This is a genomic window from Bradyrhizobium sp. 155, from assembly GCF_023101105.1.
Taxonomy (GTDB): Bacteria; Pseudomonadota; Alphaproteobacteria; order Rhizobiales; family Xanthobacteraceae; genus Bradyrhizobium; species Bradyrhizobium canariense_D.
Window position 1 is genome coordinate 4,932,051 of the sequence record NZ_CP064704.1, and the last position, 115,343, is coordinate 5,047,393.

Genomic DNA, 115,343 nt, shown 5'->3' on the forward strand with positions numbered 1-115,343 from the left:
CTCTTGTCCAAGAGGGCGCAGGGAAGGCCGGGTGCCGGCTGGCACCCGCGGTCCGCTGCGCGAAAAGCACACGCAGGAAAACCGCACAGCAGCATACAGGTGTAGCCAATCACTCGGCCTTCCCTGCGCGATAGTTGGACGGCTTATGCCGTGCTCTCCCGGGAGCCGAGTTCTCTTTGGCCTCCCTCGTCCCAACGAAAGTCACCGCCACCGCGCCGGTTGACGCAGATGCCGCATTCGCCAGGGCTTGACCGTAGCAACGACGGCCAGGACCACACGGTTTTTGCCGTACGCACGGTTCGCCATTTCGCCGCAGTTTTCCCAGCCCTGTCGACGGAGCCGGAAACTTACAGACGAGACGAAGCCTAGCAGCGCCGCTCGTCGGAACGCAGCCTGGGCTCACGGAGAGCAATCCGCCCTGCCCTTAGCCTCTCGCACCCGAACGCTGCCGCGTCCACCGCAAGCCCGGCTCGCGAACATGACGACCACAAGATCGCCCCTCAAGGATGAGCCGGGATGGACGACACATACGCTAAAACCGAATTTCGGTAAAGTGGAATATTTCTGACGAGGGGGGTTGACGCGGTCGTGGCTGTTTCGGCTGCGAGGCCGCTCGATGAGGAATTAGCGGTTTGGTAACCATACGCGCCTCGCTCGAAGGATTAATGCAAATCATACGCCGCCGGTGTCTCCCCCGTAACGACCCTGCTATAGAGCGTAGATCCGGCTCCATCAATCGTCCCGAGCCATCTGCTTTCTTGGTTGCGTATGAACAGACCTAGCAACACATTCGACATCGCCATCGAGCAGGGATTCGACTTCCTGTCGCCGGACTACGCGGAGCTGTTCGACAACTCGGCCGCCACCGCGTTCCAGCATCCGCTCTGGCTCGACACCCTCTACACCAGGCTCGCGTCTCATGTGGGCGCAACTCCTCTGGTTGTCGTGGTCCGCCACCGCGCGACGGGCGCCCTTGCGATGGTGTTGCCCTTGCTGCGGATCCGGCGCGGCCCGATACGGACCGTCGAATTCGCCGACCTCCGCGTTTCCGACTACCTCGCGCCCGTATGCAGCCCGCAGGTATTTTCCGAGCTGCTCAAGGACGAGAGTGCCTGCACAGAAATCCGGTGCCTCGTCCGCCCGTTCGATCTGCTCCGGATGACCAAGCTGCCGGATGGACGGCTTCCGATCGAGAACCTGCTGGCTGCGCCCCGCCGCATAGCGATGGACACCAATGCCTATGCGACCGTTCTGGTCGCGCCGTTCGAGCAATGGCGCGCCAGTGCGCTGGACCGTTCCTACCAGAAGGAGCTCGCAAAGAAAGCCCGGCAGCTCCAGAAGAAGGGGGACTTGAGTTTTTCATGCTGCCGCGACAGTGCCGCTGTCTTGGAGGTGCTGGACGTGATGAAGAAATTTCGCGGGCCGCGCTTTCAGGCACACGGCGACGGAGATCTGCTCCAGCGCCCCGAATATTACGGCTTCTATTCCGACGTGGCGCAGCGCGGCCTCGGCTCCTTTGTCCGGCTCTATGCGATGAAGATGAACGGCGAGGTCATCGCAGCCGTGCTCGGACTCAGCCATCACGGCAGCTTCCTCGTGATCATGGGCGCCTTCGACATTGCCGGATACAAAAGCCAGTCCTTGGGCGCGCTGATGTTCGAGCAGGTGGCGAAGGATTGCATCGAGCGCGGGGATCAGATGCTCGATTTCACCATCGGCGACGAGCCCTACAAGAAGCAGTTCGGCGCTCAGCCTTCACCGATGTGGACGGTCACGCAGGCGGGCAGCACCACGGGCGCCATCTCCTTGTTCGCACTGAAACAGGCGCCTTGGCTCAAGCTGGCCGCCAAGCGGATGTCGGAGTTCAGGTTCCTGCCGACCCGGACCTCGACGCCGACGCGCTGACCGGTGCGAGGGGCCGCCCGGGTGCCGCTCTCAGGCGCGTAGCGCGCTTCGAACCTGGGCGAGCCAGCCGGGCCGCATCTGATCGAGCCGGTGGGTGATACTGCGTCGCAGGAAGTGCAGCCGCCGCCGCACGTCCCAGCCAATATCGTTGCGGGACGTCAGGGCCTGCCGGAAGCGCGCCATCTTCAGTGACTGCTGGTCCGCCGCGACCTTGTCGGGATCGGAATAGAATTCAGAAATCTTCTCCCGGCCCATGCCCTCGGTCCCGAGCCAACGCGGCGCATATTCGGTGCAGAGGCGCTCGACGTCGACCAGCAGACGGGCGACGCCCGTGCCGGCGGCCGGACAATTCGTTTGGAACGCATCACCGATGAGCACGACTCCGGGCTGGAGATGTCCTTCCACGACGGACAGGTGCATCACCCAATTCTGCACCCGGTCGATCACGTGGAAATCGCCAAGGTAGGGCCGCAATCCCGGAAGCAGGCGCAAGACCGTCGCCTCCGGTTCACGGCGCAGCTCGCGCATGATCGGATCGGTCGGGTCTCGGAACATGAAGAGATTTGCCCGCATGCCGGCACGCACGGGAAACAGGCTGAGATAATCGATGCCGTCCGCTGTGCGCTCCCCATAACAGGTCAACGCCTCGAAATCGAACGGCGCGTGGTCGCGGCGGGCGATCGTGAAGCCGAACGAAACCGAATGGCGCTCGGCCAGCACGCGCCGCTTGATGCCGAGCTTGTAGCCGAGCACGCCCGCCATGCCCGTGGCCAGCACGACGAGGCGCGCAGTTATGCGCCCCCCTGACGCGAGCTCGACATGTTGGAGATCGTCGCGACAATTGACCGCAGTGACCTCATCGACAATGAGGCTGGACGGATCAGGCAGCTGGCTGCGCGCCATGGCGACGAGATCGGCATATGGAAGCCCGTAAGCCCGGCCGACGCTGACATCGACCACCTTGCCTTCCCTGATGTTGAGCACCTGATCATATCGACAGGCCACGTTGTCGAGCGCATCGAGGAAGCCCAGCTTGCGCAACATCTCCAGCTGACGGCCGCCTATTTTTTCGACCCGAAACTCGTCCGGATGGACCGCGCGCTTGTCGACGAGAGCGACACGATGCCCTGCCCGCGCGAGCACGGCCGCCGCGAGCGAGCCCGCAAGGCCGCCGCCGACGATCGCGATGTCGACGACGATCGCCGCGGTCGCAGATCCAGCGCTCGGCTCGGTCACGTTGCTATCCGCCGTCATGGTTCAGGCTCCCACGGTCAACGATGGTTGCCCGTGCAATTCTCTCGCCTGATGTCGCATCGTAGGACCAAACGCGATCATTTCTCGATATCTCGGTTAACGCAGCGGAGACCTGCCCGGCCCGATGAGATCCGGCACGCGCCTTGCTCGGGATGGCCATTCCCGTTGAGCCGGTCCGCATTCCAATGGCTCATCTCGCCTCATCGGCCGTCGATGCGGCGCTCTGCCGCCACGCGACCGGGCCGCACTTTGCTCTATCTGGGACAATGGGGTCAGCGATGTTCCATAGTGAAGCAACAGGCATGGCCGCGACGTCGCCGCGGAGGGCGGGATCATGGAGGCCGTCCATTAACACTCGCGGTTTTTCGGCATGCTAGGCTGTCGCAGGTAATCGGAAAATGTCTCTTCAGGGGAAGTTGCCCCTTAAATCTCCATGATCGAATCCATCGTCCAATTCATGCGGCGCGACGTGACGCGCGGTGTTGCCGGAACCATCCTTCTCAAGGTTGGTAGCGGCGCGCTTGCGTTCGCGTTGTTCTCGCTTGCGGCACGAACGATGTCGCCCGATGGGTTTGGCATCTTTGCGACCTGGCTTTCGGTCGCCCAGATGGCAGCGGTCGTCGGTCTGGTGGGCCAGGAATCGCTGCTGGTGCGATTTCTGAACGAGTATCGGGTGGGAAATCAGCCTGATCTCACCAAGGGCGTGCTGCTATCGAGCTTCAAGATTTCCTCCGTCGCGATGCTGATTGCGATCGGCGCAATCGCGATCGGCGCGAACATCAAAGGCGCCTCGTGGCTGCTGGTTGTCGCGGTGTCGGCCTACACAGCCGTGAATGCCGGACTGATGCTTGGCAGCCAGATCGCACGCTCGCTGGTCAGCATTCTCATGGGGGAAGGAAACAGGGAGTTCTTCTGGCGAGTCAGCGTGGTGCTGTTTCTGCTCGCAATCATGTTCGGCCATCGGCAGCTTGATCCCGCCGAATTGATCGCCGTGATGACGATTGCCATGTCGGTCGGGCTGGTCGCACAGATCATCGCGATTGCGCGAGTTCTACCGGATTTCCGCGGCACGGCGGTGCGTTCCGAGCCGTCGCGCTGGAGATCGAGCGCGCTTCATTTCTGGGTCGCATCCATTCTCGAAGCCGCGAACCAATATTTCGACGTCATTCTGGTCTACTGGATGCTGGACCCGGCAACCGCCGGAATTTATTTTGCCGCTTCGCGCCTGGCCAACATCTTCGCCATGCTGTCGGCCGCATTGTACAGCTTTGGCGCACGTCGGCTCCCCTCGCTGTACTTCAGCAAGAACCATCAGGAATTCGAGCGAACGTTGCGGCTCATGGCGGAAGTGACCGCGGTGTGCGTGGTCAGCGGACTCCTCCTGATCTGGGTTGGAGGTCCCCATCTACTCAACTTGTTTGGGCCACATTTCGCTGCGCAGCACTGGGTCCTGATCGTGCTCGCGATCGGAACGGCGGTCCAGGCGGCGGGCGGTCCGTCTGCGGCGATATTGCAACTGACCGGCCATGAGCGCGAGTATGTCCCCGTGATTGCCGGGAACGTAGCGCTACGGCTGGTTGGATTTCTCGTCCTCATTCCCTGGCTCGGCGTTCTTGGCGCAGCGATCTCGGCCACTGTGTCGCTGGCGCTCGCGACCATCGTCCTCAACATCCTCTGTCGCCGACGAACCGGCGTCGATCCTTCGATTCTGGGGCTTCTGCGTTTCTCGGCATCGAAGCGCAGCGCCTACGCGGTCCGTGGCGCGGACTCCGGCGAATAGAGCGTCAGCATATGTCGCGCGTGTCCCGCATGAAGGAGAGCGCACCAGCAGCCGTCGGCGCACCGGTAGAATGTGCGTCGTTTTCGTATGCTTTAGTGGGCCCGCTCCAACCCAAATATCGATGGTTAATCGGCGGTTGCCCGCGTCCTCTGCACTTCGTCGGGAACCAGCGGAATTCCCTCACGAACGATGCCCTTGCGGCAGGGCGCATTAACTCCGTTTATTGCTAGTCGGTGTCCGCGCGATGCCCGCATGGTAGATACGGAGTTAAGAAGGTGAAAATTCGCTTCTCTAATGGGTCGGGATCCGTGCTGCATTACCAGCCAAACAAGGCGTTGGGCGAGACGACTGCGACAGCACTCCCGTCGCCCAACGGTGGCGGACGCAAGCCGCACGTGCTGCTCGTACAGACCCAGGCTGAGAACGCCGGTGCGCAGGAGATCTCGCGCCTGCTTGGCGCCGGGCTGACCGCCCGCGGCTATCGCGTCACCAATCTTTTCTTCTTCCGCAAGTCGGATTCGTTCGATGAGCCGCCCCACACGGTCTATTGCGCGTCGAGCCGGCCGGGAAATCCGCTGGCGCTGCTGCAAATGCTGTGGACGCTCGGCCGCCATATCAGGGCCACCAGGCCTGACGCCGTTCTGACCTTTCAGCACTTCGGCAATGTCATCGGCGCCGGTGTGGCGCGCCTGATCTGCCGCGCACCTGTCATCGCCAATCAGGTTTCATCCGCGCTGTCGATGAGCTGGCCGGTCCGTATGGCCGACATCGTCATGGGCAGCCTCGGCTTCTTCGACCGCATCACGCTCAACTCGCTGGACATGCAGCGCGAGTATTCGCGCTACCCCAGGGCTTATCGCGCGCGCATGGTGCATGTCCCGCACGGCTTCGACGACAAGGCGCTCACCCTGTCGAAGCAAGCTGCGCGACAGAAGTTCAATCTCCCGCCGGATAGCCCCCTGCTCGGCTGCGCAGCAAGATTGCACCCGCACAAGCGGCTCGACGCGGCGATACGTCTGTTGCCGGATCAACCATCCTGGCATCTCGCGCTGGCCGGCCAGGGAGCCGACGAGGCCCGGCTGCGGCAGTTGGCGGATGAGCTGAGAGTATCGGACAGGCTGCATCTGCTCGGCGAAATCACCCCGCGCCAGATGGCGGAGTTTCTCGCCGCTCTCGACGTGTTCGTATTTCCGACGCAGGCGGAGACCTTCGGCCTCGCCGCTGTGGAGGCTGCAAACGCCGGCGTTCCCTCGGTCGTCACCGATCTTCCGGTCTTGCGCGAAGTGTTGTCCGTCGAAGGGAAGCCGACAGCGCTGTTCGTCGATACCTCCGATCACGCCAAGCTGTCAGCGGCCGTCTCGAGGCTCCTGACGGACCAAAGACTGAGCGACGAACTGCGGCAAAACGCCAAAGGCCTGAAGCTGCGCTATTCAGTGGACGCCATGGTGGAGGAATACGTTCGAATTCTCGGCCAGGTCATTTGATCGGGGCGCATGGAAACGGATCGGCTCGACATGACCATCGAGTTTCGCTGTGAAATTGAGAATGCGCGGCGGTGGATGGGCCGCGAGACGCTGTCGATCGACGGGCGGGATGTACCGGTCCAGATCGCGTGGACGGCAACGGCGGAGCCGCGGCCGGCGGGTCTCGACATGCTGTTCGAGCTCGAACGTTTGGTGTTGCACAAGGGCAAACACAGCGGCACCGAAAGGCTGAAGATCAGTCCGGACCGGATGCAGGCTCGCGCCGGCACGGCAGACGTCATCGTCGATTTCACCGGTGGCGCGCGGGATCCGAACTGCTCCGCCCGGCAGTATCTCCGCCCGCTGTTCAATGGAGTGGCAGGCGAAAACGCAGCTCTTGCCGCCATTCTCGCCGGCGATCTGCCGGTGATCGAAATCGTCGACGAGGTCGACGGTGCAGTCCTCGATCGTGGCCATCCCTCCGCCGAAATCGCGGCCGGTCTGAGCGGGGGCCTGGAAACGGTCACGGCGCGAACCCTGACCATGGTGGCCGCCATCCTGTCGGGACGACCGCGCATCGTGCCGCAGCTGGCACGACCGGCCCGAGCGGACAACGGCCGCCCGCCAACGGCTTATGTCGCGCGCGGCCTCACCATATCGATCGCCAAGGAGATCTATCGCCTCTGCTGCTATGCCCCGCATTGGCATGTCGGATGGCGCATCAACAAGGGCGCAGGCGTCTGGCAGACCGGAGACCTGTCAGGGCCTCGCTGGAACGTCCTTGCCGATCCCGGAAACCACTTCTACGCCGATCCTTTCCCCATCACGTGGCAGGGAAGAACATTCGTCTTCTTTGAGGATCTCGATCACCGGATTGGAAAAGGAATCATTTCCGCGATCGAGTTCGACGATAAGGGCCCGGTCGGAGCGGTCGTGCCCGTATTGGACGAGCCCTGGCACCTCTCCTATCCGTTCCTGATCGAGGACGATGGCGCATTGTGGATGATCCCGGAGAGCTCGACCAATGGGGACGTCGCCATCTATAAATGCGTTCGGTTCCCGGACAAATGGGAGCGCCACGCGACGCTGCTTTCAGGACTTGAACTCGCCGATGTGACGATCACGCGGCACAACGGCCTGCACTATCTGTTCGGAGCCTGGCGCGATGGCACTGGCGGGTATTCGGATTCGTTGGCGATCTATCACGCCGAGCACCTCATGGGCCCGTGGTTGCCGCATGCCAGCAACCCGGTCCTGATCGACCGAGCGAGCACGCGGCCTGCGGGGAATTTCGTCACCATCAATGACAAATTGTGGCGCCCGGTCCAGGATTGTGCCGGCGGATATGGGGCAGCGCTCGCCCTGGCGGAAATCGTCGAACTGTCGCCGACGACGTTCAAGCAGATTATCCGCCACTCTCTGCGGCCAGGGCCAGCATGGCCCGGCAGGAAGTTGCATACCTTGAATCGCTGCGGACAACTCGAGGTGATCGACGGGTCGCGTGTCCAACCCAAGACCCGTGCCTTCGGAGGCAAATTTCCATCGGCTGTCTTGTCGCCGCGGACCAGCCCCTCTGCCGCCAGCTAGCGCGGATGGCTGAACAGGTCCGTCGTGGCGTCGTCGACGGCGATATCGACCAGCGCGGGACCGCTTGATGCCAACGCTTCGGTCAAGATGGCGTCGACGTCGCCGACATCGGTCACGCGCTGCCCCGGACAACCCATTCCCCTTGCGAGCGCCACGAAGTCGAGCCCGGGCAGGTCGATCCCGGGCGGGCGATGCGCCTGCATCAGCTGGCTGAAGGCGCGCATCGCGCCATAGCCTGAATTGTTCATGATCACGAAAGTGATCGGCAGGCGGCGTTGCACCGCGGTCCAGATTGCCTGGATGCAATACATCGCCGATCCGTCACCGATCAGGGCGACGATGCGGCGGCCTGGCCGCGCCAGCGCCACGCCGACCGAGGCCGGCAGGCTATAACCAAGTCCGCCGCTCGCCATCGTGTAGAAGCCGTCCGCGCCAGGCCGTGGTAGGAATTGTTGGATGGCGGGACGATGCGACGGCGCCTCCTCGACCACGATCGCATCGGCCGGCATCAACGCGGAGAGCCGGGCGAGCGCATAAGCGGGCGGAAGCGGATTTTGCGCGGCAGGAACGGCAGGCCGCATCCGCGCGGCCGGCACCTCGCGCTCCGCGATCCCTGGCATCGCCGACAGCAGCCCAGCCAGCGCCTTTGGGAGCGTGCTGATGATGGTGTCACCGACAGAAGCGGATGCGGCTTCCGTCGGATCATCCGTGATCTGCCAGACCGGCGTTCCGTCGTCGAGCAATTCACATTGTCCTTCGACATGGAAAGTAAACACCGGCGCGCCGACCACGACGATCAGATCGGCGCCGCGCAATGCGCGGGCGAGCCCTCCCGGTGCTGCCGGAAGGAAGCCGGCGAACAGCGGATGCAATTCCGGAAAGCTCGAACGGCTCGACATCGGGCTTGCCCAAACGGCCGCGCTCGCCTGCTCGGCCACAGCGACCATCGCGTCGACGCAGCCGCTGCGATCGATCTCGGGTCCGACAACGAAGATAGGTTTTTTGGCGGCTCGGATCGCCGCGCCGAGCCGAACGATCGCCGCCGGATCGGGCGCAAACTCCGTCGCGATGCAGCGGACCGGTGGAGCGGTTGCGGGCCGCGCCCAATCATCCGACGGGACCGACACGAATGTCGGACCGCGGGGATGCTGCATGGCGGTGAGGAAGGCCTGCGCGATCGCCGCTGGAACATCTTCGGCGCGCGCCGGTTCGGCGCTCCATTTCACATAGGGCTTTGGAAACTGTGCGGCGTCCTCGGAGAAGAGATAGGGTCGCATCCGCAATAGGCTGCGCGCCTGCTGCCCGGCTGTCACGACCATCGGTGTCTTGTTGCGGAATGCGGTGAAGAGATTGCCGAGGGCATGACCGAGCCCGGCCGCCGAGTGCAGATTGACGAACGCCGCTCGTCCCGTGGCCTGCGCATAGCCGTCTGCCATACCGACGACGCAGGCTTCCTGCAATCCGAGCACGTAGTCGATGTCGTCGGGCCAGTCGCCAAGGAAGGCAAGCTCGGTCGAGCCGGGGTTGCCGAAAACGCGATCGACGCCAAAGGAGCGAAGCACACCGAGGGTCGCTTCCCGAACCGTGAGAACTTTCGAATTCATGAATAGCGTCCTGATGGGCTTCGCTTGTTGCGCGGTCAGAAGGGATAGTGCTGCGGCTGGGTCTCGATGGTGATCCAGCGCAGATCGGTGAACTCGGCGATCCCGGCCTGACCTCCGAAGCGGCCGTAGCCCGATCCCTTCATGCCGCCGAACGGCATCTGCGCCTCGTCATGCACGGTCGGGCCGTTGACGTGGCAGATGCCGCTTTCGATCCGCTGCGCCACCGTCAGCGCGCGCGCGACGTCGCGGCCGAACACGGCGGCCGAGAGGCCGTACTCGGTATCGTTGGCGAGCCGCACCGCGTCATCCACGCCACTTGCCCGGATCACCGAGACGACGGGACCAAAGCTCTCCTCGGTATAGATGCGCATGCCGGGCACCACGCGGTCGAGCACGGTGGCCGGGACGACCGTGCCAACCCGGTCGCCGCCCGCGAGCTTGACGGCGCCTTTGGCGATCGCGTCGTCGATCAACGCAACGACATGCTTGGCCGGCGCCTCGTCGATCATCGAGCCGACGACGACCGGACCGGAGCGCGGGTCGCCGGCCGGAAGCGCAGCTGTCTTCTTCGCAAGCTTGTCGACGAAGGCGGCCGCCACCGCCTCGTCGACGATCACCCGCTCGGTCGACATGCAAACCTGGCCCTGATTGATGAAGGCGCCGAACGCGACCGCCGCGACGGCGGCATCGAGGTCGGCATCGTCGAGCACGACAAGAGGCGCCTTGCCGCCAAGCTCGAGCAGCACCGGTTTGAGGTGGCGCCCGGCGAGCTCCGCGATGACGCGCCCGACGCGGGTCGAGCCGGTGAAATTGATCCGCCGCACGGCCGGATTGGCGATCAGGCGCTCGACCAGAGCGGGCGCATCGGCCGGTGCGTTGGTCAGAACATTTACGACACCGGGCGGAAAGCCTGCGTCCTTGAAGACCTCGCCGATCAACCGGTGCGTCCCCGGGCATATCTCGGAGGCCTTGAGCACGACGGAATTGCCGCAGGCGAGCGCCGTCGCCACGGCGCGAACGCCGAGAATGATCGGCGCATTCCACGGGGCGATGCCGAGGCACACGCCGGCGGGCTGTCGAATGGACATCGCGAGGCATCCCGGCTTGTCCGACGGGATCACCTCGCCGGCGATCTGCGTGGTGAGCGACGCCGCTTCGCGCAGCATGCCGGTCGCGAGCTTGACGTTGAAGGCCGACCAGATCTCCGTCGTGCCGATCTCGGCCATCATGATCCGGACGAAGGCGTGGCGCTTGGCCTCAAGCGCATCTGCGGCCTTCAGCAACAGGGCTCGCCTCGCATTCGGGCCGAGCGCCGACCATGCGGCAAACGCGGCGGAGGCCGCCGCCACCGCGGCATCGGCATCGGAAGCGGTCGCGGCGGCCGCGCGGCTTGCGACCTCCTGCGACAGCGGATTGCGCCGCTCGAACACCTTGCCGCTGGAAGCGGCCTGATCCTGCCCGTTGATGAGAAGACTGACGTCCATGAAAAACCTCCCTGGGGTTGATAATGGCGCTCGCTCTAGCCGAGCAGCCGCGATTTTCCGGTTTCACGCGCAAAGCCGAGCGCAATCATCGCCGCGAGCGCGAGCGCAACGTAGTATCCTGTGATCGCGTAGGTCGAGCCCGTCTGCGCAAACAGGCTGGTGGCGACCAGCGGCGCAATGCCGCCGCCGAGCACCGTCCCGAGCTGCTTTCCGATCGACACGCCGGTGAAGCGAATGCGGGTCGGAAACAATTCCGGAAAATAGCTTCCTTCGCTGCCGAACATCAGCGGATGGATCACCCCCGCGGCGAGGATCACCGCGCCCGTCACCAGCACCGTGTCGCGGCTCGCGACCACACCGTAGAATGCAAACATCGAGATGGCTGCAAGCACCACGCCGGCCAAGAACAGACGCTTTCGTCCGATACGGTCGGACCAGGCTCCGATGAGTGGCATCGCAACGAGCCCGACGAGATTGGCGAACAGCACGGCCTGCGTGATGACGTCTTTCTGGACGCCGAGCTGACGGGTCGCGAAGGAGATGGTGAAGATGGCTGTCAGATAGAAATAGGACGTCTGCGCCATCTCGGCGAAGAATACGATGAGGATCGGCCGCCAATGTTCCCGCAGCGCTTCGACCACAGGCGCTGCTTCCGTCACCTTCGCCTTTCGGAATGTCGCGCTCTCCTCGATGCGCAGGCGCATATAGACGCCGAGCGCGACCAGAACCGCGCTGATCAGGAACGGCACGCGCCAGCCCCATGACAGCAGGTCCGCTTCCGGCAGCCGCGCGATCGTGAGCGCCGCAAACGAGGCGAGCACGACACCGACGGGTCCTGCGGCCTGGATCACCGCGGCCGAGAAGCCGCGCCGGTGCCCGGGCGCCGTCTCGATCGCCATAAGGATCGCCGCGGTCGACTCGCCGCCGAGCGCAAACCCCTGAACGAAGCGCAACGCCACGAGCGCGACGGTCGCAGCCACACCTGCACTGGCGTAGGTCGGCAACAGCCCGATCGACATGGTCGCAAGTCCCATCATGAGCAGCGTACACAGCAAGACGGACTTTCGGCCGAGACGGTCACCGAAATGGCCGAATACAAGCCCGCCGAGCGGACGCGCCAAAAATCCGACGGCAAACGTCGCGAACACCGCAATCGTCGCCGTGAGCTGGTCGAACTTCGGAAAGAACAATTGATCGAACACCAGCGGCGCGATCAGGCCGTAGATGAAGAAGTCGTACCATTCGATCGCGGTGCCGATGGTGCCGGCGATCAGGATACGCCGGCGGCTGCTCGCCGTCTGCTCGGCAGTGGCGCCGGCGGCGGCATGGTCGTCGTAGTGCTCCAATGCTCTTGTCGTCACGGTTTCCTCCTCCGGTGTCATTTGTCGTTTTGTTGTCTTGTTGTTATTGGCCGCCGCAGCCGCTGGTCGGATGCAACGGCGAGAGTCGATCAGCTTGCCAGCCGTGCGCCGTCGCTCGCGTTGTGTCCGAGTGCTCGGGCAAGGACGCGCCCGATCGTACCAGCCTGTGACGCGCTGCCGCGCCAAGCCACGATCTGGTCGGGGCGTATCAAAGCCACATCCGCCTCATAGAGATCGCGCAGGGATTTCGGCAGCGTGACGAGTTTCACATCGACCCCGATCGCACGGATGGTCTCGACGACTGACGCATGAGAGGTCATGACCTCGCCGAACTGGAGCAGCGTCCACTCGAACCCGAACAGGTCGTACAGCGAGACGCCGTCCTCCAACCACGTATGCGGGGCGCGGCCGCCGGGACAGGCGCTCGGAACGTAGACGTTCGCGGCATCGGGCGGCGGCTGGCTGCCGTCGGAGACGATGATCGGCGAGCCGTCGTAGCGCCCACCGAAGGTGACGCCGGGAATGTTGAATTCCGCGCGGGCGTGCTGTTCGAGATAGACGCCCGCCGTCCGCCGCGCCTCGTCGCCGGCCTCGGTGGCGTCCTCGATGTCAGGCGCAGGCGCGAACAGACCGAGCGAGTCGGCAAAGCGACGCGCATAATCGGTGTTGCGCAGCGCCACCGGACGCCGCTCGACCTCGTAGCTGTCGAGCAGCTCCGCCGGGCTCACACCATTGATGACGCTTGCGAGCTTCCAGCCGAGGTTGACCGCATCCTCGATCGCGGTGTTGTAGCCAAGGCCTCCGGTCGGCGTGAACAGATGCGCCGCGTCGCCGCCGAGGAACACTCTGCCCCGCTGCATTCCGTTTGCGACCAGCGCGTGGCCGGCGGTCCAGGTCACGAATGACAGCACTTCGCAGTCGATCGGCGCGCCGCAAGCACGCTGGAACGCTGCTTTGGTCTCGTTGATTGTGATCGCACTCTCGTCTTCGCCGGGCCGAAGCTGCGTGTGAAACGCAAATTCGTCGCGCCCATTCACCGATGCCATGAAGGCGCGGCGGTCGCCGTTGAAGCAATTGTACATCCACGCCTTGGCATGCGGGATGCTCGCGTAGAAGCCAGGCGAACGGAGATAGACCGCCAGCATGCGGCCGCCCATGAAATCGCGCTGCGTTCCGGTTTCGCCGCCGTAGACGATCCCGAGCGATTGCCGGACCATCGAGCGCGGCCCGTCGGCTCCGACCAGGAAGTCGGCCCGGACCTGAAAGCGGCTGTTGTCATCGAGACATTCGATCTCGGCGATAACGCCGTCATCGCTCTCGACGTAGCTGATCAGACGATGACCGTAGCTGAGCCGTATTCCGGGAAGCCGTTCGGCGTGGCGGCGCAGCACCGCCTCGACGTATTTTTGCGAGACCCGATGCGGCAGCTCGGCGGCGCTCCAGGAGCCCGACATGCCCTTGACGAGCTCGCCCGCGCGTGACGATGACGGCAACTGAAATCGGGCCAGCTCGTAACCGGTGTAGCGCGTGAAATACGCAACGTCGGTCGGGTAATCCGCAGGCAGACCTTCGCGTCGGATCTCGTCGGCAAAACCCAGCCGCCGATAGTGCTCCATCGAGCGCGCTTGCGTCGCATTGGCTTGCGGATTGAATGCTGTGCCCGGCTTTTCATCGACCAGGATCGCGGACACGCCGCGCCGGCCGAGCTCGTTGGCGAGCATCAGGCCGCAGGGCCCCCCACCCACGATGAGCACCGAGGCCGTCAGACATGTTTCCAAAGGCGCTTCTCCCTACCGGCATTATTCCGCATGGTAAGGTCGCCTGACGATATCGTCAAGTAGCCTGACTACTTGGCGTCGTCGAGCGTATCGAGCGTATCGAACGTCGCGCCATAGACCGCCAGTCCCTTCAGGATCGCGTCCATCGTGGCCTTGCCGAGCTCGGCGCGCATCTCCTGCTCGGCAACGTCGACGGCGTCGCGGAACGCATCGAGCCATTTGCGCCCGGCCGGCGTGAACATGACGATGCGCGCGCGCCGATCGGTCGGATCGGCGATCCGATCGACCAGGCCGAGCTCGGCGCATTGATCGACCAGCTCGCCCATCGCCTGCTTGCTCATGGAGGCGCGGCGGGCGAGCTCCGTCAGTCTGGTCCCCTCCACGTCGAGATTACGTGTGAGGCCGACATGCGCGATCCTCGTTTCGCCATGCCCCTTCTCGCTCATCAGTTCGAGCACACGACCTTCGAAGCGCCGCACCGCGTTGTTGAGCAGCCGACCGATGTTGGCATGCCGCCATGCGGTGCCGGATGTCCTGGCTTTCAATGGATGTGCCTTCTACAAAGCCGCCTGAATTCGAAAATGTCGCTCACTTCGCCGCGTCGATCCAGATCCCCGGCTGCGAATGCTCGCGGATGTGGGTGACCAGGAAGTCGGAAAAGACCCTGATCTTGGCAGGCAGTCCGGCACGGTTCTGGTAGGCGATGTTCATCGTCAGCAGCGGCAGCTCCCAGTCCATCAGAACGGGGACGAGGCGGCCCGCCGCGATGTCGCTTTGCACGATATAGAGCGGCTGGATGAGGATGCCGAGCCCCGCCAGCGCGGCGCCGCGGATGACCTGGCCGTCATTGCTGTCGAGCGTCGACGTGATGCGAACAGTCTGCGCGCCATTGCCCTTGCGCAGGCGCAGCGAATAGGGATCGTTGGCGAGATTGTAGATCAGCATGTTGTGGCGCGCGAGATCGGCGGGCTGCTCCGGCTCGCCGCAGCTTGCGAGGTAGGACGGCGCAGCAGCGAGCACCCGCCGCATCTGGCCGATGCGGCGGACGATGATGTTGGAATCCGGCTCCTGCTCGCGCGTCCTGATCGCCACGTCGATGCCGGCCTCGATGAAATCGGAGTACCGGTTGGCGGTGGTGATCTGCATGTTGAGCTTCGGATAGCGGGCGCGGAAGGCTGGCAGCATCGGCGCCAGATAGATCACCGCAAAGGACAGCGAGCTCGTGACCCGTAGCATGCCTTGCGGCGACAGCGCCCGATCGCTGACGATGTCCTCGGCCTCGGCCAACTCGCTCAAAACCCGGCTCGAGCGCTCCAGCAGCTCCTGCCCCGCCTCAGTCAACCACAGCCGACGGGTGTTGCGCTCGATCAGCCGGACTGCAAGGCGCTCCTCGAGAGCGCTGAGATGGCGGCTCGCGGCAGCATTCGACATGCGTAGGGCTTCGGCAGCTTTGGACATGCTGCCGAGCTCGGCCGTCTTGGCGAATACTTCCAACTGGAGCAGGCGGTCCATTTTTTCGCAAACAGGAAAAGAGACTTACGATTATTGAGCTTTATTTCCGTATCCCGCAAGTCAAAATGGCCCAAACACAAGTAAGATAGCAGGCGAGGAAACAGGGAAATGTCGGGCCCGATCAGGCACATCGTGATGTGGCGGCTGCGCGGCGAGACGCCAGCGGAGCGTTCCGCCGCCCGGGTCAAGGTCAAGACCCTGTTCGAGGGGCTACGCGGCCGGATCGACGGCCTCACCCACATCGAAGTCGGACTCGATGTCAGCGATGTCGACTACGCTTGCGACGTCGTTCTGTTCTCCGAATTCACCGACCACGCTGCGCTCCAGGCCTACGCCACCCACCCGGAACATTTGCGCGTGCGCGAGGCGCTGGGCGACTTGCGGATCGGACGCTTCCAGGTCGATTATCCCATCAAAGAGACCGGCGCATGATCGGTACGTTCACCTTTGAAAACCTGCCCTGCCGCGTCGTGTTCGGCAGCGGAACACTGGCTGAAGCCAAGGCCGAGGTCGAGCGGCTCGGTGGCAAGCGCGCGCTGGTGCTGACGACGCCGCAGCAGGAGGCGCAAGGCAAAAGCCTGGGCGCGGCGCTCGGTCCGCTCTACGCCGGCATCTTTCCGGGCGCGACCATGCACACGCCGGTCGAGGTCACGGAGCGGGCGCTCGCGGCGATGAAGGCGTGCGAGGCCGACTGCGTCATTTCCCTTGGTGGCGGATCCACGACCGGGCTCGGCAAAGCGCTCGCCTTGCGTACAGGCGTCAACCAGCTCTGCATTCCCACCACCTATGCCGGCTCGGAGATGACGCCGATCGTTGGACAGACCGAGAACGGGTTGAAGACCACGGTACGCGACGCCGCCATCCTGCCGGAAACGGTGATCTACGATGTCGATTTGACCCTGACGCTGCCGGCGAGCCTGGCCGCGACATCGGGCATCAATGCGATCGCGCATGCGGCCGAAGCGCTCTACGCGCGCGACACCAATCCTGTCACGTCGCTGATGGCAGAAGAGGGCATTCGCGCGTTGGCATGTGCCCTGCTCGCCATCGCCGCCAAGGGCGACGATCGCGAGGCTCGCAGCGAGGCGCTCTATGGCGCTTGGCTGTGCGGCGTCTGCCTTGGTACCGTCGGCATGGCGCTGCATCACAAGCTCTGCCACACGCTCGGCGGCACCTTCGACCTGCCGCATGCCGAGACCCATACCATCGTGCTGCCGCACGCGCTGGCCTATAACGCGCCGGCCGTGCCCGATGCGATGGCGCGGATCTCACGCGCAATCGGCGCCGCCGATGCACCGCAAGGACTTTTCGAGCTCGCGAAGCGGCTGGGTGCGAAGGTCGCATTGCGCGACATCGGCATGCCCGAAGGCGGCATCGACAAGGCTGCGGATCTCGCCGTCACCAACGCCTACTGGAACCCGCGCCCGCTTGATCGCAACGCCATTCGCGACCTGATCGCGCGCGCCTGGGCCGGCGAGCCGCCCGGCGCCATCAAAACGGCAGTTTGATTCGATGCGGCGCACGCTCATCAAATCCGCTGTCATCATCAGCATGGATGACACGATCGGCGATTTACCTCGCGGCGACGTGCTGATCGAGGGCAGCCGCATCGTTGACGTGCGTCCATCGATCGACGTCGGCGGCGCGGCCGAGATCGAGATCGTCGACGGCACCGGGCGCATCGTCATCCCCGGCCTGATCAACGCCCATATGCACACCTGGCAGACGGGCTTACGCGGCTATGCCGCCAACTGGACGCTGCTGGAATATTTCCGCCGCATGCATGCGGGTCTCGCTACGGTCTTCAGGCCCGAGGACATTTATATCGCGACCTTGGTGGGCGCGCTGAACCAGATGAACCAGGGCACCACCACGCTGGCCGACTGGTGCCACAACAATCCGACGCCCGATCATACCGACGCCGCCGTGCGCGGCCTGATCGAGAGCGGTATCCGTGCGGCCTTCTTCCACGGCTCGCCCAAGCCCGAACCGAAACCGGGCGAGCCGCACTTCTCGGAAGTGCCGCATCCACGCAATGAGGTCGAACGACTGCTGGCGGGGCCCCTCGCCGACCGCGACGGCCTCGTCACGCTCGGCCTTGCGATCCTGGGGCCACATTACTCGACGCTCGACGTCGCCATGCACGATTTCCGCATGGCGCACGAGCTCAAGCTGATCGCATCCATGCATCAGGGCGGTGGTCCCGCGAAGACGCCCGGTGGCTGGGAGAAGCTGATCGGGGCGGGTCTAGTCGGCCCCGGCATCAACATCGTCCATGGCAATGACCTGCCTGACGAACTGCTGGACCGGATGGTCGATCTCGGCGTCTCCTTCTCGGTGACGCCGGAGAACGAAATGATCCAGGGCCACGGCTTTCCGATCACCGGACGGCTGCTCAAGCGCGGCGTGCGGCCGACCATCGGCATCGATCTGGAATCCGTACTGGCGGGCGACCTCTTCTCCGCCGCGCGCGTTGCGCTCTCGATGCAGCGGGCGCTCGACAACGCCGAGTCGCGCAAGGCCAGCGGCACCATTCCGGCGACGACCACGATCCCCGTCCGCGAGGCGCTGCGCTGGATCACGACGGAAGGCGCCCGCATGCTCGGCCGCGAGGACCAGATCGGCTCGCTGACACCGGGCAAGCTCGCCGACCTCGTCATCATCAATTGCTCCGATCTCAACCTCGTCCCTGTGCACGATCCCGTTTCCACCGTGGTGATGCAGACGAGCCTTGCCAATATCGAGGCCGTGATGATCGGCGGCGTGTGGAAGAAGCGGAATGGTCGGCTGCTGGCCGAGGGCCTGGGGGCGAAGAAGGAACTGCTCGTGCAATCCGGCCGGCGACTGGTGCACGACATCGAACGACAGGGACACGCCGCCTGAGGGCGTCAAGGACAACAACAATGACGGACGCTTCGAAACACATCGCTTTCATCGGGATCGGCAAGATGGGCTTGCCGATGTCGGTGCTCGTCGCCAAGGCCGGTTATGCGGTGACCGCGTTCGACCGGAGCGCCGCACGGCTCGCGGAGGCTCGCACGCAAGGCATTTCGATTGCCGCTTCACCGGCCGAGGCCGTGGACGGCAAGGCCGCGATCGTCACGTCCTTGCCCGATGACGCTGCCTTGCGCGGCGCATTGCTCGGCCCAACCGGCCTCATCGCCGCGATGGCGGCTGGATCTGTTGTGATCGAGACCAGCACCGTGAGCGTCGAGGCGTCCGCAGAGGTCGACGCCGCCGCCCAGGCGCGCGGTGTCTTCTACCTGCGGGCGCCGGTCTCGGGCAATGCCAGTATCGTCCACACCGGCGCGCTGAGCTGCTTCGTCTCGGGCCCGGAGGACGCCTACGAAAACGCAAAGCCGCTGCTTGCCGCCTTCACCCGCGCCCAGACCTATCTTGGGCCCGGCGAGGAAGCGCGATATGCGAAGCTTGCGGTCAATCTGATGATCGCGGTGTCGGCCGCGATGATGGCGGAGAGTCTGGCGCTGGCGCGCAAGGGCGGCATCGGCTGGCAGGACATTCTGAAAGTCCTCGACGACAGCGCGGTCGCCTCGCCGATGGTGAAATACAAGACCGCGCCGCTGCGCAGCCGCGATTTCGACTCGACTTTCTCCTGCAGGCAGATGGCCAAGGATCTCGATCTGATCCTCGGTGCCGGCCACGCCGTCGGCGTGCCGCTTCAGCTCGCGGCCCAGGTGCGCGAGACCTATGGCTCGCTGGTCGCGCAGGGCGACGGCGACGCCGACTTCATCGCGACCGTCAAGCACCTCGAGCGGCTGTCCGGCCTTGGCGAGCCCAAACTCTGATTCACGGAGGCACCTATGCGAAATTTCAACGAGAACACGATCACGGACGCGGTGCTGGATCGGATCGCAGGCGCGACCGATCCGCGGATCAAGCAGGTCAGCGAAGCGCTGGTGCGCCACCTTCATGCCTTCGTCCGCGAGGTGCGACCGACCCAGAAGGAATGGGAATACGGCATCGAGTTCCTGACCCGCACCGGCCACATGTGCGACGACAAGCGCCAGGAGTTCATCCTGCTGTCGGACGCGCTCGGCGTCTCCATGCTGGTCGACGCGATCAATCATCCCGTGCCGGAAGGCGCCACCGAAACCACGGTGCTCGGTCCGTTCTTCGTGCAGGCGTCGCCCGAGAAAGACAACGGCGCTGACATCTCCGGCCCGATGGAAGGCGATCCGATGCTCGTCACCGGCTCGGTGTCGACCGTCGACGGACGGCCGCTTGCCGGCGCCGTCGTGGATGTCTGGCATTCCGACGATGATGGCTATTACGACGTGCAGCAGCTCGACAAGATCGGCGATCTTGCGATGCGGGCGCGCTTCCACACCGACCAGAACGGCCGCTTCAATTTCTGGTCGATCAAGCCGGCTGCCTATCCGATCCCACATGACGGCACAGTTGGGGACATGCTGGCGGTCCAGGGCCGCCATCCCTGGCGCCCGGCGCACGTGCATTTCATGATCTCGGCGCCCGGCTTCGAGCAACTCGTGACCCATGTGTTCGTGGCCGGCGACCAGTATCTCGACAGCGACGTGGTGTTCGGCGTCAAGGACAGCCTGATCCGCGAATTTGTGCAGTGCCCGCCCGGCCGTGCGCCCGATGGTCGCATGGTAGACATCGAGTATTTTCACCTCAACTATGATTTCGGCCTGAAGCAGGTCGCTAGCAGCGCAAGAGCCGCTTAAGCTGAACGACGGCGGACCAGACAAGAGTCCGACAACAGGGCCAGACAGGGAGTAAGAATGGGACCGCGAGTCAGCACGAGCATATTGGCCGATCGCCTCACAGGCATGATCGGCCCGCGCGCGAGCGTCGCGCGTGGCGTGCTCGATCAGCATGGGCAGAGCGAGTCGCATTATCGCAACCTGCCGCCCGACATCGTCGTCTTCCCTGAAACCACGCAGGAAGTCGCGGAGATCGTCAAGCTGTGCGCTGGCGCGAATATGCCCATCGTACCGTTCGGCGCCGGGACCTCGCTCGAAGGCAATGCGGCCGCGGTCGCGGGCGGCGTCTGCTTCGACTTCGCACGCATGAACAAGGTGCTGACGGTGCACGATAGCGACATGGACGTCGTCGTGCAGCCCGGCATCACCCGAAAGCAGCTCAATGCGGAGCTGCGCGGCACTGGGCTTTTCTTTCCGATCGATCCCGGCGCCGACGCCTCGATCGGCGGCATGACGTCCACGCGAGCTTCCGGCACGATGGCGGTGCGCTACGGCACCATGAAGGACAACGTCATGGCGCTGGAGGTGGTTCTGGCCGACGGCCGCGTGATCCGGACCGCCAGACGCGCGCGCAAGTCAGCCGCCGGTTACGACCTGACGCGCATGTTCGTCGGCGCCGAGGGCACGCTCGGACTCATCACCGAAATCACGCTGAAGGTGCATCCCGTGCCGCAGGCGATCTCGGCCGCGGTTTGCAGCTTCGACACCCTGCACAACGCCGTGGACACCGCGATCTCCGTGATCCAGTCTGCGATCCCCATCGCGCGTATCGAGTTGCTCGACGACGTCATGATGCGCGGCATCAACGCCTACGCGAAGCTCGGCTATCGCGAAGCCCCGACGCTGTTCTTTGAATTCCATGGTTCCGAGACTTCCGTCGCCGAGCAGGCCGAGGCCGCACAGGCCATCGCCGCCGACCATGGCGGCCACGGCTTTGCCTGGTCCAAGGCACCGGAGGATCGCAGCCGGCTCTGGCACGCCCGCGACAACACGCTCTATGCGGGCCTGGGCCTGCGCCCCGGCGCGCGTGCCGTGATCACCGACGTCTGCGTGCCGATCTCGCGACTGGCGGAATGCCTCACGGATACCCGGCGCGACGCGGACGAGCACGGTTTTACGGCGCCGATCGTCGGGCATGTCGGCGACGGCAATTTCCACATGCTGATTCTGATCGATCCGGCCAGGCCCGAGGAAGCCGAAGGCGCCAAGGCGCTGCAGGCCCGCATGGTCGCCCGCGCGATTGCCATGGACGGCACCTGCACCGGCGAGCACGGCATTGGGCTCGGCAAGATCGATTATCTCACCGACGAGCTCGGCGAGGCCGTCGATGTGATGCGGTCGATCAAGACCGCGCTCGACCCTGACGGACTGATGAACCCCGGAAAGATCTTTGCAGGCGGAGCGCAGGCATGAGCACCGCCGCATTAGCCGTCGAGCCCGCCTCACCTGTCCCGCTCCTTGAGCTGCGCGACATCAGTAAGGAGTTTCCCGGCGTCAAGGCGCTGGACGACGTCTCCTTTGCCGTCTTCCCCGGCGAAGTCCACATGCTGCTGGGCGAGAACGGCGCCGGCAAGTCGAGCCTGATGAAGGTGCTGTGCGGCGCCTATCGCGCCGATGCCGGCGAGTTCTACTACAGAGGCGAGCCGGTCGCGATCCACTCGGCCGCGGACGCGCAGAAGCTCGGCATTGCCGTGATCTTCCAGGAATTCTCCCTCGTCCCCCATCTCGATATCGCCCAGAACATTTTTCTCGGCCGCGAGCCGAAGGGCCGCATCCCCGGCACGATCGATCGCCGCAAGATTTTGGCCGACGCGGCGCGCGTGCTCGGCACGATCGGCTTTGACATCGATCCCTCCACCATCGTTGACAAGCTGGGGGTGGCGCAGCAGCAGATGGTCGAGATCGCGAAGGCGATCAGCCAGAACGCCCGCATCCTGGTGATGGACGAGCCGACTGCGGCGCTATCCGATCGCGAGACCGAGCTGCTGTTCGCGCTGATCGCGCGGCTGAAGGCCGACGGCGTCTCGATCGTCTACATCTCGCACCGCATGGCGGAGGTGTTCGCGCTCGGCGACCGCATCACCGTGCTGCGTGACGGCCGCCGCATCGACGGCGTCAAACCTGCTGACGTCACGCCGGACCAGCTCGTCCGCATGATGGTCGGTCGCAACGTCGACATGACCTACCCGCGCAATTTTGCCGACAAGCCCGGCGAGCTGCTGCTCGAGGTCAAGGCCTTGAGTTCATCGACGGGGATCGCCGACATCAACATCGAGGTGCGCCGCGGTGAGATTGTCGGCCTGTGTGGCCTGGTCGGCTCCGGTCGCAGCGAAGTCGCGCGCGCGATCTTCGGTGCCGATCCCGTGACATCAGGCGAGATCGTGTTCGACGGCAAAGTCATTTCCGGTGAGCCCGACCTCGCCGCCCGCCGCGGCATTGCGCTGATCCCGGAGAGCCGCAAGAGCGAAGGTCTCGCGCTGCTGCGATCGGTGAGCGACAATCTGGTAGTGTCGGCGCTGCGAAAACTGTTCCCGAGCGGGTTGTTCGACCAGCGCAGTGCGCAGCGCACTGCCGACGGCCTGATCCGTCAGCTACGCATTGCGACGCCTAGCGCACGGCAGACCGTCGGCCTGCTTTCAGGCGGCAATCAGCAGAAGGTCGTGATCGGCAAGTGGCTCGCCGCCGGCTCGAAACTTTTCATCTTCGACGAGCCGACCCGGGGCATCGACATCGGCGCCAAGGCCGAAATCTTCGCCCTGATCGACCGCCTTGTCGCGGAAGGCGCGGCCGCGCTGATGATCTCGTCCGAACAGGTCGAGATCTGCCACGTCTGCGACCGCGCCTATGTGATGCGCGAAGGGCGCATCGCCGGGCATCTCGCGCGTAGCGAGCTGACCGAGGAGAACATCGTGCGACTGGGGATGCATCATGCGTGAGGCCGCGGTCGTCTCTCAACCGAATCCGCTGCAACGGGTTCCCGGCGTTGCCATCGTGCTGGTGCTGCTGATCGCGCTGTTCAGCACGATCGCGCCCGGCTTCCTGTCGGTCGCCAACCTCTCCAACGTGCTGGTGCAGTCGACGATCCTGACCATGCTCGCGCTGCCGATGACCTTGATCATCATGACCGAGGGGCTGGACCTGTCGATGGGCGCGGTGCTGACGCTGACCTCGCTCTGCGTCGCCATCGTCTCGCTCACCACCCACTCGATGTTGCTCGGCCTCGGTGCCGGGCTCCTCGTCGGCGCGGCCTTCGGCTTCGCCAATGGCTGGCTGGTCGCCATCGTGGGCATCCCGCCCTTCGTTGCGACCTTGGGCACGCTCGGCATGGCGCAGGGCCTATCGCTGATCGTCAGCGACGGCCAGAGCGTGGTCGGCATCCCCCACAGCGTGCGCGACATCTATTCGGCGACGCTTTTGGGAATTCCCGTGCCGATCGTGATGGCACTCGTGACCTACGCGGTCTTCCACGGCCTGCTCTATCACACCCGCTTCGGCACCTACATCTTCGCGCTCGGCGGCAACCGCGAGGCGCTGCGCTACGCCGGCCTCTCACCGAACAAGCTGCTGATCGCGGTCTATGCGATCGGCGGCGCCATGGCCGGCATCGCCGGCCTCTTGATGACTGCGCGGATGAATTCCGGGCATCCAACCGCGGGCCTCGGTCTCGAATTCGATGCGATCGCGGCCGTCGCCGTCGGCGGCACGTCGTTCGAGCGCGGCAATGGCTGGCTGCTCGGCACGCTGCTCGGGGTGCTCTCGGTCGGCGTGCTGCGCAACGGGCTGAACCTGATCTCGCTGCCGTCCTCGGTGCAGGTCGCAAGCGTCGGCGTCCTCGTCATCGTTGCCCTCTTCCTTGACGGCCTGCGGAGCCGCGCATGACCGACATCAGCAAAGACGCCATCGCGCCGCCCCGCTCGTTCCTGTCGCAGGACGCGATCCAAATGTTCTATCGCCTGCTTGCGGCGCTGCTGATTTGTGCGGTGCTCGCCGTGCTCAGCGATTCCTTCCTGAGCCTCGGCAACATTCTCAATGTGCTCAGGCAGGCGAGCCTCACCTTCTTCATCGCCTCCGGCCTGACCCTGGTGGTGCTGACCGCGGGCCTCGATCTCTCCGTCGGCGCCAATGTCGCGCTGTCCGCCTGCATCGCCGGGACCGTGATCCACAAGACCGGCTCGCCGGCGCTCGGCATCCTCACCGGACTTGCCTGCGGCGGCATCGTTGGGCTCCTCAACGGCGTCATGGTCACCGCGCTGCGCATCCCCTCCTTCATCGCCACTTACGGCATGCTCTGGGTGCTGAACGGCCTCACCTATTGGTACATGGCGGGTGAAACCCTTCACGGCTTCCCGGCCGGGTTCCGCCAGATCGGCAGCGGCTATCTATTCGGCCTGCCGATCCCGGTCTATCTGCTGCTGGTGTTCCTCGGGATCGGAACGCTGTTTGCGCAGCGAACGATCTGGGGCCAGGAGATCTACGCGATCGGCGCCAATCCGGTCGCGGCGCGGCTCTCCGGCATTCCGGTCGCCCGACGCCTGCTGCTGGTCTACGCCGTCTCCGGCACCATGGCGGGGCTCGCCTCGATCATCTTCCTGTCGCGGCTCAATTCGGCCGAGGCCGACATCGGCGAAAGCCTGACGCTGCCCGCGATCGCCGCGGTGCTGATCGGCGGCACCTCCCTGTTCGGCGGCGTCGGCACCGTGTTCGGCACTTTCATCGGTGCGCTGATCCTGACGCTGGTGCTGAACGGCATGAACCTCTTGTCGGTCAGCGCCAACTGGCAGCCGCTGGTGACAGGCATCATCGTCATTCTCGCGGTCTGGCTCGACATGAAGACCCGCCGCCGCGCGCAATGAGCTCTTGAACGACCAACAAGCAAAATGAGGGATGGAGGCAACATGAAACAGACACTGGGTTATTTGGCGCTGCCGCTGCTGATGGCGGCCGCGCTCACCACGCAAGCGCGAGCCGATGGCGAGACCATCGCCGTCTTTACCAAGAACCAGACCAATCCGTTCTTCCAGACGGTGCGGGTCGGCGCGGACAACATGGCGAAGACGCTGAACGCGAAGACGCTGCAATACATCCCGACCAAGCCCGACAGCATTCCCGAGCAGCTCAGCCAGATCGAGGACGTCGTGGTGAAGAAGCCTAGCGCCATCGTCTTCACGCCGGTCGACTACAAGGCGATGGTGCCGGGCGTGGAGAAGATCAACGAGGCCAAGATCCCCGTCGTCAACATCACCGATCGCTCGGCCGGCGGCAAGTTCCTGTCCTTCGTCGGCGCCGACGATTACAGCCTCGGGCTCGAGACCGCGCGCTTCCTGCTCAAGACGCTCGGCGGTAAGGGCAACATCGTCATCATCGAGGGCGTCAAGGGCTCGCTGACCAATGTCGACCGCGTCCGCGGCTTCAACTACGCGCTGAAGGAAAACGCCGGTGCGAAACTGCTGGCCTCGCAGCCCGGCAATTACCAGCGGCTCCAGGCGCTCCAGGTGATGGAGAATCTGATGCAGTCGAACGCGCAGATCGACGGCGTGCTCGCCGCCAACGACGCCATGGCGGTCGGCGCGATCGAGGCCCTCGACGGCGCCAACCGCAAGGCGCAGGTGATCGGCATCAACGGCACCAAGGAAGCGATCGACGCGATCAAGTCCGGCAAGCTGCTCGCGAGCGGCGATTACAACGGATTCTTTCAAGGCTGCCTCGGCACCATGATGGCGATCCGCTCTTTGCGCAACCAGCCCGTCATTGCTGAGATCGTGCTGAAGCCGACCGTGATCACCAAGGACAATTACCAGCCGTTCGACGTGCCGCTGGAGCAACGGAGCTGCCCGACTTTCGAAGAAGCCAGCAAGCTCGGCGGCAAGTAACCAACCGCCGCCATCACGACAAGCCCGGACGGCCGCAGCCGCGGCCGTCCCAAGAAAACGTGATATAAACGGAGACCATCATGCTGTTCGCCATTCACGCCCTCGACCGCGCCGGCGCGCAGCCGATCCGGCTCGCCAATTACGACGCCCACAAGGCTTTCCTGAGCGACACCTCGCGCTTCGGCGTCAAGATCGTGATGTCAGGGCCGCTGGTCTCCGACGACGGCGAGAGGATGATTGGCAGCCTGTTCCTGATCGAGGCGCCCGGCCGCAGCGAGGTCGAGGCTTTCAACCAAGCCGATCCGTTTGCCGCGGCCGACATCTGGGAAAAGGTCACGATCACGGGCTTCCTGCGCCGCCAGGGTTGAAGGCGGCTAAAACAAAAAACGCGAAAACAACCCCATGCACAGTAGAATGAGGTTGTTTTTACACATGAATTTTCGTCGCAAACGTTTTTGACTCGTCGGGCAAAACAGGAGCAGAGTGTCATCCTCGCCCGATTGACGCCCCTGCGCCTCGATCCAGAGCTTTGCGACCGCCCAGACGGCTAGCCGCTCGTCACCGTCGCACCTTCTTCGAGATGACAGGCCACCCACTGCTCGGGTCCAGCCGCGCGCAATGTCGGCTCCTCGGTCCGGCAGCGATCGAATACGAGCGGGCAACGGGTGTGGAAGCGGCACCCGCTTGGCGGGTTGATCGGACTCGGCACGTCTCCCTTGAGGATGATGGGATTGCGCTGAGCGCCAGGCTCGGGCAGCGGCACCGCCGAGAGCAGCGCCTTGGTGTAAGGATGCTTTGGCGCGGCGAAGATCTCGTAGCGCGGCGCCACCTCGACGATCTTGCCGAGATACATCACCGCGACGCGATGGGTCATGTGCTCGACGATCGCGAGGTCATGGCTGATGAACAGCAGCGCCAGGCCGAACTCGCGCTGCAGATCCTGCAGCAGATTGACGATCTGGGCCTTTACCGAGACGTCGAGCGCCGACACCGCCTCGTCGCAGACGATCAGATCGGGCTCGGCGGCGAGCGCACGCGCGATGCCGATGCGCTGGCGCTGGCCCCCGGAGAATTCGTGCGGCCTGCGGTTCAGCGCCTCGCGCGGCAGGCGCACGGTGTCCATCAGCGCCGTCACGCGTGTCTCGAGATCGATCGCGGATTTGGCGAGGCCGAAATTGCGGATCGGCTCGGCCAGGATGTCGCGCACGCGCATGCGCGGATTGAGGCTCGAGAACGGGTCCTGGAACACCACCTGCACGCGGCGGCGCATCTGGCGCATCGTGCTCGGATGGGCGTCGTCGATTCGCTGGCCGTCGAGGATGACCTGCCCCGCCGTGATGTCGAACAGGCGCAGGATCGCGCGGCCGACCGTCGATTTACCGCAACCGGACTCGCCGACCAGCGACAGCGTCTCGCCGCGCGCGATCTCGAACGACACGCCATCCACCGCATAGACCCATTCGGACTTGCGGCTGAACAAGCCTTTTTTGACCGGGAAGTGCTTCTTGAGGTCGTTGACCTGGAGCAGCGGGGGACTCATGCCGCGACCGCTCCCTTGGCCGCATAGTGGCAGGCCGCAACGTGACGTGGCCCCTTCTCTTCGAGCCCCGGCGCATACTGCCGGCAGAGATCGGTCGCGAGCGCACAACGTCCGGCGAAGACGCAGCCGACGATGGGCTTGCGCAGATCAGGCACCTGCCCCGGAATCTCTGCAAGCCGCCTCGCGGTGCCGGTCAGCGACGAGCCGAGCCGCGGCACTGCGCCGAGCAGGCCCTGCGTGTAGGGATGACGCGGCGACCGGAACAGGTCCGCCACCGGCGCCTCCTCGACCTTGCGCCCGGCATACATGACCATGACGCGCTCGGCGATCTCGGCGACGACACCGAGATCGTGGGTGATCAGGATGATCGCCGCGCCAACCCGGTGCTTGAGATCCAGCATCAATTTCAGGATCTGCGCCTGGATCGTCACGTCGAGGGCTGTGGTCGGCTCGTCCGCAATGAGAAGCTTTGGATTGCAGGCGAGTGCAATGGCGATCATGACGCGCTGGCGCATGCCGCCGGAGAGCTGATGCGGATATTCCCGCACGCGCCGCTTCGGCTCGGGAATGCCGACCAGAATCAGCATCTCGATCGCGTGCGCCTCGGCGGCCTGCTTGTCCAGCCCCTGGTGAATCATCAGCGTTTCGCGGATCTGACGGCCGACGGTCAGGACCGGGTTGAGGCTGGTCATCGGTTCCTGGAAGATCATCGAGATGTCGTTGCCGCGGATCGCGCGCATCTCGCGATCCGACATTTGCAGCAGGTCCTTGCCCGCGAAGCGGATGCTGCCGGCGATCCTGCCGGGCGGTTCCGGGATCAGCCGCATCAGCGACATCGAGGTCACCGACTTGCCGCAACCGGACTCACCGACGATGGCGAGCGTCTCGCCCTCGTTGACATGGAACGACACGCCTTCCACCGCGCGGTTGATGCCGCTGGGCGTGCGGAAGTGGGTCTGGAGGTTTTCGACTTCAAGCAGTGCCATCGCGATCAGCCCCTCGCCATCAAAGGCTCTTGGCCATGCGCGGATCGAGCGCATCGCGAAGGCCATCGCCGAGCAGATTGACGGCGAGCACGGTGACCGACAGGAACGCCGCCGGAAAGAACACGATGTAGGGCTTGACCTGCCACAGCGCCCGCCCCTCGGCCATGATGTTGCCCCAGGACGGAATGGTCGGCGGCGTTCCCGCGCCGATGAAGGACAGGATCGCTTCCGTGATCATCGCACTGGCGCAAATGTAAGTCGCCTGGATCAGCATCGGCGCCAGCGTGTTGGGCAGGATGTGGCGCAGGATGATCATCGGTGTGCGCGTACCGCAGGCGACCGCCGCATCCACGTAAGGCTGTTCGCGCAGCGACAGCACCACACTACGGACAAGGCGGGAAACCCGCGGGATTTCGGCAACCGTAATCGCCAGAATGACGTTGCCGACGCTGCCGCGTGTCAGCGCCATCAGCGCGATCGCCAGCAGGATCGGCGGGATCGACATCAGGCCGTCCATGAAGCGCATCAAGATGCCGTCGGCCCAGCGGATGAAGCCGGAGACGATGCCGATGGCGAGACCGGCCGCGGAGGCGAAGATCGCAACGGACAAGCCGACCGTGAGCGAGACGCGCGCGCCGAACAGCACGCGTGAATAGATGTCGCGACCGAGCACGTCGGAGCCAAACCAGTAAAGCGCCGACGGCGCGCGGGTGCGCTTGGCCGGCGCAAGTGCGGTCGGATCCACCGTGCCAAGATAAGGCGCAAAAATCGCGATCAGGACGAGTATCAGCAGCAACGTGCCACCGATGGCGACGGTGGGATGGCCCCGCAGCAGGCCGATGAAGCCGCGCCGGATCACGACGGGCCGAAGAATCTCCGGCAGTTGCGGCGCGAGGACGAAGCCCGCCGGCAGCGCTTGCGGATTGACGGTCGTGTCGGTCAATAGCGGATCCTCGGGTCAACGAGCGTATAAACGACGTCGATCATCAGATTGACGAGGACGTAGACGAAGCTGAACAGCAGCACGATGCCCTGGATGACGGGATAATCGCGGCGCAGGATCGCGTCGATCGTGAGCCGGCCGAGGCCGGGAATCGCGAACACGCTTTCCGTGACGACCGCGCCGCCGATCAGAAGCGCAATGCCGATCCCGATCACCGTGACGATCGGCACTGCCGCGTTCTTCAGCGCGTGGACGAACAGGATGCCGCCCTGCCCGAGGCCCTTGGCGCGCGCGGTGCGGATATAATCCTGTTGCAGCACTTCGAGCATGGTGGCGCGCGTGATACGCGCGATCAGCGCGATGTAGACACAGCCGAGTGCGATCGACGGCAGGATCAGGTTTTGCAGCCAGGGCCAGAGGCCCTGGGCGAGCGGCGTATAGCCCTGCACGGGAAGCCATTCGAGCTCCAGCGCAAAGACGTAGGCGAGGACATAGCCGACGACGAAGACCGGCAGGGAGAAGCCGAACACGGCAAAGGCCATGATGGCCCGGTCGATCAGGCTTCCCGCCTTCCAGGCCGCCAGCACGCCGAGCGGCACCGCGACCACGATCGTGAGCAGGAGCGTGACCATCATCAGCGACAGCGTCGGCCCGAGACGCTGGCCGATCATGGTCGAGACCGGCAGATTGGTGAAGATCGAGGTGCCGAGATCGCCGTGCAGAATGCGCCAGACCCAGCTGCCGAACTGGATCAGGAAGGGCCGATCGAGGCCGAGGCTCTGACGGATGCGCTCCACATCCTCCGGACTTGCCTGATCGCCCGCGATCACCACGGCGGGATCCCCCGGCGCGATGTAGAGCAGGCTGAACACGAACAGCGCGACGATCGCCATCACGGGCAAGGTCGAGGCGATACGCCGGAGGATGTAGGAGAGCATCTGGCTTCAGCGCAGGGTCATGCGGATTTCGACACGCCCCAGAAGAACGGCAGCGGCCCTTTCGTGATGCCGGAGACGTTCTTGCGCCAGGCCGTGTAGCTGAGGAAGAAGCCGGTCGGCGCGTAGACGACGTCCTCGAGCGCGACCTTGTTGAGGCGAGCGACCGCGGCCTTCTCCTCGTCGAGGTTCTTGGCCTCGAACCAGGACGTGACCTCCTTCTCGGTGCCGGGGCTGCTCGGCCAGCCGAACCACGCCTTGTCGCCGTTGGCGCGAATGGCGGTGTAGGGCGCCGGATTGATGCAGTCCGAACCTGCATGCCAGGTGTGGAACATGTTCCAGCCGCCCTGCCCGGGCGGTGTCTTCTGCGCGCGGCGGGAGCCGATGGTGCCCCAATCGGTCGCGACGAAGTCGACATTCATGCCGAGCTTCTTCAGGAGATCGGCGGTCACATCGCCGAACGCCTTGGTGATCGGCTGATCCTGCGCCACCAGGCACGTCACCGGTTGGCCGGAATAGCCGCTCTCCGCGAGCAGCTTCTTGGCGGCGTCGAGATCGCGCTTGCCCTTCAAGACTTCGCCGCCCGCCTCGGTGTAGAGCGGCGTATCGGGCGTGAAGAAGCCCGGCAGCGACTTCCACAGCGAATTGTCGTCGCCGACGAGCGCACGCATATAGTCTTCCTGGCTCATCGCCATCAGCACTGCGCGCCGCGCCCGCACGTCGTTGAAGGGCGGATACAGGAAGTTCATGCGGAACGAGCCGACATTGCCGAGGGGATCGCCGATGTCGACGCTGATGTTCTTGTTCTTCTTCAGGACCGGGACGAGGTCCGCGATGGGGTTCTCCCACCAGTCGATCTCGCCGTTTTGCAACGCGGCCGCGGCGGTCGCCGGATCCGGCATCACGATCCATTCGACGCGGTCGAGCAGCATCTGCTTGCCGCCGGCGAGCCACGATGCCTTCTCCTGCCGCGGCACATAGTCGGCGAATTTTTCGAACACGGCTTTGGCGCCCGGGACCCACTCAGCCTTGGCGAACTTCATCGGCCCCGAGCCGACATAATCGCCGATCTGCTTGAACGGGTCGGTCTGCGCAATGCGCTCCGGCATGATGAAGGCGCAAGGCGAATTGTTCTTGCCGAGCGCGTAGAGCATCTTCGGGAACGGCTGCTTCAGCACCCATTTGAAGGTGCGGTCGTCGACAGCGGTGAGTTCCTGCTGCAGCGCCTTGAGCATCAGCCCCATCGGATCGCGTGCCGCCCAGCGAGTGAGACTCGCAACGACGTCCTTGCTCAGCACCGGCTCGCCGTCGTGGAATTTGAGCCCCGGCCGCAATTTGAACGTCCAGGTGGTGCCGTCGTCGGTCACTTCCTCGGACTCGACCATCTGCCGCTGCGGCTGCAGCGCGGAATCGACGCCGTAGAGCGTATCCCAGACCAGCGCGGCGGCATTGCGCACGACATATTGCGTGCCCCAGATCGGGTCGAAATTGGCGAGATTTGCTTGCGGCACGAAGCGCAGGGTGCGCGCGGAGGCGCCTTGTGCGATCGCAGGGGCCGAGAGGCCGCTCAATGCCAGACCGCCCGCGCCGGCCAGTCCCTTCAATACGGTCCTGCGATCCATGAAATCCTCCCAATAGTGCCGTGATGCCGGCCATCGTTGGCCAAGAACAGGTGAAACCAGAGCTCATTGGCGTGCAAATGGTATGCCACTAACCAGACCTTCGCCAGCGCGATATCCGCACTAGCTGGGCCAGTCGAGACCTCAAAGCGCGGCCGCCAGCACCGGGCCGGTCTCGATATGCGGGATCGCCTCGACCAGCTTGCGCGTGTAGTCGGTCTTGGGATTGTCGAACAACGCCCGGCTCTCGCCCTGCTCCACGATGCCGCCATTGCGCAGCACGATGGTGCGGTCGCAGAGCATCCGCACCACGTTGAGATCGTGGCTGACGAACAGCAGCGCGATGTCGTTCTCGCGCCGCAGGCGGTCGAGCAGTTGCAGCACCACGGCCTGAACGGAGACGTCGAGCGCAGCGGTCGGCTCGTCCAGCACCAGAAGGCGCGGCCGGCAGGCGATGGCGCGGGCGATGCCGACGCGCGCCTTCTGGCCGCCGGAGAGCTGATGCGGAAAGCGCGGCAACAGATCCAGCGGCAGCCCCACGCGATCGGCGCAGTCTTCCACCCGCTTGCGCAGCGCATCGCCCCCACGCATACGATCGAGCCGCATCAGGGGATGGGCGATGCAGTCGAAGGCGGTGAAGCGCGGATTGAGGCTCTCGTTCGGGTCCTGGAACACCATCTGGATATCTTTGCGGAACTGCGAGCGGTGAAAGTCGCGCGACGCCACATGGCCGATCGCCTGGCCGTCGAACACGATCTCGCCCTCGCTCGGGTCGATCAGGCGGCAGATCATGCGCGACGTCGTGCTCTTGCCGGAGCCGGATTCACCGACGAGGCCGACGCTCTCGCCGCCGGCCATCGTCATCGAGAAGTCCGCCACCGCCGCAGCGCCCTCGTCGAAGCGTTTTGCGAGCTTGCGCACTTCCAGCAGCGGCGGAGTCCCGTGGACGGGCTCCCGTCTGGGCCTGCCGATGACAGCCGCGTAGCCTTCCCGCTCCTCTTCCGTCACGAGATCCTCAATCCGGGAGGTCGCGGTTGGCGACGCCGCCACCAGACGCCTGGTATAGGCGTGCTGCGGCGCGCCGAAGAGCGTCCTGGGGCTTGCCTCTTCGACGATGCGGCCGCGTTCCATCACCGCGATACGGCGGCAATATCGCGCCGCTAACCCGAGATCGTGCGTGATCAGGATCGTCGCCATGCCGCGCGCGGCGGCAATCTCCGCCAGGAGGTCCATCACCACTTTCTGCGTGGTGACATCGAGTCCGGTCGTCGGCTCATCGGCGATCAACAGCGCGGGATTGCAGGAAATCGCGATCGCGATCATGACACGCTGGCACATGCCGCCCGAGAGTTCGTGCGGATAGGCGTTCATCCGCGTCTCGGGGTCGCGGATCTGGACGGCGCGCAACAGCTCCAGCGCTTCGGCGCGGGCGGCATCCTTCGATATCCGCTTGTGCGTGAGGATCGCGTCCGCGATCTGCAAACCGATCGCGCGGATCGGATTGAGCGCCGCCCGCGGGTTCTGGAAGATCATCGACATCGCGGCGCCCTGGAGCTGCCGGAGATCGTCACCCCTGAGTTTTGTGACGTCCTGCCCGCGAAACAGTATCTTGCCTGCGGTGACGCGGCCGGCCGCATCGAGCAGCCGCGTCGTGGCAAAACCGGTGACCGACTTGCCAGAGCCGCTTTCTCCGACGAGGCCAAGCATCTCGCCGGCTTCGACCGTGAGCGTCACACCGCACACAGCCTCGACCATCCCTCGTCGCGTCGAGAATTCCACGTGGAGGTCGTCGATCCTGAGCAATTCCTCGCTCATGTGCGCATGCGCGGATCGAGAATGTCCCGCATCCCGTCACCGAGGAGGTTGAAGCACAGCACGGCCATCATCAACGCGAGGCCCGGAAAGGCCACCAGCCACCACCGCCCCGTCGAGATGAAGCGCGCCCCCTCCGCGACCATGATGCCCCATTCCGGGGTCGGCGGCTTGACGCCAAGGCCGATGAAGGAAAGACCGGCGGCGTTCAGGATCGCCCAGCCGAGGTTGAGTGAGATTTGCACCGCCATCGCCGGCAGGATGTTCGGCAACAGGAAGCGCAGCACCACCGAGAAATGGCTCTCGCCGGAGGAACGCGCCGCCTCCACCCAGCCGACATTGCGCCGGACGTTGACCTCGGCACGGGCGAAGCGGATGTAGAAGGGCAGATTGATGATCGCGGTCGCAATCACGATGTTCTCGATCCGGTTGCCGAGCGCCGCAACCATCGCCATCGCCAGCACAAACAGCGGAAAGGCCATCATGACATCGACGAAGCGGCCGACCGAGCGGTCGAGCCTGCCGCCGGCATAGCCGCAGAACGAGCCCACGACGGCGCCGATCACGAAGGAGATGCCGACCGCCGAGACCGCGATGGCGAGGTCGAGCCGTGCCGCAACGACGAGGCGGCTGAACACGTCGCGCCCGAGCTGGTCGGTGCCGGCAAGGTGCGCCGCGCTCGGCGGCTGCAAGGCCTCCGAGACATTGGAGACGATGGGATCATAGGGCACGAGCCACGGTCCGAAGATCGCGACCAGGACAAACAGCAGGACACCGGCCGCGGCGACGCCGGTCAGCGGGTTGCCGCGCAAAATCCAGACCGAATGGCGGAAGGTTGCGCTGGTCATCCGATCGACACCCTGGGATCGGCGATGCCGTAGCAGATATCGACGACCAGATTGACCAGCACGAAGATGCCAGCCATCAGCAGCACAAAACCCTGCACCGGCGCATAGTCGGACGACAGCAGCGCATCGAGCGCGTAGGAGGCGACGCCCGGCCAGGAGAACACCTTCTCCACCAGGACATTCGCGCCAAGCATGGTCGAGAACACGATGCCTGCAATGGTGATGACGGGAAGGATCGCATTGCGCAGCGCATAGGTGACGACGACCTTCTGCCAGGACAATCCGACGGAGCGCGCGGTGCGCACGAAATCGCTACCGAGCGAGACCAGCATCGAGGCACGTGTGATCCGCGCCAGCGGCGCGATGACGAACAGGGCCATGCTCAGCGCCGGCAGGATCAACTGCTTGCAGGCCGCCCACCAGCCTTCGATGTCCCCCGCGAGCAAGAAATCGATCGACAGGAACCCAGTGCGCTGCGGCGGCAGTGAGGTGAAGACGTCGATCCGCCCGGTCGGATCAGGCGCAAGACCGAGCAGATAGTAGAACACATAGATCAGCAGCAGGCCCGAGACGAAGGTCGGCACGCAGACGCCGAGCGCACAGAACAGCCGCACGCCGTGATCGACCAGCAATCCCGGTTTCAAGGCTGCGACCACGCCGAGCGGGACCGCCGCGATCAGCGCGATCAGCAGCGCCGTGAAGGTGAGCTCCAGCGAGGCCGGCAGCCGTTCGCGAAGGTCCTTCAGGACCGGCTGTCCGGTCATCATGGAGCGGCCGAGATTGCCGCGGCCGATATCGGACAGATAGAACACGAGCTGCTCCGGCACCGACTTGTCGAGCCCCATCTGCTTGCGGATCTGCTCGATCTCTTCCTTGCCGGCATTGGGCCCCGAGGCGAAGAACACCGCGGGATCTCCGGGGAGGACCCGCATCAGCAGAAAGGTGAAGACCAGCACGCCGAACAACGCCGGCAGCGATGACAGAAGCCGCCTCCCCGCCCGCGCCACCGTCGCACCAAGACCTGTCATCACCATTCAGAGCCTCTGGTTTGCAGACATGATTTCTTGCTCAAGTTACTTTTTGAAGTCACTTGCGGCTGACGTCGCGATAGTCGACCTGACGATGGAATTCATAGGTGTAGCCCTCGATCGACGAGGCCATCACGGCGTCCTGGTTGGGCTGCCACAGCGGGATCTGCGGCATCTCGCTGAAATGGATCGCGTTGAGCTTGCGGCCGGCTTCCTCGTACTTGGCCTTATCAGGCTCGAAGCGCGCTTCCTGCGCGATCGTCGCCAGCTCCGGATTGTTGATCGAGCTGTAGTTCCAGCGCTGATTGCCGGTGTAGAAATTGCGGTAGAAGTAATCGGTCGAGGGCAGCCAGGCGACGATGCCTTCCGTGAACAAGGGCAGCTTCTTCTCGTTGATTTGCGTGGACATCTGCGCATCCGGCAGCTTCTGGATGTCGACCTTGATCCCGATCTTGGCAAGCGATTCCTTCACGAGGGCCGCCATCGGCTCGGCGGTCGAGGCCTGGCCGACGTTGAAGCTGAAGGTGGTCGAAAAACCCTCCGGGAGTCCAGCAGCTTTCAGATACTCCCTCGCCTTGTCGAGATCGGTCTTCACCGGCGCCTGGAACGGATAGATGCCGTTCAACGGCTTGCCATCCGGCCAAGTCGCACCGAACAGCGGGGCTCCGCGACCGAACAGGGCAGCCTTGAACATGTCCTCATAGGGCAGCGCGAAGGCGACGGCGCGGCGGACGTTGACGTTGTCGAAAGGCGGGATCTGGTTGTTCATCGAGACGAAGGTGATCGAATTGTATTGCGGCGTCGAGATCACCTTGAGCTTGCCCTTGACTTCGAGCGACTGCACGTCGCTGGCCTGGAGATCAACGACGAGATCGGCATCGCCACGCTCGACCAGATTGGCCCGGGTCGCGGGCTCCGGCACGGACTGCACGATCACGCGCTTGAAAAAGGCTGGCTTGTCGGGCGAGCCGCGGTTCCAGGCCTCGTTGCGCTTGATGATCACCTGCTCGCCGGGCTTGAAGCTCTCGATCACATAAGCACCGCTGCCGGCGGTGTGCTCCTTCAGCCAGGCCGTGGCCCATGGATCCTCTGGTGTCGCATGCTCCTTGGCGACTTTCGAGTTGATGATCAGCGGGTAGACGGTCGCGAGATTCGGCAGCGCGAGCTTGTCGGGTTTCGGCAGCGTCACTTCGATTGTGAGGGGATCAATCACCTTGAACTGGTCAGCCGACGTCAATGATCCCGTCAGCAATTGTGCCTTGCCGAGGATCGGCGCGGTGACGCAGCGATCCAGCGACCATTTGACGTCCTCGGCGGTCACGGGCGAGCCGTCCTGGAACTTAGCATCCTTGCGCAGACGGAACGTCAGCTTCAGTCCGTCCGGACTGACGTCGTAGGATTCGGCGAGCTCGCCGCTGATCTTGTCCAGATCGAACACCCATTTGCCGTTGAGCTGCTTGCGGCCGAACGCCACAAGGCGGTCGTAAGTGCTCATGCTCAGTGCGAAGGATTCCCGCGTCGAGCCCGGGATGTTGGGATCGAGCGTGTTGACCGATGCACCGGTGACATAGCGCAGCGTCTCCGCCCTGGTTTGCGCTTGCGCAGGCGCAGCGGCGACAAGCAGAAGCGCAGTGGTGGCGAGCACGGAGGATGCCATCCTGAAAGACACAAAACGCATTCGTTTTCCCCAAAATTTTCGACAAGAACGCCGACAGGACAGGTTAAGAAAGAAGCAAGTTGCGCGCCAGTCTCTTGATGCGCTCTTGTGGACGCTTTGTCGCGGCGGCGCATGGACGATCATCGCGATTCCTCCAAGTTTCGCGCTGGCCGCGTCACCACGGCCTGCGGCACGTCATAGGCGCGAAGCGAGGCCCAATGCCGTTCGACATCGGCACGAAACAGGCCGCGCGTCAGGCCATTCACTAGCTTCGGCGCCGCGGTCGTCATCGCGTTGATCGACGATCCCGACGGACCGAAACTCATGGTGGAGGCGATGGCGAAGAGATGGATATTCGAGATCCACGGCGTATCGCCCGCGACACGCTCGGTGAAGGCATAATCGTCGGCGAGATAGGGAAAGCGACCGAGCCGCGCGCTGCGCTCGCTCTCCGGGGGCTGGTAGCGGTCGGCCCAGGTTGCGATATTGCCGGCAAATGCGCGCAACTCGCCACGGCCGGAAAAATCCATGTCGATGCCGGTGCCGCAGATGACGAAATCCGCAGGTATGGCGCCGCGCGGCGTCTGCAATTCCACACCACGATCGGTCTCGCGGGCCGCCTCGATCGGGGCGCCCTCGTGCAATGTGAAATTGGCGTGATTTGCGCAGCGATCGTAAGTTGCCTGCGGAAAGCCTTCGCGCATGTCGAGGATGGTGCGCATGAAGCGCCACCGCCAGGCATCGTCGAGATCGCTGAGATGGCGGAGGAAGCCGCGGAAAGTCAGCCAGCGATAGGGCTGGATCAGCTGGATCTGCGCACGACGACACAGCAGGTGCACCTCCGCCGCGCCCGCTTCCAGCGCGGTTGCTGCGTTGTCGAAGGCAGATGCGCCGGCACCGATCACGGCGACGCGCTTGCCGCGAAGGTTTTCGAAGTCGATGTCGTCGGCGACGGTTGCGACCGAGCTCATGGGCAGATGGCTCAGCGGCTCGGGGATCATCCAGTTCCCCATTCCCTCCTGCCCCGTCGCAAGCACGATCTTGCGCGCATGGAGTGTCTCGACGCCATCGCCACGTTTCACGCGTGCGGCCAGCAAACCATCCGGCGCCGGCCGGATTTCCAGAAGCTCGCAGCCGTTGCGCACGGGCAAGCCGATCGTGCGCCGCAGCCAGAGCAGATACTCAGCCCAGTGGCCGCGCGGGATCAGGTCGAGTGTCTGCCAGCTCTCCGTGCCGAAGCGGGCCTCATGCCAGGATTGATAGGTCAGGCTGGGGATGTCGAGGTCAGGTCCCGTATAGTCCTTCGGGCTGCGCAGCGTCGGCATGCGGGCATAGGTGAGCCATGGCCCCTCCTTCCCCTCCTCGGCCTTGTCCAGCAGCAGGATGTTGCTGACGCGGGAGCGCATCAGGCCGAAGCCGATGGCGATGCCGGATTGGCCGGCGCCGATCACGAGCACATCCAGCGCCGGCTTGCCATCCGGTCCCGTCTTCGGTTCGAGCCAGGCGGCACCGGGATGCGCGATCCGGGCGAGATCGGCGCGAACGTCCATTTCGAGCTCTGTCAGCGCATCACTCATGCCGCAAGCCAGCCTCCGTCGACCACCATCACGGTGCCGGTCGTAAATGAGGAGGCATCGCTTGCGAGGTGGAGCGCGGCCTGCGCGATCTCATCGGCCTGGCCGAACCGCTTCATGGCATGGCGGTCGCGGGAGGCTTCGCGCACCTCGTCCGCATTGGCGTGGCGGGCAAAGCTGCGGCGAAGCATCGGCGTGTCGATCGCACCGGGCGCGATGGCGTTGACGCGAATGCCGTCCGCCGCGAAATCCACCGCCATCGTCCGGGTCAGGCTGACAATCGCGCCCTTGGCGGCGATATAGGCACTGTTGCCCTTGCCGCCGGCAATCGCAAGCTGCGACGCCAGCGTGATGATCGAACCGCTGTTCTGCCGCTGCATCTGCGGCACGGCTGCCCTCGCCCACAGCCAGGTGCCGCCGACATTGGTGCGGAACACCGCATCCCAATCGGCGGGGTCCGTTGTCAACACGGTGCCGCCACAGGAGAAGCCAGCGGCAGTCATCAGGATATCGAGCTGGCCGTGCCGTGCTACCACATCATTTGCCACCGCCTCGGCGAAATCGGCATCGCCGACGTCGCCAATATGCGTCGTTGCCTCGCCGACCAAGCTCAACGTTTCCTGAAGTCCGGCTGGATCGCGATCGACCAGAGCAAGACGTGCGCCCTCTTCCGCGAACAGCTTTGCACTGGCGCGGCCGATGCCGGAGCCTGCGCCCGTGATGATGGCCGTGCGCCCCTGCAGCCGCATCTCAGATCCACTCCTTATGCTGCGTCAACCAGGCGCTCATCGCGGCCGCCGACTCGGCGCAGCCGAACCGCGCGCGCCAGCCGAATTCATCCGCCATCCGGTTCACCGACAGCGGCGCGCGATAGGCCCCATGCAGCTTGATGACGGTTTTCTCGCCGGGCGCCGCGAGCCGGCATTGCAGGCCGGGGTGCAACGCTGCATAGGCCTCGCCCCATTGCAACGCAGGCCAAAGCCCTCCGCGGGAGACGTTGTAGAGCCGGTGGCGCGGCCGCTCGGCTTCGATCAGCAGTGCGACGGCCTCGGCCGCATCCGGCGCGTAGATCCAGTCCCGCATGCCCGCTTCAGGCATGATCGCCGGCTCGCCGCGCGCGAACGCGGCCAAGATCTGGAACTGGAGGCTTGGCGTGTCGCGCACGGAACTCGGTCGCTCCCACGGTCCGAATAGCGCGCTCAGCCGCACATTTAGGAAATCACCGCCGAAGAGCTCGGCGTGACGCGCAACCGATCGCTCCGAGGCGAACTTGCTGATGGCGTAGAACGAGACCGGATCGCAGGGCGTTTCCTCGTCGAGAATCTCGACCCGCGCACCGGTGGCGCCGTAGGCCGATGCCGAAGAGAGATTGACGACCCGGCGCACGCCATGACGGATCGCGGAGAGCAGAATCGGGATCTGCGCCATCACGTTGATCTCGAGAACGCGCGCGGTCGATGCCCTCTCCAGTTCATCACCGGCGGTGATGGCCGCGCCGAGCACGATCGCATCAACGCCTTCGGCGATGAGGGCATCGATGGCATCTGCGTCGGTGATATCGCCCTGCACGGCTCGGAGCCGTGCGCCGTATTCGGCAAGAGATCGCAGCGCGGATAACGGCAACTCTGCACGGTCATACAGCGTGACGTCATGCCGGCGCGCGAGCAGCGCCTCCGCAACATTGAGGCCGACAAACCCCGTGCCGCCGAAGATGACGATCTTCATCGCGCGCCATCCGCCGTCACAGCAGCTTCGCTCCGAAATTCCGCTCCGAATCCATGTCGGCGACGAGCCGCCCCGTCGGCTTGGCCGCCTCGCCGCCGCTGCGTGCCAGGAATTGGCCGCTGCCGGCGCTCGCGAGGCACTTGTTGCCGTCGATGATCACCCGACCGCGCGACAGCACCGAAACCGGCCAACCCTTCAGCTTCCGTCCCGCAAACGGCGTGTAGCCGGCGAGGTCGTGCATCATCTCGTCGGCGATCACGGTCTCGCGGTCGGGATCCCAGACCGCGATATCGGCATCGGCGCCGACTGCGATCGAGCCCTTGCGCGGATGCAGATTGTAGATTCTTGCCGGCGCGGTCGCCGTCAGCTCGACGAACTTTTCCAGGCCCAGGCGTCCCTTCGACACCATGGTGTCGAACAGCAGTGGCAGCCGCAGCTCCAGTCCCGGCAGGCCGTTCGCGACCTGCTTGAAATTGGGATTGGGTCCGGCGCGCAGCTTGCCGGTCTCGTCGTAACGATAAGGCGCGTGATCCGACGAGATGGTCTGGAGATCGCCGAGCGACAGCGCCTGCCACAACGCCTCCTGGTCGGCATGCGTACGGGGCGGCGGGCTGCACATCCACTTGGCGCCCTCCACCCCGGGCTTGTCGAGATCGGCAGCGGTGAGGAAGAGGTATTGCGGACAGGTCTCCGCGAACACCTTCAATCCCTGCCCGCGCGAGTCGCGGATGACCTTGGCGCCCTCGGCGGTCGAGACGTGGAAGATCATGATGGGCTGGTCGATCAGCGCCGCCATGCCGATCAGCCGGGTAAAGGCTTCCGCCTCCGACACGCGGGCGTGGCTGACGGCGTGGTATTTCGGCATGGTGTAGCCGCGCGCGAGCAGGCGCTTCACCATCCAGGCGATGATGCCGTGGTTTTCGGCATGGGCGCACAACATCGCGCCGGACTGGCGCGCGGCAAGAAGGATGTCCAGCAGCGGCTCGTCGTCGACCTTGAGCCGGTCGTAGGTCATGAAAATCTTGATCGAGGCATGGCCCTGCTTCACCAGCGCCGGAATGTGCTCCTCGACCGTTTCCTTGGTCGCATCCGCAATGATCATGTGAAAGGCGTAGTCGATCACGGCGCCTTTCTTGGCGAGGGCGTGATAATCCTCCACCACCTGCGGCAGCTTCATGCCGACATGCTGGGCGGCAAACGGGATCACCGTGGTCGTGCCACCGAAGGCGGCCGAGACGGTCGCGCTCTCGAAGGTGTCGGCGTTCATGATGCCGGCAGCGGACAATTGCTCGATATGGGCGTGGCTGTCGACGCCGCCTGGCAGCACCAGTTTGCCGCGCGCGTCGATCTCGCGCTTCGCAGGCGAAAGCCCACGCCCGATAGCGGCGATGGTCTCGCCGGAGATGGCCACATCGGCTTCAAAGACATCGGTCGTCGTCGCGACGCGCCCACCGCGAATGATCAGGTCGTAAGCGGGTTCAGTCATGAGGCACTCCATGATAGGCTCAAGCCAAGTGATCGAAATTTTGCAGGAAGACCAGCATGTCCCGACCGCGCATTCTCGTCATCAATCCAAATTCCAACCCTGCGGTCACGCGAGGGCTGGAGGACGCGCTGAAGCCGCTCGGTTTCGAAGGCGGGCCGGAACTGGTCTGCCAGACGCTGGCCGAGGGTCCCTTCGGCATCGAAAGCCAGGCCGATGTCGATGGCGTCGCCATGCCGCTGCGCCGGCTGGTCGAGGGCGACAACAGCTCGGCGGCCTTTGTCATCGCCTGCTACAGCGATCCCGGGCTTCAGGTCTGTCGCGAAGGCACCGACCGCCCCGTGTTCGGCATTGCCGAGTGCGGCGTGCTGACCGCGATGGCCCGCGCCGAGACCTTTGGCGTCATCGCGATCGCCCAGCGCTCGATCCCGCGTCACATGCGCTATCTCAGGCAGATGGGACTGACCGAACGTCTTGCCGGCGAGCGGCCGCTCAACATGAGCGTTGCCGAAACCGCCTCGGGCGAAGGCACGCTGGCCAAAATGATCGAAATCGGCCGCGCGCTGCGCGACGAGGACGGCGCCCGCGCCATCGTGATGGGCTGCGCTGGCATGGCACGGCACCGCCGCCCGCTGGAAGACGCGCTCGGCATTGCCGTGATCGACCCGACACAGGCGGCCGTCACCATGGCGCTGGGTACAGTGCAGTTCTCGAATCACTAGGCGTCCTTCAGCACTTTGGCGTCCTGCCGCGCGAGCCATTGCGCGTGGCTCTCGCGGACTAGCGCGAACGTGTCCCGCTGCGTCGTGTAGAGATTGCCGAACATGCGGCCGATCGGCCGGTAGGCGTCGAGGTCGACATACATGTTGGCCTCATCGACGAGGCCCTCGCGGGCGTGAACCCGGAGCACCTCGCCGACCAGCAGCTCGCGATCGGGCGAGAAGGTCAACGCGACATGGCGCCGGCATTCGAGCGCAAAGGGGGCCGCGGCGAGGCGCGGCACCTTCACTTCGATTGAGGGAAGCGTCGCCAGCCCGGCCGCGGCGACCTCGCTGTCGCCGGACGGAAAATCAACCGCGCAGTCGTTCATCGCCACCGACAGCGCCTCGTCCACCATGTGAACGACGAACTCGCCGTCGCGATGGATGTTGCGGGTGGTGTCCTTCGGGCTGTGATCCGGCTTGTGCTGAAGCCCGAGTACGATCAGCGCCGGGCTCTCCGAGAACACGTTGAAGAAGCTGAAGGGCGCGGCGTTGACCGCCCCGTTGGCATCGAGCGTCGTCACCAGCGCAATCGGCCGTGGCACCACCACGCCGCAAAGCAGCTTGTAGCGGTCGCGCGGATCGAGCTCGCGCAAGGGAATACCTGATGTGCCCTTGTCCGCCATCGACATCACTTCTCCGGCGGTGGCACCGCGCCGGTCTGGCTGGTGATCAGGCCGTAATGCTCGATGCGGCGGTGCTGCGCGAAATTGAAGATCGTGGTCTTGCCGAATGTGGTGGCATCGAGATCGCAAGGGTGGACCAGCAGCTCGTCCTCCTCCGTCTTCGCTTCGGCGACGATTTCGCCATTGGGATCGACGATCAGGCTGCCGCCGAACAGCGGGTGTCCGTCCTCGTTACCGGCCTTGGCCACCGCGACAACCCAGGTCGCGTTCTGATAGGCGCCGGCCTGCGCCGAGAGGCGGTTATGGAACAACCGTTTCTCGACGCCTTCATCGCTCCTCTCCGCATTCACCGACGGCGTGTTGTAGCCGATCAGCACCATCTCGACGCCCTGCAGGCCCATCACGCGATAGGTCTCGGGCCAGCGCCGGTCGTTGCAGATGGCCATGCCGATGATGCCGCCCAGCTCGCGCCAGACATTAAAGCCGAGATCGCCCGGCTCGAAATAGCGCTTCTCCAGATGCTGGTGCGAGCGCTTGGTGTCGTATTCCACATGGCCCGGCAAATGGATCTTGCGATATTTGCCGACGATCTTGCCGGATCTGTCGGTCAGGATCGCAGTGTTGAAATGATGCCCGTCGGGCGTCAGCTCCGCATATCCGAAATTCATCGCCATCTCGTGCTGTGCCGCGCGCTCGAACAACGGCCGGGTCGCCGCATTGGGCATCTCGCGCTCGAACCAATTGTCGAACTCGGCCCGGTCCTCCACGTACCAACGCGGAAAGAAGGTCGTGAGCGCCAATTCCGGATAGACGATCAGGTCGGCGCCCTTGCTCTTGGCCTCATCCATCAGCGCAATCATGCGCTTGACCACGGCCTCGCGGCTGTCCGCTTTCTGGATCGGGCCCATCTGGGCGGCGGCAACATTGACGATACGCATCAGCGATTTCCTGGTGATGTCTTTGAGCTAAGCTACAGTTTCAAGTACGTGCTGGCGCGCGCAGCATAACGCAGCATCGCCCGGACTTGCCAGCCGGCGCCTGCACATCGGCATCGTGTGCGCTGCACGGTCCATCCTCATGTCTGCTCCTCATCCGCAACATCGAGACCGTGGTCCAGCGCGTCCAGAAGCTGCCCGGCCTCATGCTCGGAAATCACGAGTGGCGGCGCGAGGAACAGCGAAGTCTGCTCGCCGCTGGTCCCGATCACGGCGCCGGCCTCCAGCGCCCGCTCCGCGACGCGCGAGGCAATCGGCACCTCGGCGGTGTCGGCGTGCCAGGAGCGCCAGTCCGGCCCGTGCAACTCCACGGTCCAGTGCAGCCCCTGCCCCGCCACGCGCTGCACGCTTGGATGCTTCTGCGCGATGGCGAGCAGGCGGCGGGTGAACAGCTTTTCGAGGCCCCTGACGTGCTCCAAAATCTTGTCATCGTTCACGACCTTCAGATAGGCGCTGACGGCAGCCATGCTGATGGGATGCCCGCGCAACGTGCCGTAATTCTGCCAGCTCGTGCCCTTGAGCCGTTCGACGATACCTTTCGACACCACGACCGCGGCAACCGCCGCCGCGCCACCGCCGAGCGATTTTCCGAGCGTCACGATATCGGGACGACTTTCGGCTCCCTGGAACGCGAACCAGCGCCCGGCACGGCCCGCACCAGTCACCACTTCGTCGGCGATCCAGTAGGAGCCGGCCTGCCGCGCGCACCGCGCCACCTCGTCCTGATAGGCGCCATCGTAGTAGATGCCGCCTTGCGTGTAGTCGATGATCGTCGCTGCCGTATCCGAAAGCAGGCGCGTGGCATCGGCCAGATATTCGCTGGGCGGAACATTGTTGGCCGGCGCGCCGTAGATCGCGCCGTGCGGTGGCGGCAATATCCGCACCGGCGCCATCGGCGCGGGCAGCCGCGAACCGCCTGAATGCACCGCGAGGCCGCCATGCCATTGCGGCTGCACGGTCATGCTGCGCGAGAGGCCCGTAATGCCGTGATAGGCGCGTTCGCGCGTCGCCAGCGCAGACCGCTGCGTCAGGGCCTGACAGAGCGACAGCGCCATGTCATTGGCCTCGCTGCCGCTGATGCAGAAGCGCACCGCGCCAACCCAATCGTCTTCGCCCTTGAACGCGGTGGCCATCAAGTCGTCAGCCGCCTGCTCGCGGCCGACCCAGGTCCAGCCCTCGTTCACGACGGGCGTATCCGCGGCGCGGCGGATCGCCTCCACCATCGCGGGATGACGATGTCCGAGACCGCCGCCGGTGTTGCTGCCGTCGATGAGCTTGCGACCATCCGACAGATGAAAATAGATGCCCTCGCCGCCGACCACGGCCATGGGCGCGCTGTCGCCGGCATTCAGCCCGGTTCGCAACAATCTGCTCATCGCAATCCCTTCATTCCGCGGCCTCGGCGCCGTAGCCACCGCCACCACAGGTCTCGATCGTGACGAGATCGCCTTGCTGCAGCACCAGGTTCGACTTGCCGTCGATCGCGACGTTCGCGCCCTGCCTGATCAGCGAGATGCGGCAGGCCTTGCCGGGTTCGCCGCCTTGCATGCCGAACGGCGCGACCACCATGCGCTCGATGCAGGTGGTCAGATGCATCGACGGCGCCAGGATGCGATAGGTACGGATGACGCCGTCCCCGCCGCGATGGACTCCCGTGCCGCCGGAATTCCGACGAATGGCCTGCTGCTCGACTTGGATCGCGTAATTCGCCTCGATCACCTCGATTGGCGTGTTCGAAGTGTTGGACAGATGCACCCGCGTCGCGGAGATGCCGTCCCGATCATGCCGCGCACCCTCGCCACCACCGTGGACCTCGTAGAGCATCTTCCACGAACCGTTTTGCCGCGGCTCGGCGAAGAAGAGGACGCCTGCCGTGGTCGCCCCACCAGCCGACAGACGTTCGGGAATGGTGTCCTGCATAGCGCGGAAGATCGCATCGACGATGCGCATCGAGGTCTCGTGATTGCCGGCCGCAACCGAGGCATTCCACCCCGGCTCGAGAATAGAGCCCGGGCGCGTGATGATGGTCAGCGGCCGCAGCGCGCCCGCGTTCTGGTTCATGTCGCGCCCGCTCATGATGCGCGCGGCATAGGCCACCGCCGAGCGCGCCATGAACGGTGTCGTGTTGCAGAAATTCGAGACGCGGCCGCAGCTTCCCGAGAGGTCGAAGGTCGCTTCGTCTCCGGCAATGGTGATCTTGACATGAATGCGCGCCGGGGCGTCGTTGACGCCACCGTCGTCCAAATAATCCTCGCCCTCGTAGACGCCATCAGGCAGCTCGCGGAGCGCCTCGCGCATCTCGATTTCGGAGAGATCGTGCAGGCGCGACTGCGCCGCCGTGAAGACCGCCTTGCCGTGCTCGCGGCATAGCTCGACGATGCGCTTCTCACCGGCTTTCGTTGCGGCGATCTGGGCGAGAAGATCGCCCTCGCAGGATTCCGGATCTCGAACATTGGCCTTGAGCAGCTGCACGATCGGCGTATTGACGCCGCTTGCCGTGGCGATCAGAACCGGCGGAATGCGCATCGCCTCCTGGAAGGTGTCGATGGCTTTCGCAAAATAGCTGCCGGGCCAGGTGCCGCCGATATCGGGCCAGTGTGCGAGGCTGACCGCGAACGCCACGATCTCGCCGTCGATGAAGACCGGGCGCACGACCTTGACGTCATTGAGATGATTGCCGCCGAGCGGGCCGACATTGTAGATCAGAGCGTCGCCGTCCTTCAGGCTGTCGCGCGGCACCACTTTCAGCAATTCGAGGACCGTATAGGCCATCGCGCCGAGATGGATCGGGATGTCGCGGCCCTGCCCGACCAGGTCGCCGCGGCCGTCCGTGATCGCCGACGACAGGTCGCCGGCTTCACGCAGCAGCGGCGAGCGCGCCGAGCGCGTCATCACCAGGCTCATCTCCTCTGCCGCGGCCGACAGCCCGTGCCTGATGACCTCGACGACGAACGGATCGAGCTTCATGCGGCCCCCCGCGTCAGGAACAGATTGCCTGAAACATCGGGCCGCGCCTGCCAACCGGGCGGGACCACCACGGTCGACCATGCGTCTTCAATGATGGCCGGGCCGCTGACGATCTCGGTCAGCGAGGCGCGATCGATGATGCTTGTGGCGATGTCATGAAAGCCGTCGAACGAGCAAATGCGATTGCCGGCGGATACCCTGGCCGCGACGGCCGGCCGGCTCACGACGGTCGTCGACGGACGGCGTGCCTGCACCCGCACGGATTCGATGACGCAGCTCTCGCTCGTCGCATAGCCGAACAGCTCGTGGTGCCGGGCCAGAAAATCCTTCTTCAGCCTGATAATGTCGAGCGGTCGCACGAACGGCACCGGAATGGCGTCGTTCTGCGCCGCGTAGCGCATCAAGGCCACCAGCTCAATCTGAATCTCGGTCGCGGCAACCCCGTTGGCGATCAGCGGCGCCGAGGCATCGTCGATCAGCACCCCGATCCGCTCCGACACACGGGCGAGGTCGATGTCGTCAAGCGCCGCGCGCAGGGTTTGCTGCTGGAGGAAGCTGAAATCGGCGGTGAGACAGCCCAGCGCCGAGAACGCGCTCGATGCACTGGGAATGACGACCTCGGCAATCCCGTAGAGATCGGCTAGGCCCGCGGCGTGCATCGGGCCGCCACCGCCAAAGGCGAGCAGCGTGCAGTCGCGCCCGTCGATGCCGCGCTCGACGGTGACGCGGCGGAGGGCGCGCGCCATTGTCGCGTTCGCGACCTTGATGATGCCGAGCGCGGTGTCGGTCAGGCTCAGCCCCAGAGTGCCCGCGATCGGTGCGATGACATCAGTCGCTGCCTTGATATCGATTCCGATCCGGTCGCCGAGTTTGGTTTCGGGATTGAGATAGCCGAGCACGGCGTTGGCATCGGTGATGGTCGGCTCGGTACCGCCGCGGCCGTAGCAGGCCGGTCCAGGCTCGGAGCCGGCGCTTTCCGGTCCGACCGTCAGGCCACCGGAGCCGTTGCGCACGATCGAGCCGCCGCCCGCCCCGATCGAGTGCACCGCGAGCATCGGCTGGCGCAGCGGCTTGTCGCCGAGCATGCGGCCGTCGGTCATCTCGGCCTGACCGTCGACGATCAGGCACACGTCGGTCGTGGTGCCGCCCATATCGAACGTCAGCATCCGGGACGTGCCGAGCTGGCGCGCGATGCTGACCGATGCGGAGACGCCGGCCGCGGGGCCCGACATCGCCATCACCAGCGGCCGCCGCTTCACGGCCGAGATCGGCACCATGGCGCCGGCCGAATGAAACACCTGCAGGCCGGGACCGATCGGCAGCCGCAGCTCCAGTTCGCTGAGATATTCCACCGCAATCGGCATCGCCGCGGCGTTGAACACGGTCGCCGAAGTCCGCTCGTATTCGCGCGCCTCGGGATTGACCTCGTGCGACAGCGAGACGTGGGCAACGACGCCCTTGAGCCGCTCGCCGAGCATCTTCTCGTGCACCGGATTGGCATAGGCATGCAGCAGCGCGACCGCGACACTCTGCACGCCGGTCCCCTTCAGCCAGGCCACCAGACGCTCGATCTCCGCGTCATCCAGCGCCTTCAGCACCCGGCCCTCGTGATCGAGGCGCTCAGCAAGCCCGAAGCATCGTTCCGGCGGCACCAGCGGCAGCGATTTTGGCGGGACGTCGAGACGATAGAGATCGCGGCGACGATAGCGCGCGATCTCCAGCACGTCGGCAAAGCCTTCGGTCGCCACCAGTGCCACTTTCGGCAGCCGTCCTTCGACGATGGCGTTGGTCACGCGCGTGGTGCCGTGGACGAAGCGCTTGACCTCGCTCTTGCGCAGGCCGACCGCCTCGATCGCCTCCAGCATCGCCTGAACCGGAGCTTGAGGTCGCGACGGCACCTTCGCGATCCGTGCCTCCGCGGGGGAGTGTCGGATCGCGATGATGTCGGTGAAGGTGCCGCCGATATCGGTGCCAACTTCCCAGTGATTTTCGTCAGTGCTCATGTGTGGGTCAGCTGCGGACGACATTCGAACCGGACGCCGGGTGGTTCCCGTCCTTCGCGAGGTTCAATCGCAAACCGAGAGCGCTCATCATCATCCCCTGTCATGCCACCGCTTGCGAGCGTGCGACAGAGCGATGGCCTCGGGATAGGGCCAGAGTTGTCGCAATGCACTGGACCAGCCCGCGACCGGCGCGGCGCGGCGAGGCACATTTTAGTGCAGCCCTGCCCGCATGGAGAGCACGTCGGTGTGGATCGTTCGACGCGACATAAGTGCGGCGCACCACGAATTTTCCCGGACGAAACACCACATCCGCTGCAGCGCAATCCACGCGCCCCGCACGCACTGTCTAATTTGCAGGCGATCGACCGGCCCTACGGACCATGCGATTGCTTATGAGCTATGCATGGCAGTCGGCTCAGCCTCTCTTTATTGTACGATCAGTAAGCGGTGGTTTTGCCCGCTCCGGCTCTCAGGCCGCGAAGGACGGACGCAGGCGGCGCCAGCCGATGATGATGCCCGTGATGGAGAACAGAAAGCCAAGGGAGCAGAGCCCGACGACCAAGCCGTCGCGCAGCAACGGGTGCGCGACGAGAACCGGAAAATCCAGCGTGTGCAGCGCGCCGTAGAACCAGCGATAGGCCCGCCGCGATGGATCCAGCCTTTGCAGCAAATTGCCGTCGGCGCCGTCGATGTCGAACCAGAGGTCACCGCAATACGAGCGGTAGACCGGGGCGCCCGGGACAGTGGACCGCGCGGGATAGTTGTCGTCCTCGGCAAGTACAGACGGACCGCCGCAGCCGGCCGCCAGGCGCGCGGTCAACCCCTGGACCTCGTGCACATCCAGAGATCTCGTCGGTCCATCGCGGGGCGCGTCCCCTGCCTTGATCAAGGTCTGACCGGCAAGGGCCCTTCGATCCCGCCGATAGAGAGTGCCGTTGAAGGCAAACCATTCGATTTCACGGGTCGATGGCGATACAGGCTGCCGATCGAGCGATGGGGCCGCCGTCCAGTTCGGTGAAGCGTTCATCACGCTGGATTCAGCGGAGGCCCATTGCCCGCGCGAGAACAGCCGCCCGTGATCCATGGAGAGCCAGCCGCTGAAAATCCAGCTCAGCACGAACACCATCGCAACGAGGCCGATGAGATGATGCAGCGCATGCCAGCCGCGATAGGGCGAGCCGATCAGACCGCTGCGAGGTTTGATCCGCGCAAGCCCGAGCACAGAGCCAAGCAAAGCCGCGATCAGGGCCAGCAGCGACAAGGTCCAGACCACGCGATCCCACAGCGACCAGTTGCTTCGCAGGACCGTTGGATAGATCCAGTGCACAACACTCCCGACCAGATTCCAGGTCCGCTCGTTGCGCGTCGTATCCAGGACGATCTCGCCGGTGAGCGAGGAGACATAGACTTCCCTCCCGTCGGCATCACCGAGGGCAACCCGAAACAAGGGCCGATGGCGGTCAAAGCCGTTCGGCACGCTCCATTGGTCGTAGTCCGAGCGCGCAACGATCTCGGTTGGTCCGGCATCCAGCCCGCGGCTGCGGGCGTGATCTCGCGCGATGGCCAATGCGACGTCGGAAGACGCGACCGACGCGTCGCCCCCATCGGAGGCGCGGATTGCGCCTGCGCGCGATGGCCCCGAGACGACATAGACCGGGCCGTCGCTGCGCTGGATCAGGCGAACGCGCGTCGCATCCGCGATGCCGCTCGCGGCAACGGCATCGGCGACTGCAATCCTCGTCCCAGCACTCGCCAGCGGCCCAAGCCCGGCGAAGCGTTCCGCTTCCGTCAGAGACGGAAACGGAACGAAGTGCATCACGATTCCCGTCGCGAACCACATCGCGAACACCAGGCAGAACGCGATCCCGAGCCATCGATGCAGCAGGACGATCGCGCGCATCATCGATCAGCATCCTACCATTTGAATGCGGCCGAGAGTTCATAGGTGCGCGGTGCACCCAAGAGGATCTGGTCGGGATAGAACGGATCGCCCCAGATCGCATAGCGCTTGTCGGCGATGTTGCGCACCCGGAAAGTCAGGCGAGCCTGGTCGACCGCGTTGAACACCGTCTTCGGGATGTCGACGAAGGCATAGACGTCCGCGACAGTGTAGGCCTTCATCGTCACGACATTCGCATCGGTGTTGTAGCGGTCGCCGACGTGACGGCCGGTGACGCCGACTTCCACGGGCCACGGCGTGAAGAACCGATACGACGCTCCGGCATTCGCCACGACGCGCGGCACGTTCGGCGGCGTGTTGCCGGAGAACGAGCCGCCGACAAAATTAAAGTCGGCGTAGCGCGCATCGACATAGGCGATGTTGCCCCAGAGACGCAGGGGACCGATCGGACGCACGGACGCGGCAAGCTCGACGCCCTTCGATTCCTGCCGTCCGGCAAGGTTGAGCTGCATGCCGCCGGCCGCGGCATAGACGTTCTTGCGCAGGATGTCGTAGGCCGAGAACGACCACTCCGCCCGGTTGTCCCAGAACAGGTGCTTGACGCCGGTCTCGTAGGTGCGCGCGGTGGTCAGGTTCAGCGGATCGGTCGGATTGAGCAGGAAGATGTTGTTGGCCGAGATGTCTGCGCCGGTGGCGTATTGGCTGAAAAAGGTCAGGCCCGGTACGGCTTCCCAGGTGTAGCCGATACGCCCCGTGGTCGGGACCCAGGATTGCGAGAACGGGAAGTTCGCCTTCTCCAGACCGAACTTGTCGGTCGAATTGCGGTCGAGCCCGATATGCTCGACGCGCAGGCCGCCGACCAGCGCAAAGGTCCGTGTCAACTTCAACCGGTCCTCGAACGACAGCGCCTCATTGTCGATGCGCGCGGTCTGCTGCTGAATGGTGAGCAGGCCGTAATAGCCGCGAGGCGGATCGACCAGCGGAACGGAATCGCCGGAGAAATTTGCGGCGCCCGGCCTCACGAAATCAAGGTAGCTTGAGGAAAGCGTCGTGACCAAACGGTTGTCAAAGCCGGCGATATTCGCATCCCAGATCAAATCGGTGACGTTGCCGACCAAGCGTTGGCTGTGCGCGACATAGAAGCGCTCACGATCGACCATGTTGGTCCCGGAATTGAACGCCTCGATCTCATTGTTGAACCATGTGCGCTCAGCTCCGTAAGCATAGGCTTGACTTTTCAGCGTCAGGTCGGGCGCCAGATTCAGCTCGAAACCGCCGCGCAGCCACACCTCCTTCGCCACGTTCCTGTTGTCGAGGACGTTGTAGTTAGTATTGAAGGTGCGGTCGTCGATCGTGACGGCACCGAGATCGGTTTTGTTGTAGTTCGAGACGTAATTGCCGGAAACGATCCCCGTCGTCGCATGCGAGCCGCTGAAGGCAATCGGCACCAGCGGCGCACCCCAATAGGCTTTCGAGCGATCTTCCCGATACTCGATCGCGCCCCAGACCTTGAGGCTGTCGGAGATGCGGTAGTTGAGCTGGCCGGAGACATCGAGCGTCTTGGTGTTGGTGTCGTCGGCAAAGCCGTTGAGCGAGGAACGGCTGACGTCGAAGCGGTAGTCCAGCCCCTGCACATTGGTGCTGCCGCCCGAGCCGTAATGCGCCCGGAACGAGTTCAGCGAGTCCCAGGAGAAATCTGCCTCGTTCCGGATCGGACCGGTGTGCGGCTGCTTGGTGACGAAGTTGATCGCGCCGCCGGCGGCGCCCTCGCCCGACATCAGCGACGCCGGACCCTTCAGGAATTCGACTGCCTCCAGATTGGCCGTGTCCATGATCCGCGAGGTCATGTTCTGCGGACCGATCTTGATGCCGTTATAGAGCGTGTTGATCTGGCTGTTGGTGAAGCCGTGCATGGAGAAAGCCGAAGGCTCGGCCGGATTGTCGCCGGCTGTGACGCCCACCGCTCCCTGCGCAACGTCGGACACGGTGCGGTAGCCCTGCTCGCGCATGGTTGCGGCCGAGATCACCTCCACGGTCGCGGGCGTTTCTCGCACGGTCAGGCCGAGGCGCGAAGCGCTTTCGGCGACGGCATTGGTGTTGAGCGGCGTCTGTGCCGCCGTGGTCGGCGCGACGGGCTTGGGCACTGCGGATGCAGTCTCCGGCCGGCGCGCTGCTGCGCGGCGTGAGCGCTGCGCGTCCCGTCCGGCCGGCTTGGCCTGCCTGCGGGATTGTGGCGCCGACACCTCGACGGGCGGCAGTGGCTCGCGGGCCTGCTGCGCCAAGGCCGCTGGCATGTCGATGGCGACGAAAGATGTGAGAGCGGCGGATGCCAGTAGGAAACGGCGTGGTCGTACAATACGAAGGGAATACACGGTCTTGGACCTCGGAGTGACGTCAGTGGCACGTCACCGCGAACCAGGGTCCCATCGTCCGGCTTGTCAGCCTTCCGGTGAAGCCGAATGTCTGTACTCCCCGACCGACATCTTCGCGTGTGACCACGGCTGACGGCAGGTCTCCTGGCTTGCGGGTCAGTACCTTGCATCGCCTTCCCGGGACCGAGATACCCAGTGGCTCGTGACGCAAGATTCGCCGCTTACAGTTGCGGGGGCAGCCACGGCATTGGGGACAACGTCCCCGCACCGCATTCCCTTTTCATCCCCTCTCGGGGAAACCGTCGCGAGCATCTAGGATTACGATCCAGACAGAGTCAATGTGCCAGTTGCGGCGCTATTGCCACAACGACCAGTTTCCTTGGAGAAAAGCATGGAAGGCGAGACCTTCCTCTGGCTGATACGGCACGCGCCCGTCGATGGCGTTTCGGGGATCATCCATGCAGCCGACGCGCCGGCCGATCTCGGTGCTCGCGCGCAGCTGGAGGCGCTGCGCCAGCGCTTGCCGCGGGACGCCGCGAGCTATGCGAGCCCGTCGCGGCGCACCGTCGAAACGGCCCGCGCGCTGGGACTCGAGCCGCTGCAGCTGGACGAATTCAGCGAGCAAGACTTTGGCGACTGGACCGGCCGTCGGCATGACGAACTCGCCGCGACCGGTGGCGAGGCCTATGCACGGTTCTGGAGCGATCCGGCGCGCGGACGGCCGCCCGGCGGCGAAAGCTTTGAGGAACAGGTCGCGCGGGTCCGCCTGGGTTTGTCGAAGATCGGCACCGGGGCCGCAACGCTCGTCGTGCATTCCGGCACGATCCGGGCGGCGCTGTGCATCGCGCTCGACCTGACGCCACAAGCGGCCCTGCGCTTCATGATCGATCCGCTGTCGCTGACCAGGATTGACCGGCTCGCGACCGGCTGGCGCGTCGTCTCCGTCAATCAGCGGACGATTTGATCAGGCCGGACGATCAGGCACATTGGCCTGCGCAAAGGTCGCCATGCCGTTGTGGAGCGCGCAGGCCGACCGCACCAGCGGCAGCGCGATGGCCGCGCCCGATCCTTCGCCGAGCCTGAGATCCAGGCTGATCAGCGGCTGCACGTTCAGCGCGCGCAGCACCAGCCGATGCCCCTGCTCCGCCGACTGGTGCGAGGCCAGCAGGAACAGCTGGCACGAAGGGTTGAGCCGCACCGCCGCCAGCGCCGCGACCGACACGATGAAGCCGTCGATCAACACGGGGATGCGGTGCTGTGCAGCCGCGATAACGGCACCGCAGATGGCGGCGATCTCGAGACCGCCGACGGCGCACAGGATCTTTTCGGGCGCAGCGCCCGCAACGTCATGGCGTGCGATTGCAGCGTCGATCACCCGCGCCTTGTGCACACGGCCGGCCGCGTCGATGCCGGTACCGCTGCCCGCGATCTCCGCGGCGCTCACGCCGAGCAAGCCGGCCGCGATCGCCGCCGATGTCGTGGTGTTGCCGATGCCCATCTCGCCGAAGATCAGAAGATCGGGCTGCCCGGCCTGTGCGCGCGTCACCGCACGTCGGCCGGCTTCGAACGCAAATGCCAGCTCCGTGGGGGTGAGCGCAGCTTCGACGCTGAAATCGCGCGTACCGCTGCGCGGCTTGTCGGTCACGATTCCAGCCATCTCCTCCTGCGCCAGCGTGCCGGCGTCGACGACCTCCAGGCTGGAGCCCAGCTCACGCGCGAGCACCGAGATCGCGGCACCGCCGGAGGCAAAATTCGCCAGCATCGCGATGGTCACTTCCTGCGGATAGGCCGAGACGCCCTGCGCGACGATGCCGTGATCGCCGGCGAAAATGATGATCGGCACCCGCGCCGCGCGCGGCCGCTCGGTTGCTTGCAGGCCCGCGAGCTCGATCGCGAGCTGCTCGAGCCGGCCGAGCGCGCCGGTCGGTTTCGTCAGTTGCGCCTGCCGCGCGACCGCCGCCTCGCGGTGGACTGCGGAGATGTCGGGGCATTGTTGGGTGACCCATTCAGGGAGCATGCTGCCTCGCTTGCCTCACGGCCTGCGCTTGAGGATGTAACTGTCCATGATCCAGCCGTGCCGTTCGCGCGCCTCTTGCCGCACGGCGACGATGCGCGGGCCGATCTCGGCCAGCGCGCCGGACATCACGATCTGATCGGGCATGCCGAGATAGGCCCCCCACCAGATGTGCAGGCCCGCCGGATCAAGCGACTCGAATGCCGTGCCGCCGTCGAGCATCACCACAACGGTATCGACACCTTGCGGCCAGCCGCCATCGCGCAAGCGGCGTCCGGTCGAAACTAGAAAGGGCTCGCCGATGTCGTTGAGCGGCAACGCATGCGCCGCACACAGCGCCTGGATCGAGGTGATGCCGGGCACGACTTCGATTGTCGGCAAGGGATCGAGCCGCCGCGCGATACGCAGCGAGGAATCGTAAAGCGAGGGATCGCCCCAGATCAACAGCGCGACCTTGCCTTCGCCTTCGAGATGATCCCCGATCGTCTGCGACCAGACGGCGGCCACGGCATCATGCCAATCGTCCACGCCCTTGCGATAGTCCGCTTCAGCGGCGTCCCGCACGGGCAGATCGAACTCGGCAATGCGGGTCGTGTCGCTGGTGAGCACATCGGCGCAGATCGTCCGCCTGAGATCGGCGAGGTCGGACTTGGCCGTCCCCTTGCGGGGGATCAGGACGAGATCGGCCGCGTTAATGGCAGTAATCGCGGCACGCGTCAGCTGCTCGGGATCGCCGCAACCGATACCTATCAGAGAGAGCGTGAGCATCGTGCCTGCGAAAGGCGGCCGCACATGGGGCCGCCCGTTCGCTTGTCTCTAGGCCGCGTTGTGCAAACGCGGCGTGACGAGGCCGGGCGCGGTGACGCCGCGCAGCGACTTTGCCAGCGCCAGCACGCCGAGATCGGCGAGCGGCTCAATCACGATGACCAGCGCATAGGACGCCGCGAAGGTCGCGATGTTGGCGAGGTTGGTCGCGCCGAAGCCGGAGCCATAAATCGCCCAGAACGCCACCCAGGCGATGACGCCCGCCTGATAGGTCGTCGAAAGCGCCAGCGCCTGGCGGTACTTCAGATCGACATAGGCCGTGTTGCTCGAAACGATCCGCGTGGCGATCGCCTGGATTCCGAACAGCGGCACCAATAGCGTGGTGACGTTCATGCCATATTGCGGCAGGTCGAGCGGCTCGAAGAAGATGCCCTGGAACAGCAGGCCAAACGCGAGGCCGAAGGCCGCAGGCGCCGCGCCAAACAGCAGGAACAAGGTCGAGCCGAGGATGAAGTGCACTTCGGAGACGCCGACCGGGAAGTGCGGCAGGATCTCGAAGAAGATAAACACAAGTCCCGTGGTGGCGAGCGTCCGCGCCGCGAACGACGTGATGCCCTGCTCGCGCACGGTCTCAACCGCGAGCTTCAAGGCAACGCCGCCGACGGCAATGCCGGTTGCATAACTCAGCACGAGCTTGGCGTCCGAGACTAGTCCGGGTTCGATATGCATGGCTCAGATCCTTCTTGCCGTCACACCCGACGGCCTTGGCCTCAAAACGTGCACGGCCGGTCTCCTGGCTCGCGGTTCACTGGGAGTCTCCGGCCTTCCCGGGCCTCGCGGCCCAGTGGCTGATCGAAGTCCCTCACCGCTTACAGTCGCGGGGGCGGCTGGGGTTTTGGGCGCCGCAACTGGGTCCGCCCACCCCCATTCCCGATTATGCTCCGGCGCTTTGCGCCGCGTCGAGCACCATGCGTGTCCTGTGTGCCCCTTTCGCCAGCCGGGCGTCAAGGGGCGACGGGCGGACGAGGCGGTCATGACGGATAATTCCCCGCCAGCGCGCCGAACAGGATGACGGCCGCCGTGGAGGCCGCTCCGCCCCGCGCAAGCTGCTCTGCAAGTTCCGAAATGGTGGTGCGGACCAGCCGCTCATCGGGACGGCCGAGCGATTCGGCAAACAACGCCGGCGTGGTTGGGGCGAGCCCGTGCTCGATCAATTTGACGACCAACGCCGGAAACGTCCGCCGGCCCATATAGACCACGGTCGTCGCCTCCGGATCGGCCAGCGCCGCCCAATTGAGATCTGGCGGCAGCTCGCCGGTGACGTCCGCCCCGGTCACGAACTGCACGCGGCGCGAGGTGTGACGCCGGGTCAGCGGAATGCCGGCTTGCGCGGCGGCGACACAGGCCGAGGTGACGCCGGGAATGATCTCGTAGCCGATGCCCGCTTCACGCAGCGTCTCGAGCTCCTCCTCGAGCCGGCCAAAGATGCCGGCATCGCCCGACTTCAACCGGACCACGCGCGCGCCTGTCACGGCATAGTCGACCAGCAGGCGGTTGACATGGTGCTGCTTGGTCGAGGCCCGCCCTGCCCGCTTTCCCACCGCGACGAGATTGGCGCCGGGCCGGGCCAGATCGAGGATCGCGCCTGAAGCAAGATCGTCATAGAGCACAACGTCGGCCTCGCGCAGCCGCGCTGCACCCTTGAGCGTGAGCAGCTCGGGATCGCCGGGCCCGGCGGAGACAAAGGAGACAAAACCGCTCACCGGTCCTCCGCGATCAGATGGAAGAACGTGCCGGTAGCTTGTCCCCGCCGCGAGCCGGTCTCGGCAATGACCGCACCTGTCGCGTCGTGCACGACCGCCAGTGGCGTGTCGGGCTGCGCGAGGATCGTCGAATAGTGGAATTCGTGGCCACGCAGGCGTGCACCCGCCTGATGACCCGGCATCGGCGCGGCGAGCTCGGCCAGACGATAGCCCAGATGCATGCGGCGCTTGGCAAAACTCGTCTCCAGGCCGAGCAGGCCCGTCATCTCGTGGCGGATGCCGTCGGCGTCGGTCAAAGCGCTGCCCAGCACCATATAGCCCCCGCATTCGCCGTGCACCGGGCGCGTCTCGGCGAAGGCGCGCAATCCGCCGCGGAAGCGCGCATTGGCCGCGATCCTGCCGGCCTGCAGCTCGGGATAGCCGCCAGGCAGCCAGCACACATCGGCGACCGGATCAGGGGCTTCATCGGCCAGCGGCGAGAATGTCGAGATCTCCGCACCCGCCGCTCGCCACGCTTCCAGCATGTGCGGATAAACGAAGGAGAACGCGGCATCACGGGCAAGCGCAATGCGCTGACCGGGCGGCGTCTCGAGGACGCCGCTTGCGGCAGGTTGCGGCGACCAGGTGGCCGCCGAACGCAGCACCGCGTCGAGATCGACATGCTCGGCAACGAAGCGCGCGGCCTCGTCGATCAGCTTGCCGATTTCCGCCTGCTCCTCGGCCTGCACCAGTCCGAGATGCCGCTTCGGCAGGCTGATCTCGGCATGGCGCGGCAGCGCGCCGAATACGGCGATGCCGGCATCCAGCAGCGCGCGCCGCACGAGGGCTTCGTGGCGCGGGCTGGCAACGCGATTGAGCACGACGCCTGCAAGGCGCACACCGGGGCGGTAGTCGCGAAGGCCCGCCGCGCTCGCGGCCGCCGTTTGTGCCTGTCCTGAGGGATCGATCACCAGCAGCACCGGCCAGTCCAGCATCTCCGCGATGTCGGCGGTCGCCCCGGTGCCGCAGACGCCACGCGCGGCAACGCCGTCGAACAGGCCCATTGAGCCTTCGGCCAGCACGACATCGGCGTCAATGCCACGACTGACGAGATGCGAGATTGTCCCGCGATCCATCGCCCAGCTGTCCACGTTGACCGAGGCGCGTCCCGTCGCGGCGGCATGAAACGCGGGATCGATGTAATCGGGGCCGCTCTTGAAGCACTGCACCCGCAATCCGCTGTTGCGCCAGGCGCGGGCAAGCGCCAGCGTCAGTGTGGTCTTGCCGACGCCGGAGGCCGGCGCGGAGATAACGAGCCCTGCCGCCATCACGACACCTCCGGAAAGCGCGGCTCGGCGCCGACCGGCCGATAGCGGCGGTCATAGTCGGCAGCATAGAGACGGCTCTCGGAAAAATCCGCCGAGCCCAGCGTCTTGCCGACCAGGATCAACGCGGTGCGCTCCATCTCGCCCCCGACAGCAGCGTCGAGTGTTGCGAGCGTGGCGCGGATGATGCGCTGCTCGGGCCAGCTCGCACGCCAGACGATCGCGACCGGGCAATCCACGCCATAATGCGGCGTCAGCTCAGCGACGACCTTGTCGAGCAGATGAATCGACAGATGGATGGCGAGCACCGCGCCGGTGGCGGCGAAGGCGGCAAGCTTCTCGCCTTCGGGCATCGCGCTGGCGCGGCCCGGCGTGCGCGTCAGCACCACGGTCTGGGCAAGGCCGGGCAGCGTCAGCTCGGCCTCCAGCGCAGCCGCGGCGGCCGAGAAAGAGGGAACGCCGGGCGTGACCGTGTAGGGAATGTCGAGCGTGCGCAGGCGGCGGAGCTGTTCGCCCATCGCCGACCAGATCGAGAGATCACCGGAATGCAGCCGCGCAACGTCCTTGCCATCGGCATGGGCGGCGGCGATCTCCGCGACGATCTCATCGAGCGACAGCGGCGCGGTGTTGACGATCCGCGCCCCGGGCGGGCAATGCGCCAAGACGCCCTCGGGCACAAGTGAGCCAGCATAGAGGCAGACCGGACAGGCGGCGATGAGATCGCGGCCGCGCAACGTCAGCAAGTCAGGAGCGCCTGGCCCTGCCCCGATGAAATGCACCGTCATGCGCCGTCTCCTTCCGCGATCGCCGCGGTCGCGGTGCGATCCTGCGAGACCACCCGCGTCGCAATCAATCGCGCGCGAGGTCCGGCCGCTGCGAGCGCCGCCGCCTCGGCAACCGATCCCGTCCCGAACTTTTCCACGACGAGCTTTGACTGCGTCGGCGTGTCGATGCCAACAAGCATTTCGGCGGCAACCGCCTTGATCGGCAAGCCGCATTCGCGCGCGAGCTGCTTCAACACCTCCTCGTCGGCCTTATCGCTGACCGTCGCCACTGCTGCGAGGCCTTCGGGACCACCGGCCGCCAGAAGCGCCTCACGCAGCGAGGCCAGCGTGACGTCCCGCTTGAATCCGAGCCCGGCGACCTTCATCGGACCGCGCTCCATTGCACCACGGGCCGCACGGCCTCCCAGGACCGGTAGCGGCCGAGCGAAGCGGCATGCGCAATCTCGACCCGCATCAATTCGCCGCCGTGGCGCTGGTGCAGCTCACCGAGCAACGCTTCCGTCTCCAACGTTACTGAATGCGCGACCAGCCGCGTACCGGGCGAGAGCCGCGGCCAGATGGCGTCGAACATCGCGATGTCGAGACCGCCGCCGATGAACACGGCGTCAGGCCCGTCCAGCGTAGCAAGGGCTTCAGGCGCTTTTCCCGCGATGACTGTGATCCGATGTGCCAACCCGAACGCCGTCGCATTGCTGCGAATGTTCGCTGCGCGATCCTCGCGCGCCTCGACGGCGATCGCGGTGCCCCCGCACAGCGTCCACTCGACCGAGATCGAGCCCGAGCCCGCACCGATGTCCCATAGCCGTTCACCGGGACGCGGCGCCAGCGCCGAAAGCGCGAGCGCACGGACCGGACGCTTGGTGATTTGGCCGTCATGGACGAAGAGTTCGTCCGATAGTCCCGAGCTGTGGGGGATGCCCTGCGCGCCCGCCGCCTCAACGGCTACCGCGACCAGATTTCCGGCAAGATCGCCTGCGAAGCTGTCGGCGCGATGCGCGTTGATCCTTTCGCGCGGCCCGCCAAGCGCAGCGAGTGTCCAGAATGCCGAGGCACCCCATCCGCGCGCCGTCAGCCATTTCGCGAGATCGCCTGCCGCCTTTGCGTCGCGCACGAGACAAATGATGCGTGCCCCTCGCGCCAGGTGTGGCACGAGACGCTCGAATGGCGCGGCGTGGAGACCGAGACAGGCAACGGATTCCAGACGCCAGCCAAGCCGCGCAGCAACGAGCGAGAATGTCGAGGGAGCCGCATACGCGATCCATTCGTCGCCATGGAGCTTCTCGGCGAGGCTCGCGCCGGCCCCGTGCCAGAACGGATCGCCGGAGGCGAGCACCGCCGTCGGGCGACCACGGCAGCTCAACACGATTTCTGCATCGAACGGCACCGGCCATGGACGGCCGCGCCCGGTTATGCCGGCGAGTGCAAGATGCCGTTCACCGCCAAAGACAGTTTCGGCATCATCGAGCGCCTTTCGGCTTGCCTCGGACAGCCCGGCAAGGCCATCTTCGCCGATACCGATGATGGTCAGCCAGGGATCAGCCATGACGCGCGCCCTCATTCTGGGCGGAACGGCCGACGCGAGCCTGCTCGCGGCGGAGATCGCGCGCGCCAGCGTCGATGCCGTGTATTCCTATGGCGGCCGCACCCGCGCGCCCGCCGGTCAGCCGTTGCCGACGCGGATCGGCGGTTTTGGCGGCGCAAGCGGACTTGTCGATTACATTGGTCGGGAACACATCACGCATGTAATCGACGCGACGCATCCCTTTGCCGCCGAGATGAGCCGCAATGCGGTCGCGGCATGTGCGGAAACCGGCACGCCGCTGATCGCTCTCGAGCGAGCGCCGTGGACCAAAGCGCCCGGCGACAACTGGATCGAAATACCTGATGTCGACGCCGCGGTCACCGCACTGCCTGAAGTGCCGGCAAATGTGTTCCTCCCCATCGGCCGCCAGCACATCGCGCCGTTCGCGACCAAGCCGCAGCACGCCTACACGCTGAGATTCGTCGATCCGCCCGATGCGCCGCTGCCCTTCGCCGCGGACGTCATCGTGTCGCGTGGGCCGTTTACGCTTGAGGGCGAACTGGAGATGCTGCGCGCGCGAGGCATCACCCGGATCGTCGCCCGCAATTCCGGCGGCGACGGCGCGCGCGCCAAGATCGACGCCGCCCGCAGGCTCGGCCTGCCCGTGATCATGATCTCGCGGCCGCAACTGCCGGAACGCTTGCGGGTCGAGAGCGTGGCCGAGATCATGCAGTGGCTCGGTCATCGGGCCTGCCTCGGCGCATAGACCCAGCGGCCGACGCGGCGTGTCTGCGAGTTGCCGACGATCACCAGCGTGCGCATGTCGGCCATCTCGGGCCGGGCTTCGTTCAGCCTGACGGTCTCGATCTTTTCGTCGGCGGCGCTGATCGCGCGCGCGAAAATCACAAGACGGTCGCCACAGCCGGCCTCGTTCAGCACCGCGAGCGCACGGCCAAATCCTTCCGGCCGGCTCGCCGAGCGCGGATTGTACATCGCGATGGCAAAATCGGCTTCCGCGGCGAGCCGCAGGCGCTTCTCGATCACCGCCCACGGCTTGAGATTATCGGAGAGATTGATCGCGCAGAAATCATGGCCGAGCGGTGCGCCGGCGCGCGCGGCAGCCGCCAGCATCGCAGTGACGCCGGGCAGCACGCGGATCGGCAGCTCCTGCCATTGCGGCGCCTGTTCGAGCGCCTCGAACACGGCGGACGCCATCGCGAAGACGCCGGGGTCGCCGGAGGACACGATGACGACTTGGCCGCCTTCGGCCGCGAGCCGCAGCGCCTCGCTCGCGCGCTGCAGCTCTTCGCGATTGTCGGAAGGATGCAAAGTGAGCCCTGCCCGCGCTGGCACGCGCGCGACATAGGGCGCGTAGCCCAGAATGTCGGTCGCGGCGGCAAGCGCGGCGGAGACCTCGGGCGTCACCAGCGCAGCGCTGCCCGGGCCGAGGCCAGCGATGGTCAGCGTGCCCGTCATTCGGCGGCGTCCGGATGCCGGCCCTTGCCGTGCACGAGCACGATCGCAAAATAGGGGCAGTCGGCGGCGTCGATCTCCGCAAGCCGCACCACGCGCTCGCCCGGCATGGTGCCGCGCTCGACCAGCCACGCATCGTCCAGCCGTCCGGCGGCAGCGAGCGCGCGGCGCACTTTCGCGAGATTGCGCCCAGTCTTCATGATCACGAGCGCATCGGAATCGCGCATGCGGCGTTCGAGCTCGTCCTCGGCGAGCGTGCCCATGAGCACCGTCGTCACGTCGTCGCCGAGCGCAATCGGCTGTCCCACGCCATTCCAGCAGCCGACCATGCCGGGAATGCCGGCGATCACCTCGATCTCGACGCGGCCCTGCAGGCGCATGTGCAGATGCATGAAGGAGCCGTAGAAGTAAGGATCGCCCTCGCAGAGCACGACGACGTCGACCGCGCGCGCCAGCCGCGCCAGTCGCTCCGCCCATTCGTCGTAGAAGCCGGCAAGCAACTGGACATATTCAGGCGTGTCGAAGGCGATCTCGGTCGTAACAGGATATTCCATCGGATATTCGGTGACGTCGGCAGCCAGCATGCCCTCGACGATGCGGCGCGCCTGGCCGGGCCGGCCCTTTTTGCGGAAATAGGCGACATGCCTCGCGCCGCGCACCGTGCGATCGGCGCGCACGCTCATCATATCAGGGTCACCGGGGCCGAGACCGCAGCAGATGATGCGTCCCATCGCTATTCGCTCCGGCTCGCCAGCGCGTTCACGGCGGCGACCGTGATCGCGGAACCGCCAAGGCGGCCCTCGACCGTCAGCGCCGGCACCGGGGAAACGGCCATCAGCGCAGCCTTGGATTCGGCCGCGCCGACGAAGCCGACCGGACAGCCGATGATTGCCGCGGGCCGTGGGCAGTCCCGGTCCTCCAGCATGTTGAGGAGATGGAACAGCGCGGTCGGCGCATTGCCGATCGCCACGATCGCGCCGTCGAGATGCGGCCGCCACAGCTCCAGGGCCGCGGCCGAACGGGTGTTGCGCATGGACTGCGCGAGCGCGGGAACGGTCTCGTCGCCCAGCGTGCAGATGACGGCGTTGGCGGCGGGAAGCCGCGCCCGCGTAATTCCTTCAGAGACCATGCGCGCGTCGCACAGGATCGGTGCGCCCTTCTGCAAGGCCGCGCGTGCGGCGACCGCCATGCCTGATGTGAAGCGGATATGCGCTTCGAGGCCCACCATGCCGGCGGCATGGATCATCCGCACCACCACCTGCTCCTCGTCCGGCGTGAAGCGCGCAAGATCGGCTTCGGCCCGGATGGTGGCAAAGGACTGCCGGTAGATCGCCGCGCCGTCGGTCTCGTACGTGTGCGGCATCAGTGCCCTCCCATCAGGATGGAGGGATCTTTGACGATGTCGTCGCGATTCAGCCCGCGCAGGATGGGCTCATCGCGCGTCGACCCGGCGCGCACGAGATCGAAGCCTGCGCCGGTCGCGACCAGAGTGATGGCGGCGGGACCAGAATGGGCGCAGCCCTTGGCACAGCCGGAGACGTGTAGCCGTGCGGCCGCGCCGATGTTCGGCGCCAGGGCCGCGGCAAGGCCACGGGTATCGGCATGCGCCTCGCCACAGCGTGGCGCACCGCTACAGGCGATGACGCGCAGCGCAGGGTCGTAGGCCTCGGTGATCAGGCCGGTCGCGTTCGGCATCACGCGCTTGCCTTCGCTCAAAACCATTCGCCACGGCGTCATGCGCAGCGCATGTCCGCAACCGGCGAACTGGTTGAGCGTTGCATGCGCCATCTGTCCGAAGGCGACCCCGACCATCGCACCTTGCGCATAGAGGCCGGGACGCGCCGCGGCCATGATCGGCGCCGGCTCGGCCTCGCCGCGCAATTCCGCCGGCAGGATTGCACCGGCCGCAAGATGCGCCGCCATCCGCCCTCGCCCGCCTCTCGCGCCGCCTGAGGTCACGAACCAGCCGGCGAATGCGAGCGCGGTGCTCACGGCCTCGCCACGGGCGACGGAGCGGCCGAGTTTGTCGCCATCAGCCCGCACCAGCAGTCCGCCGGAACGATCGCGCTCGATCCGCACGTCCGCGGAAGCGCCCGCCAGCACGCGTGAGGTGCCGTCATCGATGGCGAAGCCGAACTTGGTTGGAAGTTCGAGCCGGCTGTCGGCAAGCGCCTCCTCGAGTTCGGCGGCGAGCGATTGGGTCGCGTCGCCGCTACGCCAGAACGGCGTCACGAGGATGTTGCGACGGGATTCGGTCTCCGCATCCGGGTCGAGCAGCGCCAGTTGGGAGAGGCCATCGAGCAGCAGCCTGTGGCTGGTCTCGTTGACGCCCCTGATCTGGAGATTGGCCCGGCTGGTCACGTCGATCAGGCCATTGCCATGGCGTTCGGCGAGATGAGCCAGTCCGGAGATCTGCGCCGCGTCGAGCCGTCCGCCGAACGGACGCACGCGGACCACCAGCCCGTCGCCCGATTGCATCGGGCGCAGCGCGCCGGGACACCAGCCCTTGACCACGGAAGCACTCATGAGGCCTCCCGCAGCGCAGCCGCAATCGAGTTGCGGCGCGTTCGCCAGAGCGAGGCTTCATGCAGGCGCGTGAAACACGCTTCCATCGCGGCGAGTGCCGCCGGATTTTCGCGGGCCATGAAGGCGCGGACGTCGTCATGGCCGAGCGTCGCATCGTAGTAGAGGTCGAACAGATGCGGCGGCACGGCGCCGGCCAGATGCGCGAAGGCGGCCATGTGCTCGAGCGTCGCGGTGATCTCGGCCGCCCCGCGAAAACCGTGGCGCATCATGCCCCCGATCCAGGCCGGGTTGGCCGCGCGCGCGCGGACGACACGGGAGATTTCCTCGGTCAGCGTACGCGCATGCGGCTGCTCGGGGCGCGTCGCGTCGAGATGATAGAGCGATGGCCCTGCCGCGCCGAGATGGGCCGCGGCGGCCGCAATGCCGGCCTCATGCGCGGCATAGTCGGCCGCGAGCAGAAGATCGGTTTCCGGCAGATCCTGCACGTGAACAAAAGCATCGGCCGACAAGAGCCGCTTCTCGATGCCGGCGCGATCGGGCTTGATCTCGCCATCGGCCGAGAACGCCCATGACGATGCCGAGAGCCACGCTTCGCCGGCGGCTTCGCGCGTCTCGGGCGTGAAGGCGTCCGGGATTGCCGAGAGGCTCACGCCGTATTGCCCGGGACGCGGCGCGAACACGCGCGATGTGCGATGGCGATAGGGATTTTCGTCGCCCTCGTCCTCGCGGGCCGACAGCGCCTCGGCTGCCGCCTCGAACAATTGCGCAAGGCCTGAGAAGACGTCGCGAAACAGGCCCGAGACACGCAGCGTGACGTCGATGCGGGGCCGGCCAAGCTCCGCAGGCGCGATGATGTCGTAGCCGGTCACACGGCCGGACGCGTGATCCCAGCGCGGTGCAAGGCCGGCCAGATGCAGCGCCATGGCGAACTCTTCGCCGGCGGTGCGCATCGTCGCCGAGCCCCAGAGATCGACGACAAGGCCCTTTGGCCAGTCGCCGTGATCCTGCAGATGACGACGTAGCAATTCTTCGGCGAGCTTGATGCCTTGCGCGTGCGCCGACGGCGTCGGCACCGCGCGCGGATCGACGGCGAAAAGGTTGCGTCCCGTGGGCAGCACGTCCTGGCGGCCGCGATAGGGCGAACCTGACGGCCCCGGCGCGACGCGCCGGCCTGCAAGCGCGGCCCGCAAAGCGTCGCGCTCTGCTTCACCGCAGGCGCCGCGGCCGAACACGTGCAGGCCGTCGCCGAACTGGCTTTCCTTGAGATCGCAGACGAAGCGGTCGATCCGCGGGATCGCTTCGGCCGGAGCGGCCGCTGCATCGAGGCCAAGATCGTCTTCGAGGCCAGCCGCTCCTGCCTCATCGCGGATCGCGGCGATCAGACGCTGGCGGCGGGCGGGATCGAGACCATCGGCCGTCGAGTACTCGTCGAGGAGGTGTTCAAGCCTGCGCAATCCGTCCGGCACCGCTGATATTGCGAGCTGCGGCGGCAGATGGCCGATGGTGACGGCCCCCAGGCGCCGCTTGGCCTGCGCAGCCTCGCCGGGGTCGTTGACGATGAAGGGATAGATGACGGGCAAATCGCCGATCAGGGCTTCCGGCCAGCACGCCTGCGACAGCGCCACGGATTTTCCGGGCAGCCATTCCAGCGTGCCGTGCGCGCCCATGTGCACGACGGCATCACAGCCCTGCTCGCGGAGCCAGAGATAGAACGCGACATAGGCATGGCGCGGCGTGCGGGCGAGATCGTGATAGTCGGCATCGCGCGCGGTCGCATCGCCACGCTCCGGCTGAACCGCGATGATCGACCGGCCGCATTGAATCGCAGCGAAATGGAACGCGCCGTCGCGACAACCCGGATCGGTCTCCAGCGCGCCCCAGGCTTGCGCGAGATCATCCTGCAACACTTGCGGAAGGCGCGACAGTGCAGCACGGTAATCGGCGACGCTCCAGCTCAAGGTCTGCTTGAGCAGCGTCTCACCGAGCGCATGGACCGGATCGAGATCGAAGCCGGCCTCCGCGAGATCGGACACCAGGGCCTCGACCGACGCCAGCGCATCGAGACCCACCGCGTGCGCGATCTGATGCGGACGGCCCGGATAGTTGGAGAGCACGAGTGCCATCCGCTTGTCAGCGGCCGGCGTCTCCGCAAGACGCCGCCAGGCCGCAACGCGCGCGGCCACGGCCTTCACGCGCTCCTCGTCGGGCTTGTGTGCCAGATGCGAAAATTGCAAATCGGGATCGCGCATCGCGGCAGACTTGAAGCTCACCACGCCCGCGAACAGGCGGCCGTCGACCTCGGGCAGCACCACATGCATCGCGAGGTCGCCGGGCGACAGGCCGCGGAGCGAGCTCGCCCAGTCCTCGCGGCGGGCCGTGGAGAGCGCGACCTGGAACACGGGGCAGGATGCGGCATCGAACGGCGTCGTGCCGTCGTCGGCCATCGCCGAGAACGCCGTCGCATTGACGATCGCGGCCGGAGGATTTTGCGCAAGATGCACCCGCAACCAATCCGCGACCCCCGCGGCTTTCAGCGAGGTGACGAACACACCAAACATGTCGAATCCCTTCTCGCGCAATGCGGCGATCAGGGCATCAACCGGGCCGGTGTCGGCAGCGGTGAGATAGGAGCGATAGAAGGTCACGAGCGCGCGCGGCCTGCCCTCGCCCGACGTCGGCGCGGCGACGACGCCGCGCGCGGGGTCGTAAAAGCCCATCTCGGGCACGGTCATCTCGCCGATAACTGGCCCCGCATAGAGTCCGGAGGCCAGCGCAAGCTGCGCGATCGCGGCTTGCGATGGGACGGGGCCGCCGGTGTCGCAGAGCACCTTGAGCCGCCGCAACGTCGAGACCGGCAGGGTCGAATACGCGTCCAGCCGCGTATCGTCGCGGCCGTCGGCCGGCAGCACGGCCAGCACGATGCCGCGCTCCTTCGCCAGCTGCTGCAGGGCCGCGAGCCCATACGGCCAATAGGATTCCCCGCCGATCAAACGCACGAGAATGCCGCGCGCGTGCGCAAGCGTGCGTTCGACATAGGTGTCGACCGAGAGCGGATGACGAAGTTCTGCGAGATTGACGAGCCGCAGCGACGGCAGGCTGTCGCGGCCACGGCGCCAGCCGGCAGCGAACGCGGCAAGATCGGAATCCGAATACGAGAGCACCACGAGATCGGCCGGGTCCTGGCCAATGTCCCTTGGTATCGCGGTCTCCTCGAGACCGCGGCTCTCGCGGAAGACGACGTGCATCAGATACCGGATCCTGAAAGACCGAGTCCCGCCTTGATCGCGGCCTCGTCGATATCGCCGTGCTCGCCGATCACGACCAGCTTTGACTGCCTCGCACCCGCGCCCCAGGGCTTGTCGAACTGGTGGCGCACGCGCTCGCCGACCGCTTGCAGCAAGAGGCGCATCGGCTTGCCTTGCACCGCGATGTAACCCTTGACGCGCAGCACATTCTGCTCGCGCGCCAGACGCTGAACGGATGCGACCAGCGCGTCGATGTCGGTGACCTCAGGAAGATCGATCACGACGGACGCAAAATCGTCGTGCTCATGATCCTCCTCGCCGTCGTGATGCGAGGGACGCGCGGCGAGATCGTTTTCGGCGGCAGCACCGAGGCCGAGGATGAGGCGCGCGTCGATCGCGCCGTCGGTGATCGCCAGCATCGGCACGCGGCGCGACATCTCGGCGGTGATCGCCGCCTTGGCTGCTCCGAGGCCTGCCGCGCCCGCAAGATCGGCCTTGGTCAGCAGCACGATGTCGGCGCAGGCGATCTGGTCCTCAAACACTTCCGACAGTGGCGTCTCATGGTCGAGATTGCCGTCCGCCGCGCGCTGCGCTTCGACGGCGTCGGGGTCGGGCGCAAAACGGCCGGCGGCGACAGCTTCGGCGTCGGCCAGCGCGATCACGCCGTCGACCGTGATGCGCGAACGGATCTCCGGCCAGTCGAACGCCTTCAGCAGCGGCTTGGGCAGCGCCAGGCCCGAGGTCTCGATCAGGATATGATCGGGCCGCACCGGCCGCGACAGCAGCTTCTCCATGGTCGGAATGAAATCGTCGGCGACGGTGCAGCAGATGCAACCATTGGCGAGCTCGATGATGTTCTCTTCCGGGCAATTCGCATCGGCGCAGGATTTCAGAATCTCGCCATCGACGCCCTCGCTGCCGAACTCGTTGACAAGCACCGCGAGCTTCTTGCCGTTGGCGTTGGCAAGCAGATGCTGGATCAGCGTGGTCTTGCCGGAGCCGAGAAAGCCCGTGACGACCGTGACCGGGACTTTTGCGAGCGAATTCATTCGGCGGCCTCCGGCACGACGGCCAAGGGGGAAATGGGGGGAATGCGGGCAAGCGATTGCTTGCGGAATATCTCCGGGCGGCTGCGCCAGGGCACGAGGCCGTCGGGCGCGGCCGCATAGGCCGCGGCGCCCGCGACCACATCGCTCGCATTCGCATCCGACAGACGGCCATAGACATAGGACCAGCGGCCGGGCGCGCTGAGCGCGACGGAGCAACCCTGGTTGCATGCAGACAGGCATTCGACGGGAACCACGCTGACGCCGTCGGGCACGCCGGCCTCGAGGATCGCGCCATGCAGGCGCTTGCCGGGCGTCGTCTCGCCTTCGCCAAGTGTCTCGCCGGCGCGGCAGGTAATGCAGACATGAAGTGTGACGGTCATCGCTTCTTCCAGAATAAACAGCGGGAAGCGATGAGGCCCACGAACCGTTCTTGCGAAGGCCCGTTTCCCCGTCGCGGAACACCCCGTCCGCCGGTCCAAAATCGTCCGCGTTGGCAGGTCTCCCGGCTTGCGGAGCAGGGTTTCCCCTTCGATCCCCGCCTTCCCGATCCCCAGGGGATCAGTGGCTTCGGGCATCTCTCCGGTCACGGTCGCGGGGGCGGCTGCATTTTGGAACCAAATCTTGCCGATTCGGACCCTATCGCATTCCCTCTTCGCCTGTCGTAGGACAGGAACCAACGCCGGGCCACCATTTGCCCCCGACCGCCTCTTGTCAAGCCGAAGGACCCCGTCCGATGACGCCCGAACCGGATACCCAGACGGCCGACGAAACCGACGCCCGCCACGCCTCGAAAATGGCGAAGAAGAAGGTCGCCCGCGACAAGATCATGGCGACCAAGAGCGGCGAAAAGGGCCTGATCATCGTCCACACCGGGGCCGGCAAGGGCAAGTCCTCTTCGGCCTTCGGCATGATCGTCCGCTGCGTCGCCCATGGCTTCCCCTGCGCGGTCGTGCAGTTCATCAAGGGCGCCTGGGACACCGGCGAGCGCCGCATGCTGACCGGCCATTTCGGCGACCTATGCCAATTCCACGCCATGGGCGAGGGTTTTACCTGGGAGACGCAGGACCGCGCCCGCGACATCGCCGCCGCGCGCGCCGGCTGGGAGAAGGCCAAGGAGCTGATCCTCGACCAGAATCTCCGCATGGTCGTGCTCGACGAGATCAACATCGCGCTGCGCTACGACTATCTTGACATCGCGGAGGTCGTCGAATTCCTCACGACGCAGAAGCCGCCGATGACGCATGTCGTGCTCACCGGCCGCAACGCCAAGGACGAGCTGATCGAGATCGCCGATCTCGTCACCGAGATGACGCTGGTCAAGCATCCCTTCCGCTCGGGCATCAAGGCGCAAGCCGGCGTCGAGTTCTAAGAAACTCGCGATGGCGCGCGCATTGATGATCCAGGGAGCCGGCTCGGACGTGGGCAAGTCGCTCATCGTTGCCGGCCTCGCACGCGCCTTTGTGCGACGCGGCCTGCGCGTGGTCCCGTTCAAGCCGCAGAACATGTCGAACAATGCAGCCGTCACCGTTGACGGCGGCGAGATCGGCCGCGCCCAGGCACTCCAGGCGCTCGCCGCCGGCGTCGAGCCGCACACCGACATGAACCCGGTGCTGCTCAAGCCCGAGACCGATGTCGGCGCGCAGGTGATCGTGCAAGGAAAACGCATCGCGACCGCGCGTGCGCGTGAATATGCGGCGATGAAACCGTCATTGATGGGCGCCGTGCTGGAGAGCTTCGAGCGGCTGAAGGCGCGCGCCGATCTCGTTCTGGTGGAGGGTGCCGGCAGCCCGGCCGAAGTGAACCTGCGCAAGGCCGACATCGCCAATATGGGTTTTGCGCGCAAGGCCGATGTGCCGGTCGTGCTGGTTGGCGACATCGACCGCGGCGGGGTCATCGCGCAACTCGTCGGCATCAAGACGGTGATCGACCCGGACGATGCCGCGATGATCCAGGGATTTGTCATCAACAAGTTCCGCGGCGATCCCACATTGTTCGATGACGGCTACAGACTGATCGAAGAAAAGACCGCATGGCGCGGCCTCGGCGTGCTGCCCTGGTTCGCGCGCGCCGGCGAGCTGCCGGCCGAGGATGCGCTGGGCCTGAGCGATGCGCGCAAACCGGGTCAATGCAAGATCGCCTGTCTCGCGCTGTCGCGAATCGCCAATTTCGACGATCTCGATCCGCTCAAGCTCGAGCCCGGCGTCGATCTCGTGATGGTGCGGCCGGGCGAGGCCATTCCCGGCGACGTGCGCCTCGTCATCATTCCCGGCTCGAAATCCACCCGCGGCGACCTCGCCTTTCTGCGCGCGCAGGGCTGGGACATCGATCTCCTGGCGCAGTACCGCAGAGGCGGCCATGTGCTCGGCCTCTGCGGCGGCTATCAGATGCTCGGACGCAGCGTCGCTGATCCCGAGGGGATCGAGGGCCCCGCCGGCGACACACCGGGTCTCGGACTTCTGGATGTGGAAACGGTGATGAGCTCGGAGAAGACGTTGACACGCGTCGCAGCGCTGCATGCCGCCACCAATCAGCCGATCGAGGCTTATGAAATCCACATCGGCCGCACTGATGGGCCGGATCGCGCGCGGCCATTCGCAAGGCTGAATGGCGAACCGGAAGGCGCGATCTCGCGCGACGGACGCGTGCAGGGCAGCTATCTGCACGGCCTGTTCACGTCGGATGATTTCCGCAAGGCCTTTTTGGCGAAGCTCGACATTCCCGCCGGCGACGAGCCCTATCACGCAAGGGTCGAGAGCGCGCTCGATGCGCTCGCCGATCACATCGAAGCCCATCTCGATGTCGACGGCCTGCTCGCCCTAGCGCGCTAGAGTCTCGGCCAGGCGGGTCCATTCGGATTCGCTGCCCGGAAGCCCGAGGCGCAGCCATGTCGGCTCTCGCGCGAACACGCGAGACCAGATATGGCGACGCGCCAGCTTCTCCTGCGCGGCAAGGGCGTCGGGCGTCTCGTAGAGACGAAACAGCTGCGTCCCGCCGACGAGCGTCCAGCCTTGCGACTGCACCATGCCGTCGAGGCGAACGCAGTCTCGCGCGAGCCGCGCGGACGTGGCCTCGGCCCAGGCATCGTCACGCAGAGCGCGACAGCCGATCGCGATCGCCGCTCCCGAGACCGGCCAAGGTCCCGATATCGCCGCGACCCTGGCGATGTCGGACGAATTGCCGAGCGCGAAGCCTAGCCGCAGGCCGGCAAGGCCATAGAACTTTCCGAAGGAGCGCAGGATCAGCAGCCCCGGCCGGTCCCCGGATGCAAGCGATAGCTGCGGGGCTACATCGGCGAAACTCTCGTCGACGACGAGACGACCGACGCGCGGCAGCAGCGTCAGCAAATCCCTTGGTGGGTGGCATCGGCCGTCGGGATTGTTGGGATTGACGACTATGGCGAGGTCCGCGCCCGCCAATGCGTCGAAGTCCCCGACCTCCTGGACCTCCCAGCCCGCGGCCGAGAGGACCCCGGCATATTCGTTGTAGGTCGGGGCGAGGATGCGCGCGCGGCCGGGTGGCGCAAGTTGCGGCAGCAGTTGAATCGCCGCCTGTGCGCCGCCGAGCGCGACAACCGCCGCGCTCGTGCGGTAAGCGTGCCGCGCCGCTTGATGCAGCGCCTCGATCTCGGCGCGCGACGGCAACGCGCTCCACGCGCGCGAACTCACCTCGCCCACGGGATAAGGCAGGCGGTTGATACCGGTCGACAGATCGATCCAGTCCTCCGCGCGACCGCCGAAGCGCTGTTGGGCCTGATCGAGATTTCCACCGTGCTCGCGCATGCGCTGTTCTTTCACGCGAAGGCCAGGATCGCAAGGATGCCGGCGAGCAGCAGCATGGTGCGGCGGTAAACCGTCAAGCCTCGATCGATGTCGGCGGCAAGCGGATCGCGCGCAGCTTCATTCAGCCATGGCTCGTTCGTGATGCTGCCGTGATAGATCCGCGGACCGCTGAGCCGCACACTAAGCGCGCCCGCCATGGCCGCTTCCGGCCAGCCGGCATTGGGCGAACGGTGACGGCGTGCATCCCGCGTCATGCACGACAGCGCCTCTGATCGCCGTGGCGCCAGCAGCACGAACAGAAGTCCGGTCAGCCGCGCCGGAATGAAATTGGCGACATCGTCGATGCGCGCCGCGGCCCAGCCGAAGGCTTCGTGGCGTTCGGAGCGATGGCCGATCATGGAGTCCAGCGTGTTGATCGCCTTGTAGCCCAAAATGCCGGGCAGACCGAACAGCGCGCCCCAGAACACCGGTGCGACGATGCCGTCGGACGCATTCTCGGCGAGGCTCTCGATCGCAGCGCGCGCGATCCCGGCCTCGTCAAGCGCGGCGGGATCGCGGCCGACGATGCGCGAGACCGCCTCGCGTGCGGCGGCGATATCACCGGCCCGCGTGGGATTTGCGACGGCAACAACGTGGTCGTGCAACGAGCGCAAGGCGATCAGCGGCCAGGCCAGAACCCCGACCAGCACGAGCTGGATCAATCCCAAGGGAAGCAGAGACTGCAGCACCCAGCCGAGCGCGACAGCGAGCGCGATCACGACGAGTGCTCCGGCAAGACCCGCGGCGCGGCGAAATGCCGGCGGATCGGACGGTCGATTCCACGAGGTGTCGATGGCAGAGATCAGCCCGCCCAGCCAGGTGACGGGATGGCCGATCCGCGCGAACAACCACGACGGCCAGCCCAACAGGGCATCCACCACCATCGCCACCGCCATCGCACCCGCAAAACCCACACCCGCCTCCTGTCCCGCCCCTGTTGCGCAAACGACGGCCGGAGCGCAAGCCCCCGATTGGCGGATTTCGGCTTTGTTTTTGGCCTCGTTTGGTGATTAGTGCTGGCCGACAGGAGATTTTTATGGCCGTCATCTTGATCACGGGCGGAGCGCGATCGGGCAAGAGCGCCCATGCGGAAAAACGCGCACGCAGCTTTCCGGGCCGCCCCGTCTATATCGCGACGGCCGAGGCGCTCGATGCGGAAATGGAAGCACGCATCGAAAAGCATCGCAGACGACGCTCAACCGATTGGATCGAGCGGGAGGTACCGCTCGATCTTCTGCAGGCGCTGATCGAAACCGATGGCGGCGGCGCTAGGCTGGTGGACTGCCTGACCCTGTGGCTCTCCAACATGATGCATGCGCAGCGCAACTGGGATCACGAAGTCATGAAGCTCGCCCTCTTCCTGCGCGGCCAGAAGAGCCCTGTCGTCTTCGTCACCAACGAAGTCGGCCTCGGCATTGTGCCCGACAATGCGCTGGCGCGGAGCTTCCGCGACGCCGCCGGCTTCATGAACCAGGCCATCGCGGCCGTTGCGGACGAGGCCGAGTTCGTCGTCGCCGGCCTACCGATGAAACTGAAATGATGCCGCGCGACCAATTTTTGCGAGACGTCATCGCCGATCTCAGGATGGCGGCATCGTTCGTGGCAATCCTCCCCATCGCATTGTCGAAGCCCGCAGCTGACGGCGCCGTCGCACGCGCGACCTGGGCTCTTCCAGTCGCGGGAGTGCTGGTCGGCCTTGCCGGCGCCTTGGTCTACAAGGTCGCGAGCCTGTTGGGTCTGTCGCCGAACCTTGCCGCCCTGCTCGCGCTGGCCGCGACCGCCCTCGTCACCGGCGCGCTGCACGAGGACGGCCTTGCCGATACCGCCGACGGGCTCGGCGGCGGCCGCACCCGCGAGCGCAAGCTCGAGATCATGCGCGACAGCCGGATCGGCACCTATGGCGTCTGCGCGCTGATCCTGTCGTTCGGCCTGCGCTGGAGCGCGCTCGCGACGATCGCCAATCCGTGGGCCGTCGCGCTCGCACTGTGCGCTGCGCACACTGCGGCCCGCGCGGGCTTGCCGGCCTTCATGTCGCAGGTCGCGCCTGCGCGACCTGACGGCCTGTCGGCGAGTGCGGGATCACCGCCGGGCCGCAGCGTTGCAATCGCATTCGCTGTTGGAATCCTCGCGCTCGTGCTCGCGCTTGGGCCGGGCAAGGCGCTGGTGAGCCTGATCCTGCTCGCTCTCTCCGGCCTGATGCTGGCGCGACTTGCCATCCGCCAGATCGGCGGGCAGACCGGCGACATCCTCGGCGCGTTCGAGCAGACCGGCGAGATTCTGATCCTGCTGGTTGCCGCAGCTTTCCAGATCGGAGGGTGACGCAATGGTCGAATTCGACGACACCTTCCGCCAGCACTTGCGCGAGCTGTTCGTGTGGCGCCGCGACGTGCGCCGCTTTCGCGCCGATCCGTTGCCGGACGGCGCCATCGATCGCCTGATCGAGACGGCCTGTCTCTCACCCTCGGTCGGCCTCAGCCAGCCCTGGCGCTTCGTGATCGTCGATGACGCCGCACGGCGTCGCGCCGTGATCGACGACTTCAAAGCGTGCAACGCGGACGCGCTGAATTCCTATGCCGGTGAGCGCGCAGCACGCTATGCCACGCTGAAACTCTCGGGTCTCGAACAGGCCCCGGGCCACCTCGCCGTATTCGCGGACAAGGCCAGCGACACCGGTCACGGCCTCGGCCGCGCGACGATGCCGGAGACGACGGAATATTCCGTGGTCGCGGCGATCACCGCGATGTGGCTCGCCGCGCGCGCCGAGGGCATCGGGCTTGGCTGGGTATCGATCCTCCATCCGGATCGCATCCACGCCATTCTCGACGTGCCCGACACCTGGAAATTCATCGCCTATCTCTGTATCGGCTATCCGGAAGTCGAATGCGACCGGCCCGAGCTGGAACAGGCGAAGTGGGAGCAGCGCCGCGGCGCGGATGAGTTCACGTTGCGGCGCTAAGCAGGCCGCGCCGGAGATCCATCTTCCGTCTTGCGAGCGGCTGCCGGCGTAGGAATACGGTATCGGGCTGTCAGACGCTGCGAATGAGCAGTCACAAACGCATTTTTTCGTCAATTGTGGATGCCGGCCGTTCGCGCTAAGCATGCGCCTGGGGCTAGCCACCATGCAAAGAATGTCATGACCGAACGGCCTTCCGCTCTCGCGGTCGATCGCCGCGGGTTCATTCGCCTTGCCAGCACGACCGCCGCGGGGTGGCTGGCGCTCGGCGCAACATCTGATCGCGTACGGGTCGTGGGATCGCTGACGGCATTGCCGCTCGACGACGAGCTGACCAGAAGGAGCATGATCGATAGCCCGACCTCCCGCCTGGGTGGCCTCATCGTGGGCTTGAGGCAGCGAGGCTGGGTCGAAGGCGTCAATTTCCGCCTTGAGCTCCGTTCGACCTTCGGCGCGCCGGATAGAGTGAAAACCGCGGTTCAGGAATTGCTGGCGCTCAAGCCGGATGTGATCCTGACCGGCTCGACGATAGAAACCGCAGCAGTCCTGGAAGCCACCAAAACCATTCCGATCGTGTTCGCGACGGCCAACGATCCCGTCGGCAACGGCTTCGTCGAAAGCCTCGCCCATCCCGGCGGCAACGTGACCGGCTTCACCAACAGCAGCGCCGAGATGGGCGGCAAATGGCTTCAGCTCATCCGGGAGGCCGTGCCGGATCTTGCGCGCGTCGGTATCCTGTACAACCCGGCGACCACTCCTCGCGGCGGCCGTTTCTTCCTCGATTCCATCGAGCAAGAGGCAGCACTGGCCGGCGTGTCCGTGATCCCCGCCCCCGTCAGCGCGCCAACGGAGATCGACGAAGCCGTCAGGCCCTTTTCCGCTCCCCCCAAGGCGGCAATGATTGCGCTGGTCGACAGCTTCCTGGTGGTCCACCGGCAGGCGGCGGTGGCGGCGGCGGCCAAATATCGCGTCCCTGCGATTTACCCGTTCTATTATTTCATGGATGCGGGCGGGCTGATGAGCTACGGGCCGACGCTCGAAGTGCGCTCGGCCGACTATGTCGATCTCATCCTGCGCGGTACCAAGGCCGGAGATCTGCCGGTGCAATCGCCGCGAAAATACGAGCTCCTGATCAACCGCACGGTCGCTCGCACGCTGGATTTGACGATACCATTCACACTGCTCGCGCGCGCCGACGAGATCCGCGAGTGAACGAGACGATCGACCAGGGAGATTTGCGGCCACCTCCCGGCCGGCTGTTCCGCAAATACCTCTACTCGATCGTCGCGCTCGCTTTCGCCGCGCTCGCCATCAACACCGGCTTCGACGTCTGGTTCTCCTATCGCGAGCAGAAGCAACTCCTGGCGGCGACCCAGCGCGAGCAGGCAACAAGCGCCGCCGTCCAGATCGGCCAGTTCATTGGCCAGATCGAAAACCAGATCAGATGGCTCTCGCGCCTGCCCCCCGAGCTGTCCACGAACGAGGACCAGCGCCTGAACGCCATCCGCCTCCTGCGCCTCTCGCCTGCGATTGCGGACATCGCCGAGCTCGACGCCCAAGGCCGCGAGCAGGTGCGCGTGTCGCGCCGTGTCGCGGACAGGATCGGCAGCAAGACCGACCTCTCCGCCTCGCAGGCCTTCCGCGGCGCCAACGAAAGCCGCGCATATTACGGGCCGGTCTACTTCCTCGGCGACACCGAGCCGTTCATGACACTCGCCACGCGCGGAACGGGCCTGGCGCCGGATGTGATTGTCGCCGAGGTCAATCTTCGCTTCATCTGGGACCTCGTCGCCGGAATCAGGGTCGGCAACACCGGCAAGGCCTATGTGGTCGATCGCATGGGTATCCTGATCGCGCATCCCGATTTGTGGCGGGCGCTGCGCCGCAGCGATCTCTCCGGCCATCCCGACGTCCGAGCCGCGCTCGATGGCATCGGGCCGCCCTCCGGCGGCCTGGTCAAGGAGGATCTGTCCGGTCAACGCGTGCTGTCGACCTATGCGACGGTCCCCTCGTTGGGCTGGCTGGTGTTCGTCGAGCTGCCGCTCACCGAGGCCTATGCGCCGATCTATGCGTCGATCGGGCGCTCGACTTTTCTCCTGGTCATCCTGCTGGCATGTGCGGTGCTGGTCTCTCTCTTTCTGAGCCGGCGCATGACCGTGCCGATCCAGATCCTGACGCAGGGCGCGCGGCGGATCGGCAGCGGCGACCTCAGCCTGCGGCTCGCGATCAAGACCGGCGACGAGCTGGAGGCGCTCGGCGATCAATTCAACCGGATGGCCGCTCACTTGCGCGAATCCTATGCGACGCTCGAGCGCAAGGTGATCGAGCGCACCTCCGAACTGGAAAAGACCCGCGACCAGGCCCTTGCCGAGCACGATGCCGCCGAGCGTGCGCGCAGCGCGGCGGTCGCGGCCAACGAGACCAAATCGCGCTTTCTCGCGGTCGTCAGCCACGAGCTGCGCACGCCGCTGAACGGCGTCATGGGCGTGCTGCAACTGCTCGACGACGGCAGTCTCGGCGGAGCGCAGCGGCGCCACCTCACGACCGCGGCCGCGTCGGGCGAAACGCTGATCGCGCTGGTCGACGGCATCCTCGAATATGCGCGCCTGGAGGCCAGCGCCGAGACTCTGGAGACCCGCGATTTCCGCCTCGACCAGCTCATCGAGACGGCCGCCGATCTGATGCGTCCGCAGGCCTCTGACAAGGGCCTGACTTTCGATCTCGCCTGCGATGCGACGGTCAATACCTCCGTGCACGGCGATCCGGTGCGGCTCAATCGCATCCTGCTCAATCTGATCGGCAACGCGATCAAGTTCACCCCGCGCGGCGGCATCGGCTTGAGCGCGGCCGCCGAGAGACATGACGATCATGTCCTGCTGCGCATCACCGTGCGCGATACCGGCATCGGCATCGCGCCCGACATGCACGAGCGGATTTTCGAGGATTTCGTCCAGGCTGACGACAGTATCGCGCGGCGGTTCGGCGGCACCGGCCTTGGACTGGCGATCGCGCGGCGCCTCACCCGCCTGATGCGCGGCGAGCTGACGGTGGCGAGCACGCCGGGTACGGGCAGCTCCTTCATGCTTGAGGTACCGCTTGGCCTCGCCACCACCGACATCGCGCAAGGCGCGGTTCAGCCGCCATCACGGCAGCTTCGCGTGCTGCTGGTCGACGACGACCCCGTCAATTGCGAGGTCGGTGAAGCGATGTTGAAGAGGCTCGGCCACCACGCCACCATCGCCACGAACGGCGCGTCGGCCGTCGCGCTCCCCCGCGATCAGGCGTTCGACATCATCCTGATGGATCTGCACATGCCCGACATGGACGGCGTCGAGGCGGCATCGCGGATCCGCAAGCTCGGTCTGCCGACCATGCCGCGCATCATCGCGGTAACCGCGGACATGTCGGGCCGCGCCCGCGAGCGGCTCGCGGGGGCAGGCATTGCCAGGATCGTCAGCAAGCCGATCCTGATCAATGCGCTGCGCGAGGCGATCGAGGACGATGCCCAGAACCAGCCGGCCGCGCCGCAACTCGCCGCAGGCGCATTGATCGACCGGCATTTCCTTGATGACCAGAAGGAGCTGCTGGGCGCGGCGCAGATCGCAAAACTCCACGACCTGCTGGAACTGACGAGCGAAAAGCTGGTCGAGGAGATTGCCAAGGCTGCGGCGACTGACGATCCCGCGCAGCTCGCGCGCTGCGCGCACCAGCTCGGCAGCGGCGCGAGTGCGCTCGGCCTCGTCCGCCTTTTCGAATTCTGCCGTGAGGTCGAGCTGGCGGCAGTCACGATGTCCCGGCCCGAATGCGAGAGAGCCGCCCGCGAACTCGCCGCGCTTCGAGAGGCCTCGATGAGCGCGCTGGACGATCTGCTCCGGCCGGCCTAACAGCGTTCAGTCACTGGACTGAGATACAAGATGATCGGAGGCGCCGGTGCGCGCAAGATGTCTCGCCATTCTTCTCATGCTGCTCGCCCCTGCCGCGCGCGCCGAGGTCGAACAGTTTCCGTCCGGCTTCAAGACCAAAACCATCGCGGCCAACGGCACGCAGATTCATGTTCGCGTCGGCGGTCAGGGGCCTGTCGTGATCCTGATCCACGGTTTTGGTGATACCGGCGACATGTGGGTCAAGTCGCCGCTGATATCGCGCGCGACCACACCGTTGTCGTGCCCGATCTTCGCGGTATGGGCCTCTCGAGCAAGCCCGACAATGGCTACGACAAATGGACCCAGGCTGCCGACATGCGGGCCGTTCTCGCAGCGCTCGGCATCGAAAAGGCCGTCGTCGTCGGCCACGACATCGGAACCATGGTGGCCTATGCCTACGCGGCCCGTTATCGCGACCTGGCCGAGAAGCTGATCGTGATGGATGCCCCGGTGCCTGGGGTGCCGCCATGGGACGAGGTGGTTCGCAGCCCGCAGCTTTGGCATTTTGATCTCGGAGGCCCGGACATGGAGCGGCTGGTCAAGGGCCGCGAGCGCATCTACCTCGACCGCTTCTGGAATGACTTCGCGGGGACGCCTTCCAGGATCGCGGACGCAACACGCCGTCATTACGCAGCGCTCTATGCGCGGCCGGGCGCCATGCGTGCTGCGTTCGCCCAGTTCAGGTCGATCCGAACCGACGCCGAGGACAACAAGAAGGCGATCGCGACCAAGTTGACCATTCCCGTGCTGGCTGTCGGGGGCGAAAAATCCTTCGGTGCGACAGAGGCCGTCGTGATGCGAAACGCCGCGACTGACGTCACCGAATTGGTCATTCCGGACGCCGGTCATTGGCTGATGGAAGAGCAACCGGCGGTGACCGTGAAGGCGATACGCCAATTCCTCGATACCAAAAAATAGAGCAGCGAGCCGCGCGGAGCCGACATATCTCGGCTCAGCCCTTCCGCGCGGGTCATTTTGATCGGGTTGACGCCTCGCCCTCCCGGCCAAAGCGCTCGACCAGGAAATCAATGAACAGCCGCACTTTCACCGACAGATGTCGGGTCGGCGGATACACCGCATAGAGCGCAAGCGGCGGCGCAGAATAATCGTCCAGCACCGTTCGCAGTTCGCCTGTCCTCAAGGCGTCGGCGGCGATGAACTCCGGGAGCAGCGCGAGCCCCCTGCCCTTGATCGCGACATCGCGCAGCACCTCGGCATTGTTGACGCAGAGCGACCAGGCCGGCTGGATCCAATGATCGCCGTCGGTGCCGGTGAGCTTCCACTGATTGCCAGTGAGCAGGAAGCCGTAGGTCAGCGAGACATGTTCGCGCAGATCCTGCGGATGTTTTGGGGTGCCGTGACGCGCCAGATAATCGGGCGAAGCGCAGATCATGCGCGCCACCGGGATGATCTTTCGCGCGATCAAACTCGACGATTCCAATTCCGCGATGCGCAAGGTCACGTCAAAACCGTCCTGCACGGGATCGAGCAGGTCGTCGCTGAGCACGAGCTGGAGCTGCAGCTCCGGATATCGCGCCATGAAATCGGCAAGCACCGGCCCGAGCCGCAGGGTGCCGAACGACATCGGCGCGTTGACGCGCAACAGGCCGCGCGGCGCCGATTGCGCTTGCACCACGGCCTGGTCGGCCGCCTCGATCTCCGACAGGATCACGACCGCGCGCTCGAAATAGCGCTGGCCGTTCTCGGTCGGGCTCGCATGGCGCGTGGTCCGGTTCAGGAGCTGCACGCCGAGGCTTTCTTCGAGGTCGGCGATGTATTTGCTGATCGCCGAGCGTGACAGCCGCAACTGCCGGCCCGCCTCGGCAAAACTGCCGCTTTCGACCACCTTTACGAAGGCTCGCAGGCTGGCGACCTTATCCACGGGCTGGCGCCTGCGATTGTTTCCAAATCGTAGACATAGCCGTCATATTTGCATGGATTGTCTCCAATCCAAAGCGGAACGATATTTCCCTGCAGAGCAAGACCGCTCCCCGAGCTTTGGAGGACCGACAATGTCTGGACTGCACCATGTGACCGCGATCGCGGGCGACCCCATCAGGAATTTCGGCTTTTACACCCGTGATCTCGGTCTGCGCTTCGTCAAGAAGACGGTCAATTTCGACGATCCCGGCACCTATCACTTCTATTATGGCGACGAGACCGGCCGCCCCGGCACCATCCTGACGTTCTTTCCTTGGGCCGGCGTGCCGGCCGGGCGCCGCGGCGTCGGCGAGACGCACCAGACCGCCTTCCGCGTGCCGCAAAGCTCGCTCGGCTATTGGACGCAACGCTTCGTCGAGAAGGGCATCGCTTATGAGGCGCTGGAGAAGCGTTTTGGCGAGTCCGTGCTGCCGTTCACAGACCCTGATGGCATGGCGCTCGCGCTCGTCGGTATCCCCGGCGCCGAGAGCGAGCCCGGCTGGAGCAATGGCGAGGTGCCGGCCGAGCATGCGATCCGCGGCTTCCATGGCGTGACCTTGCTGCTCGACAGCGCGGCAAAAACGGCTGCCGTCCTCACCGACGTGTTCGGCTTCAAGGAGACGGCGCGCGAAGGCTCGGTGATCCGCTTCAAGGCACCGGGCGATGCCGAAGGCAGCGTCGTCGACATCTACGAAGCCAAGGGCTTCCTGCGCGGACACCAAGGTGGCGGCTCCGTGCATCACATCGCCTTCCGCGCGGCCGATGACGCCGAGCAGGGCAAGATGGCGCAAAGGCTCGTGAGCAATCACGGCCTGCACCCGACCGAACAGCGCGACCGCAACTACTTCCGCTCGATCTACTTCCGCGAGCCCGGCGGCGTGCTGTTCGAGATCGCGACCGACATCCCAGGCTTCGCCGTCGACGAGCCCGTGGCAACGCTGGGACACGACCTGAAGCTGCCGAGCTTCCTCGAAGCACAGCGCAAGCAGATCGAGGGCGTGTTGCCGAACCTGGAAGAGAGGGTGTCGTGACCGAGAGTTCATTCATCCATCGTTTCGAGCCCGCGCGTGACGCGGGCTCTCCTCCTCTCCTGCTGCTGCACGGCACCGGCGGCGACGAGAACGACCTGCTCGGGCTCGGCAAGATGATCTCGCCCGGCTCGGCCCTGCTATCGCCGCGCGGCCGCGTGCTCGAACACCGCATGCCGCGCTTCTTCCGCCGCCTCACTGAGGGCGTGTTCGACGAGGACGACGTGCGCCGCCGCGCCCTTGAGCTCGGCGACTTCGTTGCGGAAGCGCGGCAGCGATATGGCCTCGCCGCGCCGGTCGCGGTCGGCTTCTCCAACGGCGCCAACATCGCAGCCGCGCTGTTGTTGCTGAAGCCGGACGCGCTTGCTGGTGCGATCCTGCTCCGCGCCATGGTGCCGCTGTCGGATCCGCCCAAGGTCAACCTCGCAGGCAAGCCGATCCTGCTGTTGTCCGGGCAGGCTGATCCGATCGTGCCGGCGAGCAATTCGGCCCGGCTCGCATCACTGCTTTCCGAAGCGGGCGCGCAGGTCGGTCACAAGGTCCTGCCGGCGGGCCATCAATTATCGCAGGCCGATTTGACGCTTGCCCGCGACTGGATCGGCAAATTCGCCGCCGAAGTCGCCTGACAGAAGAAGCGGCGCATCGATTTCGAACGGTGCGCCGCGGCTTCATTCGAACCAGCCGCGCCGCTTGAACCAAATCAGCGGCAGCACGCCGCTGGCAATGATGGCGAGCCACGCCAGCGGATAGCCGAAGGTCCAGTCCAGCTCCGGCATGTGCTTGAAGTTCATGCCCCAGATGCCGACCAGAATCGTGGGCGGCACGCCGACGACCGAGACGATCGTCAAGATCTTGAACAGCTCGTTCTGCTGGATGTTGATGAAGCCGAGCACGGCATCGAGCAGAAGCTGGATCTTGTCCGACAATCGCGTCTCGTAATCGCCGAGCGAAGCGACATCCTTGGAGACGGCTTCGAGCCGCTTCTTCGACGCGGCGGTGATCCATTCACCCCCGACATCGCCGGCGAATGAAGCGATGCGGCCAACGCCAAGCAGGACATCGCGCGCCTTGGCGAGCCGATCCGCCAACTTGCCGATGTTTTCCAGCGCCTCGCGCATCCGCCGGCTGGAGCGGACCGGCCGCTTGCTGCGAACGAGCCCGCCCTTGAAGACGTCCCGCGAGAGCCTGTCGACCTTCGCGCCGAGATGCTCAAGGACATCGGCGCCGCGGTCGACCATGGCCTCGATCAGGCTGGTGAACACGCACATGCCGTTCTCCAGGCTGTCATCGGAACCGATGCGCTTGCCGATGTCCTCGAAGATCGGCAGCTGCGCGAAACGCACCGTCACCAGCACGTGCGGTCCGATGACGAATCCCACCGGCGTGATCTCGGCCTCGTTGTTCTCGTTGAGCCGGACCGCCGGCGAGCTGAGATAGAGCGTGCCGTTGTCGAGGATCAGGCGGCTCGACGCTTCGATCTCGCTGAGCGAATCCTCGGACGGAACGCGTATCCCGAGCAATCGTTCGACGAACTGCTTTTCCTCCGCGGTTGCGTCCAATAGATCAGCCCAGATGATCTCGGAGGGCATCTCCGCGCCGATCTTCTGCCAGTCGTCGGATGGCCACCTGTATAGTTTGAGCAAGAACCGAACTCCGCATACCCTCGCGCCGGATCGCACGGCCTGCGGCCATCCTGCGCCGAGCTAACGCATGAGGGTTCCGAACGTTCAAAAGTCGGGGGAGCATCGAGCGGCCCAATCAAACCAAGCGGGCGCGGCCTTCTTCGATGATGCCATCATGCCAGTGTTTTGCCCGACGCGTCAACGGCATCGCGCGACGCGCAACTCATCAATCGCGTCGCGCGCAAGTCATTGAAATCACTACCCTCGGCTACTGTGCATGGGGTTGTTCTTCAGGTTTTTTGTTTGGACCGGTCTCGTGACGATCTCTTCCGTTGGGAGAGATCGTCACCGACATCGCGCAATCGACATGCGCGCCCTACTCCCACGCCCATGTCGAGAAATCGTTCTCGTATTGGGGTACGTCCTTCCAGACGCCCTTCAGCTTCTTGTTGGTGATGGTGATCAGCTGCGGCTGGTACAAATAGCCCGAGACTGCATCGGTGGCCAGCATGCGCTGGGCGTCGCCGAGAAGCTTGGCACGGGCGGCTTCATCCGGCGTCGACACGATCTGCTTGTAGAGCGCATTGAAGGCGTCGTTGTTGTAGCCGAGATAGTAGTCCGGCTCGGTGATCTTGACGAGATCGAACGGCTCGACATGGCTGACGATGGTGAGGTCGAAATTATGCGGACCATTGCCGGCAAACACCTGCGACAGCCATTGCGCCCATTCGACGTTCTCGATCTTGGCGATGATGCCGACCTTGGCAAGCTGGGCCGCGAGGACCTCGCCGCCCTGGCGCGCATAGGACGGCGGCGGCAGCTTCAACGACAGCTCGAGCGGGGTGGTAACGCCGGCTTCGGCCAGCAGCTTCTTGGCCTTCTCGGGATCGTAGGGGTTGATGCCTGTCGTGTCGACATAGCCGAGCGCGCCCGGCACGTAGAAGCTTCCGATCGGCGTGCCGAAACCGTCGACCGCACCGTCGATCATCGCCTTGCGATCGATCGCGGCGAGGATGGCACGGCGCACGCGAACATCGTCGAGCGGCTTTTTGCGATGGTTGATACCGACGATGGTCTTGGCCCTGGAGCCGCCGACCATAACGTTGAAGCGCGGATCCGCCTTGAACTGCGCGATGGTGCGCTGGGCCGACACCCGGGGAAACGCGTCGACGTCGCCCGACAGCAGCGCCGCCGTCTGTGCGGACGGATCGGAGATGAAGCGGATCGTCACCTTCGCGAGCTTGATCGCGGCGGCGTTGCGATAGTCAGCCCATTTGGTCAGGGTCATCGAGGAGCCCTTGGCCCAGGCGCCCAGCTGATAGGGCCCGGTCCCGACCGGCTGCGTGATATTGGTGGCAGCGCTCTTCGGCTCGACGATCGAGCCGCTCGCCTGCCCCAGCAGGAACGGCAGGTTCGGCTCGGAATTTTTCAGGCTGATCACGACCGTGTCGGCGTCGGGCGCATCGACCTTCTCGAAGCTCTGGAACAGGCTCTTGTCCTTGTTGGTGCTGGTGGGGACCGCGTTGCGCTCGAACGAGAACTTCACGGCTGCGGAGTCAAACGGCTCGCCGTTGTGGAACTTGACGCCCTTGCGCAGCTTGAACGTATAGGTCTTCAGATCGGGCGCTGCAGTCCAGCTCTCCGCCAGCAGGGGCGAGGTGGTGCCGTCCTCGTTGATCTTGGTCAGGGTCTCATAGATGTTGTAGAGCGTGACCTCGGCGATCGCGGCGGCGGCGGCGTTGGTGGGATCGAGCCCCGGCGGTTCCAGCGCCATCGCCATGACGACGCTGTCCTTCTTGCTCTGAGCCAGCACCGGCAACGGAGCAGCGGCAAGTGCGGCGGCGAATGCGACGATCGATAGTTTCCTGAACATGCGTAACTCCCCGGCCTTGTCTTGTCTCAAGCCTACGCCAATCCTGCCGCGGACGCTAACCTTCCACGGGCAATTGCGGCAACGCCATCACGGCTTCCGCCTTGTGGCAAGCGGCCAGATGCGTCTCGCCCACCTTGCGTAGCTCAGGCAGAACCTCGCGGCAATGCTGGTCGGCTAGCGCGCACCGCGAGACATAGGGGCAGCCGGTCGCGGCCGCCGATTGCGAGGCGATCGCCTGGGCTCCGCGCCGCCGCCGGCCTCCGCCGGCGCGCACCCGCGGCACGGCCTCCAGCAGCGCTCGCGTATAGGGATGGGCGCAACGCTCGAACAAATCCTCAGGCCTGCCCTGTTCGACGATCCGGCCGAGATACATCACCGCGACCTCGTCGCAGAGATAGTCGACGACGGCGAGGTCGTGACTGATCAGGACGTAACTGAGGCCGAACTGCTCCTGGAGGTCCTGCATCAGGTTCAAGACTTGCGCCTGCACGGAGACGTCGAGCGCGGAGACCGGCTCGTCGGCGACGATCAGCTTCGGCTGGGTGATCAGCGCGCGCGCAATGGCGATGCGCTGGCGCTGGCCGCCGGAGAACTCGTGTGGATATTTCTCCATGTCGGCATCGCGCAGACCCACCTGCCGTAGCACTGCGGAGACGCGGGCACGTAGCGTCGTGCGATCAATCCCCTCCAGCACGGTGAGCGGTTCGGCGACGATGCGCGCGATGGTCTGGCGCGGGTCGAGCGATCCGTAGGGATCCTGGAACACCATCTGGAAATCGCGGCGGGCGCGGCGCAACTCGTCCGCGGAGATGCGGTTGAGGTCGCGGCCGAGCAGCGCGACCTGCCCCGATGTCGGCCGCTCCAGCGCCATCACCACCCGCGCGAATGTCGACTTGCCGGAGCCGGATTCGCCGACGATGCCGAGGCTCTTGCCGGCGTCGACCCGCACGCTGACACCGTTGAGCGCGCGCACCTGCCCGGGCGGGCGGAACACGCTTTCGCGCGGCAACGTGTAGCGCTGCTCGATATCCTTCACGTCGAGAAGAGGCGCCGTGCTCATACGGTCAGCGCTCCGACGCGTTCGGCCATCGACACGTCCGTCCGGATGCAGCGCACGAAATGGCCCGGTCCGACGTCCACCATTGCTGGAAGCGCAGCCCGGCACTGCTCGATCACGAGCGGACACCGATCGGCGAAGGTGCAACCGGAAGGCAGATCGGCGAGCTCCGGCACCGTGCCCGATATCGTCGTCAGCCGCGTCCCCTTGCGTGCGCCGAGTTTCGGTCGGGCGCGGAACAGGCCCTGCGTGTAGGGATGGCCCATCCGGCGGAACACCTCGTCGGTCGGTCCGCTCTCGATGATCGTGCCGCCGTACATCACCATCATGCGCTGCACGTTCTCGGCGATGACGCCGAGATCGTGCGAGATCAGGATCATCGACATGCCGCGCTCCTCGACGAGATCGGCGATGAGGTCGAGGATCTGGCCCTGGATGGTGACGTCGAGCGCCGTGGTCGGCTCGTCCGCGATCAGAAGGTCGGGCTCGCAGGCGAGCGCCATCGCGATCGTGACGCGCTGACGCTGGCCGCCGGAAAACTGGTGCGGATAAGCGTCGACGCGCCTGGCCGGATCAGGCAACCCGACGCGGTCGAGCAAGGCGATCGCCTCTCGCCGCGCCTGCGATGCCGAAAATTTCCTGTGACGCCGCAGCGGCTCGGCGACCTGGTTGCCGATCGTGTGCATCGGATTGAGCGCGGTCATCGGCTCCTGGAAGATCATGCTGATGCGATTGCCGCGCAGCCGACAATATTCCGCGTCCGACAAACCAGCGAGTTCGCCGCCATCCAGCTTGATGCTGCCGGTGACGGACGCGCTATCCGGCAGCAGCCCCATCAGCGACAACGCGGTGACCGACTTGCCGCAGCCGGATTCGCCGACGAGCCCGAGCGTCTCGCCGCGCTTCAGCGCAAAGCTGACGCCGCGCACGGCCTGCGCCGGCCCGCGGCTGGTGTTGAGGCGCACGCCGAGATTGACAACCTCGATCAACGGCATGGACGAGCGCTCGCTCATCATCATCGCTCCCGCGCCAGTCGAGGGTCGAGCAGATCGCGCAGTCCGTCGCCGAGCAGATTGAGGCCGAGCACCGCGATTGCAATCGCAGCACCCGGGTAGACGGCGAGCATCGGCGACTGGAACAGCAGCGACTGCGCGTCGTTCAGCATCCGTCCCCAGGACGGCTGCGGCGGCTGCGTGCCGAGACCGAGATACGACAAGGCGGCTTCGGCAAGGATCGCGAGCGCAAACTGGATCGTCGCCTGTACGATCAGAATCGACATGATGTTGGGCAGCACGTGCTCGATGGTGATGCGAAAGCGCCCTTTCCCCGCGGCGCGCGCGGCCAGCACGAATTCGCGCGCCCAGATCGCGTTGGCCGAGCCGCGCGTCAGCCGGATCAGCGTCGGGATCTGGAAGATGCCGATGGCGACGATCGAGGTCACCATGCCGGGCCCCACGACCGCGGCGAGCATGATCGCCGAGAGCACGGCCGGAAAGGCGAAGGTGAAATCGGAGAAGCGCATGATGATCTCTTCGGTCCAGCCGCGCCTGGCCGACGCGATGAGGCCGAGACAGACGCCGAAGGTGAGGCCGATGCTGACCGCGATGATGCCGACCATGATGGTGGAGCGGGCGCCGGCGAGCAGCAGCGAAACGATGTCGCGGCCGAAGACGTCGGTGCCGAGCCAGTGCGCGGCCGAGGGCGGCCGGAGCTTTGACGCGATGTCGATCTCATAGGGCGACCAGGGCGTCCACACCAGCGACAGCAGCGCCGAGGCGAGAACCAGCAGGCTCAGCGCGCCGCCGAGCACGAAGCTGCGATGACGCAGCGCGCGGCGCCAGAAGGTCCGGGCCGGCAGAGGGCGCGCTACGGCCGGCGCGTCGACGAGGGTGGTCAACGGCGCGCTCACAGATCGTGGACCTTGATGCGGGGATCGACGAAGGCATAGAGCACGTCGACCACGAAATTGACGATGACCACCATGGTCGCGAGCAGCATCACGCAGTTGCGCACCACGATGAGGTCGCGGTTGGCGATCGACTGAAAGATCAGGCGGCCGAGCCCCGGCAGATAGAACACGTTCTCGATCACGATGGTGCCGGCGAGCAGATTGGCGAATTGCAGGCCCATGACCGTCATCACAGGGATCATGGCGTTGCGCAGCACATGACTCCACAGTACCTCGCGCTTGCCGAGGCCCTTCGCGCGCGCCGTGCGGACGAAGTCTTCGCGCAGCACTTCCAGCACAGCCGAGCGCGTGACGCGTGCGAGGATCGCGGCCTGCACGACCGCAAGCGACACCGCCGGCAGCAGCAGCGACTTGATGCCGAGCCAGACGCCGTCCTCCCAACCGGGAAAGCCGCCCGCGGAGAGCCATTGCAGCCGTACCGAGAACAGTAGCACCAGCAGGATTGCGAACCAGAAATTCGGCAGCGCGATGCCGATCTGCGTCAGCGACATCACGCCGACGTCGCCGAGCTTGTTGTGGTTGGCGGCGGTGTAGATGCCGGCCGAGAGCGCCAGCGTCACCGTGATCAGCATGGACATCATCGCGAGCGGAATGGTCAACACCAGCCGCTCCACGATCAGGCTGGCGACCGGTGTGCCGTAGACATAGGAGTTGCCGAGATCGCCGACGAGCAGCCCTTTGATCCAATGCAGATAGCGAACCGCCAGCGGCTGGTCGAGCCCGAGCTTGACGGTGAGCGCGCGGACCGCATCTGGCGAGGCGTCGGCGCCCATCAGCATCTGCGCGGCGTTGCCCGGAAGCGCATCCAGCACCAGGAAAATGATCACGGACGCGCCGACCAGCGTCGCCAGCAGGGTCAGCACACGTCGGAGGACAAATACGCTCATGCGCGCTCGGATTCAGGGCTCATCCGCAGCACGATCAACATGTCCGGGCATCGGAGGCAAGTGCTTTGCAAACAAGTCCCTTGCGGCATGTGCCTCACCTCAGCCGGGCCAGCGGGACAGGAGGTCATGCGACGCCTCGAACAGCGCGCTCACGCGCAGCAAGTCCGCATCAGCGCGGAAGCGGCCGACGAGTTGCAAGCCGATCGGCAGGCCGTCGCGGCCGAAGCCGCAGGGCAGACTGAGCGCGGGGTGTCCGGTCATGTTGAACGGCATGGTCCAGGGGAACCAGTGCGGCCGGACGCTGCCAAACTGCTTGCCGTCGATCTCGATGGTGCCGAACAGGTCCTGATCGATCGGCAGGGCGGTGCGGGTGAGGGTCGGCATCGCCAGCAGATGCCCATGCGCAAGCAGGGACTGCACCCGGCGGAACAGCGCCGTGCGCGCGAACATCGCCTCCTGATAGGCAACGCCGCTGAAGTCGGTGGCGAGCGCAAGCTGCCTGAGGAAGGCCTCGCTCAGCGCGTCCCCATGCTCGGCCGCGAATTTTGCAAAGCGCGTCCGCCAGACCGTGTGATTGATGGCGCGCCAGATCGGCTCGATGTCGAACCCCTCGCCCGAAAACTCCTCCAGCTCGGCACCTAGGCCCGCGAGTCGATCGAGGCTCGCCTTGAAGCCGGCCTCGACGTCGACAGATACCGGGCGTCCGGGTGGCGACAGGCAATACAGGATTTTCTGCCCACGCAGATCGCCACGCGGGGCGGCCGTGCCGATGAAGTCGGGCACGGGAACGCCGATCGACCAGGGATCGCAAGAATCCTCGCCGGCCATCGCCTGCATCATCAGCGCGGTGTCGGGGACGGACCGCGTCATCGGCGTGACATAGGTCTGGTTGCCGAACACGTCCAGCGCCTGGCTATGCGGGATGACGCCGTTGCTCTGCTTCAGCCCGACCACGCCGTTGCAAGCGGCGGGAATCCGCGTCGAGCCGCCGCCATCGGTTGCGATCGCAAGCGGCGCGATGCCGCTCGCCACCGCCACCGCCGCGCCGCCACTGGAGCCGCCCGACGAGCGCTCGGCGCTCCACGCATTGCGGGTGCGGCCGAACAGCGGCGAGTCGGTCAGGCATTTGCTGCCGAATTCGGGCGTCGTGGTCTTGCCGATCAGAATGGCGCCTTCCGCACGCAGCCTTGCAACCGCGACGGCATCCTCGTTCGGAACATTATCCTTGTAGGGAATGGCGCCGAAACTGGTCGTGACACCCCTGGTGTTGACGATGTCCTTGACGGTTGCGGGGATGCCGTGCAGCAGGCCGAGCGGCTCGCCCGCCATCAGCTTGCGCTCGGCTTCGCGCGCGGCGGCAAGCGCCTCGTCGCCGCAGATCGTGATGAAGCAGTTCAGCTCGGGCTGGAGCGCTTCGGCGCGGGCGAGCACCGCGCGGGTGAGCTCGACGGGCGAGATCTGCTTTGTCGCGATGAGACCGCGCAGCACGGTTGCGGATAGCAGGCAAGGATCGCCGTTCATCGTCACATCGCTCCGAAGCGGGCCGCCGTTGGCCGATAGCATTGACAGCCAGGATGACAGTTTTGTTAACTCGCCGTCCAATACGATTTTGAGCACCAACCCATACGATTTCGGTATGCCAATGGATCTTCGCCGGCTCCGCTATTTCGTTGCCGTCGCCGAGGCGCGCAGCGTTGGCAAGGCGGCCGAGCGGCTGCGGATGGCGCAGCCGCCGCTCTCGGTCCAAATCCGCAAGCTGGAGGCCGAGGTCGGCGCGCCGCTGTTCCGCCGCGGCACGCGCGGCATGGATTTGACCGAAGCGGGCCAGGCGCTGCTGGCGCGCGCCGGCGAGGCGCTGGCGCTGGCGGCCGACGGCATCGAGGCCGCGCGCGCGGTCGCGGCCGGCAGCCGTGGTCGGCTGTCCGTCGGCTACATGTTCGTACTGGCGAACGCGATGCTGCCGCGTCTCATCCCCGAGTTGCGGCGATCCGTTCCCGGCGTCGATCTCGATTTCGCCGAGCTCAGTGCCACGACGCGCGAGCCGCGTCTGCTCGACCGCAGCGTCACGGTCGCGCTGTGCATGCCGGCGATCCACCATCCCGAGATCCAGGTGGCCCGAATCGGCGCGCAGCCGTTCGTGCTGGCGGTGCGAAACCGTTCGCCGCTTGCGCGCCTGAGCGCGGTGTCAATGACACGACTACAAGGCCGTCCGCTGATCGCGTTGCCGCCGCCGGAGCGGGACCCCTCCTCCTCCGCGGTCGCGGCCCTGCTGCGGCGGCATCAGATCGTGATGCCGATTGCGAGCCGGGTAGAGACAGTGCATTCGGCGATGAACCTGGTTCTCGCCGGTGAAGGCCTCGCCATCCTGCCCGCCTGCGCCCAGCTCGGGGCGCCGCGCGGCATCGTGTTCCGGCCGTTGCGGGATGCGACCGATTCCATCGACATCGCGGTCTGCTGGCGGCGGGATTCTCACAGCCCGCTGATCCGGACCTTCCTCAAATGCGCCGAGAAGGTCGTGGCACCGCTGTGACGCGACGCTACAAGCTCCAGATAATCTCGTGACTCCACGGCGGATCGGCACCGGGACGGGTGCAGGTGAGACCGGCGCAATTGGCAGCAAAGGATAGTGCACCGCGAAGCTCGTCCGCGCCGATATCCTTCAGTTGCTGTCGGGCGAGGCGTCCCTGCTTGTGCAGGGCGAACAACAACGCCGCCTGAAAACTGTCACCCGCGCCGATGGTGTCGGCGACCACGACCTTGGGGGCGGCGACCTCGATCTGCCCTGCCCCCGCATGCCACGCGATCGCACCGTTGTCGCCACGGGTGATGACGACGAGGCTCGCGCCGCGTGCAAGCAGCGTGCTCGCACGCTGGTGATACGGCTCGTCGGCGAACAGATAGGTAAAATCGACGTCTGACATCTTGATGAGATCGGCACAGCCGGCAAACTCGGCCATGCGGGCGAGATAAGCCGGCTTGTCCTTCACGAGGTTGGGCCGGCAGTTCGGATCAAAGGAGATTGTCGAGGACGCTCGTGCGTCCGCGATCAGGGCCATGGTCTCGCTCGCGCCCTGGTCATTGACCAGCGTGGTCGAGCCGACATGGAGAACTTCGACCGTATCGAAGGGAATAGAGCCGCGCCGGTAGGTCCAATTCCGCGTCGCGGTCTCGGCGTCGTAGAAAGCATAATGCAACTCTCCCGCGACGATACGCACGAAGGCGAGCGTGGTCTGGTGATCGCTGCTTGTGGCGAGACCGAGCTCGACATTGGATGCAGCGGCGTGGTCGCCGATCATGCGCCCGAACATGTCCGTCGAGATCCCGCCGACAAAGCCGGTCGGCGCGCCGAGCCGCGCCATGCCGATTGCGACGTTGAGGCAGGAGCCGCCGACCGCCGGCATCACCGCTTCGCGCCCGTCGGTATTTCGCGTCGGGACAAAATCGATCAGCGCGTCGCCGCAGGAAATCAACATCCGTTTCAACCTCCGGCCATTCCACGCATCGCGGCGCGGCTGCCGCGATCGACCTCGCGCAGCAACTTGTAGACCTCGCGCTTGCGGGCGTGAAAGGCGGCAATGTCGGGCGTAGTGGGCTCGCTCTTCTGTCCCAGCGCCGACATCTTGGCCATGGTTTCGCCGATCGAGGCATAGGCGCCGCCGGCGACTGCGCCGAGCATCGCGGCGCCGAGCAGCACGGGCTCCCTGGTCTGCGGCAGCGCCACGGTGAGGCCAGTCGTATCGGCCATGATCTGCCGCACCAGCGGACTGCGGCTGGCGCCGCCGCCCATGATCATGATGCTGGAATGGACGCCATGCGCGGCAAAGGCCTCGATCACCTCGGCAAGCCCATAGGCGAGCCCGCACAGACCGGCGACGAACAGCCGTTCCATCGAGGCGATGTCGGTGTCGAGATCGAGGCCCGCGATCACCGCGCGCGTGTCAGGGTCGGCATAGGGCGAGCGGTTGCCGATGAACTCAGGAAGCACATGGACGTTGCGGGCCAGCAGCACGGCGCGGCTGGCGCCGCCTGCGCGCGCGATGATGCGGCGCTCGAGAAACTCGATGAGGTCGAGGCCCTCGCTGCGCGCCGCCACGCTCGCCTCGGCGTGGCCGGGATGCGACTTGAGAAGATGGTCGATCGCAGCGCCCGCAGCCGACTGCCCGCCCTCGTTGAGCCAGAAATTTGGTACCATGCCCGAATAGTAAGGACCCCACACGCCCGGTACGAAGCACGGTTCTTTCGTCGTCGCCATGATGCAGGCCGACGTTCCCATGATGTAGGCGAGGCGGTCGCAGACATCTGTCGCGCCCTCCGATTCATCGCGGCCGCCGATGGCGCCGATGCCGCCGGCATGGGCATCGATCAGGGACGCTCCGACCGGCGTGCCCGGTGACAAGCCGAGATCGGCAGCTGCCGTACCGGTTAGACCGGCGCCGAGCCGCGTGCCAGGCGCGACGATCTCGGTGCCGATGCGGGCGTATTTCTCGTTGACGAAGTCCGACAGGCCGATGCGCTTGAAGAATGGCGCGCTCCAGCCACCGCCGTCATGCGCGAGGTAGTTCCATTTGCAAGTGACCGTGCAGGTCGAGCGTTGCAACGAGCCGGTGGCGCGCCAGGTCAGGTAATCCGCCAGATCGAAGAAGTGCCCTGCGGCGTCGAAGCTCGTGCGCATGTGCCGCTTCAGCCACAGCAGTTTCGGCATCTCCATCTCGGGCGAGATCGAGCCGCCGACATAGCGCAGCACGGCATCACCGGTTTCGTTGATCAGCCGCGCCTCGGCCGTGGCGCGGTGATCCATCCAGACGATGACGTTGCGCTGCCGGTCGCCGGAGGCGCTGATGGTGAGCGGCTCGCCTTGCCGGTCGAGCACCACGAGGGAGCAGGTGGCGTCGAAACCGATACCGCCGACGCTGTCGGGCGCGATTGCAGCTTCCGCCATCGCGGCCCGCACCGACGCCGTGCAAGCGTCCCAGATATCCTGGGACGACTGTTCGACGATGTCACCGGCCTCGGGCCATATCCTGATCGGATGCCGTGCGATAGCCAGCAAGGTGCCCGCCTCGTCGAACACCCCTGCCCGCGTGCTTGTGGTCCCTACATCGACGCCGATATACGCTCGCGGCATTGTCGCCCCCGGAAGCTCTCGTCAGTTTTGACGCAAGCCTACCAGCAAGTGTAGCCGCCATCCACCAGCACGATGCTGCCGGTCATCAGGCTCGCGGCCTCGGACGAGAGAAAGAGCACCACGGAGGCGATCTCCTCGACCTGCCCCATCCGCGCCATCGGGGTTCCACCGATCCAGGCGTCGTACATTCTCGGATTGCTCTTCACGAAGGCGTTGAGCGGCGTCTCGATATAGGTCGGCGCCACCGCGTTGACGCGGATGCCGCGCGCGCCCCATTCGGCGGCGAGCGATTTCGTCAGATGGTGCACGCCGGCCTTGGACGCATTGTAGAAGCACTGCTCCTGCGGCTTGTTGACGATGAAGCCGGACATCGAGCCGACATTGACGATGGCGCCGCTCTTCGCCTTGAGCATGTGCTTGCCGAATTCGCGGCAGCACCAGAAGGTGCCGTTGAGATTGACGTCGATCACATTGAGCCAGTGCTCGTCGGTCACGGTCTCCGCCGGCGTCTCGCTGCGGGCGATGCCGGCGTTGTTGACGAGGATGTCCACCTTGCCGTGCCGGGCAACGACGTCGTTGGCCACTTCCGCCACGCGCTTGGTATCGGTGACGTCCATGATCGCCGTCTCGGCGTCATACCCCTTCGCCTTCAGGCTGGCTTTTGCACTGTCGGCGACCTTACTGTCGCGATCGCCGATGACGACCCTGGCGCCGGCTTCAGCCAGCGCTTCGGCGCAGGCGAAGCCGATGCCTTGCCCGCCGCCGGTGATGAACGCGGTCTTGCCGTTCAGCTTGAATTTTTCCAGGTACATGTTGCTTTTCCCGATTCTTGCCGTTTCTTGTCAGCCCCGGATGGCGTTGCCGCTTGCGTCGAAGCGATGGATGCGCGCTGGCTCCGGCACCAGCGATACATGGTCGCCGGCGTGCAGGCTCAACTCACCGATGTAGCGCGCCGTCAGCATGCCGAGCGGGCCGGCATCGACATAAAGGAAGGTGTCGCTGCCGAGATGCTCGGCCACCGCGATCGTTCCCTGCCAGCCGCCGGCACCGTCGCGCTCGATCTTGAGATGCTCAGGCCGTACGCCGATCGTTGCTGCGGCCTTCTGCAAGGCGTGCTCGCCGGTCACGAAGTTCATCTTGGGCGAGCCGATGAAGCCGGCGACGAAGAGGTTGGCCGGCTTCTCGTAGAGCTCCAGCGGCGAGCCGTATTGCTCGATCTTGCCGCCGTTGAGCACCACGATCTTGTCGGCCATGGTCATGGCCTCGACCTGGTCGTGGGTGACATAGATCGTGGTGGTGCCGAGCTGCTTCTGGAGCCGCGTCACCTCGATCCGCATCTGCACGCGCAGCGCCGCGTCGAGGTTGGAGAGCGGCTCGTCGAACAAAAACGCCTTGGGCTCGCGGACGATGGCACGCCCGATCGCGACGCGCTGGCGCTGGCCGCCGGAGAGCTCGCGCGGCTTGCGATCGAGATAGGGCGTGAGGTTCAGCGTTGCGGCGGCGGCCTCGACCTTACGGTTGATCTCGTCCTTGGCCAGCCCCGCCATCTTCAGGCCGAAGCCGATGTTGCCGCGCACGCTCATATGCGGATAGAGCGCATAGGACTGGAACACCATCGAGAGCCCGCGCTTGGCCGGCGGCGTGTCGACCACGTTCTTGCCGTCGATCAGGATCTTGCCGCCGGAGACGTCCTCGAGCCCCGCGATCAGCCGCAAGAGCGTGGTCTTGCCGCAGCCCGACGGCCCCACGAACACCACGAACGACCCATCGGCGATCTCCAGGTCCGCGCCCTTGATGATGTGCACGGGGCCGAAGGATTTCTGCACGTCCTGAAGTGTGATCTGACCCATGATTCGGCAGCCCTTCCTACTTTACCGCGCCAAAGGTGAGCCCGCGCACGAGCTGCTTCTGGCTGAACCAACCGAGGACGAGAATGGGCGCGATCGCCAACGTGGAAGCCGCCGACAGCTTTGCCCAGAACAGCCCTTCCGGGCTCGAATAGGACGCGATGAACGTGGTGAGCGGCGCAGCGTTCGAGGTCGACAGATTGAGCGTCCAGAACGCCTCGTTCCAGGCCAGGATCAGGTTCAGCAGCATGGTCGATGCGAGCCCCGGGATCGCCATCGGCGTCAGCACGTAGATCAGCTCGCGGCCGATGGTGGCGCCGTCCATGCGCGCGGCTTCCAGGATGTCGCGCGGAATCTCCTTGAAATATGTGAACAGCATCCAGATCACGATCGGCAAGTTTCCGAGACACAGGATGAAGACGAGGCCGATGCGGGAATCGAGCAGGCCGAATGACTTGTAGATCAGGTAGATCGGCACCAGCACGCCGACCGGCGGCATCATCTTGGTCGAGAGCATCCAGAGCAGGATGTCCTTGGTGCGCTTGGTCGGCGAGAACGCCATCGACCAGGCCGCGGGGATCGCGATCAAAAGCGCGATCAAGGTCGAGCCGCCGGCGATGATGATCGAGTTCATCGCGTGGAGGACATAATCGCTGCGCTCCTGCACCGTCGCGTAGTTTTCCGTGGTCCAGTGGAAGAACAGGAAGGACGGCGGGATCGCGAAAGCCTCGAGCTCGGTCTTGAAGCTCGCCAATACCATCCAGAGGATCGGGAAGAAGATCAGGAAGCCGAAGAACCACGCCCCGATGGTCGAGACCACCACCCGCTGCCTCGTCGCCGTACGCGCCATGTCTTATGCCTCCAGGTTGCGACCGACGATACGGACGAGGAAAAAGGCAACAACGTTGGCGATCACGACAGCGACGAGGCCGCCTGCCGAGGCAGTACCGACATCGTACTGGATCAGTGCCTGCGAATAGATCAGGAAGGCGATGTTGGTGGTCGAGAGTCCCGGGCCGCCGCCCGTGGTGACGTAGATCTCGGCAAAGACGGTGAGCAGGAAGATCGTCTCGATCAGGATCACCACCGTGATGGGGCGCGCGAGGTGCGGCAGCGTGATGTAGATGAAGGTCGAGACCGCGCTGGCACCGTCCATTTCAGCGGCTTCCTTCTGCTCCTCGTCGAGCGACTGCATCGCGGTGAGCAAAATCAGGGTCGCGAACGGCAGCCATTGCCAGGACACGATCAGGATCACGGCGAGCAGCGGCGCGTCGGTAAACCAGTCAATCGGCGTCAACCCGAACACCGAGGCGATCCAGGCAAACAGCCCGGACACAGGATGCATCAGCAGGTTCTTCCAGACCAGCGCGCTCACCGTCGGCATCACGAAGAACGGCGCGATCACCATCAACCGCACGATGTTGAGGCCGATCACCGGCTGGTCGAGCAATAGCGCCAGCGGAACTCCGAGCAGGACGGTCAGCGCCAGCACCGAGCCGACCAGCACCAGCGTGTTCTGGAGCGAGGCGAGGAACGCGGGATCGGTGAGGAAGTAGCGGAAGTTTTCCAGCCCGACGAACGCTTCCGAGCCGGGATCGAGTAAGCTGTAATGCAGCGTCGAGAAATAGATCGTCAACGCGAGCGGGACGATCATCCAGATGAACAGCAGCCCGACGGCCGGCGTCAGGAGCGTCCGTGCGAGAAGCTGCGTCTGCCGGGTTGCCATTCTTGGCTTCTCCGCTTGCGGGAAGAAGGCGGCCATCCACCTGGAGCGGTGGATGGCCGCAAGTCTGAGCTCAGGAGGGAGAGCTCGAGCTCACTTGATGTAACCCGCGCGCTTCATCTCGCGCTCGGTTGAAGATTGCGCCGCGGTGAGCGCGGCATCGACCGTCATCGATCCCGCAAGCGCGGCCGAGAATTGCTGGCCCACCTGCGTACCGATGCCCTGGAATTCGGGGATGGCCGCATATTGCACGCCGACGTAGGGCACCGGCTTCACCGTCGGCTTGTTCGGATCGGCGGCATCGATCGAGGCCAGCGTCAGCTTGGCGAACGGGGCGACCTTCAGATAATCAGGGTTTTGGTAGAGCGAGGTTCGGGTGCCCGGCGGCACGTTCGCCCAGCCCTCCTTCGCAGCCACGACCTTGGTGTAATCCTTGCTGGTGGCCCAGGCGATGAACTTCTCGGCGGCTTCGGCCTTCTTCGAGCCGGCGGGAATTGCGAGGCTCCAGGCCCACAGCCAGTTGGCGTTCTTGCCGAGCCCGGTGTTGGGCGCCAGCGCGAAGCCGACCTTGTCGGCGACCTTGGAGTCCTTCGGGTTGGTGACGAACGACGCCGCGACGGTGGCATCGATCCACATTGCGCACTTGCCGGCATTGAACAGCGCGAGGTTCTCGTTGAAGCCGTTCGAGCTCGCACCGGGAGGGCCGGCCTGCTTCATCAGGTCGACATAGGTCGTGAGCGTCGCCTTCCATTCCGGCGTGTTGAACTGCGGCTGCCACTTCTCGTCGAACCAGCGCGCGCCGTAGGAATTGGCCATGGCGGAGAGGAACGCCATGTTCTCGCCCCAGCCGGCCTTGCCGCGCAGGCAGATGCCGTAGACGCCGGCGCTCTTGTCGGTGAGCTTCTTGGCGGCGTCGACGACGAAATCCCAGGTGGGGCTTTCCGGCATCTTGAGGCCGGCCTTGTCGAACAGGTCGGTGCGGTACATCACCATCGAGCTCTCGCCGTAGAATGGCGCGGCGTAGAGCTTGCCGTCGACCGAGACCGCATCCTTGATCTTGGGCAGGAGGTCGGCGACGTCGTAGTCGGCGCCGAGATTGGCGAGCGGCACCAGCCAACCCTTCTTGGCCCAGATCGGCACCTCGTAGGTGCCGATGGTGAGGACGTCGAACTGGCCGCCCTTGGTGGCGATGTCGGTGGTGACGCGCTGGCGCAGCACGTTCTCTTCCAGCGTCACCCATTTGACGCTGATATCGGGGTTCTTCTTGGTGAATTCACCCGTCAGCCCCTGCATGCGGATCATGTCGCCGTTGTTCACGGTGGCAATCGTCAGGGTCGTTTCAGCCATCGCGGGGACAGCCAGCAGGACAGACGCGCCACAGACGGCGCCGAGGACGTGTTTCACGGTGACCTCCCTAAGCTCGCGCTTTTGAGCATATGCCCACGCGTTGGGCGTATGTTCGGCTGAGGGCGGGCCGTTGTCAAGCAGGCGCGCGGACGTTTCGGCAACTTATGAGTGCTGCGATGCGGGGAGCTCGTGCGTCGCCCTCCCCGTCATGCCCCGCGAAGGGGCATCCAGTACTCCGTGCCGTCTGTCGGTTTGCCTCAAGCGGCGCTGCGGCGTCCTGGATCGTCCGCCTGCCGCCTTCGCTAAACCTTCGGCGCCCCCAGACCTCAACCCCGGCGAAGCCTTGGCGTAGCCGGGTCGCGGACGACGACAGCGGCGTGGGTGGCGAAATCCCTGCCTCGCGCCCCGCGCGGAAACGACGAACCGCCTCAGCGCTCCAGAATCGCCCTTGCGGTCGCCTCGTCCGTAATCAGACCGTTGATCAGCCGCCCATTCAGCGCCGCCGCGATCGCCGGCACCTTGGCTGCGCCGACGGCGGCGCCGATCGTCGTGGTCTTCGCCGGGACCTCCGGCGGAATGCTGGTCAACCGTTTGTTGGTGCCGGCCTTCAGCAGGCGGCCCTTGGAATCATAGGCCCAGCCCGTGATCTCGCCGATCGCCCCTTGCCGCATCATCTCGAACAATTCGTCGCGGGTGACGAAGCCGTCGACATGGACCTGCGCCTTCTGGTCCATCTGGCCGATGCCGACGAGGCGCAAATCCGCCTTCTCCGCGACCGCCTTCACCTTCGCGATCGGCTCGATCCGGACCATCTTGTTGCGCTCGTCCTCGGACGACATCAGGAACGGTAGCGGCATCGGGTAATGCCGTGCGCCGGTGCGATCGGCGAGCCGGCCGACGGTATCGTAGAAGCTCGCAGAACCGTCGGCGGAGATGTTGCCGACGAGCGAGACGATCTGGTGATTGGGCCGGTCGATCGGCGTGACGCGCTCGACCGCGGCGCGCACGGCGCGTCCCGTCCCGAGCGCGACGATGACGGGGGTTTCCGAACGCAGAGTGGAATCGAGCAGGTTGGCGCAGCGTTCGGCTATGCCCGCTGTGGCCTGCGGCGCGGCGGGATCAGCCGGCACCACCTCGCAATAGGTAAGCTCGAAACGCTCCTTCAGACGCGCCGCCAATTCCATGCACGCGGCGATGGGGTGTTCGAGCCGGAAGGTGATGAGCCGTTCGGCGAGACATAGCGACACCAGCCGCTGCGCCGACGCGCGCGACACCTGGAGCATCTTCGCGATCTCGTCCTGGGTGTGACCGGCAATGAAATAGAGCCAGCCGGCACGCGCAGCGTCGTCGAGCCTGGACTTTTCGTTCTCGGCGGCCATGGCAGGCGTCAGGCGTCCTTCCAGAAATCGATCATGCGCGCGAAGACCCGGTCGGCCCCCGCACCCAACAGTATAGCCTGCCCGTCGCGTCCGCGATAATGGCTGCCGCCGGCAAATCCCCAGACCGTCATGCCGGCCGCCTTGCCCGCCTGCACGCCGCTCGGACTATCCTCGATCACCAGCGTGCGCGCAGGTTGCGCGCCCATCTGCTCGGCCGCGTACAGAAAGAGATCGGGCGCCGGCTTGCCGTGCCTGACCATCTGCGCGGTGTAGATCCGGTCGCCGAAATGCGCCCGCAGGCCGGTGACGTCAAGGGAGAGCGCGACACGGTCGATGTCGCTGGAGGAAGCCACGCAGAATGGTGCCCGCAGGCCCGACAAGATCATATCGACATCAGAAACCGGATGAAGCGCCTTTTCGAACGCCATCAACACGCGCGACTTCAGCCGGGACGGAAAATCGACCGGCATTGCGTGGCCGAGCTCGCGATAATGCCGAGTAATTGCGCTCGTGCTTCGTCCAAGGAACAGCTCCAGCGCTTGTGCAAGTGTCAGCGATATCCCGGATTCGGACAGCTCGTCCGACAGGCATTGACAGCTCAACAGCTCGCTGTCGACGAGCACACCGTCGCAATCGAAGATAATGAGATCGAACTGACCAGGATCCATTCGGTCATTCGATCATATGCTCACCTGTTGAGCAATAGCTCACTGAAGCCGATCGTAGTCGGCGGCAGCCTCATCTCCGCTGATTATAAACGTCGATGCACACCGCCCCGAGCAGGACCAGGCCCTTGATGACCTGCTGATAGTCGATGCCGATGCCGAGGATGGACATGCCGTTGTTCATCACGCCCATGATCATGGCGCCGACCACGGCGCCACCGACGCGGCCGACACCGCCATAGGCCGAGGCGCCGCCGATGAAGCAGGCCGCGATGACGTCGAGCTCGAAGCCGAGGCCCGCCTTCGGCGTTGCTGTGTTGAGGCGCGCGGCGAAGACGAGGCCGGCGAGCGCAGCGAGCACGCCCATGTTGACGAAGGTGAGGAAGGTCAACCGTTCCGTCTTGATGCCCGACAGGCTTGCCGCTTTCGCATTGCCGCCAACCGCGTAGACCTGCCGACCGATGACGGTGCGGCGGGTGACGAAACCGTACAGCGCGATCAGCGCGGTCATGATGACCAGCACGTTCGGCAGACCGCGATGCGAGGCGATCAGATAGGTGAAATAGAGCACAGCGCAAGCCAGGAGAATGCTCTTGCCGAGGAAGAACGCGTAAGGCTCGACCTCGATGCCGTGCAGCTGCTCGCGCGAGCGCCCCTTGGCGCTGGCGTAGACGAGGCCGAGCGCGAGCACCGCACCGACCAGCATCGACGTCGGATGCAGCGTGCCGGCCTCGGGCAGCATCTCCGGAATGAAGCCGGAGGACAGCTTCTGGAAGGTGGCCGGGAACGGTCCTAGTGACTGGCCTTGCAATACCGCAAGCGCGAGGCCCTTGAACACCAGCATGCCGGCCAGCGTCACGATGAAGGACGGTATCTTGAAATAGGCCACCCAATAGCCCTGTGCGGCGCCGATCGCCGCGCCCAGCAGCAGGCAGGCGATAAAGGCGAGCGTGTAGTCGACCTTGTAGGTCACCATGAGCACGGCAGCCACCGCGCCGACGAAGCCCGCGACCGAGCCGACCGAGAGGTCGATATGGCCGGTGACGATGACGAGCAGCATGCCGAGCGCCATGATGACGATGTAGCTGTTCTGGAGCACCAGATTGGTCAGGTTGAGCGGCTGCAGCAGCGTGCCGCCAGTCATGACCTGGAAGAACAGCATGATCGCGATCAGCGACATCAGCATGCCGTAATTGCGCAGATTGTTCTTGATGAAGCTGCCGTGCCGGCCCTCCTCGGGCAGCGAAACCGTCTTGTCGGTCATGGCTGCGATCCTCCCATCTCCGCACCCGCAAGGGCGCTGCTTCCATAATTTCTGTCGTTGCGCATGATGGCGCGCATGATCTTTTCCTGCGTCGCATCACGTCCCTTGAACTCGCCGACGAAGGCGCCGTCGTTCATGACACAGATGCGGTCGCAGATGCCGAGTAGCTCGGGCATCTCCGAGGAGATCACCACCACGCCGCGGCCGGCTTCTGCAAGCTCGTTGATGATACAGTAGATCTCGTATTTGGCACCGACGTCGATGCCCCGGGTCGGCTCGTCCAGGATCAAGACCTTGGGGTCGGTCATCAGCCATTTCGACAGCACGACCTTTTGCTGGTTGCCGCCGGAGAGCTGGCTGGTCTCCTGATAGACGTCGGAGCAGCGGATGCGCATCCGGTTGCGGTAGTCGCTGGCGACCTTCAGCTCGGCGATGTCGTCGATGACGCGGCGAGGAGCGACCTGGTCGAGGCTTGCGAGCGTGATGTTCTTGCGGACGTCGTCGGCGAGGATCAGCCCTAGCTGCTTGCGGTCCTCCGTGACATAGGCAAGGCCGGCGTCGATCGCGGCCGCCACGTTGGGCAGCACGATCTCATGACCCTCGAGCCGGATGCGACCGCTGATCGTGGTGCCCCACGACCGGCCAAACAGGCTCATGGCGAATTCGGTGCGGCCGGCGCCCATCAATCCGGCAATGCCGACGACTTCGCCGCGCTTCACGCTGAAATCGACGTTCTTGATCACCTGCCGCTCGGGATGGATGGGATGGTAGACCGACCAGCTCTCGACGGTGAGAACGGGCTCGCCGATCTTTGCGCTGCGCTCCGGAAAGCGGTGGGCGAGATCGCGGTTGACCATGCTGCGGATGATGCGGTCTTCCTGGATCGGCTCGGCGTGGCAATCGATGCTGTCGACGGTGCGGCCGTCGCGCAGCACCGTGATGTGGTCGGCGACCTTGGCGACCTCGTTCAGCTTGTGCGAGATCAGGATCGAGCCGATGCCCTGCGCGCGGAACGCCATCAGCCGCTCCAGCAGTGCGGCGCTGTCGGCCTCGTTGAGGCTCGCGGTCGGCTCGTCCAGGATCAGCATCCGCACCCGCTTGGACAGCGCCTTGGCGATCTCGACCAGCTGTTGCTTGCCGACGCCGAGATCGGTGATCAGCGTATCCGGCGATTCCTTGAGGCCGACCTGCGCGAGCAGGTCGCGCGTGCGCCGATACACCTCGTCGCGGTCGATGACGCCAAGCTTTGACGGCGGATGCGACAGGAAGATGTTTTCGGCAATCGACATCAGCGGGATCAGCGCGAGCTCCTGATGGATGATGATGATCCCGAGCGCCTCGGAATGGTTGATGTCGCGGAAGCGGCGCTCCTCGCCATCGAAGATGATGGTGCCCTCGTAGCTGCCGGCCGGGTAGACGCCGCTGAGGACCTTCATCAGCGTGGACTTACCGGCACCGTTCTCGCCGACGAGGGCGTGGATCTGCCCGGCTTCAACCGAGAAGTTGACATCACGCAGCGCCTGCACACCGGAAAAGCTCTTGTTGACGTTACGCATCTCCAGCATTGCGGTCATGATTTCACGTCCCTCAATCAGTGTTAGATCACCTCTCCCCGCTCGCGGCGAGAGGTCGGATCGCATCGTTCGATGCGATCCGGTGAGGGGAGTCTCCGCGAGACGGACTGCTTCCTTCCTCGCGGAGGCTTCCCCTCACCCTAACCCTCTCCCCGCAAGCGGGGAGAGGGAAAAGCAAAGAAGCCTACTGGAACTGCGACTTCTTGTAGTAGCCGCTCTCGACCAGGACCTTCTCCCAATTGTCCTTATAGACCACGACCGGCTTGAGCAGATAGGACGGCACGGTCTTGGCGCCGTTCTCGTAGGTCTTGGTGTCATTGACGGTGACCTGCTTGCCGGCAAGCGCAGCGTCGACCATGTCGGCGGTCACCTTGGCGAGATCGCGGGTGTCCTTGAAGATGGTCGAATACTGGTCGCCGCGCAGCATCGCCTTGATCGAGGGCACCTCGGCATCCTGGCCCGAGATGATAGGCATCGGCTGGCCGGCGCTGCCATAACCGACGCCCTTCAGTGAGGAGATGATGCCGATCGACAGGCCGTCATACGGCGACAGCACCGCGTTGACCTTCTTGTTGCCGTAGTAGGCACTGAGCAGATTGTCCATGCGGGCCTGCGCGGTGGCGCCGTCCCAGCGCAACGTCGCGACTTTATCCATGCCCATCTGACCGGAGACGACGACGAGCTTGCCGCTGTCGATGTACGGCTTCAGCACACTCATCGCGCCGTTGTAGAAGAAGTAAGCGTTGTTGTCGTCGGGCGAGCCGCCGAACAGCTCGATGTTGAACGGGCCCTTGCCGTCCTTAAGACCGAGGCCCTGCACGATCGATTCGGCCTGGAGCACGCCAACCTGGAAATTGTCGAACGTGGCGTAATAGTCGACGTTCGGCGTGCCGCGGATCAGGCGGTCATAGGCGATCACGGTGATGCCTTTTGCTTTCGCCTGCTTGAGCACGTCGGAGAGCGTGGTGCCGTCGATCGCGGCGATCACCAGCGCTTTCGCGCCTTTGGTCACCATGTTCTCGACCTGCGAGAGCTGGTTCGGAATGTCGTCCTCGGCATATTGCAGGTCGGTGTTGTAGCCGCGCTCCTTCAGCACCTTCACCATATTGTTGCCATCGTCGATCCAGCGCGCCGACGATTTGGTCGGCATGGCGATGCCGACTGTTGCTTTGTCCTGGGCCGAGGCGGTGACGCCCGCGGCCATCGTCGCAGCGCCGGCCAGCGCCAGCGCGAGGAAGGTCGTCTTCAGTTTCAACATGTTTCACTCCCTTGGATGTCAGACTGTTTTTTCGTGTCGTCGAGAAATTCGGTGTGCGGCTTCTAGCCTCCTATGCGAGCTTGACGTCAGGCTCCGCGCGACCGCGCGCGGTGGCCTCCAACAGGAAGGTGTAGCCGGCTTGCGGATCGGCGGCACGCGCCGCCGCATCCATGTCCTGCCAGGCCGAGGTGACGAGGAGACGCGACAGACCAGGACCGACAAAAGCGGGGCAGCTCGCCTGCTTTGCCGGCACGCTCAGCGAACGCAGGCGTTCGCCTTGCGGAGAGTAGACGTCGATGCGGCTCGCGCCCCAGCACGCGTTCCAAATCTGCCCGTCGGCATCGCACACCGAACCGTCGAGGCCGCCAACGCCGGTGTGGCGCAGCAGCACCTCCGGCTCGCCGCGCGGCAGGCCGGTGACGGGATTGAGCGGCACCGCGTAGAGCACCGCGCGCGCCGTGTCGGCGAAGTAGCCCGTGGCGCCATCGGGCGAGAAGCAGATCGAGTTGGGAATGCTGATGCGCGGAAACAGCATCGATATCTCGCCGTGATGGAACGCGTAGATCGCGCCTGCCCCTGCTTCCGCCTTCCGACCCATAGTGCCGATCCAGAACGTGCCGGAGGGATGCACGCGGGCATCGTTGGAGCGGGTCGCGGGATTGTCGGCTTCAAGCGGACAGAGCAGCCTCATCGCGCCGTCGGCAATTTTGCGGATATAGAGGCCGTCTTCCGCGACGATCAACTGCCTTTCGGCATCGATCCGCCCAAGCGCGCTCGCCATCCGGCCCAGCGCATGAACGCGAATGCTGCCGCTGCCGAGCTGCGCCTCGAACAGTCGCCCCTCCCGGATATCGAACCACCAGGCGGTGTCCGTGGTCACGTCATAGGTCGGCCCCTCGCCGAGATGGCAAGGATCGTCCGAAAGAACCGAGGTCGGCACCTGTTCCATCAGGACGTCCTCACCGCAAAGCGATAGACCGTATGATGGCGATAGACCTCGCCGGGCGCTAGGCGCGGGCTCGGGAAATCCGGCCGGTTCGGTGCGTCCGGCCAGATATGCGGCTCCAGGCACATCGCGTCCGACTGCCGGTAGAGCTTGCCGCCCTTGCCCGAAATCGTGCCGTCGAGATAATTGCCCGAATAGACCTGCAGACCGGGCTGATCGGTGAACAGCTCCATGATGCGCCCCGAGCGCGGCGCCTCCAGTCGCGCCGCGAGACTGAGCTTACCGTCGCGCGCGAGACAGTAGGTATGGTCGTAGCCCCTGCCGTTGCGCAATTGCTGGTCGCTCTCGCGGATGCGCTCGCCGATCGGCCGAGGCTCCCGGAAATCGAACGGCGTGCCGGCAACGCTGCGCGGCGGCTCCGGCAACGGAATGGCCGTGGGGTCGATCGCGAGGAAATGCCCGGCCGCGACCGTCAGCTTGTGATCGAGAATGGGCGTGCCTGATGTCGCGCCCTCCAGATTGAAGAAGCTGTGGTTGGTCAGGTTGACGATGGTCGGCCGGTCGGTCCGCGCCTCCATGATCAGGGATAGCTCAGCCGGGCCGGTAACACGATAGGTCAGGCGCACATCGAGCCGACCGGGATAGTTTTCCTCGCCATGCGAGCTCGTGTAGGTCAGCGTGACCGCGGGCTCGGCGCCATCGTCGACCTCCGCAATGTCCCAGAGCTTGCGGTCGAAGCCGTCGAGGCCGCCATGCAGCGCATTCGGACCGTTGTTGACGGGAAGCTGCACCGTCTCGCCGTCCAGCGAAAATTGTCCGTTGGCGATGCGATTGGCATAGCGGCCGACGGTGGCGCCGAAGAACTTTCGTTCGGCGAGATAGCCGGCAAACCCATCATGGCCGAGCACGACGTCGTCGTGGCCGCCCTTGCCGTCCGGCGCGATCAAGGCCTGCAAGACTGCACCATGGGTGATGATGCGCGCCTCGAACCCGCCCTCGCCGCGCAGCACGATGCGGTCCACCTTGCGGCCGTCCGGCAGCGTTCCGAACACGTCTCTTTCTGTTTTCGATCCAGCCATGATCAACCCACAAACGGTTCGACGATCGTGCGCCTGCCGAGCAGGAAGGCGTCCGCGACGAGACGAAGCGGCGCCAAATCGACGTCGCTCGCGCCTGTCGCGGCGAGCGCGACGAAGTGCCGGTAAAGCTCCCGATATTCCTCATCGGGCGCCTCGGCAACGGTCTTGCCGTCGATCGCCATGATCCGGCCGCCGCGTGATAGCGTCATCCGGCCCTGGTCGGTTTCGACGAGGATATCCCAGCTCTGCGGCCCGGTCTGGCGGAAGTCGAACTCGGCGGTCACAGGTAGGCCGTCGATGTCGGTCAGCGTCAGCTTCGCGGCGATCGGCGCCTGGCAATTGGCGGGGAAGGCGAGCTCGGCCGCGTTGACGAACACGGGCTTCGGCAGGATCCTGGTCAGGATCGACAGCGCATTGATGCCGGGATCGAACACCCCGAGCCCGCCCGGCTCCCAGATCCATGCCTGCCCGGGATGCCAGACGCGGACGTCCTCTTTCCAGTTGACGTGCACGGAACGGATGCGGCGCGCGGCGAGCCACTCGCGCGCCGGCTCGACTGCCGGCGCATGGCGCGAATGCCAGGTCGCAAACAGCGTTCGCTTGGTCTCACCCGCCATCGCGATCAGCGGATCGAGCTCGGCAACGCCGGCGCCGGGCGGCTTCTCCAGCATGACGTGCTTGCCGGCCCTCAGCGCTGCGACCGCCTGGGCGCGGCGCACTTGAGGCGGCGTGCAGAGCGACACCGCGGCGATCGGCGGACCTTTTTCCAGCAGCTCCTCGATGGTCGCGAAATGCGGCAGATCCGGCAACGAGGCATTGCGGCTGGCGACGGCGGCCAGCGTCGCGCCGGGAACCGCTGCAATGGCGCCGACATGCTGGTCCCGCGCGATCTTGCCGAAGCCGACGATGGCGATGCGAAGTTCAGTCACGATGTTTCTCCAGCTTCCGCGGACGGCAGCGCTTCGGCCGGTACAGTCTCGATCACTGTACCCTCGTGGCGGCGCATGCCGTTGTGAATGACGTAGACCATCGCCTCCGCCGCAGTCGTGGCATCACCGGCGGCGATGGCATCGACGATCTTCTGATGCCAGAGCAGAACGGTGTCGCGGTCCTCCGGTTCGACCGGTGCGCTGAGCAGGAATGAGGCGCGCAACGCAGCCTCGACGACGTGCCCGATCGAGCGCATGAACAGATTTCCGGAGGCGCGCGCCACGGCGACGTGGAGCGCGAGGTCGGCATCGGCGAAGCCAACGGAGTCGGAGGCTTCAAGTCGCATCCGCTCCATGCAGCGCCGAAGCTCGGATAGATCCTGCTCCGACCGCTGCGCCGCCGCCAACATCGCCGCGCGCGGCTCGACCGCGAGGCGGATCTCGGCCAGGTCGTTGAGGAAACGCTTGTCGATCCCGGCGTCCAGGTGCCAGGCCAGCACGTCGGCGTCGAACATATTCCAGGCGACGCGTTCGCGCACGACGGTGCCGACGCGGGCCTTGGTGGTGAGCAGGCCCTTGGCGACCAGCGTCTTGACGCTCTCCCGCAATACCGGCCGCGACACCCCGAACATCGCGATCATTTCGGCATCGCCAGGCAGGCGCGTTCCCTCCGCGTAGCGACCGGCAATGATGTCAACGCCGATCGAGCGGGCCACCTCCGCGTGATTGGAGTGCGCCCGGCGCATCGGGATGACGAGGATGCGCGAGGTGGTCATGAGACTGCTCCCAGGCGCTTTGCCACGGGTCGGCGCGCGAGCGCGACCAACCCCTGTTGCAAGGCGATGAAGGCGAACAGCAGCACGCCGGTCGCGATCTTGGTCCACCAGCTCGACAGTGTTCCGTCGAAATTGATATAGGTCTGAATCATGCCCTGGATCAGCACGCCCAGGAAGGTGCCGATCACCGAGCCCTGCCCGCCCGTGAGCAGCGTGCCGCCGATCACGACGGCCGCGATGCTGTCAAGCTCGACGCCGACGGCGGACAGCGAATAGCCGGCGCTGGTGTAGAAGGAGAAGACGATGCCGGCGATGCCGGCGAGCAGGCTCGACAGCATGTAGATCTTCACCGTCATCTTGCCGACGGCGACCCCCATCAGGCTAGCGGTCGCCCGGCTGCCGCCGAGCGCATAGACATTGGCGCCGAACCGGGTGAGCTGCAGCAGCAATGCGCCGCCGATCACGATCGCAAGCATGATGATCGCGACCGCCGTCAGCCGTCCACCGCCGGGTAGTCGCAGTGCGAAGTCCGACACGGTGGAATAGACAGGTGCTGTGATCGGCACCGATTCCGTCGAGAGCAGGAAGCTGGCACCCCGGGCCAAGAACATGCCGGCGAGCGTCACGATGAAAGGCGGCAAATCGAAGACATGGATCACCGCGCCCATCGCCGCTCCGAAGGCGGCCGAGAGCGCGAGAATGGCGACGAAGGCGACCAGGGGCGGCATTCCCCAGCGCTCGATCGCCAGCGCGACGAACACCGTGGTGAAGCCGATCACCGAGCCGACCGAGAGATCGATGCCGCCGGAAATGATGACGAAGGTCATACCGGTCGCGACGATGCCCAGGAAGGCGTTGTCGGTGAGGAGATTGCCGACCACGCGAGTGGAAGCGATGTTGGGAAACTGCATCGCGCAGAGCGCGAATCCGGCGACGAGCACGATCGCCGTGATGAGGACGGGCGGCAGGCCTTTCATGCCTTGGTCCTCCGCAGCCGTGCCACGACGCCGGCAAAGCCGGACAGCTTCGGCGATTGCAGCAGCAGCACGGCGAGCACCACCACCGCCTTGACCAGCAAATTGAACTCCGGCGGATAGCCCGACAGCAGAATGCCCGTGTTCATGGTCTGGATGATCAGCGCGCCGAGTACGGCCAGCACGAGACTGAAGCGGCCGCCGAACAGGGAGGTGCCGCCGATCACCACCGCGAGGATGGCATCAAGCTCAAGCCAGAGGCCGGCATTGTTGGCATCCGCGCCCATAATGTCGGCCGCCGCGATGACGCCGGCAAGCGCAGCGCAAACGCCGCACCAGACATAGACCGCCAAAATCATCGCGCGCGTGCCGACGCCGGCGAGCTCGCTTGCCCGCGCATTGCCGCCAGTGGCCTCGATCAGCAATCCGAGTGCCGAGCCGCGCACCACCGCGCCGGTGAGGATCAGCATGCCCAGCGCAATCGCGACCGGCACCGGCAGGCCGAGGATAGAGCCATTGCCGAGCGAGACCAGATCGGGCGAGGAGAAGGTCACGATGCGGCCTTCGGTAATGAGCTGGGCGATGCCGCGCCCCGCCACCATCAGGATCAAGGTCGCCACGATCGGCTGCATGCCGAGCACCGCGACGAGAAATCCGTTCCACAATCCGCAGATCAGGCCCGCGCCGAGCGCAGCCGCCAGCACCACGGCCGGACTATGGGTGTCGGCGAGGCTCGCCGCGATCGCGCCCGAGATCGCCATCACCGCGCCGACCGACAGATCGATGCCGCGCGTCGCGATCACCAGGACCATGCCGAGCGAGAGCAGCGCCACCGGCGTGCCGCGGTTGAGCACGTCGACCAGGCTGCCGAACAGCCGGCCGTCCTGGAGGCGCAGATCGAAGAATTGCGGCGATACCACGCGATCGACCGCCAGGATGACGATCAACGCGAGGATCTGGGCAAGGCCGCGGCGCGGCAACAGCGCGGTCATGCCCTGCCCTCATGCGCGACACTGGCCCCATTGGCGGCGATCGCGGCGAGAATGCTGCCGACGTCGATGGCCTCGCCGGCGAGCTCCTCGACATGAGCGCGGTCGCGCAGCACCACCACGCGGTCGGAATAGGTCACGATCTCGTCGAGCTCGGAGGAAATCACGAGCAGCGCAAGTCCGTCGTCGCAGAGCTCGCGTATCAGGCGGATGATCTCGGCATGCGCGCCGACGTCGATGCCGCGGGTCGGCTCGTCCAGCACGAGCAGCCGTGGCGAGGTCGCAAGCCACCGTGCCAGCAGGACCTTCTGCTGATTGCCGCCGGACAGCAGGCCAACGGGACGCTCCGGATCGGGCGGGCGAATGTCGAGCATCTTGACGTAACGGCTTGCGATCTCGTCCTGCTCGCGTCGCGACAGCGGCCGATGTAGACCGCGCTTGGCCTGGAGCGCGAGCACGATGTTCTCGCGAACGGTGAGCTCGGCGACGATGCCGTCGGTCTTGCGCTCCTCAGGGCAATAGCCAAAGCCGTGGCGCACGCCGTCGCGCGGCGAGTGAAGCCGGACAGGCGCGCCTTCCACCCTCGCCTGCCCGCCATCGGCGCGCTCGGCGCCGAACACCAGCCGCGCCGTCTCGGTCCGGCCCGAGCCGAGCAGGCCGGCGAGTCCGACGACCTCGCCATGGCGCAGCTCGAGATTGAACGGCGCGACATAGCCTGATTTGCCATAATTCTCGAAGCTCGCGCAGACTTCGCGGGCCTGATGGTCGCGCGTCGCGGCCCGCGCGCTGGTGGTCTCGGCCAGCTCGCGGCCGAGCATCATCCGGATCAGCTCGAGCCGCGACAGCGACGCGGTCTCGCGTTCGCCGACAAGGCGACCATTTCGCAAAACGGTGATTCGATCGGAGATCTCGTAGACCTGGTCGAGGAAATGGCTGACGAAGACGATGCCAATGCCGCGCTTGGCAAGCTGACGCATGATGCGAAAGAGGATCTCGACCTCATGGCGATCGAGGCTCGCGGTCGGCTCGTCCAGGATCAGCACGCGCGCGGAGAGATCGACGGCGCGCGCGATCGCGGTGACATGCTGAATCGCCACCGAGTAATTGCCAAGCGGCGCTGATACGTCGATGTCGAGACCGAAATCCGCGAGCAGCGACTTCGCGCGGCGTCGCATCTCGCCCTCGCGCACGACGCCGAAGCGCATCGGCTGCCGGTCCAGGAACAGGTTCTGCGCCACCGAGAGATTCGGCAGCAAATTGACCTCCTGGTAGACCGTGGCAATGCCGGCCTGAACCGCCGCTTTGGCCGTGCGCGGCGCGACCTCTTCGCCGCCCAGCCTGACGATGCCGGCATCGCGTGGAAATACGCCCGTGACGACCTTGATCAGCGTGGACTTGCCGGCGCCGTTCTCACCAAGCAGCGCATGGATCTCGCCGGCGCGAAGCGTGAAGTCGACCTCCTGCAACGCACGCACGGCGCCAAAGCTCTTGCTGATCCCACGCACCTCCAGCAGGGAAGCAGCGGAATCCTGGCTGTTCTCCATGACAAATTCACTCCCAAGGGCGCCCGCTTACAATGCGGACACGGAGCCTGTTGGTTCGCGCAGCGGTTTCGACCGGGATCGCCGGACTGCCGAAGCGCGGCCGTCCGGCGACACTCTCGCCTCAGTAACCGAGGCCCTTCTTGCTGTCGTAGATCTTCTGCGGATCATCGGTGGCGGTGTAGAGCTTGGATTCCGTCTGGATCCATTTCGGCGGAACGGTACCCTTGTCCTTGAAGGCCGCGATGGCATCGAGAGCGGGGCCTGCCATGTTCGGCGTCAGCTCGACCGTGGCATTGGCTTCGCCGGCGACC

The 115,343-nt window shown here is 65.3% G+C and carries 100 protein-coding genes, 1 pseudogene and 3 riboswitches (1 of these 104 only partly in view); of the genes and pseudogenes, 29 read left to right on the forward strand and 72 right to left on the reverse strand.

Annotated elements, in window-relative coordinates:
• Positions 1 to 768 precede the first annotated feature (768 nt).
• On the forward strand, positions 769 to 1,905 hold the full coding sequence (locus IVA93_RS24110; RefSeq protein WP_247370716.1) for a GNAT family N-acetyltransferase: 1,137 nt from the start codon (positions 769 to 771) through the stop codon (positions 1,903 to 1,905).
• A gap of 30 nt (positions 1,906 to 1,935) precedes the next feature.
• On the opposite strand, the gene IVA93_RS24115 is transcribed toward IVA93_RS24110, so the two are convergent.
• On the reverse strand, positions 1,936 to 3,159 hold the full coding sequence (locus tag IVA93_RS24115) for an FAD-dependent oxidoreductase (RefSeq protein WP_018458716.1): 1,224 nt from the start codon (positions 3,157 to 3,159) through the stop codon (positions 1,936 to 1,938).
• Between the two features lie 433 nt (positions 3,160 to 3,592).
• Here IVA93_RS24115 and IVA93_RS24120 point away from each other — a divergent pair, with 433 nt between their 5' ends.
• From IVA93_RS24120 to IVA93_RS24130, 3 genes are all read left to right on the forward strand, one after another.
• A complete protein-coding gene (locus tag IVA93_RS24120; RefSeq protein WP_085395444.1) occupies positions 3,593 to 4,939 on the forward strand; it encodes a lipopolysaccharide biosynthesis protein in 1,347 nt (448 codons plus the stop codon).
• A 308-nt stretch (positions 4,940 to 5,247) separates the two neighbouring features.
• Entirely contained in the window at positions 5,248 to 6,423 is a 1,176-nt protein-coding gene (locus IVA93_RS24125; RefSeq protein WP_247371099.1) for a glycosyltransferase family 4 protein, read from the forward strand.
• A gap of 30 nt (positions 6,424 to 6,453) precedes the next feature.
• Complete coding sequence (locus tag IVA93_RS24130; protein ID WP_247455089.1) at positions 6,454 to 7,989, forward strand: glucosamine inositolphosphorylceramide transferase family protein; 1,536 nt, start codon at positions 6,454 to 6,456, stop codon at positions 7,987 to 7,989.
• On the opposite strand, the gene mdlC is transcribed toward IVA93_RS24130, so the two are convergent.
• From mdlC to IVA93_RS24160, 6 genes are all read right to left on the reverse strand, one after another.
• Positions 7,986 to 9,593, reverse strand: coding sequence for a benzoylformate decarboxylase (mdlC, locus tag IVA93_RS24135; protein ID WP_247455091.1), 1,608 nt, complete (start codon positions 9,591 to 9,593; stop codon positions 7,986 to 7,988). The two genes, IVA93_RS24130 and mdlC, sit on opposite strands and share 4 nt — an antisense overlap.
• Before the next feature lie 35 nt (positions 9,594 to 9,628).
• A complete protein-coding gene (locus tag IVA93_RS24140) occupies positions 9,629 to 11,077 on the reverse strand; it encodes an aldehyde dehydrogenase (protein ID WP_247370725.1) in 1,449 nt (482 codons plus the stop codon).
• A gap of 35 nt (positions 11,078 to 11,112) precedes the next feature.
• Positions 11,113 to 12,438, reverse strand: coding sequence for an MFS transporter (locus tag IVA93_RS24145; protein WP_085352450.1), 1,326 nt, complete (start codon positions 12,436 to 12,438; stop codon positions 11,113 to 11,115).
• Positions 12,439 to 12,527: 89 nt separating this feature from the next.
• Positions 12,528 to 14,216 (reverse strand): FAD-dependent oxidoreductase, encoded by a 1,689-nt coding sequence (locus IVA93_RS24150; protein ID WP_247370729.1) that lies wholly within the window; start codon positions 14,214 to 14,216, stop codon positions 12,528 to 12,530.
• A gap of 68 nt (positions 14,217 to 14,284) precedes the next feature.
• Complete coding sequence (locus IVA93_RS24155) at positions 14,285 to 14,761, reverse strand: MarR family winged helix-turn-helix transcriptional regulator (RefSeq protein ID WP_085352402.1); 477 nt, start codon at positions 14,759 to 14,761, stop codon at positions 14,285 to 14,287.
• 43 nt (positions 14,762 to 14,804) lie between these two features.
• Complete coding sequence (locus IVA93_RS24160) at positions 14,805 to 15,728, reverse strand: LysR family transcriptional regulator (RefSeq protein WP_018458707.1); 924 nt, start codon at positions 15,726 to 15,728, stop codon at positions 14,805 to 14,807.
• 108 nt (positions 15,729 to 15,836) lie between these two features.
• Here IVA93_RS24160 and IVA93_RS24165 point away from each other — a divergent pair, with 108 nt between their 5' ends.
• The 11 genes from IVA93_RS24165 to IVA93_RS24215 all read left to right on the forward strand — a co-directional run bounded on the left by IVA93_RS24165 (position 15,837) and on the right by IVA93_RS24215 (position 26,711).
• Positions 15,837 to 16,160: a Dabb family protein gene (locus tag IVA93_RS24165; protein ID WP_085352401.1), complete on the forward strand. Its 324-nt coding sequence runs from the start codon at positions 15,837 to 15,839 to the stop codon at positions 16,158 to 16,160.
• Positions 16,157 to 17,236 (forward strand): maleylacetate reductase, encoded by a 1,080-nt coding sequence (locus tag IVA93_RS24170; protein ID WP_247370732.1) that lies wholly within the window; start codon positions 16,157 to 16,159, stop codon positions 17,234 to 17,236. Before IVA93_RS24165 ends, IVA93_RS24170 begins: the two co-directional genes overlap by 4 nt.
• Before the next feature lie 4 nt (positions 17,237 to 17,240).
• Entirely contained in the window at positions 17,241 to 18,611 is a 1,371-nt protein-coding gene (locus tag IVA93_RS24175; RefSeq protein ID WP_085352399.1) for an amidohydrolase family protein, read from the forward strand.
• Between the two features lie 20 nt (positions 18,612 to 18,631).
• Complete coding sequence (locus IVA93_RS24180; protein ID WP_247370734.1) at positions 18,632 to 19,534, forward strand: NAD(P)-dependent oxidoreductase; 903 nt, start codon at positions 18,632 to 18,634, stop codon at positions 19,532 to 19,534.
• A gap of 15 nt (positions 19,535 to 19,549) precedes the next feature.
• Positions 19,550 to 20,434 (forward strand): intradiol ring-cleavage dioxygenase, encoded by an 885-nt coding sequence (locus IVA93_RS24185; protein WP_085352397.1) that lies wholly within the window; start codon positions 19,550 to 19,552, stop codon positions 20,432 to 20,434.
• Between the two features lie 57 nt (positions 20,435 to 20,491).
• Positions 20,492 to 21,886, forward strand: a complete 1,395-nt coding sequence (locus IVA93_RS24190; protein WP_085352396.1) for an FAD-linked oxidase C-terminal domain-containing protein — start codon at positions 20,492 to 20,494, stop codon at positions 21,884 to 21,886.
• Positions 21,883 to 23,409, forward strand: coding sequence for a sugar ABC transporter ATP-binding protein (locus tag IVA93_RS24195; protein WP_085352395.1), 1,527 nt, complete (start codon positions 21,883 to 21,885; stop codon positions 23,407 to 23,409). Before IVA93_RS24190 ends, IVA93_RS24195 begins: the two co-directional genes overlap by 4 nt.
• On the forward strand, positions 23,402 to 24,352 hold the full coding sequence (locus IVA93_RS24200; protein ID WP_247370737.1) for an ABC transporter permease: 951 nt from the start codon (positions 23,402 to 23,404) through the stop codon (positions 24,350 to 24,352). The genes IVA93_RS24195 and IVA93_RS24200 overlap by 8 nt, the downstream gene beginning before the upstream one ends.
• The gene (locus IVA93_RS24205) at positions 24,349 to 25,326 is read left to right on the forward strand and encodes an ABC transporter permease (RefSeq protein ID WP_204510789.1); all 978 of its coding nucleotides are present in this window, start codon (positions 24,349 to 24,351) and stop codon (positions 25,324 to 25,326) included. Before IVA93_RS24200 ends, IVA93_RS24205 begins: the two co-directional genes overlap by 4 nt.
• A gap of 42 nt (positions 25,327 to 25,368) precedes the next feature.
• Positions 25,369 to 26,343, forward strand: coding sequence for a sugar ABC transporter substrate-binding protein (locus IVA93_RS24210; RefSeq protein ID WP_247370740.1), 975 nt, complete (start codon positions 25,369 to 25,371; stop codon positions 26,341 to 26,343).
• Positions 26,344 to 26,423: 80 nt separating this feature from the next.
• Positions 26,424 to 26,711: a YciI family protein gene (locus IVA93_RS24215; protein ID WP_247370743.1), complete on the forward strand. Its 288-nt coding sequence runs from the start codon at positions 26,424 to 26,426 to the stop codon at positions 26,709 to 26,711.
• Positions 26,712 to 26,890: 179 nt separating this feature from the next.
• Here IVA93_RS24215 and IVA93_RS24220 read toward each other — a convergent pair whose 3' ends face one another.
• The 13 genes from IVA93_RS24220 to hydA form a co-directional block, all read right to left on the reverse strand.
• Complete coding sequence (locus IVA93_RS24220) at positions 26,891 to 27,883, reverse strand: ABC transporter ATP-binding protein (protein WP_247455095.1); 993 nt, start codon at positions 27,881 to 27,883, stop codon at positions 26,891 to 26,893.
• Positions 27,880 to 28,869, reverse strand: coding sequence for an ABC transporter ATP-binding protein (locus IVA93_RS24225; RefSeq protein WP_027517118.1), 990 nt, complete (start codon positions 28,867 to 28,869; stop codon positions 27,880 to 27,882). Before IVA93_RS24225 ends, IVA93_RS24220 begins: the two co-directional genes overlap by 4 nt.
• A gap of 19 nt (positions 28,870 to 28,888) precedes the next feature.
• On the reverse strand, positions 28,889 to 29,812 hold the full coding sequence (locus IVA93_RS24230; RefSeq protein WP_018458693.1) for an ABC transporter permease: 924 nt from the start codon (positions 29,810 to 29,812) through the stop codon (positions 28,889 to 28,891).
• Positions 29,809 to 30,750, reverse strand: a complete 942-nt coding sequence (locus tag IVA93_RS24235) for an ABC transporter permease (protein ID WP_085352392.1) — start codon at positions 30,748 to 30,750, stop codon at positions 29,809 to 29,811. Before IVA93_RS24235 ends, IVA93_RS24230 begins: the two co-directional genes overlap by 4 nt.
• Before the next feature lie 17 nt (positions 30,751 to 30,767).
• Positions 30,768 to 32,369: an ABC transporter substrate-binding protein gene (locus IVA93_RS24240; protein WP_247455098.1), complete on the reverse strand. Its 1,602-nt coding sequence runs from the start codon at positions 32,367 to 32,369 to the stop codon at positions 30,768 to 30,770.
• 141 nt (positions 32,370 to 32,510) lie between these two features.
• The gene (gene nikE / locus IVA93_RS24245) at positions 32,511 to 34,181 is read right to left on the reverse strand and encodes a nickel ABC transporter ATP-binding protein NikE (protein WP_247370754.1); all 1,671 of its coding nucleotides are present in this window, start codon (positions 34,179 to 34,181) and stop codon (positions 32,511 to 32,513) included.
• On the reverse strand, positions 34,178 to 35,026 hold the full coding sequence (locus tag IVA93_RS24250; RefSeq protein ID WP_247370757.1) for an ABC transporter permease: 849 nt from the start codon (positions 35,024 to 35,026) through the stop codon (positions 34,178 to 34,180). Before IVA93_RS24250 ends, nikE begins: the two co-directional genes overlap by 4 nt.
• A complete protein-coding gene (locus tag IVA93_RS24255; protein WP_524536870.1) occupies positions 35,023 to 36,057 on the reverse strand; it encodes an ABC transporter permease in 1,035 nt (344 codons plus the stop codon). Before IVA93_RS24255 ends, IVA93_RS24250 begins: the two co-directional genes overlap by 4 nt.
• A 55-nt stretch (positions 36,058 to 36,112) precedes the next feature.
• Complete coding sequence (locus tag IVA93_RS24260; RefSeq protein WP_247455099.1) at positions 36,113 to 37,732, reverse strand: ABC transporter substrate-binding protein; 1,620 nt, start codon at positions 37,730 to 37,732, stop codon at positions 36,113 to 36,115.
• Between the two features lie 119 nt (positions 37,733 to 37,851).
• Positions 37,852 to 39,288 carry an NAD(P)-binding domain-containing protein gene (locus IVA93_RS24265; RefSeq protein ID WP_247477485.1) on the reverse strand — a complete coding sequence of 479 codons (1,437 nt, stop codon included), beginning with the start codon at positions 39,286 to 39,288 and terminating at the stop codon, positions 37,852 to 37,854.
• Positions 39,285 to 40,034 carry an SDR family oxidoreductase gene (locus IVA93_RS24270; RefSeq protein ID WP_085352387.1) on the reverse strand — a complete coding sequence of 250 codons (750 nt, stop codon included), beginning with the start codon at positions 40,032 to 40,034 and terminating at the stop codon, positions 39,285 to 39,287. The genes IVA93_RS24265 and IVA93_RS24270 overlap by 4 nt, the downstream gene beginning before the upstream one ends.
• 1 nt (position 40,035) lies before the next feature.
• Positions 40,036 to 41,010 (reverse strand): NAD-dependent epimerase/dehydratase family protein, encoded by a 975-nt coding sequence (locus tag IVA93_RS24275; protein ID WP_085352386.1) that lies wholly within the window; start codon positions 41,008 to 41,010, stop codon positions 40,036 to 40,038.
• Between the two features lie 16 nt (positions 41,011 to 41,026).
• Positions 41,027 to 42,496, reverse strand: a complete 1,470-nt coding sequence (gene hydA, locus IVA93_RS24280; protein ID WP_085352447.1) for a dihydropyrimidinase — start codon at positions 42,494 to 42,496, stop codon at positions 41,027 to 41,029.
• 56 nt (positions 42,497 to 42,552) lie between these two features.
• Here hydA and IVA93_RS24285 point away from each other — a divergent pair, with 56 nt between their 5' ends.
• On the forward strand, positions 42,553 to 43,215 hold the full coding sequence (locus IVA93_RS24285) for an aspartate/glutamate racemase family protein (RefSeq protein ID WP_085385840.1): 663 nt from the start codon (positions 42,553 to 42,555) through the stop codon (positions 43,213 to 43,215).
• Here the strand turns inward: IVA93_RS24285 and IVA93_RS24290 are convergent.
• The 7 genes from IVA93_RS24290 to IVA93_RS24320 all read right to left on the reverse strand — a co-directional run bounded on the left by IVA93_RS24290 (position 43,212) and on the right by IVA93_RS24320 (position 54,117).
• On the reverse strand, positions 43,212 to 43,880 hold the full coding sequence (locus IVA93_RS24290; protein WP_085385942.1) for a flavin reductase family protein: 669 nt from the start codon (positions 43,878 to 43,880) through the stop codon (positions 43,212 to 43,214). The two genes, IVA93_RS24285 and IVA93_RS24290, sit on opposite strands and share 4 nt — an antisense overlap.
• 5 nt (positions 43,881 to 43,885) lie before the next feature.
• On the reverse strand, positions 43,886 to 44,818 hold the full coding sequence (locus IVA93_RS24295; protein ID WP_247370768.1) for an N-carbamoyl-D-amino-acid hydrolase: 933 nt from the start codon (positions 44,816 to 44,818) through the stop codon (positions 43,886 to 43,888).
• A gap of 137 nt (positions 44,819 to 44,955) precedes the next feature.
• Positions 44,956 to 46,251 carry an aminotransferase class III-fold pyridoxal phosphate-dependent enzyme gene (locus tag IVA93_RS24300; protein WP_247370771.1) on the reverse strand — a complete coding sequence of 432 codons (1,296 nt, stop codon included), beginning with the start codon at positions 46,249 to 46,251 and terminating at the stop codon, positions 44,956 to 44,958.
• A 10-nt stretch (positions 46,252 to 46,261) separates the two neighbouring features.
• Positions 46,262 to 47,842, reverse strand: a complete 1,581-nt coding sequence (locus IVA93_RS24305) for a hydantoinase B/oxoprolinase family protein (RefSeq protein ID WP_247455103.1) — start codon at positions 47,840 to 47,842, stop codon at positions 46,262 to 46,264.
• Positions 47,839 to 49,845 (reverse strand): hydantoinase/oxoprolinase family protein, encoded by a 2,007-nt coding sequence (locus IVA93_RS24310; protein ID WP_247370776.1) that lies wholly within the window; start codon positions 49,843 to 49,845, stop codon positions 47,839 to 47,841. Before IVA93_RS24310 ends, IVA93_RS24305 begins: the two co-directional genes overlap by 4 nt.
• 469 nt (positions 49,846 to 50,314) lie before the next feature.
• Positions 50,315 to 51,748 carry a PepSY domain-containing protein gene (locus IVA93_RS24315; protein ID WP_247789251.1) on the reverse strand — a complete coding sequence of 478 codons (1,434 nt, stop codon included), beginning with the start codon at positions 51,746 to 51,748 and terminating at the stop codon, positions 50,315 to 50,317.
• A gap of 11 nt (positions 51,749 to 51,759) precedes the next feature.
• Positions 51,760 to 54,117, reverse strand: a complete 2,358-nt coding sequence (locus IVA93_RS24320) for a TonB-dependent receptor (RefSeq protein WP_247789252.1) — start codon at positions 54,115 to 54,117, stop codon at positions 51,760 to 51,762.
• Positions 54,118 to 54,234: 117 nt separating this feature from the next.
• Positions 54,235 to 54,436, reverse strand: a riboswitch (cobalamin riboswitch).
• Between the two features lie 72 nt (positions 54,437 to 54,508).
• Between IVA93_RS24320 and IVA93_RS24325 the strand changes: the two genes are divergently transcribed.
• Positions 54,509 to 55,081 carry a histidine phosphatase family protein gene (locus tag IVA93_RS24325; protein ID WP_162496359.1) on the forward strand — a complete coding sequence of 191 codons (573 nt, stop codon included), beginning with the start codon at positions 54,509 to 54,511 and terminating at the stop codon, positions 55,079 to 55,081.
• Here the strand turns inward: IVA93_RS24325 and cobT are convergent, their stop codons facing one another.
• From cobT to cbiE, 8 genes are all read right to left on the reverse strand, one after another.
• Positions 55,082 to 56,134, reverse strand: a complete 1,053-nt coding sequence (gene cobT / locus IVA93_RS24330) for a nicotinate-nucleotide--dimethylbenzimidazole phosphoribosyltransferase (RefSeq protein ID WP_247370781.1) — start codon at positions 56,132 to 56,134, stop codon at positions 55,082 to 55,084. It lies immediately after the preceding gene.
• 15 nt (positions 56,135 to 56,149) lie between these two features.
• Complete coding sequence (gene cobF, locus IVA93_RS24335; protein ID WP_247370783.1) at positions 56,150 to 56,899, reverse strand: precorrin-6A synthase (deacetylating); 750 nt, start codon at positions 56,897 to 56,899, stop codon at positions 56,150 to 56,152.
• Positions 56,900 to 56,947: 48 nt separating this feature from the next.
• Positions 56,948 to 57,625, reverse strand: a complete 678-nt coding sequence (locus IVA93_RS24340) for an energy-coupling factor ABC transporter permease (RefSeq protein WP_247370785.1) — start codon at positions 57,623 to 57,625, stop codon at positions 56,948 to 56,950.
• Between the two features lie 37 nt (positions 57,626 to 57,662).
• Positions 57,663 to 57,882: riboswitch (cobalamin riboswitch) on the reverse strand.
• Between the two features lie 45 nt (positions 57,883 to 57,927).
• Positions 57,928 to 58,659, reverse strand: a complete 732-nt coding sequence (cobA, locus tag IVA93_RS24345) for a uroporphyrinogen-III C-methyltransferase (protein ID WP_018458670.1) — start codon at positions 58,657 to 58,659, stop codon at positions 57,928 to 57,930.
• Positions 58,656 to 59,966, reverse strand: coding sequence for a cobyrinic acid a,c-diamide synthase CobB (locus tag IVA93_RS24350; RefSeq protein ID WP_247370789.1), 1,311 nt, complete (start codon positions 59,964 to 59,966; stop codon positions 58,656 to 58,658). Before IVA93_RS24350 ends, cobA begins: the two co-directional genes overlap by 4 nt.
• Positions 59,966 to 60,748 (reverse strand): precorrin-4 C(11)-methyltransferase, encoded by a 783-nt coding sequence (gene cobM / locus IVA93_RS24355; protein WP_247789253.1) that lies wholly within the window; start codon positions 60,746 to 60,748, stop codon positions 59,966 to 59,968. The genes IVA93_RS24350 and cobM overlap by 1 nt, the downstream gene beginning before the upstream one ends.
• Positions 60,745 to 61,113, reverse strand: coding sequence for a cobalamin biosynthesis protein (locus IVA93_RS24360; RefSeq protein ID WP_018458667.1), 369 nt, complete (start codon positions 61,111 to 61,113; stop codon positions 60,745 to 60,747). The genes cobM and IVA93_RS24360 overlap by 4 nt, the downstream gene beginning before the upstream one ends.
• Entirely contained in the window at positions 61,110 to 62,291 is a 1,182-nt protein-coding gene (gene cbiE / locus IVA93_RS24365; protein ID WP_247393808.1) for a precorrin-6y C5,15-methyltransferase (decarboxylating) subunit CbiE, read from the reverse strand. The genes IVA93_RS24360 and cbiE overlap by 4 nt, the downstream gene beginning before the upstream one ends.
• Between cbiE and IVA93_RS24370 the strand changes: the two genes are divergently transcribed.
• Positions 62,290 to 63,036, forward strand: a complete 747-nt coding sequence (locus tag IVA93_RS24370) for a cobalt-precorrin-6A reductase (RefSeq protein WP_247370795.1) — start codon at positions 62,290 to 62,292, stop codon at positions 63,034 to 63,036. The genes cbiE and IVA93_RS24370 overlap by 2 nt on opposite strands.
• On the opposite strand, the gene cobJ is transcribed toward IVA93_RS24370, so the two are convergent.
• From cobJ to IVA93_RS24405, 7 genes are read right to left on the reverse strand one after another with little or no spacing between them, the layout of a single operon-like run.
• Positions 63,012 to 63,746, reverse strand: a complete 735-nt coding sequence (gene cobJ, locus IVA93_RS24375; RefSeq protein ID WP_018458664.1) for a precorrin-3B C(17)-methyltransferase — start codon at positions 63,744 to 63,746, stop codon at positions 63,012 to 63,014. The two genes, IVA93_RS24370 and cobJ, sit on opposite strands and share 25 nt — an antisense overlap.
• Positions 63,743 to 64,474 carry a precorrin-2 C(20)-methyltransferase gene (locus IVA93_RS24380; RefSeq protein WP_026233633.1) on the reverse strand — a complete coding sequence of 244 codons (732 nt, stop codon included), beginning with the start codon at positions 64,472 to 64,474 and terminating at the stop codon, positions 63,743 to 63,745. The genes cobJ and IVA93_RS24380 overlap by 4 nt, the downstream gene beginning before the upstream one ends.
• Before the next feature lie 2 nt (positions 64,475 to 64,476).
• Positions 64,477 to 65,106, reverse strand: coding sequence for a precorrin-8X methylmutase (locus IVA93_RS24385; RefSeq protein WP_018458662.1), 630 nt, complete (start codon positions 65,104 to 65,106; stop codon positions 64,477 to 64,479).
• The gene (cobG, locus tag IVA93_RS24390; RefSeq protein WP_247370799.1) at positions 65,106 to 66,269 is read right to left on the reverse strand and encodes a precorrin-3B synthase; all 1,164 of its coding nucleotides are present in this window, start codon (positions 66,267 to 66,269) and stop codon (positions 65,106 to 65,108) included. The genes IVA93_RS24385 and cobG overlap by 1 nt, the downstream gene beginning before the upstream one ends.
• Positions 66,266 to 69,514, reverse strand: a complete 3,249-nt coding sequence (gene cobN / locus IVA93_RS24395) for a cobaltochelatase subunit CobN (protein WP_247455119.1) — start codon at positions 69,512 to 69,514, stop codon at positions 66,266 to 66,268. The genes cobG and cobN overlap by 4 nt, the downstream gene beginning before the upstream one ends.
• Positions 69,514 to 70,563, reverse strand: coding sequence for a cobalamin biosynthesis protein CobW (gene cobW / locus IVA93_RS24400; RefSeq protein WP_247370805.1), 1,050 nt, complete (start codon positions 70,561 to 70,563; stop codon positions 69,514 to 69,516). Before cobW ends, cobN begins: the two co-directional genes overlap by 1 nt.
• A complete protein-coding gene (locus IVA93_RS24405; protein ID WP_018458658.1) occupies positions 70,560 to 70,943 on the reverse strand; it encodes a DUF1636 family protein in 384 nt (127 codons plus the stop codon). Before IVA93_RS24405 ends, cobW begins: the two co-directional genes overlap by 4 nt.
• Positions 70,944 to 71,038: 95 nt before the next feature.
• Positions 71,039 to 71,256, reverse strand: a riboswitch (cobalamin riboswitch).
• A gap of 40 nt (positions 71,257 to 71,296) precedes the next feature.
• Here IVA93_RS24405 and cobO point away from each other — a divergent pair.
• The gene (gene cobO, locus IVA93_RS24410; RefSeq protein WP_247338640.1) at positions 71,297 to 71,932 is read left to right on the forward strand and encodes a cob(I)yrinic acid a,c-diamide adenosyltransferase; all 636 of its coding nucleotides are present in this window, start codon (positions 71,297 to 71,299) and stop codon (positions 71,930 to 71,932) included.
• A 10-nt stretch (positions 71,933 to 71,942) separates the two neighbouring features.
• Positions 71,943 to 73,391, forward strand: a complete 1,449-nt coding sequence (locus IVA93_RS24415; RefSeq protein ID WP_247370807.1) for a cobyric acid synthase — start codon at positions 71,943 to 71,945, stop codon at positions 73,389 to 73,391.
• Here the strand turns inward: IVA93_RS24415 and cobD are convergent.
• Entirely contained in the window at positions 73,380 to 74,342 is a 963-nt protein-coding gene (gene cobD / locus IVA93_RS24420; RefSeq protein WP_247370809.1) for a threonine-phosphate decarboxylase CobD, read from the reverse strand. The genes IVA93_RS24415 and cobD overlap by 12 nt on opposite strands.
• An 11-nt stretch (positions 74,343 to 74,353) precedes the next feature.
• On the reverse strand, positions 74,354 to 75,295 hold the full coding sequence (gene cbiB, locus IVA93_RS24425) for an adenosylcobinamide-phosphate synthase CbiB (protein ID WP_247404391.1): 942 nt from the start codon (positions 75,293 to 75,295) through the stop codon (positions 74,354 to 74,356).
• A gap of 122 nt (positions 75,296 to 75,417) precedes the next feature.
• On the opposite strand from cbiB, the gene cobU reads away from it, so the two are divergent.
• From cobU to IVA93_RS24455, 6 genes and pseudogenes are all read left to right on the forward strand, one after another.
• Entirely contained in the window at positions 75,418 to 75,921 is a 504-nt protein-coding gene (gene cobU / locus IVA93_RS24430; protein WP_247371102.1) for a bifunctional adenosylcobinamide kinase/adenosylcobinamide-phosphate guanylyltransferase, read from the forward strand.
• Complete coding sequence (gene cobS, locus IVA93_RS24435; protein WP_247370812.1) at positions 75,918 to 76,700, forward strand: adenosylcobinamide-GDP ribazoletransferase; 783 nt, start codon at positions 75,918 to 75,920, stop codon at positions 76,698 to 76,700. Before cobU ends, cobS begins: the two co-directional genes overlap by 4 nt.
• Before the next feature lie 4 nt (positions 76,701 to 76,704).
• Complete coding sequence (gene bluB / locus IVA93_RS24440) at positions 76,705 to 77,337, forward strand: 5,6-dimethylbenzimidazole synthase (protein ID WP_247370815.1); 633 nt, start codon at positions 76,705 to 76,707, stop codon at positions 77,335 to 77,337.
• A 177-nt stretch (positions 77,338 to 77,514) separates the two neighbouring features.
• Positions 77,515 to 78,546, forward strand: a complete 1,032-nt coding sequence (locus IVA93_RS24445; RefSeq protein ID WP_247370816.1) for an ABC transporter substrate-binding protein — start codon at positions 77,515 to 77,517, stop codon at positions 78,544 to 78,546.
• Positions 78,543 to 81,218, forward strand: coding sequence for a hybrid sensor histidine kinase/response regulator (locus IVA93_RS24450; protein WP_247541191.1), 2,676 nt, complete (start codon positions 78,543 to 78,545; stop codon positions 81,216 to 81,218). Before IVA93_RS24445 ends, IVA93_RS24450 begins: the two co-directional genes overlap by 4 nt.
• A gap of 76 nt (positions 81,219 to 81,294) precedes the next feature.
• Positions 81,295 to 82,175 (forward strand): annotated as a pseudogene (locus IVA93_RS24455) (alpha/beta fold hydrolase).
• A 52-nt stretch (positions 82,176 to 82,227) separates the two neighbouring features.
• Here IVA93_RS24455 and IVA93_RS24460 read toward each other — a convergent pair.
• Entirely contained in the window at positions 82,228 to 83,139 is a 912-nt protein-coding gene (locus IVA93_RS24460; protein WP_247370820.1) for a LysR family transcriptional regulator, read from the reverse strand.
• 130 nt (positions 83,140 to 83,269) lie between these two features.
• Here IVA93_RS24460 and IVA93_RS24465 point away from each other — a divergent pair, with 130 nt between their 5' ends.
• Together IVA93_RS24465 and IVA93_RS24470 are read left to right on the forward strand one after the other, a co-directional pair.
• Complete coding sequence (locus IVA93_RS24465) at positions 83,270 to 84,208, forward strand: ring-cleaving dioxygenase (RefSeq protein ID WP_018458646.1); 939 nt, start codon at positions 83,270 to 83,272, stop codon at positions 84,206 to 84,208.
• Positions 84,205 to 84,831: an alpha/beta hydrolase gene (locus IVA93_RS24470; RefSeq protein ID WP_247370821.1), complete on the forward strand. Its 627-nt coding sequence runs from the start codon at positions 84,205 to 84,207 to the stop codon at positions 84,829 to 84,831. Before IVA93_RS24465 ends, IVA93_RS24470 begins: the two co-directional genes overlap by 4 nt.
• 42 nt (positions 84,832 to 84,873) lie before the next feature.
• Here the strand turns inward: IVA93_RS24470 and IVA93_RS24475 are convergent, their stop codons facing one another.
• The 7 genes from IVA93_RS24475 to IVA93_RS24505 form a co-directional block, all read right to left on the reverse strand.
• Positions 84,874 to 85,848, reverse strand: coding sequence for a magnesium transporter CorA family protein (locus IVA93_RS24475; RefSeq protein WP_247370824.1), 975 nt, complete (start codon positions 85,846 to 85,848; stop codon positions 84,874 to 84,876).
• A 355-nt stretch (positions 85,849 to 86,203) separates the two neighbouring features.
• Positions 86,204 to 87,700 (reverse strand): ABC transporter substrate-binding protein, encoded by a 1,497-nt coding sequence (locus tag IVA93_RS24480; RefSeq protein WP_018458643.1) that lies wholly within the window; start codon positions 87,698 to 87,700, stop codon positions 86,204 to 86,206.
• A 55-nt stretch (positions 87,701 to 87,755) separates the two neighbouring features.
• Positions 87,756 to 88,760, reverse strand: a complete 1,005-nt coding sequence (locus IVA93_RS24485; protein WP_247370827.1) for an ABC transporter ATP-binding protein — start codon at positions 88,758 to 88,760, stop codon at positions 87,756 to 87,758.
• Positions 88,757 to 89,770 (reverse strand): ABC transporter ATP-binding protein, encoded by a 1,014-nt coding sequence (locus tag IVA93_RS24490; RefSeq protein WP_026233629.1) that lies wholly within the window; start codon positions 89,768 to 89,770, stop codon positions 88,757 to 88,759. Before IVA93_RS24490 ends, IVA93_RS24485 begins: the two co-directional genes overlap by 4 nt.
• Before the next feature lie 2 nt (positions 89,771 to 89,772).
• The gene (locus IVA93_RS24495) at positions 89,773 to 90,666 is read right to left on the reverse strand and encodes an ABC transporter permease (protein ID WP_018458640.1); all 894 of its coding nucleotides are present in this window, start codon (positions 90,664 to 90,666) and stop codon (positions 89,773 to 89,775) included.
• Positions 90,663 to 91,613, reverse strand: a complete 951-nt coding sequence (locus tag IVA93_RS24500; RefSeq protein ID WP_026233628.1) for an ABC transporter permease — start codon at positions 91,611 to 91,613, stop codon at positions 90,663 to 90,665. The genes IVA93_RS24495 and IVA93_RS24500 overlap by 4 nt, the downstream gene beginning before the upstream one ends.
• A 99-nt stretch (positions 91,614 to 91,712) precedes the next feature.
• A complete protein-coding gene (locus IVA93_RS24505) occupies positions 91,713 to 93,134 on the reverse strand; it encodes an amidase (RefSeq protein WP_247370829.1) in 1,422 nt (473 codons plus the stop codon).
• 121 nt (positions 93,135 to 93,255) lie between these two features.
• On the opposite strand from IVA93_RS24505, the gene IVA93_RS24510 reads away from it, so the two are divergent.
• Complete coding sequence (locus IVA93_RS24510) at positions 93,256 to 94,143, forward strand: LysR family transcriptional regulator (RefSeq protein WP_018458637.1); 888 nt, start codon at positions 93,256 to 93,258, stop codon at positions 94,141 to 94,143.
• Positions 94,144 to 94,150: 7 nt separating this feature from the next.
• Here IVA93_RS24510 and IVA93_RS24515 read toward each other — a convergent pair whose 3' ends face one another.
• The 20 genes from IVA93_RS24515 to ytfQ all read right to left on the reverse strand — a co-directional run.
• Positions 94,151 to 95,086, reverse strand: a complete 936-nt coding sequence (locus tag IVA93_RS24515; protein WP_247370830.1) for a carbohydrate kinase family protein — start codon at positions 95,084 to 95,086, stop codon at positions 94,151 to 94,153.
• 5 nt (positions 95,087 to 95,091) lie between these two features.
• The gene (locus IVA93_RS24520; RefSeq protein WP_085395492.1) at positions 95,092 to 96,738 is read right to left on the reverse strand and encodes an FGGY-family carbohydrate kinase; all 1,647 of its coding nucleotides are present in this window, start codon (positions 96,736 to 96,738) and stop codon (positions 95,092 to 95,094) included.
• Positions 96,739 to 96,776: 38 nt separating this feature from the next.
• Entirely contained in the window at positions 96,777 to 97,550 is a 774-nt protein-coding gene (locus tag IVA93_RS24525) for an SDR family NAD(P)-dependent oxidoreductase (RefSeq protein ID WP_018458634.1), read from the reverse strand.
• Between the two features lie 30 nt (positions 97,551 to 97,580).
• Entirely contained in the window at positions 97,581 to 98,588 is a 1,008-nt protein-coding gene (locus IVA93_RS24530; protein ID WP_247370831.1) for an ABC transporter ATP-binding protein, read from the reverse strand.
• A gap of 16 nt (positions 98,589 to 98,604) precedes the next feature.
• A complete protein-coding gene (locus IVA93_RS24535) occupies positions 98,605 to 99,435 on the reverse strand; it encodes a carbohydrate ABC transporter permease (RefSeq protein WP_026233625.1) in 831 nt (276 codons plus the stop codon).
• 3 nt (positions 99,436 to 99,438) lie between these two features.
• The gene (locus IVA93_RS24540; protein ID WP_247370832.1) at positions 99,439 to 100,311 is read right to left on the reverse strand and encodes a carbohydrate ABC transporter permease; all 873 of its coding nucleotides are present in this window, start codon (positions 100,309 to 100,311) and stop codon (positions 99,439 to 99,441) included.
• Positions 100,312 to 100,401: 90 nt separating this feature from the next.
• Positions 100,402 to 101,655: an ABC transporter substrate-binding protein gene (locus IVA93_RS24545; protein WP_018458630.1), complete on the reverse strand. Its 1,254-nt coding sequence runs from the start codon at positions 101,653 to 101,655 to the stop codon at positions 100,402 to 100,404.
• A 428-nt stretch (positions 101,656 to 102,083) separates the two neighbouring features.
• Positions 102,084 to 103,034, reverse strand: coding sequence for a sugar-binding transcriptional regulator (locus tag IVA93_RS24550; protein WP_085352344.1), 951 nt, complete (start codon positions 103,032 to 103,034; stop codon positions 102,084 to 102,086).
• 8 nt (positions 103,035 to 103,042) lie between these two features.
• A complete protein-coding gene (locus IVA93_RS24555; protein ID WP_247370833.1) occupies positions 103,043 to 103,702 on the reverse strand; it encodes an HAD family hydrolase in 660 nt (219 codons plus the stop codon).
• Between the two features lie 70 nt (positions 103,703 to 103,772).
• Positions 103,773 to 104,963, reverse strand: coding sequence for a multiple monosaccharide ABC transporter permease (gene mmsB, locus IVA93_RS24560; RefSeq protein WP_007608442.1), 1,191 nt, complete (start codon positions 104,961 to 104,963; stop codon positions 103,773 to 103,775).
• Entirely contained in the window at positions 104,960 to 106,537 is a 1,578-nt protein-coding gene (gene mmsA, locus IVA93_RS24565) for a multiple monosaccharide ABC transporter ATP-binding protein (protein ID WP_247370835.1), read from the reverse strand. The genes mmsB and mmsA overlap by 4 nt, the downstream gene beginning before the upstream one ends.
• A 184-nt stretch (positions 106,538 to 106,721) precedes the next feature.
• Positions 106,722 to 107,795, reverse strand: a complete 1,074-nt coding sequence (gene chvE / locus IVA93_RS24570) for a multiple monosaccharide ABC transporter substrate-binding protein (protein WP_247370836.1) — start codon at positions 107,793 to 107,795, stop codon at positions 106,722 to 106,724.
• Between the two features lie 70 nt (positions 107,796 to 107,865).
• Positions 107,866 to 108,744 (reverse strand): SMP-30/gluconolactonase/LRE family protein, encoded by an 879-nt coding sequence (locus IVA93_RS24575; RefSeq protein WP_018458624.1) that lies wholly within the window; start codon positions 108,742 to 108,744, stop codon positions 107,866 to 107,868.
• Positions 108,744 to 109,820, reverse strand: coding sequence for an aldose epimerase family protein (locus IVA93_RS24580; protein ID WP_085395496.1), 1,077 nt, complete (start codon positions 109,818 to 109,820; stop codon positions 108,744 to 108,746). Before IVA93_RS24580 ends, IVA93_RS24575 begins: the two co-directional genes overlap by 1 nt.
• Positions 109,821 to 109,822: 2 nt before the next feature.
• Complete coding sequence (locus tag IVA93_RS24585) at positions 109,823 to 110,749, reverse strand: Gfo/Idh/MocA family protein (protein WP_247370837.1); 927 nt, start codon at positions 110,747 to 110,749, stop codon at positions 109,823 to 109,825.
• A complete protein-coding gene (locus IVA93_RS24590; protein WP_247789254.1) occupies positions 110,746 to 111,525 on the reverse strand; it encodes a FadR/GntR family transcriptional regulator in 780 nt (259 codons plus the stop codon). Before IVA93_RS24590 ends, IVA93_RS24585 begins: the two co-directional genes overlap by 4 nt.
• On the reverse strand, positions 111,522 to 112,502 hold the full coding sequence (gene yjfF / locus IVA93_RS24595) for a galactofuranose ABC transporter, permease protein YjfF (protein WP_247370840.1): 981 nt from the start codon (positions 112,500 to 112,502) through the stop codon (positions 111,522 to 111,524). Before yjfF ends, IVA93_RS24590 begins: the two co-directional genes overlap by 4 nt.
• Positions 112,499 to 113,491 carry an ABC transporter permease gene (locus tag IVA93_RS24600; RefSeq protein WP_247370841.1) on the reverse strand — a complete coding sequence of 331 codons (993 nt, stop codon included), beginning with the start codon at positions 113,489 to 113,491 and terminating at the stop codon, positions 112,499 to 112,501. The genes yjfF and IVA93_RS24600 overlap by 4 nt, the downstream gene beginning before the upstream one ends.
• Positions 113,488 to 115,032, reverse strand: coding sequence for a sugar ABC transporter ATP-binding protein (locus IVA93_RS24605; protein ID WP_247370844.1), 1,545 nt, complete (start codon positions 115,030 to 115,032; stop codon positions 113,488 to 113,490). The genes IVA93_RS24600 and IVA93_RS24605 overlap by 4 nt, the downstream gene beginning before the upstream one ends.
• 121 nt (positions 115,033 to 115,153) lie before the next feature.
• A protein-coding gene (ytfQ, locus tag IVA93_RS24610) for a galactofuranose ABC transporter, galactofuranose-binding protein YtfQ (RefSeq protein WP_247370847.1) crosses the window boundary here: on the reverse strand, positions 115,154 to 115,343 show its end. 776 nt of this gene lie beyond the right edge of the window; the window shows 190 of its 966 coding nt (coding positions 777–966); its start codon lies beyond the right edge, outside the window; its stop codon occupies positions 115,154 to 115,156.

Bases quoted from the DNA above. Each gene is read 5' to 3' on its own strand.
- IVA93_RS24110 (WP_247370716.1), top strand. From the start codon at position 769: ATGAACAGACCTAGCAACACATTCGACATCGCCATCGAGCAGGGATTC.
- IVA93_RS24115 (WP_018458716.1), bottom strand. From the start codon at position 3,159: ATGACGGCGGATAGCAACGTGACCGAGCCGAGCGCTGGATCTGCGACC.
- IVA93_RS24120 (WP_085395444.1), top strand. From the start codon at position 3,593: ATGATCGAATCCATCGTCCAATTCATGCGGCGCGACGTGACGCGCGGT.
- IVA93_RS24130 (WP_247455089.1), top strand. From the start codon at position 6,454: ATGACCATCGAGTTTCGCTGTGAAATTGAGAATGCGCGGCGGTGGATG.
- mdlC (WP_247455091.1), bottom strand. From the start codon at position 9,593: ATGAATTCGAAAGTTCTCACGGTTCGGGAAGCGACCCTCGGTGTGCTT.
- IVA93_RS24140 (WP_247370725.1), bottom strand. From the start codon at position 11,077: ATGGACGTCAGTCTTCTCATCAACGGGCAGGATCAGGCCGCTTCCAGC.
- IVA93_RS24160 (WP_018458707.1), bottom strand. From the start codon at position 15,728: ATGGACCGCCTGCTCCAGTTGGAAGTATTCGCCAAGACGGCCGAGCTC.
- IVA93_RS24165 (WP_085352401.1), top strand. From the start codon at position 15,837: ATGTCGGGCCCGATCAGGCACATCGTGATGTGGCGGCTGCGCGGCGAG.
- IVA93_RS24170 (WP_247370732.1), top strand. From the start codon at position 16,157: ATGATCGGTACGTTCACCTTTGAAAACCTGCCCTGCCGCGTCGTGTTC.
- IVA93_RS24175 (WP_085352399.1), top strand. From the start codon at position 17,241: ATGCGGCGCACGCTCATCAAATCCGCTGTCATCATCAGCATGGATGAC.
- IVA93_RS24180 (WP_247370734.1), top strand. From the start codon at position 18,632: ATGACGGACGCTTCGAAACACATCGCTTTCATCGGGATCGGCAAGATG.
- IVA93_RS24185 (WP_085352397.1), top strand. From the start codon at position 19,550: ATGCGAAATTTCAACGAGAACACGATCACGGACGCGGTGCTGGATCGG.
- IVA93_RS24190 (WP_085352396.1), top strand. From the start codon at position 20,492: ATGGGACCGCGAGTCAGCACGAGCATATTGGCCGATCGCCTCACAGGC.
- IVA93_RS24195 (WP_085352395.1), top strand. From the start codon at position 21,883: ATGAGCACCGCCGCATTAGCCGTCGAGCCCGCCTCACCTGTCCCGCTC.
- IVA93_RS24200 (WP_247370737.1), top strand. From the start codon at position 23,402: ATGCGTGAGGCCGCGGTCGTCTCTCAACCGAATCCGCTGCAACGGGTT.
- IVA93_RS24205 (WP_204510789.1), top strand. From the start codon at position 24,349: ATGACCGACATCAGCAAAGACGCCATCGCGCCGCCCCGCTCGTTCCTG.
- IVA93_RS24210 (WP_247370740.1), top strand. From the start codon at position 25,369: ATGAAACAGACACTGGGTTATTTGGCGCTGCCGCTGCTGATGGCGGCC.
- IVA93_RS24215 (WP_247370743.1), top strand. From the start codon at position 26,424: ATGCTGTTCGCCATTCACGCCCTCGACCGCGCCGGCGCGCAGCCGATC.
- IVA93_RS24220 (WP_247455095.1), bottom strand. From the start codon at position 27,883: ATGAGTCCCCCGCTGCTCCAGGTCAACGACCTCAAGAAGCACTTCCCG.
- IVA93_RS24225 (WP_027517118.1), bottom strand. From the start codon at position 28,869: ATGGCACTGCTTGAAGTCGAAAACCTCCAGACCCACTTCCGCACGCCC.
- IVA93_RS24235 (WP_085352392.1), bottom strand. From the start codon at position 30,750: ATGCTCTCCTACATCCTCCGGCGTATCGCCTCGACCTTGCCCGTGATG.
- IVA93_RS24240 (WP_247455098.1), bottom strand. From the start codon at position 32,369: ATGGATCGCAGGACCGTATTGAAGGGACTGGCCGGCGCGGGCGGTCTG.
- nikE (WP_247370754.1), bottom strand. From the start codon at position 34,181: ATGAGCGAGGAATTGCTCAGGATCGACGACCTCCACGTGGAATTCTCG.
- IVA93_RS24250 (WP_247370757.1), bottom strand. From the start codon at position 35,026: ATGACCAGCGCAACCTTCCGCCATTCGGTCTGGATTTTGCGCGGCAAC.
- IVA93_RS24260 (WP_247455099.1), bottom strand. From the start codon at position 37,732: ATGCGTTTTGTGTCTTTCAGGATGGCATCCTCCGTGCTCGCCACCACT.
- IVA93_RS24265 (WP_247477485.1), bottom strand. From the start codon at position 39,288: ATGAGTGATGCGCTGACAGAGCTCGAAATGGACGTTCGCGCCGATCTC.
- IVA93_RS24270 (WP_085352387.1), bottom strand. From the start codon at position 40,034: ATGCGGCTGCAGGGGCGCACGGCCATCATCACGGGCGCAGGCTCCGGC.
- IVA93_RS24275 (WP_085352386.1), bottom strand. From the start codon at position 41,010: ATGAAGATCGTCATCTTCGGCGGCACGGGGTTTGTCGGCCTCAATGTT.
- hydA (WP_085352447.1), bottom strand. From the start codon at position 42,496: ATGACTGAACCCGCTTACGACCTGATCATTCGCGGTGGGCGCGTCGCG.
- IVA93_RS24285 (WP_085385840.1), top strand. From the start codon at position 42,553: ATGTCCCGACCGCGCATTCTCGTCATCAATCCAAATTCCAACCCTGCG.
- IVA93_RS24290 (WP_085385942.1), bottom strand. From the start codon at position 43,880: ATGGCGGACAAGGGCACATCAGGTATTCCCTTGCGCGAGCTCGATCCG.
- IVA93_RS24295 (WP_247370768.1), bottom strand. From the start codon at position 44,818: ATGCGTATCGTCAATGTTGCCGCCGCCCAGATGGGCCCGATCCAGAAA.
- IVA93_RS24300 (WP_247370771.1), bottom strand. From the start codon at position 46,251: ATGAGCAGATTGTTGCGAACCGGGCTGAATGCCGGCGACAGCGCGCCC.
- IVA93_RS24305 (WP_247455103.1), bottom strand. From the start codon at position 47,842: ATGAAGCTCGATCCGTTCGTCGTCGAGGTCATCAGGCACGGGCTGTCG.
- IVA93_RS24310 (WP_247370776.1), bottom strand. From the start codon at position 49,845: ATGAGCACTGACGAAAATCACTGGGAAGTTGGCACCGATATCGGCGGC.
- IVA93_RS24315 (WP_247789251.1), bottom strand. From the start codon at position 51,748: ATGATGCGCGCGATCGTCCTGCTGCATCGATGGCTCGGGATCGCGTTC.
- IVA93_RS24325 (WP_162496359.1), top strand. From the start codon at position 54,509: ATGGAAGGCGAGACCTTCCTCTGGCTGATACGGCACGCGCCCGTCGAT.
- cobT (WP_247370781.1), bottom strand. From the start codon at position 56,134: ATGCTCCCTGAATGGGTCACCCAACAATGCCCCGACATCTCCGCAGTC.
- cobF (WP_247370783.1), bottom strand. From the start codon at position 56,899: ATGCTCACGCTCTCTCTGATAGGTATCGGTTGCGGCGATCCCGAGCAG.
- IVA93_RS24340 (WP_247370785.1), bottom strand. From the start codon at position 57,625: ATGCATATCGAACCCGGACTAGTCTCGGACGCCAAGCTCGTGCTGAGT.
- IVA93_RS24350 (WP_247370789.1), bottom strand. From the start codon at position 59,966: ATGGCGGCAGGGCTCGTTATCTCCGCGCCGGCCTCCGGCGTCGGCAAG.
- cobM (WP_247789253.1), bottom strand. From the start codon at position 60,748: ATGACGGTGCATTTCATCGGGGCAGGGCCAGGCGCTCCTGACTTGCTG.
- IVA93_RS24360 (WP_018458667.1), bottom strand. From the start codon at position 61,113: ATGAAGGTCGCCGGGCTCGGATTCAAGCGGGACGTCACGCTGGCCTCG.
- IVA93_RS24370 (WP_247370795.1), top strand. From the start codon at position 62,290: ATGACGCGCGCCCTCATTCTGGGCGGAACGGCCGACGCGAGCCTGCTC.
- cbiE (WP_247393808.1), bottom strand. From the start codon at position 62,291: ATGGCTGATCCCTGGCTGACCATCATCGGTATCGGCGAAGATGGCCTT.
- cobJ (WP_018458664.1), bottom strand. From the start codon at position 63,746: ATGACGGGCACGCTGACCATCGCTGGCCTCGGCCCGGGCAGCGCTGCG.
- IVA93_RS24380 (WP_026233633.1), bottom strand. From the start codon at position 64,474: ATGGGACGCATCATCTGCTGCGGTCTCGGCCCCGGTGACCCTGATATG.
- IVA93_RS24385 (WP_018458662.1), bottom strand. From the start codon at position 65,106: ATGCCGCACACGTACGAGACCGACGGCGCGGCGATCTACCGGCAGTCC.
- cobG (WP_247370799.1), bottom strand. From the start codon at position 66,269: ATGAGTGCTTCCGTGGTCAAGGGCTGGTGTCCCGGCGCGCTGCGCCCG.
- cobN (WP_247455119.1), bottom strand. From the start codon at position 69,514: ATGCACGTCGTCTTCCGCGAGAGCCGCGGTCTCGAGGAGACCGCGATA.
- cobW (WP_247370805.1), bottom strand. From the start codon at position 70,563: ATGAATTCGCTCGCAAAAGTCCCGGTCACGGTCGTCACGGGCTTTCTC.
- IVA93_RS24405 (WP_018458658.1), bottom strand. From the start codon at position 70,943: ATGACCGTCACACTTCATGTCTGCATTACCTGCCGCGCCGGCGAGACA.
- cobO (WP_247338640.1), top strand. From the start codon at position 71,297: ATGACGCCCGAACCGGATACCCAGACGGCCGACGAAACCGACGCCCGC.
- IVA93_RS24415 (WP_247370807.1), top strand. From the start codon at position 71,943: ATGGCGCGCGCATTGATGATCCAGGGAGCCGGCTCGGACGTGGGCAAG.
- cobD (WP_247370809.1), bottom strand. From the start codon at position 74,342: ATGCGCGAGCACGGTGGAAATCTCGATCAGGCCCAACAGCGCTTCGGC.
- cobU (WP_247371102.1), top strand. From the start codon at position 75,418: ATGGCCGTCATCTTGATCACGGGCGGAGCGCGATCGGGCAAGAGCGCC.
- cobS (WP_247370812.1), top strand. From the start codon at position 75,918: ATGATGCCGCGCGACCAATTTTTGCGAGACGTCATCGCCGATCTCAGG.
- bluB (WP_247370815.1), top strand. From the start codon at position 76,705: ATGGTCGAATTCGACGACACCTTCCGCCAGCACTTGCGCGAGCTGTTC.
- IVA93_RS24445 (WP_247370816.1), top strand. From the start codon at position 77,515: ATGACCGAACGGCCTTCCGCTCTCGCGGTCGATCGCCGCGGGTTCATT.
- IVA93_RS24465 (WP_018458646.1), top strand. From the start codon at position 83,270: ATGTCTGGACTGCACCATGTGACCGCGATCGCGGGCGACCCCATCAGG.
- IVA93_RS24480 (WP_018458643.1), bottom strand. From the start codon at position 87,700: ATGTTCAGGAAACTATCGATCGTCGCATTCGCCGCCGCACTTGCCGCT.
- IVA93_RS24485 (WP_247370827.1), bottom strand. From the start codon at position 88,760: ATGAGCACGGCGCCTCTTCTCGACGTGAAGGATATCGAGCAGCGCTAC.
- IVA93_RS24490 (WP_026233629.1), bottom strand. From the start codon at position 89,770: ATGAGCGAGCGCTCGTCCATGCCGTTGATCGAGGTTGTCAATCTCGGC.
- IVA93_RS24500 (WP_026233628.1), bottom strand. From the start codon at position 91,613: ATGAGCGTATTTGTCCTCCGACGTGTGCTGACCCTGCTGGCGACGCTG.
- IVA93_RS24505 (WP_247370829.1), bottom strand. From the start codon at position 93,134: ATGAACGGCGATCCTTGCCTGCTATCCGCAACCGTGCTGCGCGGTCTC.
- IVA93_RS24510 (WP_018458637.1), top strand. From the start codon at position 93,256: ATGGATCTTCGCCGGCTCCGCTATTTCGTTGCCGTCGCCGAGGCGCGC.
- IVA93_RS24515 (WP_247370830.1), bottom strand. From the start codon at position 95,086: ATGTTGATTTCCTGCGGCGACGCGCTGATCGATTTTGTCCCGACGCGA.
- IVA93_RS24520 (WP_085395492.1), bottom strand. From the start codon at position 96,738: ATGCCGCGAGCGTATATCGGCGTCGATGTAGGGACCACAAGCACGCGG.
- IVA93_RS24525 (WP_018458634.1), bottom strand. From the start codon at position 97,550: ATGTACCTGGAAAAATTCAAGCTGAACGGCAAGACCGCGTTCATCACC.
- IVA93_RS24530 (WP_247370831.1), bottom strand. From the start codon at position 98,588: ATGGGTCAGATCACACTTCAGGACGTGCAGAAATCCTTCGGCCCCGTG.
- IVA93_RS24535 (WP_026233625.1), bottom strand. From the start codon at position 99,435: ATGGCGCGTACGGCGACGAGGCAGCGGGTGGTGGTCTCGACCATCGGG.
- IVA93_RS24540 (WP_247370832.1), bottom strand. From the start codon at position 100,311: ATGGCAACCCGGCAGACGCAGCTTCTCGCACGGACGCTCCTGACGCCG.
- IVA93_RS24545 (WP_018458630.1), bottom strand. From the start codon at position 101,655: ATGGCTGAAACGACCCTGACGATTGCCACCGTGAACAACGGCGACATG.
- IVA93_RS24550 (WP_085352344.1), bottom strand. From the start codon at position 103,034: ATGGCCGCCGAGAACGAAAAGTCCAGGCTCGACGACGCTGCGCGTGCC.
- IVA93_RS24555 (WP_247370833.1), bottom strand. From the start codon at position 103,702: ATGGATCCTGGTCAGTTCGATCTCATTATCTTCGATTGCGACGGTGTG.
- mmsB (WP_007608442.1), bottom strand. From the start codon at position 104,963: ATGACCGACAAGACGGTTTCGCTGCCCGAGGAGGGCCGGCACGGCAGC.
- mmsA (WP_247370835.1), bottom strand. From the start codon at position 106,537: ATGACCGCAATGCTGGAGATGCGTAACGTCAACAAGAGCTTTTCCGGT.
- chvE (WP_247370836.1), bottom strand. From the start codon at position 107,795: ATGTTGAAACTGAAGACGACCTTCCTCGCGCTGGCGCTGGCCGGCGCT.
- IVA93_RS24575 (WP_018458624.1), bottom strand. From the start codon at position 108,744: ATGGAACAGGTGCCGACCTCGGTTCTTTCGGACGATCCTTGCCATCTC.
- IVA93_RS24580 (WP_085395496.1), bottom strand. From the start codon at position 109,820: ATGGCTGGATCGAAAACAGAAAGAGACGTGTTCGGAACGCTGCCGGAC.
- IVA93_RS24590 (WP_247789254.1), bottom strand. From the start codon at position 111,525: ATGACCACCTCGCGCATCCTCGTCATCCCGATGCGCCGGGCGCACTCC.
- yjfF (WP_247370840.1), bottom strand. From the start codon at position 112,502: ATGAAAGGCCTGCCGCCCGTCCTCATCACGGCGATCGTGCTCGTCGCC.
- IVA93_RS24600 (WP_247370841.1), bottom strand. From the start codon at position 113,491: ATGACCGCGCTGTTGCCGCGCCGCGGCCTTGCCCAGATCCTCGCGTTG.
- IVA93_RS24605 (WP_247370844.1), bottom strand. From the start codon at position 115,032: ATGGAGAACAGCCAGGATTCCGCTGCTTCCCTGCTGGAGGTGCGTGGG.